Raw genomic sequence first — 115,343 nt, 5'->3', positions numbered from 1 at the left:
GAGGGACGGGTGCACGTGAGCTATGAGGACGTCGAGAAGGTGCTTTACCCGGCGCTGCGCCACCGCATCATTCTCAACTTCCAAGCCGAAGCGGAAAACGTCAGCGCCGACCAGGTGCTAACCGAAGTTGTCAAGCAAGTGGCGCGCACCTGAATCTAATCACTTAGGTTTGTTCTTGATCGCCGGGATTGATTTCAAGTAATCGGCGATCGCCAGCGCGTCTTCCCTGGTCATGTCTTTGTAGCCATGGGGTGCGCCTTGGATCACTTCCAGCATCAGCCCCTGAACGTTGTCGAAGTCGGGCTTGATGCCTTTGATTAACAGCTCCGCGATATCTTCCCGTTTCCAGTCGCCGATGCCGGTCTCCTTGTCCGGCGTGATGTTGGGCACCAGTTCGCCGATGGGGCCGTCTTTCGGCGAGCCCGCCATGTAGAGCGTGCGGCTCGGCACGCCCAGCGAGTTGCGCGGCGTGTGGCAGTCGCCGCAGATCGCCACATGGTCGGTCAAATATTTCCCCCGGGCGATGCCGGCTTTGGGCGCCTGCGCCGGCGATTCATAAAACGTCCCGAAGGCTTTGAGCCAGGCAGCGGTGGCAACGCTGCGCGCAAACGGCGTGGAGGTTTTAAGCTCCGGTGTCGGTTTCCTCACCGGTTTCAGCGAGCGCAAGTAAGACAGCAGCGCGCGCAGGTCTTCCTGCGCCATACCGGAGTAAAGCGTATACGGCATCACCGGCAAAAGCCGGCTGCCGTCTTTGCGCAGCCCCTTGGTCATCGCATCCATGAACTGTTGGTCCGTCCAGTCTCCCAAGCCGGTTTCTTTGTCGGGCGTAATGTTGGTGCTATAGACCGTGCCCAGAGGAATCGGGAAGGCGCGCGCGCCGACGTTGTGCACGCCCTTCGGCTCGGTGTGGCACGCGCAGCCGCCGGAGATGGCGAAAATATATTGGCCGCGAGCGATCTGTTCCTTTGGTGCTTGAGCCTGCGCCGTGGCTATTGCGGGCAACAGCAAGGCGCCGACAGCTAAGACTATCTCGTATAGTGTTATTATCTGCATGACTTTCTACCCGCCTTTCCGCCGCTCGCGCATGCGCTGGTCGAGAAACGCCAGCGTCTGGCAGAAAACCTGATTGATCGGTGCTGTTTTGCCAACCTGGGTTAACGTTTCGACCACTATGCCATTGAATGCTTGGTATTCAAGCCGCTTACCAGCCGCGAGATCTTGCAGCATCGACGGCTTGAAGTGGCCCACCGTGCGTGAGAACGCCATCGTTTCGTCAATCGCCGCTGGAGCCAGCGCGATGCCCACTGCCGCCGCGGCGTCGCGCACTTCGTGCATGCAATCGACCGCCAACTGGTTAAGCGTAGCCGATTCGACGATTTCACGGGTGTCGGCGTGGGCCAGCACGCTAATGGCGCAAAAGGCCGCGTTCCACAAAAGCTTGCGCCATTGCACTTGGGCGATATGCGGAGTGACTTCGTGGGGAATCTGCGCCGCTGCCAACGCTTGGGCGACCATGCGAGTGGCTGTGTTTTCCTTGCCATCGCGGCTGCCGAAAATAACCCGCCCGCCGCTGGTGTGTTCGACCACCCCCGGGCCGGCCAATGCCGAACCGACGTACACCACGGCAGGTAAAATCCTCTCATGACCGTAGAAGCGTGCCAGCCTGTCGCCGTTGTCAACGCCGTTTTGCAGCGAAAGCAAGATCGTGTTGGGCCGCATCATGGGTGCGATAGCTTGCGCCGCCGCTTCGGTGTCGTAGGATTTTACGCAAAAAAGCACCAGGTCCACTGGTCCCACTTGGGCGGGAGTGTCCGTGTAAAGCGCGTTGGCCACCACCCTATCGCCTTCGTAGCTTTTGACGACGAGACCCTGCTTTCGCATCGCTTCGAGGTGAGCCCCGCGGGCAACAAAGGCTAAATCGTTAGCGGCGATGGCGGCCAGCCGGGCGCCGAAATAGGCGCCCACCGCACCGGTGCCCATGACAGCAATGCGCATGCGGCGAACTTACGGGGCCAACCGTGACCTTGTCAATTCCGCCTTTGACAAATCCCGATTTAAGCTTTGCCCGGCGATATGCTATGAAAATGACCCTATGGAAAAGATCGACCCGCAGGCGGATCACGAGAAGCTCGCCGGTTACCGGCCTGGGCAAACAGTCACGTTTCGCGGCCAGCCCTACGTGATTCAACGGCGCACAACCCTGGCTTCCGGTGAAGCAGCGGTGGTTCTGCAGGGTGAAAAGGATCAGTTCATGATCAGCGCCGCGCAGTTTCTCGCCGGTATCAGAGCCAATTAATTTTCGATTTCGGCAATTGATCTTAAGGAGAACTGCATGGGAAAAACTCGTCTGACGTTAGCTTGTTGGGATTACGACCGCACGCGCGCATTGCAAGATGGCCGCGTTGAAGTAGAGGGTGTGGACTTAACTTACTTGCCGCTCCGCGTCGAAGAAACTTTTTGGCGGATGCTGCGTTATGGCGAGTTTGACGTTGCCGAAATGTCAACGGGGTCGTTTCTGATGTCGCGCGACAAGGGCGCGCCGCGCTTAATCGGCATTCCGGTTTTTCCCTCGAAGACTTTTCGCCACTCCTGCATTTACATCAACACCGACTCGGGCATTAAGGAACCGGCGGAAATGGCGGGCAAACGGGTTGGCGTCCCAGAGTATCAGATCACCATGGCCACTTGGGCGCGCGGCATTTTGCAGCACGAGTACGGCGTCTTGCCCGAAACCATGATCTGGTTTACCGGCGGCGAGGAGCACCCGGGAAGACAAGACAAGGTGCAGCATAAATTGCCACCGAACATCAAGATTCAAGCCATCGCGGGCGACAAGACCTTATCCGGCATGCTTGAAACCGGTGAGATCGACGCGATGATTTCCGCCCACATGCCCTCGCCCTTTGTCCGGCGCCATCCGAAAGTGCAGCGCTTGATCCCCAACTTCCGCGAAGTCGAAGCCGACTATTTCAAGCGCACCAAAATTTTTCCGATCATGCATACCATTGTGATCCGCGAGGAAGTCTACGAGAAGGAGCCGTGGATCGCGCAAAGCTTGTTCAAAGCGTTCAATGAATCCAAGCGCATTTGCCAGGAAGCGATGTATGAGTTCTCAGCGCTAAAATACATGATGGCGTGGTCCATCGACGAGATGGAAAAAGAGCGGGAAATCCTCGGCCCCGATCCTTGGGCCTATGGTTTGGAAGCCAATCGGCATATATTGGAAACGTTGGTGCAGTATACCCACGAGCAGGGTTTGATCAGTAAGAAGCTCGACGTCAATTCACTGTTTGCCAAGAGCACGTTGGAAGAGTTCAAGATCTAATCGGCGAATTCCATGGCCGACGAAAAAGAGCAAGCCTTCGAAGAAACCAAATGGTGGATCGATCGCGGTCCGGTGAAAGAGCGTGAGAAGCCCGCCGAACCGGTCAAGGGCATCATTGAGAAATGGGCCTACGAGCTCCTAAAAAATTACAATCAAGACAAAGCCGCGCGCAACCTTGTCGACATTAACTCCAAACTTTTCAAGGAACTCTCGGTGGGACCGGGCGAGTGGGGCCATTTTTCCCTCGACGTCGGCAAGTATCCGGAAGACAAACTGGCGCGCATCAAATCCGGCCTGCCGCTGCCGCTGCGCTCCCGCGGCATCGTCATCGACGCGGGCTATTCGGTCCGTATCTTGATAACCGGCGAGCCGGTGGGCGAGCGCTACGTCGACATTAACTTCACCGAAAACCCGTCGCTCGATTGCTGGATCAACGGACAGCTTGTCGATGAGCGAGTTTTCTCTAACATCGGCGAAGCTCTCAAGCGCATCCGGCCGGAGCTGCCGTATTTCATCAATCCGCAGAGTCCTCGCTGAGCTCGGAATCTCAAACATGCGGACAAAAATCCGAGTTTGAGATCTGAAATCTGAGATTTGAAATTCGCTTCGATTAGTGGCAGCCGCAGCTGGACGGTGTACAGCCACAGCCCCCGCCAGATGGCGCGGCGCTAGCTTCCTTGCCCGAGGCTGGTGAGCTAAAAACTAACAGCTGCTTTCTCACGGATCGGCTGTCGCATTTGGGGCAACTGATCTTTTCCCGCGTCGACAGCACGATAGTTTCGAAGTGATGCTCGCAATCGCTGCAATTGTATTCGAAGATCGGCATTTGTCCTCGCTGGTCCTCGCTTCGCTCGGAATTACGAATTCCAAATTCAAGATTTCAAATTAAGCCCCGCGGTCGCGAACAATCTGGAATTTGGAATTTGTAATCTGCAATGCCGTTTCGGCTAAGCGCTTTTCGCTTTGCTTTTCTTACCCTCATCGCGCACCGGGTGCTCGCGCGGAATCGGCTCCAGTGCCGTGACTTCCAGACCGTAGCCGCGCAGGCCGACCAAGTGTTTTTTGTTGTTGGTCAATAGGCGCATCTTGCGCACGCCGAGGTCGCGCAGGATCTGCGCGCCGATGCCGTATTCTTTGAAGTCGGCTTGATAGACGAACGAGCGATTCATCTCCTTGCGATGTTTCGCTTCCACCCGTGGGTACGCCACCATCGCCGGATGGACACCCTTCTGCTCGGGCTGCAAGTAAAGAATCACGCCTTTGCCGGCGCGCTCGATGATCTCCATCGAACGCTCGATGACTCGGCCGGTGTTGAGCAGCGCGAAGCCAAAGACATCGCCGGGAACATATTTGGTGTGGACCCTGACGATGGTCTCTTCCTTTGGCGAAATCTCACCTTTCACCAGGGCAAGATGTTCGCTGTTGTCTACATGAGTGTTGTAGATGATCGCTTGAAATTGGCCGCCGACCCGCGTTGGCAGCGGCGCGCTGGCAGCGCGATAAACCAGAGAGTCGTACTGCAAACGATATTGGATCAAGTCGGCGATGGTACAGACTTTGAGCTTATGCTTGCGGGCAAATTTCATCAGGTCGGGTTGGCGCGCCATCGTGCCGTCGTCTTTCATGATCTCGCAAATCACCCCCGCCGGCTTAAGTCCGGCCAAGCGCGCCAAGTCCACCGACCCTTCGGTTTGCCCGGCGCGCACCAGCACGCCGCCGTTGCGCGCGCGCAGCGGAAAGATATGGCCGGGTGTGACGAGATCCGACGGTTTGGCGTCTTCGGCAATGGCGTCGAGAATCGTCTTGGCCCGGTCGGCGGCAGAGATGCCCGTCGTGATGCCGGATGATGAATCGACGGAAACCGTAAACGCCGTGCCGAAGGGCGAGGTGTTTTCCGAGACCATCATCGAAATACCGAGGTAACGCACCCGCTCTTCGGTGAGCGGCAAGCAGATCAAGCCGCGCCCGTAGGTTGCCATGAAATTGATCGCTTCGGGCGTGGTTGCTTCAGCGGCCAGGCACAGATCGCCCTCGTTCTCGCGATCTTTGTCATCCATTAAGATGACCATGCGGCCGCGACGGATCTCGTCGATCGCTTCTTCAATCGTAGCTAACGGCATGGGGCGTACTTTACCATCTTACCCGCGGCGGTCAAACGGAAATCCGGCGGATTGAAATCAGCCGCCCAATCCAATAGCGTCGGTGCGATCTACCCGATTGGAGAATCAAGCTAAGAATGATGGCTGCACTGCTCGTTAGCGCCGGGGGGTTTTCTCGGTTCGGTGCTGCGCTATTGGATGGCTGCTTCGGCTTGCTCGCCGGCATCGCCGAGCACAGGCGGTTTTTCGTCCAGGAGCTGCGCCTGTTTTTCTTCATTGGCGTCCTCGGTGGCTTCACCACGTTCTCTGCGTTCGCGTTCGAGACCACGACCCTAATGCGCGACTCGCGCTTGGTCGGCGCCTTGGCCAACATCGGTCTGCAAGTGGTCCTCGGACTCATGGCGGTGCGCCTCGGCCCGGCTTTTTCGCGCTGGATCTAGCTCTATTTTAGGCTTGGTTTTCCTTGACATTCACCCCAGCCGTGATATGGTGCCGCCACGATTCGGTGAAGATCACCCGCCTCCATAAATCGCTGGCTGCCCTTATAATCCTGTTTTTCTTCGTCCTTGGGGCCGTTGCTGTAAGTGTCGCGCATGAGTCGCCCTTGTCGGGCGACGCTCAGAGCGTGATGGCGCGTCTCGCGCTTTACGACGCACCAGCGCGCGTGCACGATCGGTTGGACGGTTCGCTGTGGCAGCTACCGGCGGGAAATCTACCTAGCTCAGGGCACAACGATGCGGATCGCGGTTGGGTTTATTGTCAACGATATCCAGTGCCGATGGCGCAGGCACTTATAAGTCACAACCGGGCACCCAAGGTTTCGTTACACATGCTGCAGTCGATCCTTTTGCTCTGAGCTCCTTGGTTTCGTTCTCGTCATTCACGAAGTTGTATTAGTCGAAAAGTCGGCGACCCTAAAATGGGTTGGCCCTGCAAACCTCGACCTTGTCCCCAAAGAAATTTCCCTGGGAGCATTGTACCGGGGAACCATGTGAGATCATCGGCGTCTAACGTTAGGGAGGTATTTCATGATCATCAAAAAACCTGTTGAGGCGCGCAAGCCGGATAACAGCAAAGGTCGGTCGCCCTACTGGGTCAAAGGTTTGAGCCCTTCCCATGGCGTGCATGAAGAGAAGGCCTTGTCGGTGTTTCAACCGGACATTTTGAGCGCGGCGCAATTTTTCTCCACCTACGAGCGGAAGTTTCACCTCGACCCCGAGCGGACTCTGCTGCTCGCCGTGCTGCAAGACGCGGTGATCTGCTATCAAGAAAATCTTTTTGCTACCAGCAAGAAGAAGCAAAGCCTTTTCATCGAAGCTGAGGAGTGGATTTCGAACGACGACAAATCCTATCTCTACGCTTTCGAAAACGTCTGCGAGCTGTTGGGCTTTGAGTCGGATTACCTGCGCCAGGGCCTGCTGCGCTGGAAAGAAGCCGCTTTCGAAGAGCGTATAGCGAGCTAAACCGTTTTTCCAACTCCAACCTCTCCGGGGGCCGGTCGCACCGCCCCCGGTAGTTTTCCTTTCCTTAGATCGCCGCCGTTCCATTCCCCATAGAATGTCGTGCCGGCCTCTCAAGGGCAAAGCCCTGGGTGTCACCCGCGCCGGCGATTTGAGCGCCTATCGCGCGCCGTGGTGAAGAAATTCAACATTCCCGAAAATGAAGTGACGAGTCGACCTGTAGGTGGCAGCCTTTCTCAAAGATCTCTGAGGCAGCGAATTGCGCTAGCTCCGATGGGCTTCATCCAAGTCCTTGTCTTACCTTTGAGCTTTTGTTAGTCCTGCGGCTGGTTTCAAAACAAGCTTCGAAAGGTGCGCGCAATGAAGACTCTCATCCAGGGCGGCTGGGTCGTCGGCTTCGACGGCAAAGAACATGAAGTGATCAAAAACGGCGTGGTGGTGTACGACGGCAACCGCATCGAGTTTGTCGGCAAGGATTACTCGCAACCGGTCGACAAGAAGATCGATGCCAAGGGCTGTCTGGTGTCGCCGGGCTTCATCGACACCCATTTTCACTCCGGCATCAACGCCAGCGACTATATTCTCGCCGACTCCACCAAGACTGATTTTTTTGCATCCAACTATCTGGCCCACGGCGGGCCGACTCGCGAAGGAGCGCACTCGGCTCATTTAAAAGACGTCGATATCGGTCAGCGCTTTTCGATTATTCATGTGCTCAAGAGCGGCGTAACGACCACCTTCGATATCGGTGGTGCCGGCGGCGAGCCGGCGCGCTACGTCGATATGATCGACGAAGTCGGCATCCGTTGCGTCGCCGGGCCGAGCTACAAAAACGTTTCGTTCTTCCACGATAAGCAAGGCCGCTTGGAGTACGACTGGAACGACGAGCGCGGCAGCAAAGGACTGCAAACCGCCACCGAGTTTGCAGAAAAATATCACGGCGCCTGCAGCGGCCGCATGAGCGCGATGTTGTTTCCGGGCCACGTCGACTCCTGCACCCCGGAGCTTTTGAAAGACACCAAGAAGGCCGCCAAAGATGCCGGCGTCGGTATCCAGATTCACGCGACCATCAACTTGTTTGAATTTCACACGGTCATGCAGCGCGAACGCTGCACACCCATCGAGCTTTTAAAAAAGATCGGCTTTCTCTCGCCCGACGTCTCGCTGTCGCATTGCATCTTTGTCAGCGGTCACAGCTGGCTTTCGTATCCCTACGGCGACGATATCAAGATCATCGCCGACTCCGGCGCGTCGGTGGCTTACAGCCCGCTAAAATATTTGAAACTTGGCATCCTAATGGAATCCTTCGATCGCTACCGTCTGGCCGGCATCAACATGGGCATCGGCACCGACACGTTTCCGAAAGATATTCTGTCCGACATGCGCTACGCGGCCATCGCTTCGCGCGTCGCCGACAAGAGTTTCATGGCCGGCCACCCGCGCGACGTTTTCAACTCAATCACCTTGGGCGGCGCCAAGATGATGGGCCGCGACGACCTAGGCAGACTGTCCAAAGGCGCGAAGGCGGATATCGCGATTGTGAATCTTAACACGATGGCCTTCGGCGCCGTGCGCGATCCGATCCGCTCGCTGATGGAAACCGCCGTCAGCCGCGATGTGCGCACGGTGATTGTCGACGGCGACACCTTGGTCGACAACGGCAAGTATGTGCGTCTCGACGAACAAGCGCTGCTAGAAAAAGTGCAAGCCAAAGGCGAGCAGGTCTGGGACAGCGTGGCGAAGTGGCACTGGACCGGCAAAGCCATCGACGAAGTCGTGCCGCCGAGTTTTCGGATGAAGTAGCGATTGGACTTCAATGCCGTCCAATTATTACTCACCCCCACAACTATCATTCTGAGCCAAAGGTGAAGAATCTGCCGATCGCGCCGTGCAGAAAAGCAGATGCTTCGCGTCGCTCAGCATGACAGCGTAGGGGCGCGATTTATCGCGCCCCTTTTCATTTCAACGCCGTCGCTTCGATTTCAATCAGATATTTCTCGCCGGCAAAGCCGTCGACAAAAGTGAATTCCAGCGCTGGCACGCTCAATGGCCCGGCGCCGGCTAGCACAGCTTTGACCGTGTCGATGGAATGGCCGCGCTGGACCAGCATTGAAAGCTTAGCGACTTTACTCCAATCGGTCTTGGCGCGCGCGAAGGCGTCGTCCAACGTGCCGAGCACGTCTTTGACCTGCCGCTCCAGCGTTGCGGCCTCCGACGTAAAGCCGGAGAAAAACAACACAGAGTCGTATTCCAGATAGCACAAATAATTCCGCGCCAGCGCGAAGTCGATCGGATTGCGTCCCGAGCTGGCGTTCAATGGCCGCAGCGCGAGCAACTCCAATCCGCCGGAACCGGCGGAATCGAACCATGGCTGAGAAATAAAACTGGAGCTCGCGGCGCGCCGTTGGCGGCTGAGCACTTTCGAGCGCGCCAGCGTCGCGTCGGTGCGCGCTTGGCGATCGCGGCCAAAGACCCGGATGCGCACAGTGTTGTCGAGCGACAGACCGAGCCCTTGCAAAGATTTGTCGAACTTGGCGAAAAGCTCCGCGGTCGCTTGCTCTGTCGACCCGCCTAAGCCTGCCTCGCCGACGATTTCGACAAACTCGCGCCCTAGCCATGTGAAGATTTTGGTTTCCATAGTGGCCGCACGATACTGCAATTGCTGCGTCCAAAGCAATGTCGATCTTGCTTGCGTTTGGCGGTTCATTTGGCATATCTGACTCAATCGAAAGGAGTTTCATCGAAGTGAAATTTTTTGCCCTTATCGTTGCCTGTCTCGCGTTTTCGCTGCCGCAATCGGTGGCGGCCCAGACCCAAGCCATCAAGATTCGTCTCGCCTCCACCGCGGCCACCAGCACCGAGAAAGTCGCCTTTGCCCTCGCCAAAGAAGCGGGTGTTCTCAAGAAACACAACATCGATTTGGAAGTCATTTTGATCACCGGCGGCCCGGTCGCCATGCAGGCGTTGTTGGCGAAAAGCCTCGACATCGTCACCACCAGCGCCACGGTGTTTCTCCACGGCTTTGTTGAAGGCGCCGACGTCAAAATCATCGGCGGTGTCAACAATCGTTTTCCTTACACGTTTTTTACCCGGCCGCACATCACCTCACCGGCGCAACTGAAAGGCCGGACCTTGGGCATTACCCGCTACGGCAGCACCGACGAGCTAGCGACGCGCATGGCGTTGGAACAGTTCGGCTTAAATCCGAAGAGCGACGTTAAGTTCATTCAAGGCGGCGGCTCGGCCGGCCGCATCAATGCACTGCAAGCCGGCAGCATCGACGGCACATCGCTGATCTCGGGCGTGAGCCATGTCGCCAAGAAATCCGGTTTATTTCCCATGCTCGACTTCGCCGAAAAAGAGATCGACTACCAAATGACCGGCGTCGTCGCTCGCGGTGATTTGTTGAAGAGTCATCCCGACGCGGTGCGCCGTTTCCTGCGTGCCTATGTGGAGTCAGTGCGCCTCTACAAAAGCAACCGCAACGACGCCATCAAGGAAACCATGAAAGCGATTCGCACCGACGATCGCGCCCTAGCGGAAGCCGATTACAATTACCGCGCGCGCGCTTTCCCCGACGATGGCAAACCTACATTGAAAGGCATCCAGCTCGCGATAGACGAGTTAGCCAAAGAAAATCCCAAGGCCAAGAACGTTACACCGCAGCAAGTGATCGATTTGACTTTCTTGCCGTAGCACAGCGGAGTCCATCATGAGCAATCTATCAATCGGTTTCATCGGCCTCGGCATCATGGGCAAACCCATGGCGCGCCATTTGTTGAAGGCGGGCTACCCGCTGGTAATTCATAACCGCAGCCGCGCCGCGGTGGAGGAGCTAACCAAAGAAGGCGCGCAGGCGGTCTTGAATGCCCAAGAAGTCGCCGCGCGCAGCGACATGGTTATCACCATGCTGCCGGACTCACCCGATGTCGAACTGGTGTACGCCGGCAAAGATGGAGTTTTTGCAGGTGTAAGGTCGGGCACGCTGCTAATCGATATGTCGAGCATCTCTCCGGTGGTGGCACGTAAACTAGCCGCCGCGGCCGAAGGCAAAGGCTGCGAAATGCTCGACGCGCCGGTGAGCGGCGGCGAAGCCGGCGCGATTGCCGCGACGCTGTCGATCATGATCGGCGGCAGTGCCAGCGCCGTCGAGCGCGCCATGCCGATCTTCGAGAAATTCGGCAAAAACATCGTGCACGTCGGCGCCGCCGGCGCGGGACAAGTAACGAAGGCAGCCAATCAGATGGTCGTCGGCACGACCATCGCGATCGTCAGCGAGGCGCTTGTGCTCGCCGCCAAAGCCGGCGTCGATCCGGCGAAAGTTCGCCAAGCTCTGCTCGGCGGCTTTGCCCAATCGAAAATCCTCGAAGCCCACGGCCAGAAGATGCTCGACCGAAATTTTAAGCCCGGCTTCAGGATTCGCCTGCACGAAAAAGACATGAAAATCGCCCTGGCCACCGGCAGTGAATACGGCGTGCCGCTCGTGGTTACCGGTGTCGTCGGTCAAATGATGACCGCCATGAAAGGCATGGGTGACGGCGATTTAGATCACGCGGGTCTGGTCAAGTTTGTCGAGGGGCTCGCAAAGAAGTATCTTGTGAATTTGTAGGGACAACTCGCAAGCTGTCCCTAACACCCTCCAATGCGAGCAGTCTGGCTTTGATATCCAGCCCGCCGGCAAACCCAGTGAGATTGCCGTTGGACGCGACGACACGGTGGCAGGGAACGATGATCGAAATCGGATTCTTGCCACAGGCCGCGCCCACCGCGCGGCTCGCCTGCGGCGCGCCCACTGCCTTGGCGATTTCCAAGTAGCTCTTGGTCTTTCCGAAGGGGATCTCGCGCAAGCGGCGCCAGACTTTCTGCTGAAACTCAGTGCCGCGCGCTGCCAACGGCAGCTCAAACCGGGTGCGCTGGCCGGCGAAGTACTCGGCCAACTGTCGCTTGGCGCTTTGCAGGATCGGATGATGCTGCGCGGCAGTGAGAACGTCGAGTTTGACCCGATCCGGCGCTTCGCGCTCCCACAGCACCGCTAGCAGCGCGTTCTCGCTGGCGACCAATTTCAATCTGCCGACCGGTGATATCATCTCTTTGTACGACAAAGTCATTGGGGTTCCTCCTGACACGCTTGGACAGAGTCTCGGCGAAAGCCTTCCAGAGATGCATCGCCGCGTAGGCTCGCCATGGTTTGACGGCTTGTAGGTCGAGTGCCGGGTGCTGCTTTAGTACTCGCTTAAGAATCAGGTCGCTGCTGGGAAATGCGTCGGTGTCGCCGATGGCGCGCAGGCTGATGAACTCCGCCGACCAAGGCCCGAGGCCCTTGATCTGCCTGAGCGATTTGCGGAACGCGGGCGGATCTTGGGCTTCACTCAAGGAGATTGCGCCGTCTAGCACCCGTCGGGAGAAATCGCGGATTGCCGCTCTTCGCTGCGCCGTAGTTCGCACGGCAGAGAGATCGCTCGCCGCCAAGATTTCCGGGCGAGGAAACAGGCGGGTCTTGGTGCCGGTCAGGGGATGGGAAATTCGCTCGCCGTAGTGGCGAATCAATTGGTCGATGAGTTGGCTGCGCTGGTCGGCGCTAACTAGCTGGCCCAAAATAGTACAGACCGCGGTCTCTAAACCGTCCCAACTACCAGGCATACGCAGACCGGGGTTGCGCTGGCACAGTTCGTCGAGCAGCGGTACTCCGGCGAAACGCTGTGCCACCAGCATCGGATCGGCATCGAGGTCAAACATTCCGCGCACCCGGCTAACAACCTCAAAAAGCACTTGCGACTTATCCGTGAACACCGTCAATTGGAGTTGCGCGCGATCGGGCACGGGTCGCACGCGCAGCGCACCAACGGTTTCACCGAGCCGGAAAACCCGCTCGAAGCAGCCATCGCTAACCAGCTCGACACCTTCGACCAAATGCGATCGGTAAAAGTCCAGGATCGCCTGCCAATCGTAAGGCGGTCGATACGAAAGGCTCAATTCGAAACCGTCTGCTACTCTGCCGCTTGACGGCGCGCGCCGCAGTTGTGATGGCGCGCGACAAAACCGCCTGCGCAAGACGTCATTGAAGCGGCGCAGCGAGCCGAAGCCAGCAACTTGCGCCACAACTCTAAGTGGCAGATTGGTTTCGACGATCAGTTTGCGCGTGAAGTTGAGTCGGTTGTTGTCAGAGATTTGTTTCGGGGTTTGACCGATCTCGTCATCGAACAGCCGGCGCAGGTGTCTGGCGCTCAGTCCCAAGCGCGCAGCGAACTCGCTTTCGTTGCTTACATGGAACTGGTTGACGGCGATCAGTTTGAGCGCGCGTTGCACGACGGCCTTCTTGCCAAACCACGCCGCCGAGCGCGGCGCGCTTTCCGGCCGGCAGCGCAGGCACGGGCGATAGCCGGCCCGTTCCGCGGCGGCCGCGTCGGGAAAAAATTCGACGTTCTCAGGTTTCGGCTGCGCCGGACAGATCGGCCGGCAATAGATGCCGGTGGTTTTTACGCCGACGAAAAACTTGCCGTCGAAGCGCGCGTCGCGCGCCAGCATCGCTTTGTAGAATTCGCGCATAGCATGATGAAAGCAACTTTGGCCGCACCTGTGCAAGGGCAAACTCGCCGTTTTCGGACATCAACCCATTGCTAATGCACGCCCCTTGCCGCATTCTTTACCGCAGCTATGCGGCAAAAAGTGGTTCTCGGATTATTCGGCGCTTTTAGCTTTTTCCTAGTTCTCGCGCTGCTCGGTGGCAACTATCTCATCCGGAACAACCAAGCATATATGTTGGAAAGGGCGGCGCGGTCGCTCGGCCGCACGGTTACCGCGGCGCATGTCGACGTTGCTTTCTGGCCGGTGAGCGCGCGGCTGTCTAGCGTCGTTGTCGCGGCTGATCTCAGCTCGGCGGCTGCCGAGCTTCTGCAGGCGAAAGCGGTTAAGGTCGAGATTAAGTTTTGGCCGCTTTTCCTGGGGCGGTTTGTCCCGAGCAATATCGTGTTGGAGTCTCCCGTATTAACCATTCTGCGTGACGACAGCGAAAGCGCAGGCGAAACGTCTCCACGCCGCTCAAAAAGGCGCCAGCGGCGGACGGCCATCGCCGAAAACCCAGCGTCCGCAGTCACACCATCGACTGCGCCGATGTTGCTTCCCTTGCCGCTGCAAATCTCCAACGGTACGATACGCTATCACGATGAGCGATCCGAAAAGCAAGTGTTGGCGTCCCACATTCAGCTGCGCATGACAGCAGTGAGTTCCGATGGGCCGATGGACATTGACCTTGACGCTCCGGTCACAGCGGCAACTCCCAACCTAAAACTCAAAGGCCGCGTCGGTCCCGGGATCGGAGCGGGCGATTACCGTGACATTCCGATTGACCTGGCGCTGCAAGTCGCATCGTTGGATATGGGTAAGCTCCATCATGCGCTACCGTCGCTGAAAAAGAGCTTACCGAGAGTGCTACAGTTTGACGGCGTTTACAGCACCAAAGATTTAACGATCAAAGGCTCGTTGAACAACCCGTCCATTAAAGGCGCAATCAAAGGCAGCGACGCTTCGGTTCGCTTCGATTAGCTTTCACAGCCGCAAGCAGACCGACACGTCTATTTATTCACCAGCGTATCGCAATGCGAATCCGTATACGGACCGCTTTCTCGCTCCCAGTTGTCGCCGGGGGCGGTTTGCGAGCAGACGATTTGGTTATTGACCCTGCTCTTCCACTTGTACCACGGCGCGGGTTCCCCAGTTTGGCCGTTGGCAGAAACCAAAAGTAATAAAGCGATCGCTAAAACGACACCTTTTATCGAGGTCATCCCTTAACTTCTTTCTATAATGAAATTCCTTTATCGATAGAGCACACTTTGCCATATTTCATGGCAACATCAGAAGCCCCACCAACAGCTACCTCCGTTTTGTCCTCCTAAGACAAAGACGCGACAGCCAACAAAATATTCATGTGCACCACGGCTAGGGCCTCCACCCCGTCTTGCTTAGCTGCTGATCGGCTTCCAGGGCAAAACTAAAATCGTAGACCCGATTGTTCGGCACCGCGTCCGGGGCGTTGACGACCTGGCGAATGATGTTGAGATCGTTCTTCTGAGTCTCGTCGTCGACGGTCAGGTTGGGTGTAAAGGTGCCGAGCAGGTCATCGTAAGTGCGCGCGGCAAGTTGCCGAGAAATGTTTGAGAACTTCGCCACCGACGCGATGGTACCGTCGCGATCCTGGCGCATGTAGCGCAGCGCTTTCAAACTCGCGCGCAAATAGCCGGCGATCATCTTCGGATTTTCTTTGATGAGCCTATCGGTGGTCGCCAGCGTGCCCCAGGAGTTTTTCACTTCGTTACCGAACGAGAACAGCTCCTTCATGCCCTTGTCTATCGCCGGATAGCGCTGATCGATACCTAACACCGCCGCATCCATGGCGCCCGACAGCAAAGCGGTTAACTGGTTGCCTTGTCCCGGGTCGAGAAAAATCACGTCTTTGTTGGCGTCAAGCCCATGCTTGGCGAGAATCTGTTTGAGCATGAACGTAGCGATCGCCGCAACGCCGGTGGTGGCTATCCTCTTTCCTTTGAGATCTCTCACGCTGGTGATCTTCGGATTAGCCACCAGCCACTGCAGCACGCGGTCGTTGGTCGCGATCACAACTTTCACGGGAATGTTCGAGCGCGCCACTCCAAGCGCCGCGCTGGTGCCGGCGCCGGTGAAATGCACGTCGCCGCCGAGCAACGCCTGCACACTCGTGGTTGGCGCGACGTTGATAACGCGCAGATCGATGCCTTCTTCCCTCATGTAGCCGCGCTCCTGCGCGATCGGATAGATCGCCAACTGAAAGCTTCGCGATGGCGTGGCGAAGTTGACGGTCTGGAGCTGCTGGGCGCCAAGCGCAGACAAAAAGACAAATTGCAGCGCGATCGTGAGAGAGAGTTTTAGCTTCATGGGTGTTCGTTAAAGAATTGCACTTGGTTCAGGCCCGTGCTTGTCTCCAAATGATTGTGTTGCAATGCGGAAATTCCCTCTTTGTCATCCTGACCGTCAGCGAAGGATCTTCTTTTCGTGCAATTGCATGCAGCAGATTCTTCGCCGTCGGCTCAGAATGACAATTAGGACCTAATCAGCAGGTTCCGATCAAATGGTGCACGCCTAGTTCAGAGGATAGAGCAGTTTGGGATTGTCGAAGAACATCTTGTCCGTCAGTCTCGTCGGGATGTCTTCGCGCGCTCGCATGGCGGCGACCAATTGGCGTTCCTCCGAGGGATCTTGATGGCCGTAGTCTGAGCCGATCATCAGGTGGTCCGCACCGGTGAACTGCGCGATGTAGTTGATGTCTTCGTCAGCTTCCGCGGCGATGAAGATGCGATATTCGCGGAACATGTCGGCGTCTTTGGAAAATTTCCACTTTTCTTTGAACAAGCGTTTCAGGATGTGCATCATGAACGGCACCCAGCCCGCCGACGCTTCGAGAAAACCAAATTTCAGCTTGGGAAACTGTTCAGGAATCTTGTTGTGGATCAAATCGCGGAACGCCAAGATCGGCTGGATGCGGCTGTGGCCGAAGGTATGGTTGCGCTCGACGTCGAACAAGTTGATAAACAGCGGGCAGCCGGCGCCGGTGTGAATCAACACCGGCATGCCAGTGTCGCTGCACGCTTGGTAAACCGGATTGAAATAGGGATCGTCGAGCGTGCGCTGCCCCTCGATGCCGCGGAAGAACACGCCCACCGCGCCGTTGTCTTTGCCCCATTTGATTTCCTTCACCGTCTCTTCCACCGAGTGCAGCGGCGGCACCACCACCCAACGCATCCTGCCGCCCGATTTGGCGCAGGCCTGCGCGATAAAGCGGTTGTAAGCCCGCGCCATCGCCACATCTAAAGCGACGTCGTCGGTGATGTAGATTAGAAACAGCGTCGGAAACACAACCTGGGTTTCGATGCCCAGCTTGTTCATGTCGCCCAACCGACCGGGAATGTCGGTCATCTCGCGGTAAGCGAGATGAATATCGCCGCGCGATAATTCCAATTTGGAAGCCGATGGCGTGATCAAACGAAAGCTGCCTTTGCCATTGGGCTTGGGAAAAATGCTGCCGTTGATCAGCCAGAAAGCATTGCGCGGCCCATACAGTGTGTCTTCCGGGCTCTTCATCAAAACCGGTCGCCGCGGGTACATGTCCTTGTCCATCATCGCCCACATCGCTTCGCTCTCGGCAATATGGGTGTCAGCGTCGATTATGCCAGGCATGAATTACCTCCCAATCAGTAAGTTGATACCCATGATCGTTAACACTGGCCAAACAAAAAGCGGAAAGCAGAAACCCGGAAAACGGAAAAGTCGCCCGTCAGAACCCGCGAATTTCCGCTTTCCATTTTCCGCGTTTAATACTTTCTTTTATGGTTTCCACCCCAGCTTCGTCAACTGCCGGTCGGCCTCGATGGCAAAGCTAAAGTCGAAGGCGCGCGCCGGCGCCAGCGCTTCCTTGGCGTCGAGCACCTGGCGGATCACCCCGAGATCATTCTTTTGGGTTTCTTCATCCACCGCGCCATTGGCCGTAAACGAACCGATCAAATCGTCGTAGAGCCGCGTCGAGGTCGCCACCGGCAAGCCGGAGAACTTGGCAAACGCCGCGATGGTGCCGGCGCGATCGCGCTTGATCAAGCGCAAGGCTTTCAACGTCGCGCGCATGAATCCCGCCACGACTCTAGGCTGCTCTTTCATGAATTTCTCCGAGGCGGCCGTTGTGCCCCAGGAGTTTTTGACTTCGTTGCCGAGATACATGAGTTCCTTCATGCCGTTGTCGAGCGCCGCGTAACGCTGTTCGACGCTGACGATCGCCGCTTCCACCGCTCCCGACATGACAGCCATCGCCTGGTTGTTCACGCCCGGATCGGTGAAGGTGATATCTTTGCTCGGGTCAAGGCCGTACTTGGGCATGATGTTCTTGAACATGAAAGTCGCCAGCGACGCCACACCGGTAGTGGCCAACGCTTTGCCCTTGAGGTCTTTGATACTGCCAACGGTCGGTCTACTGATCACCCACTGGTGCACCCGATCGTTGACCGCGAGTACGACTTTCGCAGGATAGTTGCTGCGCGCAATCGCGATCAAAGCGCTACCGCCCGCCGCGGTGATTTGCACACTCTCTGCGAGCATCGCTTGCATACTCGGCGCCGGTTCCATGAAAGTAATCTTGAGATCAATATCTTCTTCCTTCATGTAGCCGCGCTCCACCGCGAGCGGAAAGATGATCTGCTGAAGACTCTTGGCCGGTAGCGCCAGTGTCACCTCGGCTGCGAAAATATTGACTACACCGTGAACCATCAATGCCTGTATGATCGCCGCGCAAAGAATAGTTTGATATTTAATTGAGGATTTTCGTCGGTACGGCGTTCTGAAAAACGTCATGTGTAACCTTCCTTTCGCCCAAGCATTAGAAAACACATGCAATTCAAGCTCTTGCCTTATAGCACAAATGCTCACACTTGCGCTACGGATGGTAAGCCGCTGCATTCGTTTATGATTTCCGATTTTCCTTGACGGCGTGTGAGCCCGTGATTGGCCTTTGTTGATTATCGGCGTGCTGAAAGCGAAAGGAGCTTTCCCTATGTTCCCCGCTGATTGCCGCGGACGATGACGTGATAGAGCAATCCTGGAGCAAATACGCGGGGGCGACGGGCCATAGCGGCTACCGGTTTAGCATGTGGTGAGCGTCGATGACGGTATATCCGTTGTAGCTCATGCTTTCCCTGCTTGGCTTCGATGGCTTTTCAACTTGCGACCTAAATACTCAACTTGAGCAGCCGTTTGACGTTCTCGCCGAGAATTTTTTCCTTCTCCCGGTTCGGAATATTCATCGCCTCGATGCTCGGCACGGCACCGGGCAAATCGCCGATGATCAGCGGGAAGTCGCTGCCTAGAACCATTCGCTCCGCACCGTAGAAATCGTACGCCATCTGCAGCGCCGGTTGGTAAAATGACACAGTGTCGCAATAGAGATCGCGCAGGTACTCCGACGTCGGTTTCTTTGTCTTGATACCGCAGGTCGGATCGAAGTAGCCACGGTCGATGCGCCCGGCGAGGAACGGAATGCCAGCGCCGAGATGGGAAATCACAAAATTCAATTCGGGAAAACGATCGAGAATACCCGAATAGGCCAGCCGCGTTGCCGACAAAACGATGTCGAACTCAAAGCCGAGAATGATCGCCAGCCGCCATTCCTGCATCACCGCCGCGCCCAGCGGCGTGGTCGGGTGAATAAAAATCGGCACACCTAGCTCCTGGGTGCGCTCGTAGACCGGCAGCAAGAAATCGGCATCGGAGGTTTTTCCTGCGACGTTGGACAGCATACACATGCCCTTCAATCCCAAATCAAGCACGGCGCGATCTAATTCCTTCAACGCCAGCTTGGTATCGATCAGCGGCAGCATGCACACGCCTTGAAAATGTTTTGGATATTTCCGCACCAGTGTCGCGATGCCATCGTTGATGATCCGGCTCATCTCAGCGCTTTCACTGGGCGAGAAGCGGTCGACGCCGGGATGGGGCGAAGACAAAATCTGCATGTCGACCCGGTTCTCCGTGATCCGCGCCACTCGCGTGTCGCCGTCGAAAAAGTCGGGCGTGATCGGCCCGGCCTTGGCGCCCATGCTCAATATCCACTTCTGCCCCTTGGCGTCGGTTTCGATGCGCACGTCGCCGGTCGAGGCTTCGAGCTTCTTCAGATAATCTTCGGGATAAATATGGGCGTGAAAATCGATGTTCATGTTTGCTCCTGCGTTGATTCGCTACGCGCTTCTCCCCAGCATTTTCTTGACCCGGGCCACGGCTTCGCTTCGGTCATAGCTCGTAAACCGGCTCGCCATCAATAGGAACGGATCGCCCGCGAAAAATCTCTCGTACAAAACCTGACGACCGGCAAAGGCGCTGCAAGAAAGATCCCAAGCCAAGCGAAATAGCTGCACCCGCTCTTTGCCCATCAACGTCGCCGATTGATAGTAGCGGTCGATGTCTTCCGACAGCGCCGGCGCAGTCAAATCTTTCTCGCTGGGCGTCGCCATCAAGCCGCTCGAACCGATCAGCTGCAGAATTTCGACGATTCTCGGATAAGCCTTCGGGAAATAATTGCGCGCCGTCGACATGATATTGGGATTGGGATGAACAAAGCCGTGCTCGTCAGTGATAGCGTCGGCCTCCGCGGAACGGATGTAGGCGCGCAGCGTTTCGACGACGTCGACGATCTCGCCGAGCATGCGTTGGTACTCCGCCATCTCGATGCGGCCGATCGCTTCCGCAACCAGAGTTGCCACACCGAGGATGAATTCCGCCTTGGCAAGGTTCTTAACCGTGAACTGATGAATGCCGTGGAGAAACGCCGGCGTCTCGCGAAACAATCTATTACAGAGCGAAATATCGCCTTTGAGAAAGACCCGCTCCCAGGGCACGACCACTTCATGAAACACCGCCACGGCGTCCATTTCTTCGAAGCGCGCCGTCAGCGGATAGTCGCTCGGCGCACCGCCGCTGTCGAGGCTCTCGCGACAGATGAATTTCAGCCCCGGCGTGGCCACCGGCACTGCGAACGCGAACGCAAACTTGGGCGCATCGCTCTGCTGCGTGCGCGACGGCGAAGGAAAAACGTAGAGCTCGTCTGAATACGGCGCCAACGTCGCCAGCATGCGCGCGCCGCTTACTATGAGTCCCTGGGCATTCTCGCCGACGATATGCAGCGGCACGGTCGGATCGCGCTGTTCGGACTGGCTGCGCGCGCGATTGATCTGCGGGTCGACAAACGTGTGGGTCGCGCACAGATCCTGTTCGCGGCAGTGCTCGTAATAGGCAACGATTCGCTCGGCGTACTCCGCGCCATTCTTCGCAAAATAGGACTTGGCCGAAGCACACCCGGCAAGAATCGCGTTCAAATAATCCGGTGTGCGCCCGAGCATGCCGCCGCTATAGTTGGCCCAGTGCTTATACATACCGCGTTTGCGGATCAAATTATCGACGCTGCGCGGCTGCAGAAATGAAAGCCCAACAGATGTGCCGGATGACGGCGAAGTATAGGTCAGTTGCTCGCGCAGCGCCGGATCGCACTGAAGATCGTATAAGTCGGCAAGCGTGCGCGCCATCCGGCCGAGGATGGGATGTTGGACAACGCCTGCGACACGCCGACCATCAAACCAAATCTCACGTTGGTCGGCGAGCCCGGCAAGATATTGAGCGCCAGTGCGTGCAGCCATTCAGTGCCTCGAACGATTGAATCAAGCACAATCGATCCGGCGCCCAGTGTACATGGCTGTGAAAAACTCTCAAACTCCCGGGGTGAGAGACGGGAGCGTATTTCGCGAAGCGCGTCTCGTGGCATCGCGCTTTCGTGCCTCGGCGTGCAATCTCTGCGATACGGTAGGTCTCAGAGGTCGATAACGCTGCTTTTCATTTCGACCGACGACAGAACCTGCTAGTAATTTTCTCCAAGCCCGAAATAGCGCCCATCGTTGGCACGCACTACATCGTCTCGGCTTGCGGACGCCGTGAGCGGCGCGGTGGATTTGCCGTCCGCGCCCTTGCTGTAGAGGTCGAAGTCGGAGTTGATTGGCACCAGATTTTTATCCTTGCGCATGTTGCCCTTGGACTTTGTATCCGCGCCTTCGATCTTGAGATATTCGTAGGCATTGCCCCAAGGGTCGGTGAGATTCGTTGCCGGGATGCCTGTAAGGTCTTCAGGAAAGGCCTCGTTAGTTGATTTGTAGGACTGCAATTGGTGGCGAGGCCGAGGCAGGCGCTGGCTAGGGCCGCCAGGCGCTTCTTCCTTCATATAACCGCGGTCACGGGCGATGGAAAATTGAAAAGCCTTAGAAGGCAGCGCGAGATGAATTGTTTCTTGGGCCCGCGCGAAATGCGGCGCACCAATCAACTGAAGTCCCATGAGGCTAGTTGCGAGTAGTAGAAAGCGGCGTTAGTTGGCAGGGTAACGATTCAGCATACGCATAAAATATCTATTTTTCAGACCATCTTTTAGATCTCTAGGCAACTGAAGTGATATCGCCGGCAGTCAAGAGTTTCTTGACGTTGCACCCTGTGAAGCGTTGCTCGGCCGCAACCAATTCTCTCACAGCTTGTGAGAGAAATTCCGGTGAGTTGTGTTCGAGAAAAAGCTGTTTCATCCGCCACAGATTCGCCACAGAGAAACCGCTCATATCGGGGAACGCGGTGCGCAAGTCTGCAGCAAGCCGCTCTACCACGGAATCGCCCCATCCAGCGGTCTGTTGCTTTTCGAGGATCCCCCGACCGATGTCCTAATACAGCAAAACCAATTCGCGATTGATTGCACGGGCTGCCTTGGTACGTGCGTTGACGATACGTTTTTTAACGCTGCAAGAAACGGCGGATAATCCTTGTGTCGCAGTTCGCAGGTGATCGAATTTGGTGATCGCCTCGAATAAAGATCCGTTAATTCATCTTGCTAAGCCTTCACCTTCGGCAAGACCTTCTCCCCAAACAAATCTAGTTGCCGCGGATCCGGATCGGCCACGCCGATGATCAATGTGTCGAGTCCCTTACTCAGAAAATATTGAATCTTGTCGATGCACTGCTCAGCTCCACCAACAATCGACACCGGTTCAACTGGCGTTCTCACGCGCCCGTAGTAGCGTGTCGTGTAATCTTCGACGGCTTTGATCGCTTTGGCTTTGTCGTCGTTGATCGCCATGAAGGCCAGGCTGGCTTTGGTAATCTTGTTTGGGTCCCGGCCGGCGGCGACGGCGTAGCTGGCGATTTTGTCCCAGGTGACGTGGAAGTCGGCAATGGCGGAGCTGCCGGAGATGAAGCCGTCAGCCCACATGCCGGCGCGCTTCAGCGATGTCTCGGCGCTGCCGCCCGTCCAGAGCGGTGGGTGGGGTTTTTGGATTGGTTTTGGGCCAAGGGTGAGGTTTTCCACGTTGTAGAATCTGCCTTTGTGAGTAACGTTGTCTTCGGTCCAGAGCCGTTTCATCAATTGAACTTGTTCGACGGCTCGGGTACCGCGGTGATCCCAGGGCACTTCGATGGCTTTGTAGTCCGGCTCGCGGCTGCCGAAGCCGAGGCCGAGGGTGATGCGGCCATTGGAGATGTAATCGATGGTCGCGACGATCTTGGCCAAGTGCGCCGCGTGGCGCGTGTTGCCGAGCAACACGGACGTGCCAAGGCGAATTCTTTGCGTCACACCTGCAGCAGCGGCCAGCAGGGTTAGTGGCTCCAAATTGTCGTAAGCGATGCGGTCGATGGTCCACATCGAGTGCGCGCCCATCGCTTCGGTCTTTTTGGCGAAGTTGATGAGATTTTCACCTTTGGTGAGTGGGGCGGGGTTAACCCAGCAGAGTCCGATGTTGGCCATGTGCGAATTCCTTTCCGGTCCTTAGTCGCGCTCAAAATAGACCAGGGATGCGACTCTTTTCAAGGAGAAGCGGCTGGGGTATAGGGGAAGACGGATTGGGAAACCACAAAGAGCACAAGGAAGCACAAAAGGCGCTGCGCGCCCAGATTGTGAAACGCACCATTTAACCGCAAAGTACGCAGAGAACGCAAAGATAAGCAGACAAACCCTTTTATCGTTTGGAGGACACTAATGGACGCTTTTACCTATCAGCTCAAAACCCCAAAGATCACCGGCGGGCGCAGTCACATTCCGCTGGCGGATACCCAACGGATGTCGGTGGGTATCAACTACTACGCGCCCGGGCGGAAAAACAAACTCCACGCCCACTTTGGCGAAGACCATACATTCATCGTGCTCGACGGTCAGGCGACGTTTTACAATAAAGAACATCAGCCGAAGACTCTCAACAAAGGCGAGGCGATCATGCTGCCCGCTGGGGTTTACTATTATTTTGAAAACTCCGGCACGATCCCACTGGCACTCCTGCGCGTAAGCGCGCTCGAAGGCACGCCGGAGTTCACCCGCATGGACACCGAAGGGAACAAGCGGACCGATGTAGAGAATACGTACATCACGGTGGACGGCGAAGCGATCCCGGGGCAGTTCTGGGAAATGAAATAAGAACCGGAGAATTTAACCGCAACGCAAAGAACACAAAGGCGCGCTGCGCGCGCTCGGACTTGGGGGATTTTACCACTCACAATAAGATACGTTGAGAGCTGGTCAAGCGGTAATGGTCATCGCGAATTTTGTATTTCTTTGCGTTCTCTGCGTTCTTTGCGGTTACATAATCCGAATCCGAAAAAGTAATCTCTATGCAGATCACAGGCATCAAAACCATCCGTTTGCGCACTGAGCTGCCGGCCTCCGGCCAGGTGTTTAGCCGTTCCGGTGTGCGCACCATGCGTGCGACCAATCTCGTTCAGGTTGACACCGACGATGGCGTCAGCGGCATCGGCTCCGCCTCTGGCAACGGCGAGATGATCGACGCGGTCATTTCGAAGGTTTTGAAACCGATGCTGGTCGGCATGGATCCGACGAATATCGATGCAGTCTGGGACAAAGCTTACTATCGCGGTGGGCACAAAGAGTTTGGCACACGCGGTGTGGGCGTCATCGCGCTGAGCGGTGTCGACATCGCGCTGTGGGATATTCTCGGCAAAGTGAAGGGCCAGCCGCTCTACAAACTCCTCGGCGGAAAAGTCCGCGACAAAGTTCCGGTGTATGCGACGGCGCTCTATCCAGAAGAAGTTTCCAAAGTCGTCAAGCGCGCCTACGATTTCGCCGAGCAGGGCTTTCACGGCGTCAAAATCAAAGTCGGCTTCGATCTCGATCAAGACATCCGCATCGTCCGCGCCGTGCGCCAGGAACTAGGCAAAGACTTTGTCGTCATGACCGACGCTAACCAGGGCTATTCTATTGACGTCGGCCTCAAAGCGGCAGCGGCGTTCGCCGACAGCGGCGCCTTCTGGTTAGAGGAACCGCTGTTTGTTGAGGACGTCGAAGGGCACGCGCTCTTGCGTCGCGAAGGCAAAGTGCCCATCGCCGTCGGTGAGAACTTGCAGATGCGCTACGCCTTCGAAAATTTCATCGCCCGCGGCGCGGTGGATTTCTTACAGCCGGATGTCGCGCGCGTCGGCGGTGTCACTGAAATTCGCAAAGTTGCCGCCCTGGCAGCAAAGAACAACGTGCAAGTTTCCTTTCACACCTGGGGCGATGCGGTCGCGCTAGCAGCGAGCGTGCATCTGTCCGCGGCTGTGCAAGAGTGCATCGTCATGGAGCTCGATTACACCTACAACCCGCTACGCGAAGAGCTGTTGAAAGAGCCGGTGCGATTCGAAAAGGGATCTCTGATTCCGCCGGATAAACCCGGCTTGGGTATAGAGCTCGATCCAGTGGCGCTGAAGCGTTTTGCTTTCGCTGGGAACGAAGACTTGACGATCCGGCAGCCGGTGCTGCAGGCGAGCCACAACTGATTTTCGGATTATCTCGCGCAGAGGCGCAAGAGGGCAAAGTTCGGATTTTGTAGGGGCGTGATTCATCACGCCCTTGGTTTTTTCGTTTCTGTCTATTTATCTCTCCACCCAAATTAGCTTTCTCCTACGCTGTTGCAGGTCTTCGTGCACATTTCCGTTTGCGTAAACCTGTTGTGGCATCGTTCTGCGCAGAAACCTTGTCGCTCGTCGGCGGTTTCTGTCCATCGTTTCGTAAGCATTGCAAAGTCACGTCTTCCTGGCACATGACTTGCGCTGTTTCGGCGGAATTCCATAAAAAAGGAGCGAAGCATGCTGCGAACTCGGCTTCGTCTTTTCTCTAGACGGTTAACCGCTGTCATCGCCGTGGTGACACTGATGGCGTTCTTCGTCGCTTCGGCACCAGCGTTGGCCATGGACGCGGTGCGCGGTGGCGCGCTGCCGCAGCCGTTGCCGCTTTTCCCCGCCGACAATTGGTGGAATCTCGATATCAGCAGCTGGCCCGTCGATCAGAATTCCACCAACTACATTTCTTTCATCAACAATGGCGGCACGCGCCGGCTTCATCCTGACTTCGGCGGCAACGATGGCACACAATACGGTATCTACGGTATCCCCTATGCCGTCGTGACAAACCTCACCGATGCCGACCGTAAGCCGGTGCAGTTTCAATATTGGGATGAAAGCGACGGTGTTGATTATAACACCGGCAAAGGCGTGCCTTTTTATCCGATTCCGCCGCAGGCGATCACCGAAGGGAAATGGATTGAAGGCGGCGAGCCGGGCAACATTGATCGGCGCAACTCGCAGGACCGGCACTTGCTGATCGTCGACAAAGATAGCAACCATCTCTATGAGCTCTACAACGTTTACTACGATTCAGCGCAGGGGAAGTGGTTTGGTGGCTCTGGCGCATTCTTCGACATGAACACCAACGATCGCCGCCCCGATACCTGGACGTCAGCGGATGCCGCAGGATTGGCGATTCTTCCAGGTCTGGTGCGCTACGATGAAGTCTACGATCCCAACGTTGCTGGAATAAAGCACGCCTTCCGGGTTACGGTGCGCGCGACCAACGGCTACGTTTACCCGGCGTCACACCGTGCCGGTTCAACCGCCGGTGCGCTGCCGATGGGTGCGCGGCTGCGCTTGAAACCCAGCGTCGATGTGGCGCAGCGCACCAGCGATCCCAACGTCCAAAAAATCTTCCGCGCCATGCAGAAATACGGCTCGATCGTCGCCGACAACGGCTCGGACATGTTCGTCACCGGCACCTACGACACACGCTGGAACAACAACATTTTGAATCCAGCGTTTCGCAGTCTGACGGCGAGCGATTTCGAAGTCATTCAACTCGGCTACAATCCAACGACATCGACAATGGCTTCGCTGTCATCTGTAAGTGCTGCTCCAAGAACCATCACCGGAGGACAATCAACGACCGGTACCGTTTCGCTTACGACGGCAGCACCAAACGGCGGCGCTGTCGTAAGCTTGAGCAGCGCCAATCCAGCGGTGACTGTGCCAGCTTCTGTAACAGTATTAGCAAGCGCGACGACTGCAAACTTCGCGGTAAACACGAGCGCGGTGAGCGCAACGACGATTGGCAACATCACGGCGACTTACGCGGGCGTCACGAAGTCGACGATCTTAACCGTGAATCCTGTGGCACTGCAATCTTTGAGTTTGAATCCAACTAGTGTGAGTGGCGGTGCGACATCCATTGGCACAGTGACGCTCACCAGCAACGCGCCAGCAGATGGAGCGGTCATCAATTTATCCAGTAGCCGCCCGACTCGTGCCAGCGTTCCGACAACTGTTACGGTCCTGGCTGGAACGCGAACCGCGACTTTCACGGTGTCGACAACCCGAGGTAGCAAACGAATTTCGGCGACGATCAGCGCTACCTATGGTGGCGTGACGAAAGGCGCGAGCCTAACCGTCCGATAAGTTCCTCCTCAGCGCGGTGTGCCTGGTGGTTTAGCCGCAGGCGCACCGCTTTTTTGCGCCCGCTTCACTAAATCTGCTCGACGTTTTCAAATGAAGGCGGGCGTGCCTGAACCCATGAATCACTTCGTGGTGTTTTCCCTCCGACTCCGAAGTTGCTAAGATACTCTCCGCTTTTCGATGTATAAGGAAGACACGATAGCCGCCATCGCGACGCCGCCGGGTGAGGGCGGTGTGGCGATCGTGCGTATCAGCGGGCCCGATGCCGAGCGCATCGCTCGCGATATCTTCGTGCGCAAAGAACGCAACGGTGCCGCGCTCGACTCGCACAAACTTTATTATGGCAAGATCCGCGATCCACGTTCGGAAAAAGTGTTGGACCAGGTGCTGCTCACGGTGATGCGCAAGCCGCACAGCTACACCGGTGAAGACGTCGTTGAAATTCATTGCCACGGCGGCGCATTCGTTGTTCGCCAGGTCTTACAGCTAGTCTTGGCTCATGGGGCGCGACAAGCCGAGCCGGGCGAATTCACCAAGCGTGGCTTTCTCAACGGTCGAATGGACTTGGCCCAGGCCGAAGCGGTGCTGGAGTTGATTCAAGCACGCACCGACAAAAGCGCCGCGGTCGCCCTTGAGCAGATGAGCGGCGGCTTGTCGAAATGGGTTAACGAACTGCGCGAGGAGCTGCTCGACATTCTCGCTCAAGTGGAAGCCGCCATCGATTTTCCGGACGAGGATATTGAGCTCTTGCAGGCCTCAGAATTGGCCCAGAAACTATCCGGCATACTTGAAAAAATAGTAATAATATCAAATAGTTATGAATATGGACGCCTGCTGCGCGAAGGCGTGCGCGTGTGCCTTTGCGGCCGCCCCAACGTCGGTAAGTCAAGCCTCTTGAACGCATTGCTCGGTGAGGAGCGGGTTATCGTAACCCCGGTGCCGGGTACCACCCGCGACGTTGTCGAGGAATCGCTAAATCTAGCCGGCGTGCGCGTGGTCCTTTGGGATACTGCGGGAATACGCGAAACCGATGACCAAGTCGAGCAGATCGGAGTGAACCTGTCGCGCCGCCATATGCAGCAAGCTGACGCCGTGATGCTCGTGCTGGACGGGTCGACTACGCTGACCGGCGATGACATCGGGCTGATCCAATCCTGCAATGGGAAAAAAATATTGGCGGTCATCAACAAAGCGGACATGCCGCAGATCATAAGTCCTGAAAGTCTCGCGCATGAGTTCGACATCGACCAGGTCACAGTGGTATCGGCAAAGACGGGTGACGGACTAGACAACCTAAAGCTTACTCTCCATGATCTAATCTTTTCGACGGCTGGCGAACCGCCGGTGATCGTAACCAATCTACGCCACAAGGCCGCACTCGTTCGCAGCGAGCAAGCGTTGCTCCGGGCCGCAGCGACATTGTCACTCGGCCATGCGCCCGAATTCATTGCCGTTGATCTCAACGAAGCACGCCAGGGCTTGGAAGAGATCGTCGGCGTGATCGACAATGAGGCTGTTTTGGACCATGTGTTCAGCAGCTTTTGTATAGGTAAGTAACTAAAATAAATATAGAAACTTTCCTGGTGAAAATGCATTAATTGCACCCACACCGGGTCCCGTTTCACGTGAAACAATGAGCACGAGACAGAACAAGATTTTCGAGGTGATAGTCGTCGGCGCCGGCCATGCCGGCATCGAAGCCTGCTTGGCTGTGTCTCGCATGGGCTGCGACGCGCTGATGCTTACTTTGAATCTGGACCACATTGGCCAGATGTCCTGCAACCCAGCCATCGGTGGCATTGGAAAAGGCCACCTGGTGAAAGAGATTGACGCCCTGGGCGGCGAGATGGGTTTGGCAATTGACGAAACCGGTATTCAGTTTCGCATGCTCAATACCCGCAAAGGCCCAGCGGTCCGTGCCTCAAGAGCGCAGGCTGATAAGGCTCTTTACAGGTTGCGCATGAAGCGTGTTTTGGAAAACTGCCCTGGACTAACCCTGCGCCAAGGTAGTGCAGAGAAACTGCTAGTAGAGAACGGCGAAGTCAAGGGCGTCGAAACTCAGATCGGTGAGAAGTTCTACGGCCGACGCGTCATCCTCACCACTGGTACTTTTCTTAAAGGGCTGATCCATATCGGGGAGACTAACTATTCCGCTGGTCGTGCCGGCGACTTCGCTGTGCAAGGTTTGAGCGAGTCACTGGTTGCGCTCGGCTTCAAAGTAGGTCGTCTCAAGACCGGCACCTGCCCACGCCTCGATGCGCGCACTATCGATTATTCAAATCTCCAAGTCCAACCCGGCGACGATCCGCCGATGCCATTTTCTTTCTTGAGCAACGGTGTCACCCAGCGCCAGGTGCCTTGCCACATAACTTATACCAATGAACGCACCCACGAAGTGATACGGGCCGCACTGCATCGCTCGCCCATGTATTCCGGAATCATCAAGAGCCGTGGGCCGCGCTACTGCCCGTCGATCGAAGACAAGATCCATCGCTTCGCCGATAAGAGCCGCCACCAGATATTCTTAGAGCCGGAGGGACTCGACACTGTCGAGGTATATCCCAATGGTTTGTCGACAAGTCTACCCCTAGATGTGCAACTCGAGATGGTTCATTCGATCGAAGGACTCGAAAACGCCGAGATCATGCGTCCGGGCTACGCCATCGAATACGACTACGTCGAGCCGACCCAGCTCCATCCGTCGCTCGAAACCAAGCTGGTGCGCGGGCTTTACCATGCGGGACAGATCAACGGAACCACCGGCTACGAGGAAGCAGCGGCTCAGGGATTGATTGCAGCGATAAACGCTGTCTTGAGCCTGCGCGGCCAAGAGCCCATCGTCTTCTCCCGCGACCAAGCTTACCTCGGCGTGCTAGTCGACGACTTGGTGACCAAGGGCACGGATAGCGAACCCTATAGAATGTTTACTTCACGAGCCGAGTATCGCCTATTGTTGCGCGAGGACAATGCCGACTTGCGACTCACTGAAATAGGTCATCGGATCGGCCTTGCGAATAGCAAACGAAATATCCGGGTCGTAGATAAGAAAAATGCGATCGACCAGCTCAATGCATTCCTGCAAAGTCGGCAGGTGACTCCGACCAGCGAAGTCAATGCGCTGCTTACGGAGCTCGGCACAGCGCCACTGAAGAACCATTGCTCACTGGCGCAGCTACTGCGCCGACCCGAAGTTAGCCTGAATCAGCTCCGCCGCCTGGCTCCGGACATGCCGAGCTTCTCAGCTGACGCCGATGCTCAGGTCGAGCTCAGCACAAAATACGAAGGCTACGTCGACCGCCAAGTGGAAATCGTGCAGCGATTCCAAAAAATGGAGCATGTGCGAGTTCCAGAAGATTTCGACTACTCGCAGATCAGCGGGCTATCGCGAGAGGTGTGCGAGAAACTCACCCGCATCCGGCCACGCTCACTGGGCCAAGCCTCACGTATTTCGGGCGTTACACCCGCGGCGATATCGCTGCTATCAGTGCATTTGACCCGGCGCAAGAGCGCTTAATCTTCGCCTTTTCTGATCTGTTTCACGTGAAACGGATAGATTTTTCTTTCCTTTCTTAACTCTTCGTGGTACTTTGGTCACGTCGGCAATAAAATCATAACATATTGATTTTAAAGAGAAATATATGAGTGTCGTTCTGGCGATCGCGAATCAGAAGGGGGGCGTGGGCAAGACCACGACTTCGATTAATCTCGCCGCGGCGCTGGCGACTGAAGGCAAACGAACTCTATTGGTCGACATCGATCCCCAAGGCAACAGCACCACGGGCCTCGGCATCGACCGTTCCGCCTTGCAAGGGAGCCTGTATGAAGTGCTTTCGGGCACGCGCTTCATCGGCGAAGTCCTCTGCCAAACCGAGATTCCTCAGCTACTAATGATTCCAGCGAGTAAAAACCTCGTCGGCGCTGAGATCGAACTGGTAAGCGTTGAGCGGCGCGAGTTTCGCCTCAAAGACGCGCTGACCACTGTGCGCGATCACTATGACTACGTGCTGCTTGATTGTCCACCGTCACTTGGACTGATTACGCTCAATGCGTTGACAGCCGCCAACTCTCTTATCGTGCCGATCCAAAGTGAATACTACGCCCTTGAGGGACTCACTGCGATTTTAGAAACCGTCAGCCTGGTGCAGAAAAATTTGAATCCGGCTCTAACGCTCGAGGGCATCGTCATCACTATGTTCGACAGCCGCAACCGCCTCTCACATCAAGTCGTCGAGGAGATTCGCAGCCATTTTCCCGACAAGATTTTTCAAACCATCATCCGCCGCAATGTGCGTCTGAGCGAAAGTCCAAGTTACGGCAAACCCATTTGCTTGTACGATCCCACGTCAACCGGAGCGCAGGATTATCAAGATTTAGCCAGAGAACTAATTAATCGTGGAGCTGAAGAAGAAAATGTCAGTGCCGAAAAAAATGGGACTTGGTAGAGGTCTGAGCGCGCTGATCCCGAGCGCTAGTGAGCCGCTGGTTGAACCTCACGGGGAATCCGCCACCACGGAAGTCGGCGTTGAGCGCATCACGCCGAGCCCGTTTCAGCCACGCCGCACGTTCGATGAGGCGAAAATCGACGAGCTCGCGGCCTCGATCCGCAATCAGGGGATCATTCAGCCGCTTGTCGTCCGGCCCAAGGACGGCGACTACGAGCTGATCGCCGGTGAGCGCCGCTGGCGCGCCGCCATGAAGGCCGGCCTCACCGAGGTTCCGGTGGTCGTGCGTGAAGCTAGCGATCAAGAGGCGCTGCAGCTGGCGCTAGTCGAAAATCTTCAGCGCGAAGACTTGAACCCCATCGAGGAAGCCAACGGCTACCGACGACTGCAGCAAGAGTTTAGCTGGAGCAACGAAGAGATGGCCGACAAAGTTGGCAAGAGCCGTCCGGCGATCGCCAACTCGATTCGGTTGCTCTCACTGCCGAGCGAAGTACAACATGAAGTAGCCGCCGGTAATCTTCCCGCCGGCCAAGCGCGGGCGCTACTTGGCCTGCAGGCAGACTTGTTGATCGTTTCCGCTGCGCGGGAAGTTATCAGTAAAGGCTTGTCGACGCGCGAAACGGAAAAGCTCGTGCGCCACTTGAAAACCGGCCGGCGGCGCCGGCGCGAACCGGGTCAGCTCGATCCGGATTTACGATCTTTAGTTGAAAATATTCAGCGCCGCCTCGGCACCAAGGTGCGCTTGCTGCCGAAGGCAAGATCGAAAAAAGGCAAGATTGAAATCGAATACTACTCGACGGACGACTTGGAGCGAATTATTCAGATGCTGACGGGCACGGCGGTGACGAACTGAGTCGGGCGGGCGCAATGAATTGCGCCCCTACGCCGTGTTGACCCCAATGTCATGCTTCTCTTTCGAGACGCGGTTGGGTGATGGGTATCGCTGACGCTCAACCCATCCTACGAGCGCGTGTAGTGACAGGTCGCGACCTGTCACTACGATCAAATCTTCATATCTGCGTAAAGCAGCTTTTCATCCGGCCGCGCTTTCCATTTCACGTTGCGCGCGACGCCGTAGATTTCTGCCAATGTGTAGAGCGGGCAGAACGGCACGTCTTCCATGAGAATACGCCCTGCCTGTTGCAGTAGTGCGATGCGCTTTTTCGGGTCGCCGATCCTTTGCTCTTCATCGATCAGCTTGTCGAACTCCGGATTCTTGTATTGAATGCGCGGGCTGACGCCGGAGCGATAGTACTGATCGTAAACCGTATCGGCGTCCGCCGCCGGGCGGCCGACGTAGTAAAAGCCGAGCTTGCCGCCGTTGACGCCTTCTTTGCCCCAGAAGATGACGAACTCCTGCGAGACCAATTCGGTTTTGATGCCGATCTTGGCTAATTGGTCGGCGATCACCTGGCAGACCTCTTTGGCTTTGGGATAGCGATCGGGTGAAAAATAAAGCTTTATGTCCAAGCCGTTGGGATAGCCGGCTTTGGTGAGCAGCTCCTTGCCTTTATTGATGTCTACTGGATAGCGCTTGATCTTGGGATCGAAGCCGATGACGTTGGAGCCGAGCGGGCCGTTCATCACGTAGCCGTTGCCTTCGTAAATATGTTTGATGATCGCCGACGGATCGACCGCGTAGTTGATCGCCTGGCGGACTAATTTGTTATCAAACGGCTTGTGCGTCACGTTCATGGCGAGAAAATACATGCGCACGCCTTCGACTTTCTCCGCGCGAATGCGCGGATGGTTATCGAAGCGCGACAGCTCTTCCACCGGCACATTGTTGGTCACATCGCCTTGCCCGGCGAGCAAGCCCGCGACCCGAGCGGAGTCCTCTTTCACACGGCGCACGACGATCTCTCGGACCGACGGCTTCGTTCCCCAGTAGCTGTCGTTGCGCACCATCACGAGATTGCCGTCGCGCTGCCAGCTTTGAAACTTGTACGGGCCGGTACCGACGGGCTTTAACTCGCCCTGACTACCTTGCGCTTCGGTGCCGGATTTCGAGAGGATGAAGCGGTTCTGCAAGCGGTCCATCATCACCGCCACCGGCTGCTCAGTGGTTATGATCACGGTATGATCATCCGCCGCCTGGACCTCGACAAAGTCGCGAAAGTTATCTTTTTGCATGCTCTCTTTGTCGTTTTTCAATCGGTTGATCGAGTAGACGACGTCTTTAGCGGTGAACGGGCTGGTATCGTGAAAGCGGACGCCCTTGCGCAGCTTGATCACCCACTTCTTGCCCTGAAATTGCCATGACTCGGCGAGGACGCCGAAGTAATCTTTCTTGGCGTAGTCGACTTCTACCAACGGCTCGAGCATGTTGTGCCAGATGCCGTATTGTGGGCTCGAGCTGTGCGCATAGGGGTGCAGGGTGTCGAGACCGATGCTGCTCAGCGCCGTGAGGCGGTCCTTCGAGGCCGCATAGCTGAACTTGGCCAATCCTGAACTGGCGAGTGCACCAAGACCCGCGATGGCGCTGTTCTTGAGAAAATCTCTGCGATTGATTCCGTTACCTCTTGAACTCATCAATGCTCCTATTGGGAAATCTGCTGCTGTCGTTGCGCACCCTCCGCCCCCAGACTTAGCCCGGGCTATTCAGGTTCTTGGGAAACCAACGATACTGTGGCGATCGAGGTGGAACTCTGGAGGAGCGAAGGCATCAGCGCGAAACTTTCGTTTCGTTTGCCGCTGCTTGGAATTCATCTTCGATTCTTGCATCGCTAGGTCGCAAAAGAGGGCGACCGCCGGTCGCCCCTACATCGCGGCGTTTACGCGATGCCCTGTTGCCTTCGCTCCTCCAGAGTTCCACCTCGATCGCCTTCATACCGTCAACAACGCGGGCTCGGACTCTCTATGCCTTGATCTTCATGTCCCAGGCCTTGATCTTTTCATCCGGGCGCTTCTTCCACTCCAAATTCCTCGCGACACCGTAGATGTCCGCGAGGTTAAACAGCGGGATGAACAAGGCTTCGTCCATGATATGTTTGCCAGCCTGCTGCAGGATCTGCGTGCGCTTTTTTGAATCGGAGGTGCGCTGCTGCTCTTCGATGAGCTTGTCGTACTCAGGGTTGCTGTAGTTGGTCCTCTTGGTTGTCCCGGTGCGGAAGTATTGATCATACAGCGTATCGGCGTCGGTCAAGCCGCCGCGACCAATGTAGTAAAAAGGCAGCCGGCCACCGTTGACTCCCTGCTTGTCCCAAAATAGCGCCCATTCCTGCGAGATCAGCTCGACGCGAAAACCGCTCTTGACCATTTGCGCGGCCACCACTTGGCAGATTTCGCGGTCTTTGGGATAGCGCCCCGCGGAGTAGTAAAGTTGGATATCGCAGCCGTTAGGAAAGCCCGCTTGAGCCAGCAACTCTTTGGCCTTCTTGGGATCGTACGGATAGCGCTTATGTTTCGGGTCGGCACCGAAAACGTTGGCGCCCACCGGCCCGTTGCACGGATAGCCGATACCGTCGAAGATGTTTCGAATAATCGCCGGCGCATCGACGCTATAGTTGGCCGCCTGGCGCACCAGTTTGTTGTCCCATGGCTTAAACGCCATGTTGAAGGCAAAGAAAAACATCCGCTGTCCTTCGACCTGGTCGATGCGCACGCGCGGATGTTTTTTCAAGCGCGCCACTTCATGGTCCGGCACATTGTTGATGAAGTCCGCTTGGCCCGACTCCAGCGCTGCCAAGCGCGCCGCGTCTTCGGTTACTTTCTTGAAGACGACTTCTTTGATGTTGGCTCGTCCGCCCCAGTAGTCGTCGTTACGGGTGAACACCAGGTTGCCGCCGCGCTGGTAGCTGACAAATTTATACGGGCCGGTGCCGATAAGGTTTTCATAAATCTTATCGCCAAATTTATCGCCGGCTTCTTTGCTCAACACGAAGCGGTTATCGAGCCGGTCTAAAAATACCGCCATGGGCTGCTTGGTAACGAAAACCACGGTGTAATCGTCCGGGGTTTGAATCTCGGCGACGTCTTTGAAATTGGGCGCCTGCAGGCTGCCGCCCTTTTCATCGCGCATTTTTTCCACGGAGAAGACCACGTCCTTCGCTGTGAAGGTCGCGCCATTGTGAAACTTCACACCCTTGCGCAGCTTGAAGACCCACTTGTTGCCCTGGAACTGCCAAGACTCGACGAGCACGCCGACAAAGTCCTTTCGGTCAACGCTGTATTCAAGCAGCGGCTCGATGACATGCTGCCAGTTGCCGTAGATCGGGCTGGAGCTATGATTGTAGGGATGGATCGAGTCGGCCACGCTCGAGTGAAAAATCGTCACCCGGTCGCGCGACGCCGCGCTGGCATCCAAAACATAGCGCGGCCACGCCGCGATTGCGGCTGCCGCCGTTGCGCCCGCTTTCAAAAATGATCGCCGGCTAAAATCACGACTCATGATCACCCTCCGAATAATTTCCATTTTCCACTAACGTTGCCGTCTCAGCTTCGGATCGAAAATATCCCTGAGCCCGTCGCCCAGCAGATTGATACCAAATACCGTAATAAAAATTGCCAGCCCAGGGAAGATAGTCAGCCACGGGGCCCGGTTGATGTAGCTCCTGCCCTCGGCAAGCATCGAACCCCACGTGGGAATATGCACCGGCACGCCCAGACCCAAAAAGCTCAGGCTCGCTTCGGTGATGATCACGATCGCCATGCCGAAGGTCGCAATGACCGTCACGCTTGCCAGCGTATTGGGCACCACGTGACGAAACAGGACATAGAAATCCTGGCCGCCCAGCGCTTTTGCAGCGGTGACAAAGTCACGCTCTTTCAAAGACAGCACCTCGCCGCGCACCACACGGCAATACTGTACCCAACGGCTGAGCATCAACGCCATGATGAGATTACCCACCCCTTGGCCGAGAAAGGCCATGATCGCGATGGCAATCAACAAGAATGGAAAAGCCAGAAAGATTTCGGATACCTTGCTGACGATTTCGTCGGCCGTCTTGCCAAAGTAACCAGCGACGGCGCCCAGCGTGCAGCCGACAACACCGGCGAAGATCACGGTTGCGGCGCCGACCATGAGCGAAATACGCGAGCCGTAAATAATCCGACTCAACATATCGCGGCCGAGGTTATCGGTGCCAAGCAAGTACGCCGGCAAGCCATTTTTCGTCCAGCGCGGCGGCCGCAACCGGTCTTCCAGGGTCTGCATCTGCGGATCGCGCGGCGCCAACAGCGGCGCGGCAACGCCACAAACCACCAACAGCGCAAGGATAGCCCCGCCGACCCAAATTTTTAAGTGGCGAAACGATAGCATTAAAACTTGATCCTCGGATCAATCCAGCTATAGAGAAAGTCCACCAGTAAATTGACCACGAAGTAAGTAATCGCGAACATCAGTATCAGAATCTGCGTAAGCTTATAGTCGCGCGCCGAGATCGACTGGATCAAAAGATCGCCGATGCCCGGATAGGAAAAAACCGTTTCGGTGACCACCGAGCCACTGAGCAAGGCGCCAAGCTGCAAGCCGAGAATCGTCACGATGGTAATCAGCGCGTTGCGCAGGATATGGCGCCAGATGACCGCCTTTTCACTCAGCCCCTTGGCGCGCGCGGTTGTGACATAGTCCTGGCGCATGACCTCCAACACGCTGGAACGAGAAATGCGCGTCACAATCGCTGCCAAGGCTGAGCCCAGGGTAACGGCCGGCATCAAAAGGTGCTTGGCCACGCTCCAAAACGCAGTGAAGTTGCCGGTTATGAGGCTGTCAAAAAGATAGAGACCGGTGATCGATTTAATCTCGATGCCGTATTCGATGCGCCCCGCCACGGGCAATAGATTCAACTGCCCGCCGAGAAAGTAGATCAGCATGATGCCAAGCCAAAAATTAGGCAGGGAAACGCCCACCAAGGCGACGCTCATGCCGGCGTGATCGAGCAGCGAATTGTGTTTGATAGCCGAGTAGACGCCAACTGGCACCGAGATCAAAATTGCAACAAAAAGGCTCGCAAACGCTAGCTCCAAGGTCGCCGGCAACCGCTCGGCAACCAGTTTCATCACCGGCTCGCCGAACTTGAGCGACCGGCCGAAATCGCCGCGCACCGCTTGTGAGAGAAAATCCCAATATTGAGCCAGGATGGGTTTGTCAAAACCCAACTCCCGGCGCAGCTTCTCGACGTCCTCAGGAGTGGCGTTGTCGCCCAACATCAATGTCACCGGGTCACCCGGCGCGATGTGCATCAAAAGAAAAATTAAAAACGAGATGGCGATGATAACCGGGATAGCGCCCAGGCTTCTGCGAAGGAGGGTGTTCATGCGAGAGAACTAATAAATCCCATTTCACCACGCAGCGCACGAAGGAAGGGCGAAAAATATTTCGCCCCTACATCCGAACTTCGTGATCTTCGTGTCCTTCGTGGTGACTATGTATCTTTTTCTTTTACTGCCCCAACTGCGCAAACGACTGATCCAAGACCTTCAGCGCGTGGTCCACTTCATCCTTGTTAACATTCAAAGACGGCGCGATGCGCAGCACATTGCCATAGGTGCCGCCCTTACCCAATAGCAGGCCATTGTTTTTGGTCAACTCCACCAACCGCTTGGTGCTTTCGGCGTCGGGCTTTTTCTTTTCGCCGACTAACTCCATGCCCTGCATCAAGCCCATGCCGCGAACATCGCCGATGATCGGATACTTTTGCTGCAACGCGTTCAACCCGTCGCGCAACCGGTTGCCCATCACGCGTGCGTTCTCGACTAAGTTTTCTTCTTCTATGACATTGATGGTCGCATTCGCAGCCGTGCAGGTGACCGGGTTGCCGCCGAAAGTCGATATGGTGTTGCCCTGCATCGCGTCGGCCACCTCCGGCGTCGCGATGGTCGCGCCGATGGGCACGCCGTTGGCCATGCCCTTGGCGAAGGTCATGATGTCGGGGTCGACGCCCCAATGCTCGATGCCAAACATCTTGCCGCCGGTGCGACCCCAGCCGGTCTGCACTTCATCGGCGATAAAAAGGCCGCCATGTTTGCGAATTATATCGACGATGATTTTGAAATATTCCTTGGGCGGCACGATGAAACCGCCGACACCCTGGATCGGCTCAGCGAGAAACGCCGCGACCCGCCCTTGTGAGGTCATAGTCTGAATCGCTTCTTCAGCATCCGTGGCGCATTTGATATCGCAGCTCGGATAGGTCAACCCGTAAGGGCAGCGGTAACAATAAGCGTTGGCGATATGGTGCACCCCCGGCACGACATTGGGCATCAGCCGCCAGCTCGATTGCGCCGAGAGACTCAACGCTAGGTAAGACCGTCCGCTGTAGCTGTGCCGCAGCGTGATCACGTCCTGGCACTTGGTGTAGATCTGCGCCAGAAGAACCGCTGTCTCGTTGGCTTCGGTGCCGCTGTTGGTGAAAAACGATTTCTCTAAACGTCCCGGGGTGATCTGCGCCAGCTTTTCCGCGAGATTGACCTGCGGCTCGTTGGCGTAGAGCGTCGACATATGCTGGACCTTGTGGGTCTGATCGACGATGGCTTTGCTGACTTTGTCATTGTTGTGGCCCACGCTGACGGTGAGAATGCCGCCGAAGAAGTCCAGATACTCTTTACCATCGGCATCGAAGACCGAATGATCCTTGGCATGATCGACGACCAACGGCTCGTCGTAGTAGGTCGCCACACAGGAGAACAAATACTTTTTCTGTTTCTCAAGGACCTCTTTTTTGTTCACGGCGACTCCTCGGCCTTTAGAACTTGGCGGCCGTCAGTTGAATTTTCTCATCCGGCCGCGGCGTCCACGCGAGATCCCGCCGCACGGCGTACACGTCGGCGGTATTATAGAGAGGAATCACCGGACAGTCCTCATGCAAGATGCGCCCCATCTGGCGCAGCATCTCTTCGCGCTTGGCGGCGTCGAAGGTTTCCGACTGCAAATCGAAGATGCGGTCGAATTCGGCATTTTTGTAGAGCAAGCGCTTGCCCCGCCCGGAGCGAAAATAGCGGATGTAAAACGGTTCGGGATCGGTAATCGAGCCGCGCCCGAACATATACATGCCGTACTTGCCGGCGTTAAACTCCGCCTCGTAGATGGCGTACTCGGGTGTCTTAATATCCGCTTTGATGCCGGCTTTGGCGAGCTGGCTGACGATCGCCTCCGCAGTCTCTTTGTCTTTCGAGTAGCGGCCGGTGTGGGTGTAGAAATCCACCGTAACACCGTTGGGGTAGCCCGCTTCGGTGAGAAGTTTTTTCGCCTTTTCTGGGTCGTAGGGATAGTTGGCCAGGTCGGGATCGTAGCCGTAATTCTGCGGCGCGAGCAGTCCCTTGAGAGCGTAAACCTGGGCTTCGTGAATATGTTTGATGATCGATTCCTGATCGACGGCGTAATTAAACGCCTGGCGCACCAGTTTATTATCGAAGGGTTTATGACCCGGATTCAAGCCGATGTAAAGATTGCGCAGGCCACGCACCAGCTCGACGCGCACCCGCGAGTTCCGCTTGAGCCGCTCGATATCGTGCACCGGCACCTGATTGATGATATCCGCTTGGCCCGATTCGATGGCCGCCACGCGCGCCGCCGGCTCTTTGATCGGGCGCCAGACGATTTCGCGGATGGTCGCGGCTCTGCCCCAATATTTGTCATTGCGCCGCATGGTGAAGTAGCCGCCGCGCTGCCACGAGACATAGCGGTACGGTCCAGTGCCGATGGCTTGCGTGTCGACTTTGTCGCCTAGGCGCTCGGCGGCTTTGTGACTTAAAATTATCCGATTGTACAGGAGCGACAACAGCGCCACCTTGGGCCCTTTGGTCACGAGCACGAGCGTGTTGTCATCGGCTGTTTTGATCTCTTTGATGTCGGAGAGATTGGGGCGCTGCAAGCTATCCTTGTCGTTGAGGATGCGATCGAAGGAATAGGCAACATCCTTCGCCGTCAACGGCGAGCCGTCGTGGAAGACCACTCCTTTGCGTAGTTTAAAGGTCCACTCGCTGCCTTTGGGACTCCACGACTCGGCCAGCTCGCCGCGAAACCCCATCCCCTTCTTATCGTACTCGGTGTCTACCAGCGACTCCATCACATGGCCCCACAGGCCGTAAAGCGGTGCGTCGGTCTGCGCGTAAGGGCTCATCGCATCGACGCCCACACTCATCGCCACGACCAAACGCTCCGGCGCGCTGCCCGCCCAGGAAAAATCGCGGCCGACGGCCAAGCCGGTGCCAGTGGCGAGCACACCGCGCAGAAAATCTCTTCGCGTCACAGCAAATTCATGTTTTATCAACACGGGTTTCTCCAGTGGCCGAAAGCACTGTTCGCGGCAAAGACACGACGGACATCCGAACTTCTTGCTCTTCGTATCTACTTGGTGAGTTATCCTTTCTCAGTGTCGCCGCAGAAAATCCAATATCGGCGGATGGCCTTTCTCGGGCATCTCGCGCAGGTAGCCATGTCTTCCGCCTTCGACCAAATGCAACTGTGCACCGGGAATCTTCGCGGCGAGAACCTTCGCCGATTCCACATGGTTGCCGGTGCCGCCTTCGTGCGTGTCCTTGCTGCCGACGATCACCAGCGTCGGCGCTTTGATATCATGAATGAGATGGGTCGCTTCGTGGCACTGGCGCGCGACCACATGGCGCAGGTAACATTTGAGCGGCGGCACTTCGTCGACGATCAGGTCTTGATACTGCTTGACGACTTCCGGGTGCTCTTTCATGAACTGCTCGCTGAACATGAAGCCCGGCCCCCAGTGGTCGCTCTGATATTTCTCGTAGCCCTTTTCGATCATCTCCAAGGCCGCGTCCATAGGCACACCGCGCGGATAATCGAGGGATTCCTCATATTTTCCCGAGCCGGGACCGGACAGCACCAGGCTGCGCACCTTTTCCGGATACTTTAGCGCGAACCACTGCAAGACCCGCGCACCCATAGAATGGCCCAGCATATGGGCTTTCTTGATACCGAGCGCGTCCATGAGCCCGGCGCAATCCTGGGCAAACAGTTCTGTGGAATAGGGCATGTCCGGCTTGTCGCTCCGCCCCAGGCCGCGGTGATCGTAGATGACGACTTGATAATGCTTGGCGAACTCCGGCACCTGCGAGACGCGCCACGGCGCGCAGCTAATCCCTGTGCCGGCCACCAGCACCAGCGGATCGCCCTGGCCGTAGATTTCGCAGTAAAGGTTAACGTCGTCGACTTTGACCTTGCCGCTTTTCACCGGCTTAAGTTGCTCCATGCGAGCCTCCGAAGTATGTCGGGGACGCTATCGAATCCTAAAAATGGAGTCAATATAAGAAGTTATGCAGCCAATGGATTTGACACCACCGTGCTAGTGCGATATCCGCACTTGCCGCCGCGGCGAAAATCGTCGTGGCGGAAAGGGCACATAGCGACTGGGCGTTATCGGACGAAGGCCAAGTCCCCGTCACGACTTTCGGCCGCGTCTCCGCCCGCAAAGGGGTCAAGCAGCGTTTCCTAGAATTGATGGAAAAAGAGAGCTTCCACGCCGACGTGGATTTCATCCGCCCCATCATGGAGCAAACAGCCAAGGAGTTTGGGCAAATTTTTCTCGGGCGGTGATCCTAAATCAACTATGTGACTTCAGCAGCTCTTTGAACTGCTTGTGCAGCTTGCTCAGCTTGGGCGGGATCATGTACTGGCAGTAGGGCTGGAACGGATTGTTCGCATAAAATTTTTGGTGATAATCTTCCGCGGCGCAGAACTCGGTCAACGGCTCCAGCGTCGTCACGATCGAATTCTTAAACGTCTTCGCCTCGTCCAGTTCTTTCATATACACAGCGGCCTCTGCTTTTTGCTTTTCGTCGGCGTAGAAAATCGCCGAGCGATATTGGGTGCCGACGTCGTTGCCCTGGCGATTGAGCGTCGTCGGATCGTGGGTGGCGAAAAAAACCGTCATCAAATCGCGAAACGAAATCCGCGCATCGTCGAATTCGATCTTGATCGCCTCGGCGTGGCCGGTGTTGCCCATGCAGACTTGTTCGTAGCTGGGATTTTTCACCGTGCCGCCAATGTAGCCGGACACCACCGATTGCACGCCTTTCAGCTCGTCGAAAACCGCCTCGGTGCACCAGAAACAGCCGCCGCCAAAGATTGCAACTTGGTTACTCATTTTGCCCCCAATTCCTGATTGACCTCGCGCTTGACATTCCTGCGTGAGCGATATTGAATCGCTAGCTTTGTATCAACCGCATCAGTCCAGTTCAATTCGTGCCTGCTGACCTCGTTTGGCTTTTGCTTGGTTTGATGCCACTTTTCGTCTAACAGGTGCAAGTTTATTACCACGAAACGGGGGGAAAGATGTTACTACAAAACCGCACCTCACGATTTGCCGGTCTAATTGGACTAGCGTTGTTGCTGGCATCGCCGAAAGTCGATGCTCAAACCAAAACCCGCATCGCCATCGCCACCGGCGGTACCGGCGGTGTCTATTATCCGCTGGGCGGCGGCATGGCTTCCCTGATCTCCAAACATGTTCCCAATGCCGACGCGACGGCCGAAGTCACCACGGCATCGGTGGATAACGTCAAACTGCTGCACGGCAACCGCGTCGGCATGGCCTTCTCGCTGCCCGATACCGCGTGGGACGGTTTTTCCGGACAGATCAAAGGCATGAAAGACAAAGCCAACATCCGGTCCTTGATGGCGCTCTATTCCAACTACATGCACATCGTCGCCGCCGACGGCAGCGGCATCAAGACCGTCACGGACTTGAGAGGCAAAAGAGTCTCCACCGGCGCACCGGGTTCCGGCGTTGAAGTTAAAGGCTTGCGGGTAATGGAAGCCTACGGTCTCACACCCGCCGATCTGAAAGCCCAAGAGCGCCTCGGCGCAGCCGAATCGGCGGGCGCCATGAAGGACCGCAAAATCGACGCCTTTTTCTGGGACGGCGGTTTGCCGACAGCGGCGGTGCTCGACCTCGCCGCAACCCCGGGGATGAAAATCCACATGGTACCCCATGCCGACGCGATTCCTAAAATGGTCGCCAAATACGGTCCACTTTACTTCGTCAGCCCCATCGCCAAAGGAATGTACAAAGGCATCGATGAAGACGTGCCGGTGGCGGCGGCGACCAATTTGCTGATTGTCAATGAAAAGATGAGCGATGACCTCGCCTATCAGATTACCAGGCTTCTCCTTGAACACACCGCCGATCTGGTTGCGGTGCACAAAGCGGCCACGGATATTAGCTTGAAAAATGCCGTCGTCGGCTCGCCGATTCCATTTCATCCCGGCGCGCTGCGCTACTACAAAGAGAAAGGCGTGAGAGTGCCGACGAGCGGAAAATGACGTCGAAGAAAATCTCCCTGTGTCCCCCTTTGCCAAAGGAGGATTTCGGATCTCATTCTCAGATCGGCGACGCTACCTTAGAAAGGCCGCGTGTGAACCGCCCTTTGAAAAAGGCGGGCCGGGGGGATTTTTTCTCGTCGACACTGTTATGGTTCTCCATCGTGCTAACACTTTTGCTTGACTCGACCACTGTATTTGCACAAGCCTGTCTGTCCTTTAAAAAAGACCGCCAACTAGGTCACATAGTTCCCACTACTCCCGGCAACCAACTCCGCATCCGCTTCACCCACTCTATCTACGGCGGCACCGTCGAGGAAATTTTCACTGTGCGCGAACAAGGCTTCGAGCTACAACAACTGCGCTACGGCGAGGCGCGCTTGGTGGCATTCTACGGCCACGAAGGTGCGCGCGAAGAAAACGGCTCATGGGTGGTGACGCCCGGGCCGCTGCTTTACCCTGTGCTAAACTTGCGGGTGAGCGACGACTCCGCGATGACCCTTGCTCTGATCTCTGCGACAAAATCCCACGAATTTCTATTGCCACCCGGCGGTGCTTTGCGAGTAGCCGTCGCTGCTTGCGAGGCCGGATCTGATGGCTGAAGACACCGTCGATCCTTCCCGTCTCGAAGCAGCACAGCAATTCGTTCAGGAAGAAGAAGGGCCGAGGCGCCGATTAACTGGCGTTGCGGCGCGACTGTTTTCTTTCGCCGCCGTGGCGATGTCGCTGGTTTTTCTTTACTGGGCTTGGGCCAGTGTCACCGCGCAGATTCTTCGACTGGTGTTTCTTGGCTTCTCTTTGGTGCTGTCGTTCATCATCTATCCCACTTACCGAGGCGAGAAGCGTAGCGGTGTGCCTTGGCACGATTGGCTGCTGATTCTCTTGAGTCTTGCCGCCATCGGCTATCCCCTTTGGGATTTCGAGGAATTTATTTATCGCGCGGCGATTCCACACACCGTCGATCAAATCTTCGGCATCATCACAATTCTGCTCGTTCTCGAAGCCACGCGGCGCACCACAGGTTGGGTACTACCCGCTGTCGCCATCGGCTTTTTGGCCTATGCCATCTTCGGCGCTTACCTGCCTTCGCCCTGGACGCATCAAGGCTATGCCGCCGACCGCATCGTCGGCCATATGTACGTCACGCTGGAAGGCATCTTTGGCGTGCCGCTCGATGTCGCGGCGACGTTTATCATTCTTTTTACGATCTACGGTTCGGTGTTGGAATTTTCCAAAGCCGGTGAGTTCTACGTCAACTTTTCCCTCGCCGCCACCGGGGGCAAACCAGCGGCGGCTGGTCGAACAGTAACGCTGGCATCCTTTTTACTTGGCGGCCCTTCTGGTTCCGGCGTGGCGACGACCGTAACGCTCGGTTCGGTCTCCTGGCCGCTGTTATCTAAAGCCGGCTACGACAAAGAGTCCGCGGGCGGCTTGCTGTCTGCCGGCGGCATCGGCGCGATCATCTCGCCGCCGGTGCTCGGCGCGGCGGCGTTTCTTATCGCTGAGTTTCTGAAAATCTCTTACCTCGAAGTGCTTGCCATGGCCGTGATCCCGACGCTGCTCTACTACTGGTCGATCTTCACCATGGTCGAGCTCGATGCGCGCAAGTTTGGCGCGCAGCCAATTCAAGTCGAAGGCGAAAGCATGGGGAGTCTGACGCGCAAGTACGGTTTCCACTTCATTTCGCTCATCTCCATTATCGGCTTCATGATGTGGGGATACACGGCGATACTCTCCGTCGCTTATGCCACGCTGCTAGGAATTATTCTCAGCTATCTGCGCCGCGACACCGCACTGACGCCCAGGCGCTTATGGAACCTGTTCGAAAAAGGCGCCACCGACGTGCTTTCAGTGGCAGCCACCTGCGCCACGGCAGGGATCATCGTTGGTGTGGTGACGCTGACAGGATTGGGCCTCAAATTCTCGATGATCATTCTGACGCTGGCCGGCAATAGCCTGTTCCTCACGGTGCTCTACACTGCACTTGCTTTGTGGATTCTCGGCCTCGCCGTGCCGGTGACCGCTTCGTATATCATCGCTGCGGTGATCACCGCGCCGGCGATGATCAAGTTAGGCGTACCGGAATACGCAGCGCATATGTTTATTTTTTACTATGCCGTTCTCTCTGAAGTCTCGCCGCCGACGGCGCTAGCGCCGTTCGCTGCCGCCGCGATCACAGGTGGGAATCCATACAAAACCACGATGATGGCATGGAAATACACCATCCCAGCATTCTTGGTGCCCTTCATGTTTACGCTGCATCCGGACGGCGTTGCGTTACTCCTTAAAGGGTCCTGGACAAATATCCTATGGACAACCGCCACGGCATTGGTCGGCCTGGCCTCATTGGCCGCGGGAGCGACAGGTTGGCTGCGGCACAAAACCACAGGAATCGAGCGCGTCATGCTCATCGCAGCCGGGTTAGTGCTGGTTTACCCCGAATGGATTGCGGACCTGATAGGCTTCTGCTTATTCGCCGCGGCAGTCCTGCTACAGCGGCGAAACAAAAAAGTCTGACATCCCTGCCGCATTGGACTGCTGCTCAAAACCGTTTGTTGATCCAATCACGTACGTAGTCGTAGTGGTTCTTGACGCTGTTGCCATACTGACCCGGCGTGGTTTCACAAGGTCTGCAAGGCGTCTGCCCGTGCTCGGCGCCTTCGATGACCACGTAATCTTTGTCCTTGGCGCCGGATAGCTCGTAGTGAATCTCATTGTCGCGGATGAAATAGTGCCCGCCCATCGCCGTGATTAGCGTCGGCACAGTGATCTGCGGCAGGTGGCACGGCGGCGAATTGTTGCTCGAACAGTGATCAATGCCGTCCATGGAGTCGGTCCCCCGCACCGCGTTGGCGCTCAGGAACGACTTGACGGTTAACAACCGCGTGCCGTTTTCAAATTGCGCATTTTGCTGCGCCGATCGTAAATTCGGCACGCGCACGCTCTTGACGATTTCAGTAATGACTGTGCCGTCGTTCTTGATCAGCTTTTGCGGCTTTGCTGTCGTCGCGTGAACGCCCGGATCGAGCTGCATCAGCCGCGCGTTTTCGCCGCGCACGATTAGAAAAGCGTCATCGTCGGGATACATGTACTTGCCGTCTTTCATCTGCCGCTGCATAGCCAGCGCTTTCTCGATCAACCGGTTCATGCGCTCGGCCTGGGCGCGGAAGTATTTCTTTTTGAATTCCTCAGAATAGGTCGACGGCCCTTTGGGGTTGTAACCATTTTTGGGATTGTACAGATCGAGGTCGGGATTGAGCAGATCGGGCCGACTCTCGTCGGTGACCGCCGGATTCAAGCTGCGAATGCCGTTCACGGGGTTGCCAGGATGAGCATCGACAAGAATCAGACCGTCCGCTTTCGGCAGACCGGCGAGGTCATCACCGCATTGGACCAGCTTCTTCGGCCCTTGGCAGACCGATACGCCGTTTTCAGCGACGTTCTGATAAAAGGTCGTTGTCGGTCCGCCGCCGCTGAATCCCCAGAGAAGTATTTTCGTAACACCCGGCTGTTTCTTGAGAAACTCCATGCCGGCCTTGACGTCGAGAGGCATGGTCTCTCCCAGCGCACCAGCGCCTCGTTGTTGTCCGAGCGCGGGTTCATGCACAGCACGAGGAAACCGCGCTGCGATAACTCGGTGCAGGCGAGCGTGTTCATAAAATTCGACGCGCGGTGAATGACAAGTATCGCCACATGCGGTGGCTTTTGTGGCGCGTCCGGCGCATAGAGCGCGCCCTTGACCGCGCTCGGCACGCCGGCAAAGCGGATGTAGCGTGGGTTGCTTTGGGCGAAGGCGGCCTGTGCTACGATGGCAAACAAAAACGTTGTAAGAACTACAGGAAAAATATCCTTCGGCGGTTTCATCTTTTCTCCTTCTAAAATAGCTTGCTTAGGTTCCGCGGAGTCACAGCTCCTTCCCCCGCCCCGGGGGAAGGAGTTCCGAGAGACACATCTGCGTAGGTTGGGTTAGCGCAGCGTAACCCAACACTTCCCTCAGCTCACCAAACCGTCGTTGTAGAAACTCTTCGGCACAAAGTTGAAAAAATGCCCCGTGCCTTCGATGATGCGCTGCGAGTGCGGCGTCCCGGCCGGGATGTTTACGCCCATCGGGCTTTCAACGACGATTTTGTCGTCGCGGATTTGAAATTCGATCTTTAATCCCGTCAGCTCGGGTCCGTTGCCGATCGCGATATGCTGCGTGTCGCAGTTGTGCGTGTGCATCTCGACATAGTTCGCTTGCGTCGGTTGCACGTTCTGCACACTGCGCACGACGGTGTAAAATCCCGCTTCCGGTTTTAACTTGCCGTCGACAAAAACGTAGCGCACCCCCGGCGCTGCGTCGGTGTGATATTTGATCTCTGTGGTCGCCCGCGCTTCGGGGGCAAAAATATAGCTGGCGTATTTGGCGAAATCGCGCTCGCCCTTGGCGAGATCAAACGGTTTATCTTCGTGGGTATAGCCGCGGTTACGAAACAACACGGTCACGGTGCCGGCTCCCTTCGTGACTTTGTATTCGTGTCCCGCGCCCGTGGGAATATAAACACACGCCGGCGAAACGATCTTGTGCACCTTGCCTTCGAAAATGATTTGTCCTTCCAGGCCAGTGAGATCGGGATTGTTGCCGATGAAGTAATAAAATTCATCCGTGTTGTGGCAGTGCGGCACCTGATAATCGGGAACCGGCGATGGCAAATCCTTGGCCTCGTGAATGGCCACGTAAATATCCGCGTCGGGATACGAATCGCGGTTGATAAAAATATGCCGCTTGACTGGCATCGCGGCCAATTGCCTCAACGGCCGTTTCTCTTCATGCTTGCCGCCGAGCACGCCGGGGCGTGCCTTTACTATGTATTTCGAAAAATCCATGAAACTCTCCTAACCTATTGTCTGTTGCCTGCTGCCTCTTGCCTTCTTAAGACTCACCCATGACTTTTTTCATGCGCTCCACGATATCCGCAGGCTGATTGATCACTTCCCTTGCCAAGGCTTCGAGCCGCTCGCCGCTCACCGGCGCGATTTCCCATTGGCGCTTTTTTGCTTCAGCGACAAACTCTGCGTCTTTGAGCATGTTCACATAGGCGTCGCGCAAAATCTTTACGCGGTCGGATGGAATCCCCGGCGTCGCCAAGATCGGCCGGCCAAAGGCACCGGGACCTAACACGACCCGCGCCAAGCGCTTTTTCGCATCGATACTCTTGTCGCTCTTCTCTTGATCCATCAGTTCCCAGATCGTCGGTGTGTCGGGCAAGCGATGGCTGCGTTTATCCCCGGTCTGAACCAGGAACCGGACAAAGCCGTTCTTCGCCCAAGTTTTTCCCGGCTCGCGGCCGAAAAAGGCACTGATCGTCGTGCCGCGGCAATGCACTTCGTTTTTCTCCACGGCGATATCGATGTCCGCCGCGCCCGGATAGCCGGTGACCATGTTAATCTTCACGCCGAATATCTCTTCGAGCAATTTTGGAATGTAAAATCCGGTGCTGCCAACCCCCGACGCGCCGCAGCGCGGCGCTTCGCTCGCCTTGCGCAAATCGAACAACGTCTTGTACGGCTGATCGGCACGCAGGAAAAACAGCTCGTCGTTTTCTTCCGGCGTGCCGATCCACGTGAACTTGGCCCAATCGAACTGCACTTCCTTGCGGCCCAAGAGCTGCGCGAAGTAGATCGGCGCGGTCACTGCGCCGAGGGTAAGTCCGTCCGGTTTGGCGACGCTGTATACATAGTTTGCCGCGGTGAGCGAACCACCTCCCGGCATGTTTTGCACAATGACTTCGGGCTTGCCCGGGATCTGCTTTGGCAGATGCTGTGCCACTGCCCGGGCGTAGAGATCACTCGCGGCTCCGGCCGACGCGCCGACGACGATTTTCATTTGCTTGCCGCGATAGAAATCGCTCTGGGCGCTGGCAAGCGACGCGCCTAAGAGAATGAAAGAAGTCACCAACGACAACAAGTACATATTCATGATCTCCGGCCACGCTTCGCTACATACTTCGCTTCAAGCTGACTCATTTCCGTCATACCCGTCGCATCCCACGGCAGCTTCGCGCCGCCGGTGAAAGGGGTCGCGCCATTTTTCTGCGCCAGCTCGTCCCAGGCGCGCACGTCTTTTTTCTTAAATTCTTGAAAGAACGACCATGCGGCGGTTTTGAGCACCTGGTCAGGTAAAAATGTGTACCACGCGGCGTTCAATCCAAGTTCTTTGTGCTCTGCCAAAGTCAACGCGCGCGGCAGTTGCCCTTTCATCGCCGAGAATGGGCCCTTAATCACTCGCCGCGCCCGTTTGATTTCGGCAACGGAGTGCGGCGACTCGAATTGCACCCAGTCGGCGCCGCCGGCGGTTTCGTAGAGCCGCAGCCGCTTTAGCAGCTCCGCCATGCCGCCATTGACGGCATTGCGCGCGTAGCACTGCGCCATGATGACAAAATTGCGATCGATTTCATTTTTTGCATCCACCGCGACGCGATAGCGCGTGACCGCGTCTTCGCGCGAGATGATCGAGATTCCCGCGGAGCCGGTGCGCCGTTTTTGATCGAGCGGTTGATCGTCCAAGCGCAGTCCGCCAAGGCCCGCCTCGATGCACTCGCGCACCAGGCGGCGTACCGCCATGATGCCGCCGTGGCCGGTGTCGCCGTCGAGGATAACGGGAATTTTCACCGCGCGGGCGATCCATTTGGCAAAGCCGACGCACTCGGGCAGCGAGAGAATGCCGAGATCCGGGAGCCCGGTATAGTTGCCACCCGTGATGCTGGTGCCGACGAAGCAGGCCTCGACGCCGTTGGCTTCCATGATCTTGCCATGAAAGGCATTGGGCGCACCCAAGATCGCCAGCACTTTGCCCCTGCGCGCGAGAAGTTTTCTGAGCTTCAATCCCTGGCTTGGCATGTTCATTCCGAGTAGCGCCGGTAATAGCGCAGCGCGTTGTCCCACATCAGTTTGCGCATATCGCTGTCTTTTAGCTTCCAGCCGAGCACGCTCTCCACCGACACCGGAAACCAGCTCTCACCGTGTGGATAGTCCGAGCCGAACATGAGCACATCGGGGCCGAGGAGATCGATCACGCCCTGGGTGATCGCCGCGCCTTCAGAAACCTCGATGCTCTGGAAATAGCGGCCGCCAGTCACATAGTCGCGAATCGTTTGCTTGAGCGGCGGCAACGCCTCGGGACAGAGCTTGGTGTGCTCTTCCAGGCGATTGACCCAGGCCGGTAGCCAACCGTGGCCTGCCTCCAACGTACCGACGCGGATGTTCGGGTAGCGGTCCATTATGCCAGCGCCGATGATCGACGCCATGTTGCGCTGACCGCACCAGGGGTGCGCCGCCGAGCGCTGCAGCCAGAGGTTGTCCCAAGAATCGAGCCCGCCCGGCGCGTAGGGTGGCATGACAGTGAAGGTGTGCAGCGCAATCGACAGATCGTAATCGGCCGCCGCTTGCCAGATTGGTTCCAGGTCGGGATGGTCGAGCGGAAATTGATAGGGTGCGTAGACAAACACAGCCAAAGGCCAGGACTCTTTGGCAGCGCGATGCAACTCCGCCAGGGAAGTTTTGATATCGCGCGCCGCCACCAGGATCACGCCTTTTAAGCGGCTTGGAAATTGCGCGCAATAGTCCGCCATCCAACGGTGATAGGCTTCGTAGACCGCGGTCTCAAGACTCACGTCGTCAATCGTCGTCCAACAGCCGAACCAACCCGACGGCAGCATGAGATTGACGTCGACGCCTTCGCGATCCATGTCTTCGATGCGCACGGCCGGGTCGCGCTCACATAGCGGGTTGGGCTTGCCGTGCTGGTGCCGTTTGTAGCCGCTCATGTATTCGTTTTTCTCTGGCGTCGCGTCCGCGGCCAAGCCCAGCCGCCGCTTGTAGGAGCGCTCGCCCATTAAATAAGTGACCGCGCCGTCTTTGTTTTTGGCGCGAAATTTTTCGTACTGGGCCAACTTGGCGCGCTCTGCAGCCGCCATGTGGGGCTCGAGCAAGTCGGCATCGGGGCGGACATGGGTATCGGCATCAAAGATTTTGTAGCCGTTTCGCGCCATTGGGAGTCTCCTTAAAGTACCGCAATCCCATAGCATAGCCAGGCTTCGTCGCAAAGCTTCGCGCCGCCGCAAATTCTTGACTTCCACCTATGAACATGATTTGTCTTGGAGTTCTGAAATCGAACGGAGGAAGCATATGGCACAAATGTTAATTGCCGGCGAGCAGGTCGATTCGGAAAGCAAAGAAACCACCAAGGTCAACAACCCTGCCACCGGAGAACTCGTCGACAGCGTTCCCAAAGGAACCATTAAAGATATTCAACGCGCCATCGACGCCGCTGCGGGCGCCCTGAAAAAATGGTCGCACATGGCGCCGTCCAAACGGGGCGCAGTTTTGTTGGCCGCCGGCCATACGATCCTCCAACAGGAGCGCGAGCTCGCGACTTTGCTGACCAAAGAGCAAGGCAAGCCGATGCGCGAGTCGATCCTGGAAATCCGCCGCTTCGTGCACACCTTGGATCATTACGGCGGCATGGCTAAAACCATGCGCACCAGCGCGGTGATGCTCGACACCGGCCGCCATGGCCTCGTGCTGCGCAAGCCCCTCGGCGTTTGCGGTTCCATCGTGCCGTGGAATTTTCCCGTGTCTCTAATGGGCAACAAGCTCGGTCCAGCGCTGCTGGCCGGCAACTGCGTAGTCGTCAAACCGGCCGGCACTACACCGCTCACCGATCTTGCGACCTGCTTGATCATCGACAAAGCCATCCAAGACGCTGGCGGTCCCAAAGGCGTGTTGAACGTCGTCACCGGCCCCGGCAGCGTCGTCGGTGAAGAATTACTCGTGAATCCGACCGTCCGAAAAATCGGCTTCACCGGCGCCACCGACACCGGCCGCCGCGTCATGCAGTCGGCAGCGAAAGATTTCAAACATGTCACCTTGGAACTGGGCGGCAGCGACCCGATGATCGTGTGCGACGATGCCGATCTCGATCGCGCCGTCAGCGCCGCCTCGGTCGGCCGTTTCTTTAACTGCGGCCAGGCCTGCTTGGCGGTGAAACGTTTGTACTTGTTCGACAGCATCGCCGACGAATTCATCGGCAAGCTCGCCGAGAAAGCCAAGAAGATCAGCGTCGGCAACGGTTTGGGTAAAGGCGTCCTCATGGGCCCGCTGCATACCAAAGAACAGCGCCAAGAAGTCGAAGAGCAAGTCGAAGACGCCGTGAAGCGCGGCGGCAAGATCGTCGCCGGTGGCCAACGGCCTACGGGCGGTGAGTACGACAAAGGCTTCTACTATCAGCCGACCCTGGTCGCCGATGTCGACCCGGCCTCGCGCATGATCCAAGAAGAGGTCTTCGGCCCGGCACTACCGATCGTGCGTGTGAAAAACCTGGAACAGGCCATCGAGCAAGCCAACGGCTCGATCTTCGGTTTGGGCTCCTCGATCTGGACCCGCGACATCAATCGGGCGATGTATGGCGCCGAGAACATCGAAGCCGGCTACACCTGGGTCAACTCCGCCCAGATCATCTACGACGAGCTGCCCTTCGGCGGCGTCAAACAGAGCGGTCTCGGCAAGGAACACGGCGACGAAGCGATCGAGCACTACACCGATTCCAAGTCGGTGGTCATCGCCACCGACGTCGAAGGCGAGATCATCGGCGGCGAATAGGCGCCTGCGGCGCCATTCCAAATTACAGATTCAAGATTCCAGATAATTTGGAATCTGAAATCATTAGGATGAACGTCGATTTACCCGACATCTACAACGCCGCCACGACCTTTGTTGATGAAAACATCAAACAGGGGCGTGGCGGCAAAGTCGCCATCTACTACCAAGACCAGAAGATCACCTATCAACAAGTTTTTGCCAACGTTAACCGCACCGGCAATGCGCTGAAAGATCTTGGCATCGAGATCGAAAACCGCGTGCTGGTGATTCTGCCGGATTCGCCGGAATTTGCTTACACCTTCTTCGGCGCCATCAAGATCGGCGCCGTCGCCGTGCCGACCAATCCTTGGATGTTCGCCAAGGATTACGAATATCTGATCAACGACAGCCGCGCTCGCGCCATTGTCGTGCACGAGTCGACGCTGCCTGAGATCGAGAAGATCTGGGACAACACGCCATTCTTAAAACACATCGTCGTCGTCGGCACGCCCATGGGTAAGGCGCTATCGTATGAGAAGCTGATCGCCCAAAGCTCGGACAAGCTCGAAGCCGCGAAGACCACCAAAGACGATGTCTGCTTCTGGGGCTATACGTCCGGCAGCACCGGCAGCCCGAAGGGTGCCGTGCACCTGCAGCACGACATGATCAACATCAGCGATCTGTTTGTGAAGCCAGTGTTGAGCATGAACGAGAACGACCTGTGCTTTTCGGCATCAAAGATGTTTTTCTCCTACGGCTTGGGGAATTCTTTGTACTTCCCCTTCCGCTTCGGTGCTTCGACAGTACTTTGGCCGGAAAAGCCCGATCCGGAAAAAATTCTTCAGGTCATCGACAAGTATAAACCGACCTTCTTTTTTTCAGTACCAACGCTGTTTGCCAGGTTTCTCCGCATCAAAAAAAAATACGACATGAGCTCGCTGCGCATCTGCCTGTCCTCCGGCGAACCGCTGCCGCCGGCTCTATTCCACCAATGGAAAGAAAAAACCGGCTTGGAATTACTCGACGTCGTCGGCTCCACCGAAGCGACCCACGATTTCTTGGCCAACCGACCGGGCCGAGCCAAAGCCGGCAGCAGCGGCGAAGTGACGCCAGCCTTCGAAGCCAAGATCGTCGACGACGACGGTCGCGAAGTCCCGGTGGGTGAAACCGGCAACTTGCTGGTCAAAGGCGACGCCAACGCGGTTTATTATTGGAACAAACACGAGCAGACCAAACGCATGATGCAGGGCGAGTGGCTCAAGACCGGCGACACCTACTACCGAGATGCCGAGGGCTACTATTGGTACTGCGGCCGCTCCGACGACATGATGAAGGTCGGCGGCCTGTGGGTCTCGCCGATTGAAATTGAAAACATCTTGATGGAACATCCGGCAGTTTTGGAGTCCGGCGTCATCGGCGACACCGACTCCGACGGCCTGCTCAAGCCGAAAGCTTTCGTGCTGCTCAAGAGCGAGTTTAAAGCCAGCGACCAGTTGCGCATTGAATTGCAAAACCACGTCAAAGCGAAACTCCAGCCCTATAAGTATCCGCGTTGGGTTGAGTTCGTCGACGACCTGCCGAAGACGGTTACAGGTAAGATTCAGAGATTCCGCTTAAGAAGCAAAAGCTCAGGATAGAGGATAGAAGATGGAGGATAGCATTCGATCCTCAATCCTCGATCTTCTATCCTCGACTCGCACTAGGGAGAAACCATGGCCAACAAAGCCAATACAATCAAAGAACTCAAAGAAAAACTCGCTTACTCGTGCAACATCCTCGCCAACGAGGGTCACTGGGACAACATTCTCGGCCACGTCTCGGTTCGCATACCCGGTGAGAAAAAGATTCTCATGAAGCCGCATAGCTTCGGCTTCGAAGAAATCCGCCCGCAGCATATCATCGTCGTCGACATGGAAGACGGCAAAAAACTCGAAGGCAAATACGAGCGCCACTCGGAAGTTTTCATTCACACCGAGATCATGCTGGCGCGGCCGGATGTCAACTGCGTGGTGCATTCGCATCCGCCCTACGCGACGGCGTTCGGCTCGCTTCGCCAGCGGTTGCGCCCCGTCAGTCACGAGGGCAGCATCTTTCACGACGGCCTGCCGTTGTTCGATCTCACAACCCAACTCATTCGCACCAAGGAGTTAGGTGTGGAAGTGGCAAAAAGCCTCGGCAGCTGTCGCGGTGTGCTGATGAAGAACCACGGCTCAACCGTCGTGGGCCCGACCATCGAGGTCGCGACGCTCTACGCGATTTTCTTGGAGAAGGCGGCGCGCATCCAACTTATCGCCACCGCCTCCGGCGAGCCGTCCTGGAGCAGCGACGAAGAAGCGGTGCTCAAGTACGAGCAGATCTACACACCGCATCGTCTAGGATCGATGTGGGATTATTTCGTACGGCGCGCGAAAAAACTTCGCTAGTAGAACGTTGGGTTACGCTTCGCTAACCCATCTACGCCGATATGGGATTCGCAGGGGCGACCGGTTGGTCGCCCTTTCTTATTTCGCGCCCTTAAAAAACCCCTGCTTCTCTAGCTCTGCGACAAACCGCAAGATTTGCGCCATCCATGTAGGAAAAGGCGATCTCGCCAGCGAGGATCGCTTGGATACCCCGCGAGCTCGACGCGATGTGCAGCAGCTCTACATCCAAGCCGTGCTTCTTAAATAGCCCTGCTTGCTCGGCCAGCCCCTAGCAGGAGGGCTATCAGCAATGCGATCTTGAGCGACGATTTGTTCATCCCGACTCCTTCAGTTGTGCGCTACGCACGAAGTCGCGAAGTCGCAAGGTAGCAATTCAAACTGTGAAATCAACTGGTTGGCAACATTCGACGGGCGTGCTAATTAGGCCCCATGAGCAAAAAAATCCACCTCACCCTGGCCACCGGCGACTATGAGAGCATCCGTGCTTTGAAGGAAGGTACGGTCCAACCGGACGGCATCGAGCTGACGGTCCTGACGGACATGAATTCCGACGTGCGCCACTGGCGCATGCTGCGCAACAACGAGTTTGACGTCGCCGAGCTATCGATGTCGAATTATTTGATGGCAAAATACACTGGCCAGCCCTACACGGCGATACCGGTTTTTCTCCACCGCCGATTCCGCCACGGTTTCATATTCTTAAACGCCAACAAAGGCATCACCAAACCGACGGACCTCATCGGCAAAAAAGTCGGCCTGCGAAACTTTCAAGCCACTGCCAACCTGTGGATTCGCGGCATCCTCGAACACGAGCACGGCGTGCCGCACCGCAGCTTGGACTGGTACAAACAGGATGACGAAGAGGTCGACTGGACACCGCCGGCGGACTTAAAAATCCAGCGTATCCCGAAGGGAAAGAGCATTGAAAAAATGCTCGTCGAGGGCGAAATCGACGCGCTGGTTCATCCCGAATTGATCCAGCCCATTCTCGACAAAGACGAACGGGTGACCCGACTTTTTCCCAATTATCGTGAACTGGAGATGGACTATTACAAGCGCACCGGCTTTTTCCCGATCATGCACACCACCGCGATCCGTCAGGAAGTCGTCGACAAATATCCCTGGGTACCGGTAAACTTAATGCAAGCCTTCGAAGCGTCAAAAAAAGCCGCCTACAGGCGCATGGAAAACCCGCGCATCGTGCCGCTCGCCTGGTTCCGCTCGTTTCTTGAAGAGCAGGAGGAAATCCTCGGCCCGGATCCATGGGTTTATGGCCTGGGCGACGTCAATCGGCGCGCGCTGGATACTTTGATGCAATACTCCCAGGAACAGGGTCTGATCGGTCGAAAAATGGCCTTAGCAGAGCTTTTCGTGCAGACCGAAGCGCATTCGTAATTGAACTTGCGCTCCTATTAGCGTAGATTGCCACATTTCTAATCGACAATTCCTAGTGCTCGTGCCGCAAGGAGGAAGAGACTATGTTCGGAAAAGGCGTCCATCAGGAAGAAGAACTTTTGTTGCGCGACATTATTCGGAGCATCAACAAGAAAATCGACTATTCGGCGCGCGAGGGCGAGGGGTCGCAATTTACTTTGCACATGAGTCTGCGCGGCCATGAAGGCGACGTCGTGCTCGATCTCGAGGACCTCAGCGCAGCCAAAGAAGATCGGATCAAAAAACATCAAGTGTGGCAAAAAATTAAAGCCCGCTATGACCATCTAGACTCTTCCCGCTACGGCGCCGATGTCTTGGGCTTGCGTTCGGCAAAGCTGCTCCGTTCTGCACCAAAGCCTGAGCCCATGCCGAGCCGCTCGCCCAATCGCGGCGGCAGACCGCGCCGTTAGGCGAACCAACTTGGAGAGGTTATGGGCAAAGGGAACCTCATTCGCCAGTCTTTAGAAACTAAAGGCCAGCTCATCATGCCAGGCGTCTATGACGCCCTGAGCGCCAAGATCGCAGCCCGCGCCGGTTTTGAAGTCATCTTCATCACCGGCTACAGCCTATCGGCGACGCTCCTCGGCGAACCTGACTTTGGTCTCCTTACCCAGACCGAGGTGGTGGCAGCCGCACAGCGGATTTGTTCTGTTGTCGAAACCCCGGTCATTGTCGACGCCGATACCGGCTACGGCAACGCCATCAATGTCATCCGCACAGTGCAAGATCTCACCCGCGCCGGTGCCGCCGGCATGTTTCTTGAAGATCAGGTCTGGCCAAAACGCTGCGGCCACATGAAGGGCAAGCAGGTTATTCCAATCGACGAACAGTTGAAAAAGCTCAAAGCCGCCGTCGAAGCCAAAGGCGACAGCGATTTCTTCATCGTTGCGCGCACCGACGCGCGCCAGGCGCTCGGCTTAAAAGACACGATCGATCGTGGCATCGCTTTCAAAAGCGCTGGTGCCGATGCAGTTTTCATCGAAGCGCCAGAATCGAAGGAAGAAATGCGCGAGATTGCAGGCCAGGTGCCCGGCCCGCTGGTGGCCAACATGCTGGAACGCGGCGTAACCCCGCTGATGGGTCCCAATGAGCTGAAAGATTTGGGCTTTGAGCTAATCGTCTGGCCGCTGGCGCCACTCTATTCAGTGGCGAAATCGTTGACCGAAGTTTACACCACCCTGCGGCGCGACGGCTCGACGTTGGCGATCTTGGATCGCCTGATGGCCTTTGACGATTTTAATGCGATCGTCGGATTAAATGAAAAATACGCTCTCGATGCGAAATATAAAAGCTAGCAGATGTCTTCTTTGAGATCTGAAATTTGAAATCTGAGATTCCGAACCGCAAAGCGCGGATCACAGTCGCATCGGCATCAAAACGTAAAGATAACCTTGATGGATCGCTTTGCGGATCACGCTAGGGCTAAGCTCGTCTTTCAACTCGATATCGACATCGCCGTCGCCGCCTAAAACCGCCAAGACATCGAGTAAATAACGCGCATTAAAGCCGATCGAGATCTCTTTCCCTTTATAATCGGCTTCTATTTCCTCCACGGCTTCGCCCAAGTCCGGGTTGCTCGCCGACAAAGAAACCTTGTCCTCCGAAAACTCCATCTTGATGCCCTTATAACGCTCGTTGGAAAGAATCGATACCCGCCGTAGCGCCTGCAGCAGCTCGCTGTGCTCAACTTTCGCGATGTTGGGGTTGCCCTGCGGAATGACTTTGGTGTAGTCGGGGAAGTCGCCATCAATCAGCCGCATGAATAGCTCGACGCGGTCTTTGCCAACCAGAGCCATATTCTCCTGAAAACCGATGGAGACAACGCCTTCGTCGCTGTCTTCCATGAGCTTTTTCAGCTCCGCCAATCCCTTACGCGGTAGTATGAGGCCTTTGGTGATGCCCAACGAGCCAATATCGCACTCTTCGTAAGCCAATCGATGTCCGTCGGTGGCGACCATTCTGGCCTTACCGTCTTGCCCCTGTTCAATGAAAACGCCGTTCAGACTGTAACGCGTTTCATCTGTGGAAACCGAAAAAATTGTCCGTTCGATCATGCCGCGCAGGGTTGCCGCCGGTACTGTTGCCAACGTTTTGGAATCGAAGGAAGGAAATTGCGGAAACTCTTTCGCGTCCATGCCGACGATTTTGAACACCGATTTGCCGCTGCGAATTTCGACCCAATCATTTTCCAACCGCTTGATTTGCACCTGGTCGTTGGGTACCTCGCGAATAATCTCGTAGAGTTTCTTAGCGTTAACCGTGACAGTGCCTTCTTTGCTCACCGTGCCTTCAACACCGCCGCGTACACCCACTTCGAGATCAGTGGCTGTCAATCGCACTTCACCCTTATGTGCCTCGATTAACACGTTGGCTAAGATCGGCATTGTGTTGCGTCGCTCGACAATGCTCTGGGTCCAATAAAGTGTGGTAAGAAGATCGCCCCGCTTAGCCTTGAATTCCATATCGCTCACTCCCCTCCTATTACCTCTCTATATAAGAATTGAATAAGAAGTTGTAGTAGGGGCTGTTAATAAGGCACGAACCCAATAAACACTGAGTCATTCAAAAGAGTTAGCTTGTGATCAATTAAGTGGTTGATTACCGGTTTTACCGGCCCATGTAAATTACCCAAACTCTTGTCCACAACTATCCACAGTCATGCAGTGGATAATCACAGCTTATTAACAATCTATTTCTTTAGAGTGCGCTCAAGCTTTTCGATGGTGATCTGCATCTGCGGGTCGTCTTTGATGCGCTGCTCGATGGTTTTGGATGCGTGGATCACGGTGGAGTGGTCGCGCCCGCCGAATTTGGCGCCGATGGCAGGAAAAGAGGTATCGGTGTGTTTGCGGCAGAGATACATTGCAACTTGCCGTGGCAGCGCGATGTTTTGCGTTCTTCGTTTAGCTTTCAATTCGCCGATTTTGACGTTGTAATAATCGCAGATCGCCTTTTGAATCCCTTCGACCGTCACTTCCGGCCGTGCATCTCTCAAGATATTGCGCAGCACCTCTTTGGCCAGGTCAATGGTGAGCGCGGCCTTCGTCATCGATGAGAAAGCCGATAACCGAGTGAGGCCGCCTTCGAGCTCGCGGACATTTGAGCTGATGTTGCTGGCGAGAAAAATGCCGATCTCCTGTGGCAGTTGGACATTGAGTTCGACGGCTTTCTTTTGCAAGATCGCAATCCGGGTCTCCACGTCAGGAGGTTGAATGTCAGCGATCAAACCCCACTCGAAGCGGTTGCGTAGCCGATCTTCCAGGCCGGGGATTTCCTTGGGAAATTTATCCGACGTCAAAACGATTTGCTTATGGGCATCGTAAAGAGAGTTAAAGGTGTGAAAGAACTCTTCTTGGGTACGTTCCTTACCGGCGATGAACTGAACGTCGTCGAGAATCAAAACATCGACATTACGAAACTTTGTTTTGAATTCGTCCATCTTGTCGCGCCTGAGCGAGCCAATCAGCTCATTCATGAACGACTCTGAGCTCAGGTAGAGAACCTTCAGTTGGCCATTGTGATTGGCTGCTTGATTGCCAATGGCATTGACGAGGTGGGTCTTGCCCAGGCCAACGCCGCCATAGATAAAGAGCGGGTTATAATGGAGCCCAGGCTTGTTCGCTACTGCAAGCGAAGCCGCATGGGCAAACTGGTTGCTTGCGCCGACAACGAAACTATCGAACGTATAACGGGCCGAAAGATTGTTAACTCGATGCGGCGTTTGCACAGGTGGCTTTTCGCGATCCTCTTTGCGCAGTGTCCGTTCACTAGCGATTTGCTTCTCGACGGTCTCCGGATCAATTTCAAAAGTGACCGCAGTAGTTTGGCCGCAGAGAGTGCCAATCACTTCTTCGATCTGTGCGAGGAAATGCTCGGTGATCCAGTCGCGATGGAGCTTGCTAGGAACCGCAATTCGTAATTCAGTTTTATTGAGTGAAACGAAAGAGGTAGGTCTGATCCATGTATCGAAGCTTTGCTTCCCAAGTTTCTCTTTCAGCTTAGCCAGCGCTTGTTGCCACAACTCAACCATAGCTTCTTACCGATCGAGTGAAAATAAGTAAAAAGTTATCCACAACGTTATCCACAGTTGTGGACAACCACTCATTGGACTTCCTGTTGCTGAAACCTGGGGCGAGTCATCACATGCCAGAGGCACGGCCTAGGGGCGTGGCTTTCAGCGAGAGACGCCGTGCTGGCAAGGAACTGAAAAAAAAACCGCCGGAAATTTTTCATTGTACTCGCGCATTGGAGCAAAAATATTTTTTCCAGAGCGATTCGGAGACCGTTTAATAAACCTTTTCAAAATTGTTTGCAAGAAAAAAATTTAGAAAAAAAATCTGGGTAGTTTCAACAACCTTGACACACACAGAGCGCGATGTTACGAGACCGACGCATGACAACATCAGCGGCAAAAAAATTATTTGCGCGCGCGGCAAAAAAAATTCCGGGCGGCGTGAACAGTCCGGTGCGCGCATGGAAAGCGGTGGGCGACACGCCGAAGTTCATTGCCCGCGGCGAGGGCGCCTACCTCTTCGATGCCGATGGAAGAAAGTATATCGACTACGTCGGCTCTTGGGGGCCGTTGATTCTTGGCCATGCTCGTCGCGAGGTTCTTGCTGCGATTCATCGAGCGGCGAACAATGGCACGACATTCGGCGCACCGACGCGACTCGAGGTTGAGCTCGCGGAGCGCATCACTCAGGTCGTGCCCTCGATTCAGAAAGTACGCTTGGTCAGCTCGGGTACCGAAGCGACTATGAGCGCGTTGCGCCTAGCGCGGGCTTTCACGAAGCGTTCTAAGATCGTCAAGTTTGACGGTTGCTACCACGGCCACTCTGACGGACTGTTAGTGAAAAGTGGTTCGGGCGTTGCAACTTTAGGCCTGCCTGATAGTCCCGGAGTTCCTGAAAGCTTCGCGCGCGAGACTTTAGTCGCACGTTTCAATGATATTTCTTCCGTTGAAGCACTCTTTCAAAAGCAGGGTCATGATATTGCGGCTGTGATCGTGGAGCCAATCTGCGGCAATATGGGTGTGATACTGCCGCAATCCAAATTTCTCGGCCACTTGCGCGGTATAACGCGCCGACACCAAGCACTCCTAATATTTGATGAAGTTATCACCGGATTCCGGGTTGCACTGGGCGGCGCGCAAAAGCTCTACAATGTAAGGCCAGATCTGACTTGTTTGGGAAAAATTCTCGGCGGCGGTCTGCCGCTTGCCGCCTTTGGCGGGCAACGCGAAGTGATGGATCTTTTGGCGCCACAAGGGCCAGTTTACCAAGCTGGTACGCTATCGGGGAATCCGGTAGCCGTGGCTGCCGGACTCGAGACTCTGCGACTGCTGTCGCAGCGCGGCGTTTATGAACAACTCGAACGCACGGCACAACAGCTCGAACTTGGCTATCGGCAAGTGATCGCCTCTCACAAACTGCGCGCTGCCATCAATCGGGTCGGTTCCATGATGACGATTTTCTTTGGTGTTGACTCGGTCACCGATGTCGACCAGGCCCGGCAAGCCCATCGCGAGAAATTCGCTACCTATTTCCATAGCATGCTGCGCCGCGGCATCTATTTACCACCGGCGCAGTTTGAGGCCGCGTTCGTTTCACTAGCGCACCGCAAAGCCGACATCGATAGAACCATCACGGCGTTTTCCGCTTGGGCCAAGGCGCAATCCCGAGGTTGAACCCCGCCGCCCTTCATGTTAGAAGCTAGCGAACGTGGAGAAGATTGGGGGCCGCCCCAATAACCGGCACAACAGCCAAGCTCCCTTCCTACGCAGAGCGGGTTTATATCTAGGAGTCGCCTTCGAGTTACCGGGCACCATCGTTGGAGGCCTGGCGGTGGGCTACTTCCTGGATCAATATTTCGGAACCTCGCCCTGGTTGTTAATCGCGCTAACCGTGGTCGCTTTCGTCGGAGCGTTTTTTCGGCTAGTGCAGTGGGTAAAGTTTTTTGAGCGCCAACGGGATGGAAGCAGCCGCGAAGAAGACGATTCTCCGAATTGAGCTGTGGCACGGTCTGCTGTTGGTCGCCCTGCTCGCGGCTTTGGGGCCGAGAAAAGTGGTCGAACCGACCGCTCTGCTTGCCGGCGGCTTGTTTATGGCGATCAATTTTGGCCTCCTCAGCTTCGGTGTCGCCTGGGTGCTGACACCGTTGGCCAATAATGGCCGAGTGAAGTTGGGCATCGGGCTCTTGGTCTTGAAGATCGTGCTGTTTATCGGGCTGCTGACGACGGTCTTCTTTAAATTTAGCTTCGATGCGATTTCTTTTTCGTTAGGATTTTCGACTTTGTTGCTAGCGATTCTTTTCGAAACCGTGCGACTCAAGATCAAAGCGGGAATTTAACTCAAATGGAACACGGCTTTTCCTGGTACTCGCTGCTGCCCGAAGGCTTGCAGCATTTAATCGGCGATCACACGTTTTTCGCCATCGTGACAGCGTTGCTGGTTCTTCTATTCGCCCTCAAGGCGCGCGGCGCTCTATCGAGCGCCAAAGACCCGGTTATTCCCGCGGCCGAATTGGGCTCGCGCAACATCGCCGAGCTCCTGGTGCAATTGGTCGTCAGCCAGAGCGATGCGATTATCGGCAAAGCGGGCCGCAAGTACGTGCCGTTTTTCGCGACCTTTTTTTTCTTCATTCTCTTCAGCAATTTGCTCGGTCTTGTCCCCGGATTCCTGCCGCCCACCGGCAACCTAAACACGACGCTCGGTTTGGCGATTTGCTCGTTCGTCGGCTACAACGTCATTGGCGTGCGTGAGCAGGGCGGCGCCTATTTCAAACATTTCGTCGGCCCGATGACGAGCTTGCCCGGCAAGGGCGCCGCCAAGTTAGCTTTTCTCCCGGTTCTGCTGATCTCGGTGGCTTTCTTCTTCATTCTCGAAGCCTTCTCGCACGGCTTTCGGCCCGTGTCCCTCGCGCTTCGTCTCTTTGGCAACATGATGGGCGATCACGAAGTGATCGGCGCCTTCATCGGCCTGACGAAATTGGTCGTGCCGGTGGCGTTTTACATCATGGGCACCTTGGTTTGCGTGATTCAGGCCTTCGTCTTTACCTTGCTCAGCATGATCTACGTCGCGTTGGCGATCAGCCACGGTGACCACGAAGAGGGGCATGGCCACGAAAGCGCCCATGACGCGCACGCCGCGCACCATTAAAAATCGAGATTATCAATCAAGCGATGGATGCCGCTGAGGAGAGGATGAGGCAGAGGAGTGGCAGGCTGGATTCGCTGGAAAGGAGATAGCCATGAGAAAGCTGTTTGCAGTCTTAGGCGGTTTGTTCGTCAGCCTGCTTAGCGCAGGCGTGGCAATGGCCGCCGAAGGTGCCGCCGCCGGCGATTCCAATCGCGCGGTTGCGATCGCGATCTCGGCGGGTATCGCCGTCGCCATCGCCGCTTTCGGGGCCGCCTTAGGGCAAGGCCGTGTCGGTGCCGCCGCGATGGAAAGCATCGGCCGCAACCCAAATGCCGCCGACAAGCTGTTCTTGCCGTTGGTGTTGACCCTGGCGTTGTTGGAAGCGTTGGCGCTTTACGGCTTCGTTATCGCGATCATTTTAACCGGCAAGATCTAAGCCGGTAAGACAATCGCTTACGACAAAAAGGGATGGGGAGATTTCCTCATCCCTTTTTTAATTTCTACTTTTCCGGCAAACCCACCGCATGGAGCTTCACCTGAGTATAGCTCAGCAATTCGTCGAGGGTGTGCAGCTTGTAGGGCTTTAGATAATAAATTTCTTTGATGCCGGTGTTCACCAAGACCTTGAGGCAGTGAATGCAGGGCGTGTGGGTTATATAGATGGCCGCGTCTTTGATATTCGAGCCGTTCTTAGCGGCCTGGGCGATGGCGTTCATTTCCGCGTGAATCGTGCGAAAGCAGTTTTGCTCGGTATCGCCATTGGGCGTCTTCGATTCATAGATCAGGCAGCCGACATCGAGGCAGTGCGGCATGCCCGCCGGCGCGCCGTTGTAACCGGTGGCAAGAATGTTCTTGTCGCGCACGATCACCGCGCCGACTTTGGCGCGGGTGCAGGTCGACCGCTCCGCCACCTGCTGCGTGATGATCATGAAATATTGGTCCCAAGTTGGCCGCTGCTCGCTCATCGGTAGCCTCCCGGCACTTTGCTAAGCGGAAACTTTCACGTAAACCCGGTCGCCTAGAGCGGCGCCAGTTTGCCGTTGTGCATCGCCATGATTGACGGCGATCTCCAAAAGTCCCCAGCTGTTTACTAGCGCAGTGCAGGCCCCGCTGGCAACCGCAGCGTAATTGGACGAGAGCCCGCTAATGGTCGTTGCGCCTAGGCGAACTTCCAGTGTGTGTTTGCCCGTCAAGTCTGCGGCTTCAATGTTGGTGAACAGGTTGCCGAAACCGTCGATGTAAATGATCTCGCCGATTAGCTCGTTTGGTTGCTTTCGCACCGCGGGCAAATCAATGCGCACGAAACTCGACAGTGTTTCACCAAAGGCGTCCGCCGGCACACCCAGCGCCAAATGCGCCGATACCGGCGCAAAGATATCCCGGCCGTGAAACGTGGTGCTGGTTGGCTTTAAGTGAAAATCGTCCTGCGACAAATGCACGCTGCGCCCGATTTCCCGCCCGGCCAGAGCTAAACTCCAAAGTCCGTTGTCCGGTCCGATGAAGAAATCGCCGCCTGCTTCGATGACGATCGGCTTGCGCGCGCCGCCGACACCGGGATCGACCACCCCAACATGCACCGCCGGACGAGAAAAATATTGGACTGAGTGGCGCAGGATCAGCGCAGCGGCGAGCACATCTTGCGCCGGCACGCCGTGAGTCAAATCGACAATCGTCGCGTGCGGATTGATGCCGTAGATCACACCCTTCATGATGCCGACGAACGAATCGGTGTAGCCGAAGTCGGTGGTCAGGGTGATGATCATTTGCTCTCGGCTAGCAGGCTGCTGAAAAACTCTTCGGAGCCCTTCGATCGGAGGTTGAAATCGTTGGCAAGCGTCCGTTCATGCTGAGCTTGTCGACGCATTCTTACAAGTTTTCCGCAGGCTTGCTAGAGCTTCTCCGCGACTGCCACGGCTTGGCGCAGGTGCTGCGGCGTAATCGTGCCCAATACCAGCGCATCGATAAATGGTTGGCGCAGGACAAACTCAATAGCTGCTTCTGGCGCCAGCGCACCGCTGGCCAGGCCTTTGATTGCCAGAATACCTAGCCCAGCTTCATGGGCCTTTGCCAAAGCAGGCTCTAGTGCTGAATCGCTCTGGCTGAAAGGCGCCATCACGATATCGAGAGAGCGGCAGGCCTCGACGACACCGGCTGCGGTTTTTGCCGAGATGCCAACGGCGCGGGCCTTGCCGGCTTGCTTGGCGCGCTGCAACGCCGCCAGCGCGTCGGTCTCGGTGAGGATCTGTAGGTCTTGGCCGTTGGAGTGCAGCAACAAGATGTCGACACGATCGGTGCCCAATCGGCGCAAGCTCAAATCCAGCGAGCGCTCGATCGCTGCCCCAGAGAAGTCCCAGGTCGAGCGGCCGTTTTCATAGCTCTCGCCGCATTTGGTGCACAGCACAAAACGGTCACGGCGACCGGCGAGAAACTTTCCGAGACGCGCTTCGCTGCTGCCGTAGGCCGGTGCGGTGTCGATCAGATTGATGCCGGCTGCGAGACAGGCGTCGAGCAGCGCTTGCACCTGTTCGTCACTGGGCAAATCGAAAGGCCTTGGATATTTTACGTCTGTATTGCGCCCGAGCTTGGTCGTGCCCAAGGCGATCGGGCTGACGGATAAACCCGTGCGGCCTAGTCGGCGCGGTGCCATTCACACTCCTCCCACGGATAGCGCGCTACATTCGGCGCTGACCACTTGAGGGCGGCAATTTCATCGCAAGGGCTCGGCTCTCCCAATTCCTCGCGCGCCAGTTGGAAGACTTCTTCGGCTAACACGGGCGCCATCGTCAGCTTGGTCGGCCAAGCGGCGATGATCTTGGGCGCGACGCGACTGACGTGCACGCCGCTTGGCCGCCGCTGGTCGGCGGTGCGTGCTTCAGCGCGCACGGCGCGATACATGGCGATTGCGCAGTCGGCGAAATCGAGGCCAGGGAGCCAGCGGCGAATCTCGCGCAGGCCGATACGCCGCGCCTGCGCTGGGTCGTCGACATCGGCGAGCCGCTCGGCGATCTCGCCGCCCACTTGCCAAATACCTGGCGCCGGCGTCGTGATTGTCAGCTGGGTCTTGCCGCCGACAATGCAGTGGCCGTGAAGCTCCGGCAGTTTGCCGCTGAGCAATATCATTCCTAGCGGCCGGCGCTGCATTAAATCCTGCTGGATCCCTGCTTTCCGGAGCAGCTCAGCATTGCCGGCGCCGGCGGCAAAAACCATAGTTGCGGGCGCCAATCTCGTCGCGCCTACTTCAACGTCGCCGGAATCGAATCGCAGCGTCGCCGGTTCGTAAAGAACGATATTGTTATGCTGGCGGCGGCTAAGGGCTTGCAACAATGTTCCGGTCGAAATGACCGGCTCGGCGAGCGCATAGACGGCGACGGCCGAATCGCGCAGCGCCGGGGGCCACGAGTCTGCCGCAACTTTCACCGGCGGTGTCGCCAACAGCCCGGTTTTGGCCAGCACCGGAACGAATCCCCACGACTGCACTTTGGCCATCGTCGAACCGCGCGGCAGCCAGAGATAGCAGGACTCCGACAGCAATTGTGTGCCGGCGAGATTTGGCTCCTCGCTTCCAGCGAAACAGCGGCGCCAAAAGCCGGGCATCTCTTTGATGGCACGCACGGCCGCGAAATCGCGCACACCGCGCAGAGCGTACTTGCCGCCGCCGTGAATGATGCCCTGAGCTTGAATCGTCTGCCCGCAGCCGAGTGCCTGCGATTCCAAAAGCAGCGCGGAATAACCGGCGCGCCGAAACCGGTCCAGGCACCAAAGGCCGGCCACGCCGCCGCCGAAGATGAGAACCTCCAGGCGCATTCTAAGAATTCCGAACTACAGATGCCATATTCCAGAATCAAATTAGTTTGAAACCAGGAGTTTGCAACAATTAGCGAGGCGATGTCGCTAGACGCTAGTTTTTACTTCCGGTGCTTGCCCTTTGAGCGCGTTTTCGGCGACTTCGGCGAGCAGTTGATCATGGTCATGGTCGAGCGAAAAGACGCGCAGTTGAACGACTTTGGAAGGAATGAACTCAAACAGTTCGGCGAGGGATTCTTTGGCGATCTCACCGGTGGACGGGTCGTAGATATGGATTTGTTTCTTGCCCATGGCGAACGGATTTTCCGGGCGCGGGTCCTGGGTGGCTATATCGACGCGGAATACCAAATCGCGCAGCGCCGGTGGCAATGCCGCGCGGATGCGCTTTTCCCAGTCGATGTCTTCGATCAGGGTCATACCGTAATGAAGTTCGTTGAGCGACAACGTGCGATCGTAGGCCATCTTCCAACGGACTTCGCGGTGGAGAACGGTTTCCCATTCCTTGGCTAAATTTTCTAGTTCGTTGCGCCGGCGCCAGCGCGAGACCTCTTCGAGCAGCGACCAATCGGTCAGATACAAATAATCATCCATGTGATCGAGCGGATTGCCGGGGAACAGAACCTTCATGGTCTCGGGGAAAATCTCGCGCAGGTGCAAGTCGATGGCGCGGGTCGTGCGGTGGTAGTAGACGTTGGTGTAGAGATAGAGCCGGGCGTTCAAAAACATCGTGAGCGCGCTGTTGCCAGCCTTGTGCACGGTCAGCCCCTTGGAAGTAAAGAAAGTGTAATAGATCAACCGGTCGCGATCGATGGGACCCACCGAAACGCCGCACATGTAAGAGTCGCGCGAGACATAGTCGAGATTGTCGAAAGTAAAAATGCCGCCGGTGAGCGGCTGGAGAAAGCGCACCCATTTGGGCTTGCGATGATCCTCGCCACCGGTTTTTTTGATTGGATAGGCGATATCTTCGGGGCGCAGCTCTTCACCCGCTGCGAAGGGGCCGCTCGGGCTGCGGCGCAGCTTGCGGATGATGTCGCCCAGGTGGTCTTGAATGATGCGCTGGCCGATGTCCTCGTGGGTGAGACCGTAGTTGTGAAGAAAATTGTCATCGAAAAAATGGCCGAAGGGGCCGTGGCCGATATCGTGCAGCAGCCCGGTGACGCGCATATACTCTTCGATGTAGTTCGCCGAAGGACAGTCATCGCCCAGCACTTTGCGCAGCGAGGGATAGAGATGTTTGCCGAACTCGCCGGCTAGATGCATGGCGCCCAGAGAATGCTGAAAGCGGCTATGTTCAGCCGAGGGAAAAACCCAGCGGGCGCTTTGTAGCTGGTAAATATAACGCAGCCGCTGCACCCAAGCGGAATCGATCAGGGCTTTTTCGGTGATCTCGGCTTTTTGTACCGGTACTGTGAATTGGATGTAGCGGTGAATCGGGTCGGCGATCAGCGCGGTGCCGTCGTAGTCGCTATCAATGGGCAGGGCCATGGGCTCGCTTCGCTCGCAATCTCAGATCGCAAAATTCAGATTTCAAAGTTAATTAGAATTCAAAGACTAGCTGGGCGATCCACTGATTGCCGGTTTTTTCCATGCGGCCGTGTTGGTAGGCCACCGCGGCGATTTCCTGCTTGATCTCGTGGCGATCGGGGTCGATTTTCTCGCCGCAGACTTCGGCTTTGACGATTTTGTCTTTCACCTCGCTGATGTGAAATTCTTTGAGCAGATAGCCGCTGCCTTGGAAGAGATAGAGCAGCTCGCGCATCCAATTGATCATTAGATCGTCGCGGTCGTTGCCTTCAACCTCCAACGGCAGCTTCTCCTTGATTTCGATGGTGCCGAAGTCGGTCAACACATCGAAGAGCGCGAACGCGGAATTGCCAAAAAGATCCGCTTGGGAATTTCCCGTGACGCGCACGGCCAGTTCGGATTGTCGCTTGGTGATACGGTAGCTCTTTTGCTCTGCCATGGTCAATTTGCCTTTGCGGTCGTGCGAGGTTTCATCGGTTCGCGCACAGCGCCGACCAACGATGCGATGCCCCTAAGATCGTCATCGAGTTTGTTTCTAATTTTTGGAAGTTCGTAACGGCGTACACAGGTGAGGATATCAATAGAGTTGGTTAGTCTTAGATATCGGCTTGGCCGCGTGTTCTCTTTAGAGCTGACCCGATAATCTAATCCCATTCAGTGGTGCCGGTATAGTCGCTAACATCTACCCAGTAGCTCTTCTGCCAATGCGTGGTTTCCCCTACTTGTCGGCCGCAGTGAAAGCCGTGCATCTAACCCCGCTTTATAGCCGGTTTATAAGGCTCGCCGCAAACCCTGCACCGAAGCCATTATCGATGTTGACCACGGTCACGCCGGCCGCGCAGGAGTTGAGCATTCCGAGCAGCGCCGCCAGGCCATTGAAGCTGGCGCCGTAACCGACGCTGGTCGGCACCGCAATGACCGGCTTGGCGATCAAGCCGGCGACGACGCTGGGCAGGGCGCCTTCCATGCCCGCGACAACAATCAGCACCGCGGCGCCATCGAGCCGGGCGCGATTTTCCAACAAGCGGTGAATGCCGGCGACACCGACGTCGTAGAGCCGCTCCACCTTGTTGCCCATCATGGTCGCTGTTACGACCGCTTCTTCTCCGACCGCAATGTCGGAGGTGCCGGCGCAGACGACCAACACGGTTCCCTTGCCGATAGTACGAATCGGCCCGCCGGTCCAGGTAAGCGCCTGTGCAGCAGTATGATAGGTCAATCCGCCGACAGCCCTTTTGACCGCGGCCGCTTTCTCCGGTGCCACCCGGGTGACCAAAACATTGGTTCTGCGCCGGCGCATCGCTTTGACGATGGCGCTGATATCCTTGGCGCTCTTGCCCTGGCCCAGCACCACTTCAGGAAAGCCGCGCCGCAGCGCTCGATGATGATCAATCTTGGCAAAGCCAAGATCTTCATAGGGCAAGTCGCGCAGCTGCTCTAATGCTTGAGCGACGCTGGTCTTGCGCTGGCGCACTCCCTCTAACAGCCGTTGTAAGCGCTCAACATCCATTGGCAAAACACATCAGCCGCTTAGTTCATCGTTTTGATGTGCGAAAGTGGTCATGACCGCCGGCCGTTACGTCGACTTGCCGGCCCGAATCGCTGAACACGGTAATTTTTTCTTTCGCGGTTACACACCGGCCGATGCGCGTGATCGCAACCTTTGTGCGCCGGGCTAATCTCTCAATGCGTTGGCGCTGTCGCGGCGGCGCGCAAAACAGCAATTCGTAGTCTTCGCCGCCGGTGAGCGCATAGCCCATTCGAGCTCTGCCGGATAGGGCGCGATAAGCCTGGGAAACAGGGATGTTGTCGCACGCAATCGCGGCACCGACGCCGCTGGCTTCACAGATGTGCCCCAGGTCTTGCATCAAGCCGTCGCTGACGTCGATCATCGCCGTGGCGAGACGGTCGCGCGCGAGGCGCGCGCCGATGGCTAAGCGGGGAGTGGGTCGGTGATGTCGCTCAAGCAATCGCGTCAACAGATCCGGCCTCTTTGCAGATTTCTTGTTCTTCAAGAAAGTTAAAGCCAACGCGGCATCGCCCAATTGACCGGTGACGTAGATATCGTCGCCCACCCGCGCACCGCTGCGTGGGATTGGCCGGTATGGCGCATGGCCGAGCACGCACACCGAGATGAGAAACTTCTCCGCCAGGTTGGTATCGCCGCCGATCAGCGCGACGCCACTCGGGGCTGCCAGCGAACCGATACCGCGGTAAAACTCAGCGATCTGTTTGCTGTCGAAGTCCGCAGGAATGCCAAGCGAAAGAATCAAATAGGCCGGCACGCCGCCCATGGCGGCGATGTCGCTCAGATTTACCGCCAAGCTTTTGAAACCGAGGTCGAACAGCGTCGTCCAGCGCAGATCGAAGTGCACTCCTTCGATGAGTAAATCGGCGGTGATTAACGACGATCGACCAGGATGCTCAACCCAAGCGGCATCGTCGCCGATACCCAGACGAACGCCGCGACCCTTGGGCGTGGCTGCGCGGATGGTTTCGATGAGGCCAAATTCCCCAAGCTGACTGAGCTTCATGGAGGCTGCGCGGTTAGTTAGAGGGGCTCGCGGTGCTCTGCGATTGGAACCAAAGAAGCATCTACTAGGGTCGCAGCGGTATCGATCGTTCCCGCGGCGAGCGGCGTGTGGGCTTGATACTTTGCTTCGGAGCTTTGCGCACGACGGCTCGCGAGCGTTGCGCTCTTGGCTCGACATGGGCCGCAAGCTTCTGGCGGTCAAGCAACGCTATCTTCACGACGTCCGACATGTTTTTGACAATATGCCATTCGAGTTTGCGAAGCAGTTGTTTGGGAATTTCCTCGAGGTCCTTCTCATTGCGCTCTGGAATAACGATCGTCTTCATGCCGGCGCGAAAGGCAGCCAATGATTTTTCTTTCAGGCCGCCAATCGGCAGGACGCGCCCACGCAGGGTAATTTCGCCTGTCATCGCAACGTCGCGGCGCACCGGCCGTCGGGTCAAAGCCGAAATCAATGCGCAGGCCATGGTAATGCCCGCTGACGGGCCATCCTTGGGAATCGCGCCCGCCGGCACGTGAATATGGATGTCGAGCTTTTGATAGAAATCTTCTTCGATGCCCAACTTCTTAGCGTGGGCGCGGGCATAGCTCACCGCGGCCTGCGCTGACTCCTTCATCACGTCGCCAAGCTGACCGGTTAGAGTAAGATTACCTTTCCCTTTGGAAAGCGATGCTTCGACATAAAGAATCTCGCCGCCGGTACTGGTCCAGGCTAAACCCGTGGCGACACCGATCTCGTGCTGCTCCTGCTCGCTTTCCGGCAGGAATTTCGGCGGACCGAGAAAGGTGTGCACGTTGTTGCGCGTCACGCGCGTGAGCTCAGCTTTGCCTTCGGCCACTTTGCGCGCCACCTTGCGGCAGATCGAAGCGAGCTCGCGCTCAAGATTGCGCAGGCCAGCCTCTTTGGTGTACTCGGCGATCACTCGCAGCACCGCGTCGTCGGAAATTTCAAAGGTCTTGGCCGACACGCCGTTGTTTTCCATCTGCCGCGGCACCAGGTACTTGCGCGCGATCTCCAACTTCTCTTCGTTGGTGTAACCGGAGAGTTGAATGACTTCCATGCGGTCAGCCAGAGCCGCTGGAATCGGATCCATCAAATTAGCCGTGCAAATAAACAACACGTTGGAAAGATCGAAGGGCAAGTTCAGGTAATGATCGCTGAAAGCATGGTTCTGCTCGGGGTCAAGAACTTCGAGCAGGGCTGCGGAGGGGTCGCCGCGAAAGTCGGCGCCGACCTTATCGATCTCGTCGAGCATGAACACCGGATTGTTTGAGGCGGCTTGTTTAATGCCCTGAATGATGCGGCCCGGGAGCGCGCCGACGTAAGTGCGGCGGTGGCCGCGGATCTCAGCTTCGTCGCGCACGCCGCCCAGCGACACGCGAATGAAGTTACGCCCCAAACAGCGCGCGATGGAACGCCCTAGAGACGTTTTCCCCACGCCCGGGGGACCGACGAAGCAGAGAATCGGCCCTTTGATTTTTTTGCGCAGCTTGTTGACGGCGAGATATTCGAGAATCCGGTCTTTGACTTTTTCCAGATTGTAATGGTCCTCGTCGAGGACCTCTTTGGCTTTCTTGATGTTTAGATTGTCTTTGGTGTGCTTACTCCAGGGCAGCTCGGCGAGCCAATCGAGGTAGGTGCGCACGAGCGAAGCTTCGGACGATTCCGGATGCATCTGCTCAAGCCGACGCAGCTGTTTGTCGGCCTCGCGTTTGACTTCGACCGGCATTTTCGCCTTGGTAATCTGCTTTTTCAGCTCGGAGATTTCCTCGGCGCGCTCGTCGTTCTCGCCCAGCTCCTGCTGGATCTGCTTCATTTGCTCGCGCAAAAAATAATCGCGCTGGGTCTTGCTCATCTCCTCTTTGGCTTGGTTCTGGATGCGCGCCTGCATCGTCGATAGTTCCAGCTCGCGGGTGAGGAGCTCGTTGACTTTTTTCAAACGCTCGATGGGATCGAAAACTTCGAGAATCGCCTGACTCTCTTCGATTTTCAGCCGCAGGTTGGAAGCCACCAAGTCGGCCAGCACACCGGGGTCGCCGATGTTGTCGGTGACCATGACGATTTCTGGCGGCAGGTTTTTCAAATTCAAAATCTGCTCGATTTTTTCTTTGGCCGTGCGCATCAGCGCTTCGAGCTCGATGGGTACCTCGGCCAGGGTCGGCTCGATAACTTTGCGGATTTTGACTTCGAAGAACGGCCGCTCGCGCAGAAATGTGTCGACCTCGCCCTTGGAAAGCCCCTGCACGAGAATCTTCACGCGCCCGTCGGCGAGCTTGAGCATGCGCATGATCGAGGCGATGGTACCGACGCGATGAATGTCGGCGGGAGCGGGATTTTCCTCGGAGGAATTCTTTTGCGAGACCAAAAAAATCAAACGATCGCGTGACAGCGATTCTTCAACGGCGCGGATCGACACATCGCGGCCGACGAAGAGCGGCAGCATCATGTAGGGATAGATGACGATGTCGCGGATTGGCAGCAGCGGCAGCACTTCGGGGATTTCTGCCGGCGGGCTTTTGGTTTCTTGCCCTTCAACTTTCCAGTCAGTGTCGCTCATGGGTCACCGAGGGTTCGCCCAACTTAATCACACTGGTTGTAGAGGTCAAACGAAATAAGATGGGTTTTGCGAAATGTTGCGACGTAGCGATTTCGGAGCGAAACGGCCGTTAACCGAACAGTTCTTTCATCTTGTCAAAGAACCCTTTGGCCAGCGGGTTGACGTCCTCACCGCCCAATGCGGCAAACTCATGGAGCAGCTCTTTCTGCCGGCTGGTTAAGTGGGTTGGCGTCTCGACGGTTACCCGCACGTGCTGATCGCCTTGATGATAGCCCTGCACATCTTTGATGCCGCGTCCCTTCATGCGAAAAACTTTGCCTGACTGCGTCCCCGGCGGGATTTTCATTTTGACTTTGCCATCGAGCGTCGGCACGTCAATCTCCGCGCCCAGGGCCGCGTGCACGAAACTGATCGGCACGTCGCAAATAATATCCAAATTGTCGCGCACGAAGATCGGATGGGGTTGAACTTGAATGACCACGTAAAGATCGCCGGCTGTGCCGCGGGTTGGGCCGTTTTCACCCTCGCCACGCAGTTTTAAGCGCGAGCCATTATCGACGCCGGGAGGAATCTTTACGCTGAGCGTGTGCATCGAGCGCACACGGCCGGCACCCCCGCAGGTGCCGCAGGGGTCTTTGATAATGGTGCCCTGCCCCTGACACTGATTGCAGGTGCGCGAAACGCTAAAAAAGCCTTGCTGAAAACTGACTTGACCGCGCCCTTTGCAGTTGGGGCAGGTTTGCGGCGAGGAACCAGGTTTGGCGCCGCTGCCCTGGCAGCTTTCGCAGGCGCCGTGGCGCGGAATCTTGATTTTCTTCTCGGCGCCGCCAACGGCTTCTTCAAATGAAAGCGATAGATTATATCGCAGGTCCTCGCCCCGGCGTGCCTGACGGCGGCCGCCGCCGCCAAAAAATTCGCCGAAAATGTCGCCAAAAACATCCTCGAAGCCGGAGGTGAAATCGAAACCGCCGGCGCCGGGACCGCCGTCACCGAACGCCGCGTGGCCAAACTGATCGTATTGAGCGCGCTTCTGCGGGTCGGATAGAATCTGATAGGCTTCGGAGACTTCTTTAAATTTTTCTTCGGCCTGTTTATCCCCGGGATTGCGGTCCGGATGATATTGCAGCGCCATCTTGCGATAGGCCTTTTTAATATCATCTTCGCTAGCGTTGCGCTGAACCCCTAGCAGTTCGTAATAGTCATTCTTGCTAGCCAACTAAGACCTCAAAATTTCTTTCGCTGTATAAGCAAGAAAGCCCCTCTCCTCAACAAATTAGGAGCAGGGGCATTTCCTGGCAATCGTCAACTAAGAAATTAGTCCTTTACCTCGGTGAAATCGGCATCGACCACGTCCTCTTTTTTCTTGCCGCTATCGCCGCTCGCCTGGCCATCGGTCTTTTGGCCGCCGGCTTGGGCATTTTGCTGCTGTGAGGCTTTGGCATACATCGCCTCAGCCAACTTATGAGATGCTTGGCTCAACTCATCGCCGGCAGTACGCATGACCGCGGGATCCTGACCGTCGAGGGCTTCTTTGGCTTTCTTGAGCGCCGCTTCGATATTATCTTTGACGCCGGCGTCGAGGTCGGCGCCATGTTCGTTGAGGGACTTCTCAGTGGAGTAAATCAACGAGTCCAGGTTATTGCGCGCCTCGACCGTTTCTTTGCGTTTCTTGTCGTCAGCGGCGTGCGCTTCCGCGTCGCGCACCATCTTTTTGATCTCTTCTTCGTTAAGACCGCTCGATGCAGTGATCTTGATCGACTGCTCTTTGCCGGTGCCAAGGTCTTTGGCCGCGACATGGACGATGCCGTTGGCGTCGATGTCGAAAGTGACTTCGATCTGCGGCATGCCGCGGGGCGCCACTGGAATGCCGACCAGATCAAATTGGCCAAGGAGTTTGTTGTCGGCGGCCATCTCGCGCTCGCCTTGAAAAACTCGGATCGAAACGGCGGTCTGATTATCCTGCGCCGTGGAGAAAACCTGGCTCTTTTTCGTCGGAATCGTGGTGTTGCGGTCGATCAACTTGGTAAAAACACCGCCGAGCGTTTCAATGCCGAGGGACAACGGCGTGACGTCGAGCAGCAAGACGTCCTTCACTTCGCCTTTAAGCACGGCGCCTTGAATCGCCGCGCCGACGGCGACGACTTCGTCGGGGTTAACCCCCTTGTGCGGCTCTTTGCCGAAGATCTTGCGCACGCGCTCTTGCACCGCCGGCATGCGGGTCATGCCGCCGACGAGGATAACCTCATTGATATCACTCGCGGATAGCCCAGCGTCTTTTAGCGCCTGACGGCACGGCCCCTCGGTGCGATCGATCAAGTCGGCGCAAAGAGCTTCCAGCTTGGAGCGGGACAGCTTCATGTTCAAGTGCTTGGGACCCTGCTGGTCCGCGGTGATGAAGGGCAGGTTGATGTCGGTTTCCATCGACGATGACAGCTCACATTTGGCTTTTTCTGCGGCCTCTTTGAGCCGTTGCAGCGCCATGCGATCTTTGCGCAGGTCGATACCTTGATCTTTCTTGAATTCATCGGCCAAATAATCGATGACCCGTTGGTCGAAGTCTTCACCGCCGAGGAACGTATCGCCGTTGGTCGCCTTAACTTCGAAAACACCTTCGCCCAGCTCTAGAATGGAAACGTCAAAGGTGCCGCCGCCAAGGTCGAAGACCGCGATTTTTTCATCTTTCTTTTTGTCCAAGCCGTAGGCCAGCGATGCTGCCGTAGGTTCGTTGATGATGCGCAGGACGTTCAAACCAGCGATGCGACCGGCGTCCTTGGTCGCTTGTCTTTGACTGTCGTTGAAATAGGCGGGTACGGTGATAACCGCTTCTGTCACTTTCTCGCCGAGGAAGTCTTCGGCGGTCTGTTTCATTTTCTGCAGGATGAACGCGGAGATCTCCGCCGGGCTATATTGTTTGCCGCGGATTTCGACCCAGGCATCGCCGTTTTCATTGCGGGCCACCTGGTACGGCAAAACCTTGGTTGCCTTTTGCACCAGCGGATCGTCATGGCGTCGGCCGATCAAACGTTTGACTGCGAAAATCGTGTTTTCGGGATTGGTAATCGCCTGGCGCCGGGCGATCTGACCGACGAGGCGCTCGCCGGAATCGGTAAATGCGACCACCGATGGAGTGGTGCGGCTGCCCTCAGCGTTGGCGAGCACGTTGGGATCGCCGCTCTCCATGATTGCGACACATGAGTTCGTTGTCCCAAGGTCGATACCGATAACTTTTGCCATCTTAGCTACTCCTCAGACCAGTTTTCAGATTCACCGCGAAAGCTAATCATCGCCTTGGCCGTTTTCAACCTCGCCCCCGTTGTTTTTTTTCTCTTTTGTTATCGGTGTTTTAGCTACACTCACCAGGGCGGGACGGAGGAGCCGGTCGCGGAGCAAATAGCCTTTGTGAAACTCTACCACAACAGTGTTGGGTTCCTGCGCCGAGGTCTCGATTTGCGCCATGGCTTCATGTTTGGCTGGATCGAAGGGTAAGCCAACGGCTGAAATTTGCACGACGCCATGCTTCGTCAACACATCGCTCAGACCTTTCAGCACCATCTCCACGCCTTCGACCAAAGGTTTGCCATTGCCACCCCCTTGGGCGTGGCTGACGGCGCGTTCGAGGTTATCTACAACTGGCAAGAGGTCGCGGACCAATCCTTCGTTAGCGAAGCGAATCGCCTCTTCTTTTTCGCGGGCGACGCGCTTTTTCAAATTCTCCGACTCAGCCACCTGGCGCACAAAGCGGTCGTAGTTGTCTTTGGCTTCTTTCTCTTTAGCTTCCAGTGTCTGGCGCAGTTGGTGCAGCTCGGGCTCGGCGCCATCACCGGAGGTCTCGCTGGACTCTGCTGGAGGCGCTTCCTGCGGTTTTTCTTCTTGGTTCTTTTTATTTTCTTCGGTCATAGGGCGTGCTCACTTTGGTCCTTACCAAGCGCGAGGAAACTTAAGCACGACGGAGCTGGCTGTCAAGTTTCCTTAGCGTAAAAAACCTCGGTAATCTCGATAGTTGTTGTCGCGAGGACAGGAAAATGTTAAGAGCTTTGAAGTTCTTTCATGGGCCAGTGGAACAATCATGCGCCCCAGCCTTACCACCGCAGCGATTGTCCTACGGGCGCGCCTGTTCGGCGAGTCCGATAAGATCGTTACGTTTCTCACTGAAGACCACGGCAAAATCACCGGCATCGCCAAAGGAGCAAAAAATTCGCGGCGCCGCTTCGTCAACTCGCTCGAGCCCTTCGCTCAGGTGCGGCTCCATTTTGAAGACCGGCCAGCAGGCAAATTGGTTTTTCTTTTGAGCGCCGAGCTGCAGCTCGCCTACAAGCAATTGAGTCAAGATCTCGACCGCATCGCCTATGCCGCCTACCTCATCGAAATCACCGACGGCCTGATTGGTGAGCGCGAAGAGAACCGGCGGCTATTCGAGCACCTGCGCGCCGGCTTGTGTCATCTCGAAGAAAGCGGTCCGTCGCTCCGATTTGTCTCGAGCTACGAGCTCAAATTGCTCCGGCTGGCTGGGTATCAACCCATTTTAGATCACTGCAAAAGCTGCGCCGCGCAGGATTTCACGGAGTCGCAGTGGTATTTCAGCCTAATGGAGGGCGGTGTTCTCTGTGCGGCGTGCTGCGGCGCGCGCAAAGAGCTCGTGCCTTTGGGCGCGAGCGCGGTCAAGATGTTGACACAGCTGCAAGACGAGAACGCACTGGCGGCGGAACCGGTAGTGCTTCCGGCGCGGGTCGTGCACGAGATCCGCCGGACGCTTTCCGGTTTTCTGCAGCATCACATCGACCACGAAATCAAGTCGGCGCCCTTTCTTCGCGGCTATTTCGCGGTATAAGGTTCAAAATAGCAAGGTACAAAATAGCATTGTTTCGCCGATGACTAGACTCAGTGACGGACAACTCGATCGACAACAGAGTACTGGAACAAGGATAGGTAACAATGGCGCAGCAGAAAAAAGCGATTTACTTCTTTGGCAACGGCAAAGCCGAGGGGAGCGCGAAGATGCGCGAACTGCTCGGCGGCAAGGGCGCTGGGCTGCATGAGATGACACGTCTGCGGGTGCCGGTGCCACCCGGGTTCACCATTACCACCGATGTCTGCACTTACTTTTACGATCACAATGGCCGGTATCCCAAAGGGTTAGAGGCGCAAGTGCTCGCCTCGCTTGGGCGCATCGAAAGAATTCTCGGGCGGCGCTTTGGCGACGCCGACAATCCGCTATTGGTGTCGGTACGTTCCGGCGCCCGCGAATCGATGCCCGGCATGATGGATACGGTTCTCAATTTGGGTCTCAACGACAGCACGGTGCAGGGACTGATTCGGCGCACGCAAAATCCGCGCTTCGCCTATGATGCTTATCGCCGCTTCGTGCAGATGTATGCGGACGTGGTCATGGGACTCAAGCCCAAGGAGCGCAACGAGCATGATCCCTTCGAGACGATTATCGAACGGAAGAAAGCGAGCCGCGGCGTGCGCTTCGATACGGAGCTCAACGCTGAAGATCTGCGCGAGATCGTCGCTGCCTTCAAAGCCGAAGTACGTCTGCGCGCCGGCAAAGAATTTCCCGAGAACCCGCACGACCAACTCTGGGGCGCCATCGGTGCGGTGTTCGGTTCCTGGAACAATGACCGGGCGATCGCGTATCGCCAGATGTACAAAATCCCGCACAACTGGGGCACCGCCGTGAACGTGCAAGCGATGGTGTTTGGCAACTTGGGCGAGCAGTGCGCCACCGGTGTTGCGTTCACGCGCAACCCGTCCACCGGCGAGAACGCTTTTAATGGTGAGTTTCTGGTCAACGCGCAGGGCGAAGATGTCGTCGCCGGCATTCGCACGCCGCGGCCCATCGCCGAATTGAAAAATGTCATGCCCAGAGCGTTTGCCGAACTGCGCAAGGTGTCGCAGACCTTGGAAAAACATTACCAGGAGATGCAGGACATCGAGTTTACCATCGAAGACAACAAGCTCTGGATGCTGCAGACCCGCGCCGGCAAACGCACCGGCTTTGCCGCCGTGCGCATCGCGGTCGACATGGTCGAAGAACGCATCATCAGCAGGAAGCAGGCACTACTGCGTATCGAGCCCGATCATTTGAATCAACTGTTGCGGCCGATCTTCGACAGCAAAGACAAGGAGCAAGCCAGCAAAGAAGGGCGCGTGTTGGCCAAAGGTTTACCGGCCGGCCCGGGCGCCGCCACGGGGCGCATCGTTTTTCATGCGGAAGACGCAGTGGCGTGGCAGAAAAACGGCGAGCGCGTGATCTTGTGCCGTGTGGAAACCAGCCCCGATGACATTCGCGGTATGGAGGCCGCCCAGGGCATTCTTACCACGCGCGGCGGCATGACCTCCCACGCCGCGTTGGTCGCGCGCCAGATGGGTAAAGTCTGCGTTGCCGGTTGTGAAGCATTGAACATCGACTACGCCGAACACACGTTGCGCGTTGGTGCCACGGTACTCAAAGAGGGCGATTGGATTTCAGTCGACGGCAGCACCGGCGAGGTCATTCAAGGCGAGATTCGCACGCTACCATCGGAAGTATTACAAGTGCTGCTCAACAAGACCCTTGAGCCCAAGAAATCACGCGTGTATCAACAGTATGCCAAACTGATGACCTGGGCCGATCAGACACGCAACCTTGGCGTGCGCACGAATGCCGACCAGCCGGATCAGGCGGAGATCGCCAAAGCGTTCGGCGGCGAGGGCATCGGCCTGTGCCGCACCGAACACATGTTTTTTCAAGGCGACCGCATTCAGGCGGTGCGCGAAATGATTCTGGCAGAAGACGAAGTCGGCCGCCGGCGCGCGCTCAAGAAGCTGTTGCCGATGCAAAAGCGCGACTTCAAAGGCATCCTCGACATTATGGGCGGCCTGCCGGTGACGATTCGCACCCTCGATCCGCCGCTGCACGAGTTTCTGCCCAAAAGCGCTGATGAAGTCGCCGATTTGGCACAGGTCATGGGAGTATCGGCGGGTTTTCTACAGGACAAGGTCGACGTGCTGCAAGAGTTCAACCCAATGTTAGGCCACCGCGGCTGTCGCTTGGGCATTTCATATCCCGAAATAACCGAGATGCAGGCGCAGGCGATTTTTGAAGCTGCTTGCGAGCTCCGCCAAGAAGGCAAGAACCCTTTTCCAGAAGTGATGATTCCGCTGGTCGGCTCGCGCCAGGAGCTGCACGAACAAAAAGCGATCGTCGAGCGCATCGCCAAGCAGACCATGCAGACCTACGGCGTCAAGGTGCGCTACCTGATCGGCACTATGATCGAGTTGCCGCGCGCCTGTTTAGTGGCCGATGAGATCGCCCATGAAGCTGAGTTTTTCTCCTTTGGCACAAACGATTTGACGCAGACCTGTCTCGGCTTATCGCGCGACGACGCGGGCAAGTTTTTACCGAGCTACGTGCTGCATGGTCTCTTACCCGAAGATCCGTTCGTCAGCATCGATCGCGACGGCGTCGGCTCGCTGATGCGTATCGCGGTTGCCAAGGGGCGCAAGAGTCGCAAAGGTCTCGAGATGGGCATCTGCGGCGAACATGGCGGCGATCCCAAATCGGTACATTTTTGCCACGAAATCGGTTTGGATTACGTCAGTTGCTCGCCTTATCGCATTCCGATCGCCAAGCTCGCCGCGGCGCAAGCGGCGTTGCGAGCATAGACCGCTAGCCCGGATTATTCATCGCTGCGGCGTGATCGAAGTGAAACTCTTCCGGAGCGAAGGCAACAGATATCCGCTTCGACGCCGCCTTGTAGGGGCGACCGGCGGTCGCCCTGCTCTGCGAATCGCAGTGGAAAGGTCGAAGAGATGCCCAGCATCGGCGAATCAAACCGAACGATCTACGCTGATGCCTTCGCTCCTCCAGAGTTCCACTTCGATCGACACAGTGTCATGGGTTTTCCCCGTCGCATGAATAATTCGGGCTAGAATTTCGCTGGAGTACTGGAGTATTGGGTCTAAAGAACCTAATACTCTCTCTTTCCTCCAGCACTTCTGTTCCACACTCCGGGGACAACATGTCAGTATTTTGACCGGCTTCGATAGACTGGTAATTTCTTAAGATCATTAGGTTCGTTCCGATTGCTAAATTGGGATGGAACCACGCATCGCAGAATTACTCGTCCGGGGCGGACTGGTCACCAAAGAGCAACTCGCCAAGGCACAGGAAAAAGAGAAGGAAGGCGCCAGTCCTACGAAAGAACTGGTGCGCCTGGGCTTTACCACTGAGGAAAAGCTCACCGATTTCCTTGCCAATCAGTTTGGCATCGAACGAGTTGACATCAATCCAGCAGAGATCGAGGACTCGGTCTTCAGCCTAGTGCCGCCGCAGCTCGTACAAAAACATCAGATCATCCCGCTCAAACTTTTAGGCTCCAATCTCACCGTTGCGATGGCCGATCCCACCGACTTGGTCGCCACCAACGAAGTCAAGTTCATCACTGGCTACGGCATTCGCGTTGTCGCTGCGTATCCCACCGCCATCAAGAAAGCACTCGAGCATCGCTTTGGCGGCGTCAGCTACGACGAGGTGCTGCGCAAATTCGGCGACGGCGACATGGAGGTCATCCACGAACAGGATGACGTTAGCCTGCAAGAGCTGCAGCAGGCGACCAGGGAAGCGCCGGTTGTCACTCTGGTCAATGCGATTTTGGCCGACGCGGCCAAGCGGCGTGCCAGCGACATTCACATCGAGCCCTACGAGAAACTATTCCGCGTGCGCTTTCGCGTCGACGGCGTGCTGCACGAGATCATGAGTCCGCCGCTGCGTTTGAAGAACGCGCTGGTCTCACGCCTCAAAGTCATGGCCGGCCTCGACATCGCCGAGCGCCGCCTGACCCAGGACGGCCGTATCAAACTCAAGATGGGCATGGGCGGCGAGCTCGACATCCGCGTCTCGGTGCTGCCGACCTTGTTTGGCGAGAAAATCGTCATGCGTTTGTTGGACAAGTCCAATCTGCAATTGGACATGGCCAAACTTGGGTTTTCACCGCAAAGCCAGAAAGATTTTCAAGAAGCGATTCACAAGCCCTACGGGATGGTGCTCATCACCGGCCCGACGGGCAGCGGTAAATCTACCACCCTATATTCGGCGCTCTCCGAGTTAAACAAGCCCGACGTGAATATCTCAACGGCTGAGGATCCGGTCGAATATAACTTGATGGGCATCAATCAAGTCCAGGTGCGCGATCAAATCGGCCTTAATTTCGCTGCCGCGCTGCGTTCGTTCCTGCGTCAAGACCCCGACGTCATCATGGTCGGCGAAATTCGCGATCTCGAAACCGCTCAAATCGGTATCAAAGCCGCCCTGACAGGCCATCTGGTGTTGAGCACGCTGCACACCAATGACGCGCCAGCAACGGTCGACCGGCTGTTGAACATGGGTGTGGAGCCGTTTCTGCTGACATCGGCCATCAACCTTATTCTGGCGCAACGGCTAGTGCGTAAGATCTGCGTGAATTGCAAGGAGCAAGTGGAAACCCCCGACGAGGTGCTGATTAATTTGGGCGTGGATCCATCAGAACTGAGCATGGGCTATGACACCTTTGAAGGCAAAGGCTGCGCACAGTGCAACGAAACTGGCTATCGCGGACGCTTGGCGATTTACGAAGTCATGGTGATGCACGAGGGGCTAAAAGAGCTCATCCTGAAGGGATCCTCGGCTGCCGACATGAAGCGCGAAGCCGTCAAGCTGGGTATGAGTACGTTGCGCATGGCTGCGCTGGAAAAAGTGCGCCAAGGACTGACGACCATTGCCGAGACAGTGCGTGTCACCGACGCGGACAAGGGCTTTAGCTCGGTTTTCTCTTTGGGGTTCTAGTATTTCGTCTAAGCTTGCCCAGGCCCGGGCTGGGGACGGCGAGATTTCAGGGCGCGAGTTCTCAGAGCGTGCCGAGGAAGAGAGAAATTTATGGCGACATTCGTTTGGGAGGGTAAGACCTCCCAGGGAAAAGTAATGAAGGGCGAACTCGATGCGCCAAGCGTCGATGTCGTTTTTGCGATCTTGCGCGAGCGACGGATTCGGCCCATTCCCGCACGCATTCACGAAAAGGGCGTCGGGATGGAAAGGGAGCTCAAGATCCCCGGTTTCGGCGAAACGGTAAAACCGCGCGACGTGTCGGTCTTTACCCGGCAATTCGCCACCATGATCGATGCCGGTTTGCCGATCGTGCAATGTCTCAGCATTCTCAGTGAACAGACCTCCAACAAGACTTTTGGCAACACACTCAAAACAGTGCGCAAAAACGTTGAAGGCGGCTCGACGCTGGCCGAGTCCTTGAAAAAACACCCGAAGATTTTCGACGACCTTTACGTCAACATGGTCGAGGCCGGCGAGATGGGCGGCGCGCTCAACACAATCTTAAACCGGATCGCGTTGTTCATCGAAAAAGCCACCAAGCTCAAAAAGAAAGTCAAAGGCGCGATGATCTATCCGTCAACCATTGTCGGTGTGGCGGTGATCGTCGTGGCTATCTTGTTGATCTTCGTTATTCCCGTCTTCGCCGAGCTTTACGGCAGCATGGGCAAAGCGCTGCCCGCGCCGACTCAAATCACCATCAATATCAGCAACTGGTTTGTCAAAAATTGGTGGCTCATGTTTCTCGGTATAGTCGGTGTTTGCGTGGCGATCTCTGCCTATTACAAAACGCCGCACGGACGCATGACCATCGACCGCCTGTTGCTGCGTATGCCGATAATCGGTGACCTGCTACGCAAAGTTGCAGTGGCGCGTTTCTCGCAAAACATGGCGATTCTACTCAGTTCCGGCGTTCCGATTCTTGACGGGCTAGCCATCACCTCGAGAACTGCCGGAAACAAAGTCGTAGAGAAAGCGATTATGGAGGCGCGCACCAGCATCAGCCAAGGCAAAACCGTTGCTGAACCGCTGAAGGAAAGCGGCGTGTTCCCGGCAATGGTCTGCCAAATGGTCGCTGTTGGTGAGAACACTGGCGGCCTGGACACGATGTTGAAAAAGGTCTCTGAACTCTACGAAGATGAAGTTGACGATGCGGTCGCGAATCTCACCGCGTTGATGGAGCCAATGATCATGGTGATCCTCGGCGTTATCCTTGGCGGTTTGGTTATCTCGATGTATTTGCCAATTTTCCAGTTGGGTTCCCTGGTCGGTTAAGAGACGCAGCGCGAAAACGCTTTGAAAGACGAGGCCATGGCTGGGAACGGCGAACCACGAAACCTCGCAGAAAAAATCAAATGGCTCCTGTGCCTGCGCGTGGTGACCCTGACGTTTTTCTTCTGCGCGGCAGCGTTACTGCACTTCCTCCGCAGTGACAGCGAACCGCTCAATCTTTATGCGCTCATCGCCCCCTTGGGCGTAGCATATCTTATTTCTTTCGGTTCAGGCCTGGTTCTCAATCGCTTCGGCAATGAGCGGTGGTTTGCCCACACCCAAATAGACTTTGACGTGCTGCTTATAACCGGCACGATCTGGATCACGGGTGATACCGTCAGTCCTTTTTCCTTCCTCTACAACCTTGCGGTGATGAACGGCGCCATCTTGCTGTTCTATCGGGGCGCGTTCCAGACGGCGGCGTTTTCCAGTGCTTGCTACACGGCGCTATGGTTGGTCGTCAATGGCTGGGGCATCTCAGGTCCAGCTGCGTTTGCGTGGTCTTTGCTGGCGCCGTTGGTGTGGAACATCGGGAGCTTTTTCGCGATCGCGGCTCTGAGCGGTTACCTGGCACAGAAACTCGGCGAAGCCGAGGAGAGGCTGAAAGACCAACGAGCAGAGTATCAGCGCGTCGAAGCGCTCAAGAACGGCCTTCTGCAAGGGGTCGCCAGCGGTGTTGCCGTCACGGACGTTACAGGGTCCATTGAGTACTTCAATGTGCATGCGCAGCAATTGACTGCCCTCAATGAAGCCGTCGTCAAAGGTAAGATATTCAAAGAGATATTTCCTGATTGTAGCCATCGATTCGACGGCGCAAACGGTAAGATTTACACAGATGAATTCCCATTTGTCTGTTCTTCCGGCGAATCCAAGCAACTGCGTTTAACGGTAGCTCCACTAAGCGATCCTAACCACCAAATTGTTGGCTATGCAGCGATTTTCGAGGACATCACCAAGCAGCGCCAGCTCGAGGAAAACGCCCGCGTTGAAGAAGAGCTGCGCCGGGCGCGTGAGTTCGCATTAGCGCCACAAGCCGCGGCGCCCACCGAGGCCGAGTTTCGTTTTGAGGGCGTGGTTGGAAAAAGCGGCGGCATGGAGAATATTTACCGCCTGATTCAGAAGGTTGCCGCCGGCGCGACCAATGTCCTGATAACCGGCGAGAGTGGCACTGGCAAAGAGCTGGTGGCGCGAGCGATTCACTACAATGGCGCGCGCTGTGAAAAACCCTTTGTGGCAGTCAATTGCGGCGCCATACCCGAAAATCTCATTGAGAGCGAACTCTTCGGCCACGTGCGCGGCGCCTTCACGGGCGCCGTGACCGATCACAACGGCCTCTTCAAGCAAGCGGATCAGGGCACCATCTTTCTTGACGAAGTCGGTGAACTACTGTTGCATCTTCAAGTCAAACTGCTGCGTGTGCTTCAGGAAAAGACCTTTACTCCGGTGGGCGGCAGCAAGCCGATCAAAGTCGACGTGCGTGTGATCTCAGCAACCAATCGCGACTTACGCAAGGAAACCGAGGCCGGTCGTTTTCGTGAGGACTTGTTCTATCGCTTGAACGTCGTCCAGATGGTCATGCCGCCGTTGCGCAATCGCAGGGAAGACATCCCAGCGCTAGCTCACTACTTCTTGCGGAAATTCGCGACATCCCACGCCAAAAAGGTCGAAGAAATCTCCAAAGCGGCGCTGCTGCGCCTAATGAACCACCACTATCCGGGCAACGTCCGCGAGCTCGAAAATATTATTGAACACGCCGTTGCAATCGCGAATAGCAATATCCTGGGCGAAGAAGACCTACCGGCAAATTTGCGTGGAAACAACGTCATCGCTATGGACCCAGACCTGCTTGAAAAAGGCGTATCCGGCGGCGCGGATCAATTTTTTGGTAAAGGATTGTCACTCGACGCCGAATTGGAAACTCATGAGCGTCTGATTCTCGTGGCAGCGCTCAAGCGCGCCAACGGCGTGCAAAAGCGCGCGGCGGAAATACTCGGAATAAATTACCGCTCGCTGCGCCACCGGCTGGAAAAATATGACATGTCGCCGTCGAAACAAAACGGCGGCGAAGAATTGGCCAGCGGCCAGTAACACATTTTGTTACTGGGCGAAATGCAGAAAGTTGTCACTGACGAAAGAACGCTCTTAAGCGCCTGAGCGCATCGAACGGAAATGAAAGGACTCTTTGGGTCAGCGTCGGTGCACGTTTCAGCTTGAGCCCGAAGCTCGGCTACTTAAGCGGTGCCGACACAAATGGCCCCAGCTTTGCTTTTGAAACCGGTCAGCAAGTCACTGGTTCCAATAGCGTCGTAAAGGAGGTGAAAGCACCAAGGATAGAAGACCGGAACAGGTGAAACTAAACCAGGCAAAAACGCTGCGGATGAGGGCAGCCAAATGATTAACAATACAAGGTCAAAAAATAGACAGAAAGAAGAAGGGAGTTTATTCAAAATGGACAGATTGAGACTCCGTAACGAAGAAGGCTTTACGCTTATCGAACTATTGGTCGTCGTGGCGATCATCGGTATCTTGGCGGCGATCGCGATCCCGCAATTCGCGGCTTATCGGAAACGCGGCTATGAGGCAACGCTCAAAGCTGACTTGAGAAACGCGGCGACCGCGCAAGAAGCCTACTTCGCAGCAAACCAAACATATAAGCCAGGCAGCCTCGCATCATGGAGCAACTCTGGCTATAACAAGAGTCCTGACATCTCGGCAATCACAGCGGCGGTTGGTACCGGCACGTTCGTAATCACCGCGTCCCACAGCAATTGCGGCTCGAGTACCTGGAGCTTCCAAAGCGTCAACGGTCAAACAACCGGAACCGCGTGTCCGTAACTCTCAGCTCGATATCGTCCTAACTCAAACGAGGGAAGGGGTGCTCACCCCTTCCCTCGTCGTTCTTTCTAAGCTTCATGGAGGAAGCTTCAGCCCCTTAAGCCACGATGGCCAAACGATTTTTTAGAGTCTTTTCCTCAGATCTCACTGCCCTCACAGTCCTCATATTGGGCGTGCTATTCTTCGGCGGCGAAATGGTATGGGACTCCAAAGTCCCGTTCTTTCGTGATCTGCACTATTATTTCTACCCATTGCGCCATAGCTTGGGCGAGGCATGTACCGCCGGCGAAATCCCCCTTTGGAACCGGCACATGGGAATGGGCTTTCCGTTGCTTGCCGACATTCAGATGGGTGTCTTTTACCCGCCTCATCTATTCTTTTGTGTACTGCCTTTGTTTGACGCCGTGCGGGTGGTGTTTCTGCTGCATTACATGATCGCAGCGTCGGGGTGCTATCTGCTCTTGCGGCGCTGGGCTCTTCCGGTCGAACAGGCTCTCATCGGCGCGTTTCTCTTCACGCTCGGCGGTACAATGGTCTCCTTGACCAATTTGCTCAACCACTTCCAGAGCGCGGTCTGGCTGCCGTGGATTGCAATCCTCTGGGACCGCTGCCTTGAGCGCACTTGCTGGAGCCAATTCGTTCTATTCGTTCTGGCGTTGCTGTGCCAGCTCCTCGCCGGTTCACCGGAAATCTTCGCCATGAGTGCGGCATTGCTTTGGTTGCAAGGGATTTATCGCGATCCGGCGCACGGCCTCAAAAAATTGCTGAAACCCAGTGTGTGTTTGCTCGCCGCGAACCTGTTGGTGCTGTTACTCACGATGGTACAACTGCTACCGATGTGGGAGCTTGGTAAGTTATCCAGACGGCAACTATCAATTCCGTTTGTCGAAGCCACTATGTGGTCGCTGAATCCGTGGAGATTGCTCAATCTGTTCGTCCTCGATAAACGGGTTGATTTGGATCTAAGTAACTCACTCCGTATGTTCTTCAGCTTGGAAACGCCGTTTTTCATCAGCTATTACTTCGGTGCTATCGCCCTTGCCGGGACTAGCCTTTGGCTTTGCTACGCCAGGGTGAAAGAAAAACTCATTATTTGCCTGCTTCTGGCGAGCACACTGGTTCTCGCGTTTGGTAGTTACACACCTGTGTACCGATTGTTATATGAGCACATCGGTGGACTGGGATCCTTTCGCTATCCTGAGAAGTTTTTCTTTCTGACACAGGTATTTTTTCTCATCGCAGTTCTGCGCGGCATAACTCTTTTCAAGCAAACCGATAGGGTTGCCGCCCGTAGAGGGCTGATCATCTTAGGCTCTCTATGGGCCGTAATCGCCGTCGTGTATGGGCTGCTGCGCCTGACTCCGTCAGCTTTGTGGAACTTCGTTGCTCAACAAAACATAGTCTCGACGCAGGTTGGCACCACTTTGGAGTTTACCGCGTCGGCAATGGTAAGTGTCGAACGTCAGCTAGGACTTCTGTCGATCCTGCTGGTACTTTTCGTTTTTGGAAAGGCTGGCTACCTGCGTCCGGCGCTATTTAGGTCGCTATTGGTAGCTTTCGTGTTTCTCGATCTTTATTCAGCGCACAGAGATTTACAGTACCTTGTCGACCCACAGCCTATCGTCAACTCTCCAAAAGTGCTCAGCAGTCCTGACAATCCCCCCACTCGGCTCTTTTACTACCCCCAAAATACCAATACTCATCCAAGTTCCTACGTTGTCCATACGCCAAAACCCACTACGTACAGCGAGATTTCAACTCGGATCGCCAAGAACTTATTGCCCAACACGGGTGCAATGCACGGATTTGATCACATGCAAGACATCAATGCGATGGCGAAGATGACCTATAGCGAGTTTCTGTTTTTCATCAACCGTCTTGATTTCGACAAAAGAGCGACCTTGATGGGCGCCCTCAACATCCGCCACGTAATGAGTTTTCACCGCCTCGAACTCAAGGGGCTCACTCTCTCACGACACTTTCCCGAGATCCCCTCTTGGCTGTATCAAGTGGATTGCTTCGTGCCCCGCGCGTACGTGGTTCAAAAAACACACAAAGAGATTCACCCCCGCGAAATGCTAACGGAACTGTCTAGCCAGCGATTCAACCCCGCGACGGAAGTCTTTGTCGATAGCCCAGTAATTAACCAGCCAAGAAAAGATTTTTTGGCTAGTACGACCATCACAGAGTACGGCCAGCGATCGGTCACTCTAAAGGTAACTTCCAATAACCGAGGGGTCCTGGTCATGGCAGATTCATATTTCCCCGGCTGGCGGGCCTATGTCGACGGGAAGGAGACCAACGTCCTGAGAGTGAATTACTTCTTCCGCGGTGTTGCTGTCGAACCCGGCGAACATGACGTCATGTTCCGCTACGAACCAACGCCATTCAAAATCGGCTTGTGGATATCGCTTTCAACGACGTTGTTGCTGGTTGTTGTAACGCTGATCTTATTGCTGCGAACCCGCAGGCAAATTCAGTCGCTTCGCGCCCGGTCGCGTCTACATCCACTGGCCGCGTGATACTGTCGCAATCAAACCACGCTTTATTTCCGCGCGTCGAATACACTCACCAGCGGCACGGGGCCGACGCCAGCCCAAAAAATCGGTTGGCTCGAACCATTCATCATTACGAGCTCCTTCGGTTGGAGTTGGCTGCGGCGGTTAAGGAGCGCCATGAAATCGAACGGCCCTTTCTCGACGAAGCGTAGATCGTCTCTCAGAATCTGCTCTCTCTGGTAATACTCGAACATGAAAGTGGCGAACGATCCATAAACGACCGCATTCTTGGGGAGTGTTTCGTTCATCTGGCGGAGGAAATCTTCGTTAATCGCCTCCATAAAGTAGCTCATTTCCAAGCCTCGTCGATACGCACCCCGAACTCCCCCCACCAAACTGTTGTAATAACTAAGCTGGTACGGGTGGGTCAAAAGCACATCGAGCCCGGGACTCAAACAAAGAACGGCCAAAAGAATACCTGCAACCGAAGGTCTGGTGACCCGCATGCGCGTTTCGAGTTTCAGCCGCTTGCAAACGCTCGACACCTGTTGCACCGAAACAAAAAACCCAACACCGGAAAGAGCAACGAGAAACGGAAGGGCAGAAAGCAACTGGCGTACGCCGTCGTGCAACACCGCGCCCGGCATTAAGCCTAAGCTCAAAACAAAAAGAGCGTTCAGTGCAAAAAAACCAACCGCGTTGCGCTGTTCTCTATGGCCGGGCAAGCGTATAGGGGCGATCGCGGCAAGCAGAAGATGGGGCAGCGGTGTGGTGATAGCGACGACCAAGAAAGGATAATAGCGCGGTAGCTGATGGCTCAGAAAATACTGTCCATCGTAGAAGACCGTAAAACTGGTTTCCGGACGGTAGCCCCGACTGAAACCTTCATAAAGAAACTCCACAAGTCTCACGCCGGTCTGATGCCATAGATAGGGTTGAACAGCGATCATGACGATCGGCGCGATAAAGAGCATGCAGAACACGTTGTTGGAATATCTGTGACGATGAAAAACATGGGTCCAAAGAATTAGCGGAACCGGGATGAGCAAGGCCGGGAACTTGGTAGCCAGCGCCAAACCCCAAGCGACACCGAAACACACGCTCCAGCGCCAATCTCCCAAGCCCTTGTAAAAGCAAAGAGCTACTAGGAACCAAAGCATAGCGAGCGGCATGTCGGTGACCGCGAGGTGCGCATAGCCAAAGAGGTTCGGCACAAGAATAAGCGCTAGCGCGGAAAACAACCCGGTGCTTACATCAAAAACAGCGCTCATCCAAAGAAACATCACGGTAACAAGAACCGCAAAAAACAAAGCGGGAGCGAGCCGGTAGGCAGTGACTTTATCCAGGGTCGGGTGCAACCAGTGCTTCAGCAAACCAGACACGATGCGTGAAAAGGGCGGATGTGGCACATGGTACGGATTCCAATGCCAAGCGGCCACGACATTTTTGTCGTCGATGGATTCCTTGAGTTTCCCGGCCAGAAGATTGCCTGGCAGTTGTGCCAACCACTGCGCGTGCAGATCAGACGCATGATAGTAGGGTGGCTCGTCCCAGCTAACACCGTAGTCGCGCAGCGTTGCGCCGACGATGAGCAGGGTCGCTATGAATAATGCAAGCGCAAGACACCATCGTTTAATACTGCTTGGGCTGGACTGTTCTTCCATGGGCATCTTTTTCTTGTGTCAGCGTGCGTGTCGCTAGATCCTAGTCGAGCTTTTGCCACACCCCGAGGATCGATTTGCCGAAATGTCCTAGCAAGATCGGATCGACCCAGCGTGAGATCGGAATGCATATTCGATCCCAAACGCGGATTTGCCAGTGAGACGGTGTTCTCTGTTTAAGAGCCAGGGTGTTTCCGAGCGAGAGAAAGAGACCCAAAGCGTCGAGGTACGCTACTTTCTTTTCACTGCAGCCGAGCGGCCCAACGCGCCGCATGCTGTCCTTATCGTATCGGCGGATATGGCCGATGCTGCGATCGAATTCACTAAAGAGCCACTGATGTGCGGGAGAAAGCACCACAAGATGGCCATTTCTTCGCAGCCTTTTTGCGGCTGATGCCAGCTCGTCGACATCTCTGGAAATATGCTCCAGGACATCGATGTACAGAATACAATCGAAACAGGGCCGCTCGGCCAGTGATGTCAATGAACCTGCAACGACAAGCGGGGAGGCGGGTGACGAGAGGCCGAAAGCCATTTGCCGCAGTCGCCGCGCTTGTTCCGGATCAGGCTCCAAGCACACCCAGCGGCGTGCCGAACCGTCGTGCAAAGCCGCCGTTGTGCCACCGATACCGGCGCCAACCTCAAGCACATCGCCGATCAGATAGTCGCCGATCTGTTCCTTAACGTAGCATTTCCAGTGCGTCGCCAGCGCGAAAAGATCCAGCTCTTCGCCAATGTACCGACTCGTGGATTGGTTCATAGACACGCTCAATGCTGTCCACAAAATGGACGTAGTCTCGACTGGGCACGATGCTGGCGTTATCGCGTGCGGCAAGAATGACAAACGCGAAGACCAATACTACTAGAAGCATTTGCATTAGCATGACGATCAAAAGCCCGGTGACATACGTTGCCCAGCCCGGAATCGCCAATGTGGTAAATGCTCTCACGCCGAAAACGATAAAAATCACCGCGGCTAAACAGCTCATGGCGGCGCCCAAAACGATCAAGAGACGAACGCCGATACGATCGCCAAACACCGCCATCGCGCTCAATCCATGCACGACCAACGCAACCAAGCTCATATGAGGTTGGCCATTTAAGCGCTGGCCACGAGAAGTTGGAATCCCGTCCGAAGGCAAACGCGCTTTGTACACGGCTGCTGCGTAGTGGTTCCAGAGTTCCGACACGGCGACCAAACGCCGCAGTATCGAGGCAGGAATGGCGCTAAAGTTGCCAACCCGAACGCTGACTCCGGTCAGAAGGTAGTGAAGCAAGCGGTACGAGTGATAGCAGACTTTGAACAGCCAATTTTCTGAGCGTCTGATACGTGCCGCGAATATGATGCGCGTCATATTTTTGGCAACGCACTCGCGAATCAAGCGGGGAACGTCCGCAGGGTCGTCTTCACCATCGCCATCCATTACGAGCACTGAGCGGCCGCGCCGGTTGCTTTCAATGAACGAAAGGCCAACGGCGATCGCACGTTGATGACCGAGGTTCCGACGCAGTGACAAAATGTCGATCGCTCTGATGGCCTCAAACTCGACTAACGGCGTTAGTGAACCTTGTTGCGCCGCCGTAGAACCATCGTCGACGATAAGGATGTCCGCGGACATGCCGTTTGCAGTCAACTCTTCGTCTAGAGCCGGCAGCAGCAAACGAACCGCGTGCCAGTCGTTGTAGATGGGGATCAGAATGATGAAGTCATCACTAGTTCCGGCGGCCTCATTCATTGCCTTGGCAGTAATACAATTTGGGTGCCACTGAGGCGTTAAAAGGTGCTGCCGGGTACACCGGATCAGAACGATCTGCTGGCTGAGAACGGGTGGCACAATTTCTGCTTTTTCGATGTGCATGGAGCACAAGCCGCGCTACAAAAAAATCCTAAAGCCTGACAATCCGCCCCCGAGAGTTCGCGAATCGTACCACTACTTGATCGCCGCCAAATTCGTTTTGGCCTGCGCCACGGGAACCATCGGCGGTCTGATCATCTTTCTCGTGATCCGCTAGGAAAAGCGTGCCGGGTCAGATGCAAGTCGTACCGACAAAAATTTGTCGCTCATCGGCTTCTCATCTCAGGGCTGTGTCGATTCTATGAACCTGCGACCGCTCATCCGAATCCTAGATTCCCAATCCCAGTTTCAAGTCGTGATTCTCGCGGTGACTCTGGCTATTCTTGTCACCGGGTTCAATCTCCATGTGGGGTCGGCGTTGCAGGCCGGTTTTTTTTACGTTGTGCCGGTGGCGCTAGTCGCCTGGTATGTTGGCCGGCGTGCCTCGGTGTCGTTGGCAATCTTGTGCGCGGCACTTTGGTTGACTGTCGAAGAGCTTGCAGCCGGCACGACGAGCGATCCTGCCCTGCTCGGTTGGCGCTTTCTTGCGCGAGCGACTTTGCTTGTCATGGAAGGGGTGGTGCTGGCTCAGCTGCGCAGCCAGTTCGATGAAATCGTGGGGTTGGCATCGAAGGACCCGCTCACCGGCTTGCCGAATCGCCGCGCCTTCGATGATTTGGTGGCGCGCGAGATGAAAGACCACCACGGCGATGAGCCGCTCACGTTGGTTTACCTCGATTGCGATGGCATCGATTGGATCAACAACCGCTTCGGCTACGTCGCAGGCGATCATCTATTATGTGTGATCGCTGAACTATTGGGAAGTCACTTACCGCGACCGGACCTGATCGGGCGGGTTGGCGGGACGACGTTTGCCGCGTTGCTGCCGAGCATTGACACGACGGCTGCCGGAGTGCTACTCAAACAACTGCAAGAGCGACTGCAGGATGAGCGCAAAAAGTATGCGCAGCCGATCGTCACATCCATCAATGCCATGACTTGCGCTCGGGCGCCGCACGCGCGGCTCGAGACAGGATTCTCTCGAGATGTATCAGGTGGAAGAAACTGCGCTGCCGCAGTAGTGAGCGAGCACCTAGGGCCAAAAAAAACCCCCGGTCTCTCGGGGGTTTTTTGCTAGAGGTATGTTTCTTTACGCTGCCGATTTCGAGCGCAGCGCTTCGACGAGCGGACGATATTTCGCGTTGAGTTCCTTCCAGTGCGCCGCGCGCGCTTTTGCTTTTGCGAGCTCGGTTTCCGGGAAGGTGACAAAGGGTACGCGGGTCGGGCCGACCTTGCAATAATCGCCGAATTCCTGCGGCCGCTTGTTACCAGCGCCCGGCACGGGTTTGCCTGAGCCGATACCCCCCAAGTCACCGATTACTTCGATCATCTTTTGGACGTCACCCTTACGTGCCTGTTCCAAGAGATAAAGAATCGGCCATGGCCCCATCCAAACTTCGGTGGACCAGCAGCCGGCAGCGCCGAGCTCGTAGTAAGGATAGATCTGCGTCTGGTTAACAAACACGCTGATTTTGCCCTTGACGATCTTTTGCAGATTCATGAATGCTTGGGTCGTGCGATGGCTGTCCTTCATGCCGATGATATTGGGCTTTTTGACCAGTTCCGGGAAGATCGCCACCGGGATGCTAAATTTATGGTTGTCGGGGTTGTGGTAAATGAGGATGTTCAGCGTCGGAAACAGATCGGCGATGTCGTGATAAAATTTGACCGCGTCCTGTGGATGCAAAGTCTCATAATAAGGCACACCGAGTAACACGCCGTCCGCTCCGGTGTCCTTGACGAAGTTCATCTTTTGAATGACTTCGCGCGGATTGGGGCTGGTCACGCCAATGAAAAGCGGCACGCGCTTCTTGACCGCGTCGACCGCGGCCACAGCCAAGGTTTTAAATTCATCGAACAAAAGATTGTAGCACTCACCGTAGGTGCCTGTCGTCGCGATGTTGTTGACGCCGTCTTTAATGATTTTGTCGACGCCCTCTTTGAGATTGTCCACGGCGATGGTCTGCGTCGACCGAATGTCGGTCGCGTCCGGGGTCGCAAACGCCGGCATCATCCCCAAAACGCCTTTAAGATCACTTGCCGATAGCATGACTTACCTCCTGGTTTGGTTGGTTGTTAGATAGCTCGCATTTCAGATAAGCGCCGGATTAATCGCCTTGTTAACAGTTCGCGTTAACCGTTGTCAAACGGCCAACGGCGCGGTTTCGCCAGGCACGTTGCTGTCTGCGACCTTCGTATTATTTGTGTGCCTGATTTTGCGCTGACGTCTCTGAAAAACCCTTCACGTTGTCACCCTTTAGTTCTACTTCGCAGTGGCCGATTCGACTATCGGGAGGTTTCGCCTTCAAGGCCGGAGACCCGCGCCAGAGTTTATCGAGAACCGAGCTGTCATGTCCGAGTCGACCTTAACCAATACGCTGCAACAGGTGGTATCGAACCCATTTGTCGAGGATTCATACCCGCTCTCGCCGCTGCAAGCAGGGATGCTATTTCATAGCCTCGATACAAGCATCTCCGGCGTCGACGTCGAACAAATCGTCTGTACGTTTAGCGAAGATCTGGATCTAGCGTGCCTACGTGAAGCCTGGCAACGAGTCGTCGAGAGACACGCCGTTCTCCGAACTCGTTTTGTTCTTGATGGTGCGGGTGAACCTCGTCAAGAAGTCTGTTCGGAAACAACGCTCAGTTTCGCAACGCTCGACTGGCACGACTGCGCCGCGAACGAACAAGAAATCCGCTGGGAACGCTTGCTTGTGGACGATCGAAGCAGCGGCTTCGATCTCACACAACTGCCACTCATGCGGCTGAAACTCGTTACTCTCGGTGAGCGGCAATTCAGACTGCTTTGGACTTTCCACCACATCTTAATGGACGGTCGCTCATTTCCGATTGTGCTCCGCGATGTGTTCACGTTCTACGCGGCATTGCGCGCCGGCCAAGCAATTGAGTTGCCTCCAGTTCGTCCCCACAAAGATTTTATAGATTGGCTCGGGAAACAAGACTTCGGCAGTGCAGAACGCTATTGGCGTAACCATCTAAAAGGGCTACACGCGCCGCCGAGCATCAATCTACCACGCGGCATTGCTCCAACTATTGAATTAGAACGACGGCAAGGCGTAGTCGAGACACGGCTATCGAGTGGGTCTGCAAATACGCTCCGCGCTTTCGCCGGCGAACATGGGTTGACCGTCAACACGCTCCTACAAGGAGCGTGGGCGCTCCTGCTGCATCATTATACTCGCTCGGACGATGTCATCTTCGGGGCAACCCGCGCCTGCCGCCATTCCGCTCTAAATGGCGCGCACGACATGGTCGGGCTACTGATTAACACACTACCGCTGCGGGCACGTATCGATTCGCAAGCCTCTCTGCTCCCTTGGCTCCGTGATTTGCGAGATCAGCAGCTCGCGCTGCGTGCTTATGAGCACACCCCATTGGTCAAGGTGCAGGAATGGAGTGAAGTTCTAGCAGGCACGCCGCTTTTTGAGAGTCTTTTGGTTTTCGAAAACCGTTCCCTCGACGGCGTGATGAGCGCCGAGAGCAATGGATGGCAGCATCGTCATTTCGAGCATCGCGGCCAGACAAACTACCCACTCACGGTCATCGCTTACAACGATCAATGCCTTCTTCTGCGCCTCGAATACGATCGCGCTCGCTACTGTGACGACGGGTGCCAGCGCATGCTCCGCCACTTACAAAATCTGCTCGAAGGAATGATCGGCGCGCCGGAGCGGAAGCTATCGGATGTGCCCCTCCTGACCCACGAAGAAAAGCAGGAACTAACCACGAGTTTTGGACAAAGCACAAACCGATACGCGCGCGGCGATTGCCTGCACGAATCCTTCGAAGCGCAGGTCGAACGGACGCCAAGCAATATCGCGGTTTCCTGTGAAGGGCAGCATCTTAGCTACCGCGAGTTGAACGAGCGCGCCAATCTGTTGGCGCACCGCCTGCGCGCCGCAGGCGTCGGCCCAGACGTCTTAGTCGGTCTGTGCGCCGAAAGGTCGCTGGCGTTGATCGTTGCCATGTTAGCGATCCTCAAGGCGGGCGGCGCGTATTTGCCGCTCGATCCGAAATATCCGGCGGAGCGCAGTCAATTCATGCTTGAGGACGCTCAAGCAACGGTTCTGTTAGTGCAACCCGGTTTAGAAAACTTCCATAGTGTCTCATCGGTTACGACACTGCTGATCGAGCAGGACGATACTGCAGTTTCTTCCCCTAGTACTGGGGAACAAAACAACCTTGCCAGTGGAGCCACGCCTGACAATCTGGCCTACGTGATTTACACGTCAGGCCCCACGGGCAAGCCCAAAGGCGTGTTGGTGACGCACCGCAACGTGGCGCGATTGTTCCAGGCTACCGAGGCGCAGTTCGGCTTCGACTCGAAGGATGTCTGGACGCTATTTCATTCCTACGCCTTCGACTTTTCGGTCTGGGAAATCTGGGGCGCCTTGCTGCACGGCGGCAAGTTAGTAGTGGTGCCGCACGAGGTGAGCCGATCACCCGAGGAGTTTGCCGGGTTGATCAGAAAGCACGGCGTCACTGTGCTGAATCAAACTCCTTCGGCGTTTCGCCAATTGATAGATCCGATGATCGCGCAGGTGCGGTCTGCGGAGATGCCGCTGCGCGCGGTCATTTTTGGCGGTGAAGCGCTGGAGTTTCAAAGTTTGCAGCCGTGGTTTGACTACTACGGCGATGAGCGGCCGCATCTGGTGAACATGTACGGCATCACGGAAACCACGGTGCATGTGACCCATCGGCGGGTTGTGAAAGCCGATCTCAACGCCGGTTCGAGCAGCATCATTGGCAAGGCGATTGCCGATCTTAACATCCGCCTACTTAACCAATACCGACAATTGGTTCCCATCGCCGTTCCGGGCGAGATCCACGTGGGTGGTGGTGGAGTTGCCCGTGGCTATTTGCGGCGTGAGGCACTAACCGCCGAGAGATTTATTGCCGATCCGTTCAGTACCGATCCGCAAGCAAAGCTCTACCGCAGCGGCGATCTGGCGCGCTGGCTGCCCAACGGTGATCTCGAATATCTCGGCAGGATTGACCAGCAGGTGAAGATTCGCGGCTTTCGCATTGAGTTAGGTGAAATCGAAGCGGTGCTGCAGCAGCAATGCGAAGTCAAAGAAGCCGCGGTCATAGCGCGGCAAGACAAGCCGGGCGATAAGCGCTTGGTCGGTTATTTTGTTGCAGACCGAGACATTGGCAGCGAAGAGCTGCGTGATCGTTTACGCGCGCACCTACCGGAGCATATGATTCCCGCCGCATTTGTCCGGCTCGAAAGGCTGCCGCTGACGGCCAACGGCAAACTGGATCGGCAAGCCTTGCCGCCTCCTGACCCGCTGCGAACGGAGCTGTGCCAGGACTACCGGCCGCCACGCTCGGAGGATGAAGCGACTTTATGTGAGATCTGGCGCACGGTCCTCGGTGTGTCCCGCGTCGGTATCGATGATAACTTTTTTGAGTTGGGTGGCGATTCGATTCTTAGCATCCAAGTCATCAGTAAAGCGCGCCAGGCTGGGCTCAAACTGGCGACGCGAGACTTGTTCAAGCGTCCAACCATCGCTGCCTTGGCGGTCACCGCCGAGAGCACAGCCACTGTGACTGCTGAACACATGCACGCTAGCGGCGCTGTCTTGCTGACGCTGATTCAGCACTGGTTCGTCGAGCAAGAGTTGGCCGAGCAGCACCACTGGAACCAAGCGTTTTTCTTCGAGACGCCCGCAGATATCGATGTGGAGATCTTGGAAGCGGCGTTGCAGCAGGTTGTTGCGCAGCACGACAGTTTGCGCCTGCGCTTTGAGAAAAATGCCAGTGGCTGGGAGCAAAACTATTCCACGCATGTCGACCGCGTCGCCATCCACAGAAAAGATCTACGCAGCCTTTCTAGTATTGCCCAAGAAACGGCGTTGACCCAGCTAGCCGAGTCTTTACAAACATCGCTCGATATCAGTGCCGGACCAATTGTCTGCGCCGCGCATATTCGGCCGGGTCATGAATGCGCCGGGCGTTTGCTTGTCATTGTCCACCACCTGGTGATCGACGGCGTGTCGTGGCACATCCTCATGGAAGATTGGGAGACCGCTTACCTGGCGCTGCGTGCCAATCAACAACCGACATTCCCAGGCCGAACATCTTCTTATCAAAAGTGGTCGGCGTCGTTGCGCGACTATGCGCAAAGCGAAGTCGTCGCAGCTGAAGTCGACTATTGGCGCAGCGTCGCGAGCCGCGCTACGGCAGAGTTGCCGATCGATCATACTACAGCCGCGTCCAGTGGCGATTCTGCAACCAAAACCGTCACGATGCGGCTGAGCGCTGACGACACGCGCCGCCTGCTGCAGGCGGCACCTCGATCGCTGCGCGCGCCAATCAATGAAATCCTGCTCGGTGCCCTGGCGACGGCATTCGCAGGTTGGATCGCCAGCGACTCGCTGCTCGTCGATCTCGAAGGGCATGGCCGCGATGAGTTAGTTGCGGATGCTGACGTATCTCGCACGATCGGCTGGTTTACTGCCATCTCCCCAGTGCGCCTGGAACTGCCCGCAGCCGGTGCTCTAGCGGAATCGTTACGCCGGGCAAAGCGCCTGCTGCGCGCACAGCCGCGCCACGGCATTGGCTATGGCGCGCTGCGCTATCTCTGCAATGACGAGAACGTGCGTCGTGAGCTAGCGTCTCTACCCCAAGCGCGGGTAGCCTTTAACTATCTTGGGCAGGTGGATCAATGGCTGGCGCACTCGACGCTGTTTCGTTTCGCCAAGGAATCCACCGGCTCATGGCACAGCGCCAAAGCGCAGCCGCGCTATCAGTTCGAAATCGTTTGCGCGGTGCAAGACGGATGCTTTGAAGTGCGCTGGATCTTCTGTGAGCACTTGCACCAACGGGCAACGGTAGAAGCCCTCGCCGGCAAATTTCTCACGGCGCTGCGAAGTGCGCTCGAACTCTCTGCCGGCGCCGGCGAGTCCGTCCTGGTGCCGGAAGATTTTCCTCTGGCCGACGTCGATCAGCCGTGGCTGGATCGTCTGGTTTCACAACACGGTGCCGTTGAGGATCTCTATCCCCTGACGCCGATGCAGAGATTGTTTTATGCGATGGACGGCGTCAGCGGCAAACTCGGCTTTGAGCAGTGGCACTACATTTTGCGTGGTCCACTAAACAAAACCGCTTTCAGAAAAGCATGGGAACGGGTGGTGGCGCACCACGCGGTCTTGCGCAGTGGCTTTGTTACTTTCGATCTGCCGGAGCCGCTGCAATATGTGCTTGCCAATGCCTCGATTCCTTGGCTCGACGCCGATTGGCGCGCTGATCCGCCCGCCAAGCAGGAAGAAAAGCTCGTCGCCCTGCTGCGCGAGGACCGAGAGGTAGGGCTCAACTTGGCAGCCGCGCCGCTCTTGCGACTCTCGCTCATTCGCACTGCCGAAGAGACCCATTATTTCATTTGGACGACGCATCATTTGTTGATCGATGGTTGGTCCTGGCCACTGGTCTTCCAAGAGCTGTCGGCTGAGTACAGCGCGGTGTGCGGCGGCGCTTCGGAAAATCTGCCCTACGCGTGCCAGTTTCGCGACTATGTCCATTGGCTGCAGTGCCAAGCGGCCGGGAGCAGCGAAAACTTCTGGCGTGAAGAGTTAAAAGGCATCACCCAGCCGACACGCTTTGGCTTACACCGCAACGCGGTGCCCGGGGCGAGCGCTTCAAATGCTTTTTGCGAAGAGTCCGGCCGTCTCTCCGAAAGCACGATGGCCTCGCTGCAAACGCTGGCGCGCTCGCACCGACTGACGCTCAATACGCTGGTCCTAGCCGCTTGGGCAATGCTCTTGAGCCGCCGCAGCGGCGCGCAAGACGTGATCTTCGGCGCGGCTCTTTCCGGCCGCCCAGCCGAGCTGCGCGGCATCGAAGCGATGGTGGGTCCTTGCGTCAACAATCTACCGATCCGCGTACAGGTGGACAGGAGCGCTCCACTCTGTGATTTCCTCGCGGCCGTGCAGCAAAAGCAATTTGCCGCAAGCGAGCACCAGTGTTGTTCCCCGGAAGAGATTCAGCGTTGGTCGGAGGTGCCGGCACGCCACCGGCTATTCGAAAGCCTGTTGGTGTTTCAGAACTATCTCGTCGGCACTGGCACTCAGCGGCTGGGCGCGGACATTGTAGTACAGCCTGTCGCGGTTCCGGAGACCACCAACTATCCGCTCACGTTAATGGTGACTCCAGCGCGCGATCTGCGCATAAAAATCCTCTTTCGCGACGCCGAATACTCAAAAGAAAACATTCGCCGCCTGCTCGGCGAGCTGCAACTAGTGCTGGAAGCGATGTGCGCCAACCCACAATACTCGGTCGGCGAACTTGTGGCTGAGCTACCGGAGCTCGCGCCGGAATACACAACGCCGCGGCGAGACAACGTCCCGCCTTTGCGAAGCGATGCGCAAGTTCTGCTTGCCACGGATTTAGAGCTGAGCATCGCGGCGGTCTGGCAGAGTCTGTTTCAACTCGAGGCGGTGGATCCCGAGGCGAATTTCTTCGATCTCGGCGGCCATTCGGTGCTGATGGTGCAGGCGCACAAACGGCTGTGCGAGGTGCTGGGCCGTGATTTACCCATAGTCAAGATGTTCCAATATCCAACCATTCGCGCCATGGCGAAATTTTTAGAGGGTGAACCTGGCGGCAAACCAATTCTCGATCAAGCGCGGGAAAGGGCACAGAAACAAAAGTTCTTCTTCGGTAAGAAATCACAGGGGATGAGGCGGCCGCATGGCGGACTCTGAAATCCAAGCAGACGCTGAAGCGGTTGCCATCGTCGGTATGGCGGGTCGCTTTCCCGGCGCGAATCGTATTGACGAGTTTTGGCGTAACCTGCAAAGCGGCGTCGAGTCGATTCGCTTTTTTAGCGACGCCGAACTGGCCGCCGCGGGAGTCGATGCAGGCACCATCGGCAATGAGGCATATGTCCGAGCTCGCGGCATCCTGAGCGAGCCAGGGCCGGAATGGTTCGACGCTGCCTTCTTCGGCATCCAACCCAAAGAAGCGGAGGTGATGGACCCGCAACAGCGCATCTTTCTCGAAACCGCGTGGGAGGCTTTGGAAAGCGCCGGCTGTGATCCGGAAAAGCACTCCGGCGTCGTCGGTGTGTTCGGCGGAATGACCAAAAGCAGCTACTTCTTGAACTATCTTTTCGGTCGTGCCGACGTTGCAGCCCAAGCCGGCGATGGTTTGATCTTTCTTGGCAATGACAAAGACTACTTGACAACCAGAGTTTCCTACAAACTGAATCTAAAAGGACCGAGCGTTAACGTCAGCAATGCCTGTTCGACCTCGCTGGTCGCGGTCTGTCAAGCTTGGCAGAGCCTGTTGAACTATCAATGCGATGTCGCGTTGGCGGGCGGGGTCTCTATCTCGGTGCCACAGGAGCGGGGGTATTTTTATCAGGAAGGCAACATTGCTTCGCCGGATGGTCACTGCCGTAGCTTCGATGCCAACGCGCAGGGAACCTTGTTCAGCAATGGCGTCGGTATTGTAGTTCTCAAACGGCTGTCGGAAGCACTGGCCGCCGGCGATCACATCTGGGCGGTGATCAAAGGCGCAGCCGTCAACAACGACGGTTCGGCGAAGGTGAGCTTTGCCGCCCCCAGCGTTGACGGACAGGCGGAGGTCATCAGCTTGGCACAGGCCGTCGCCGGCGTCGACGCCGCGACAATCTCGTACGTCGAAGCCCATGGCACCGCGACGCCGCTGGGCGATCCTATCGAAATTGCCGCTCTAACCCAGGCGTTTCGAGCGTCCACCGAGGCGACTAACTTTTGCGCCATCGGTTCGGTCAAGACGAACCTCGGTCATCTCGATGTCGCTGCCGGAGTCGCGGGATTGATCAAAACCTCGCTGGCGCTTTGGCACAAGCAGCTGCCGCCGAGTCTGCACTTCGAAAAACCCAATCCGAAAATTGATTTCGCCAATAGTCCATTTTATGTCAACACGAAACTCAAGCCGTGGACGCAGGGTAGCACACTGCGGCGCGCTGGAGTCAGCTCCTTTGGCACGGGCAGCACCAACGCGCATGTCGTGCTCGAAGAAGCACCGGAGCGTGGGGTCGCGGCGCCGGCGCGTGCTCCGCAGCTCCTCGTGCTATCGGCACGGAGCGAGGCCGCCCTCGCTCAAGCGTCGATCAATCTTGCTACTCGTCTTGAACAAAATCCCGATCTAAACCTCGCCGATGTAGCGCACACGCTGCAAACCGGCCGGCGCGATTTCGCGCACCGCCGGGCAGTCGTGTGCCGCGACCGGAGCGAAGCCATCACGGTGCTAACCACGGCTGATCCGAAAGGAAAGCCGCTCAGCGAGACGTCGGGCGTGGCTTTCATGTTTCCTGGCCAAGGCGCGCAATACGTTAACATGGCGCGCGGCTTGTACGATGAGAAGGGACTCTTTTACACTGAGCTCAGCGCCTGCGCCGAATTTCTCACACCTCGACTCGGCCTCGACATACGCGAGGTTTTGTATCCCGACTCAACCGATGACGAAAAATCGCATCCCGATATCAACGCCACTCTGATCACCCAGCCGGTGCTGTTCGCCGTCGGATATGCCTTGGCGCAGCAGTGGCTGCGCTGGGGTGTGCGTCCGCGAGCGCTCATCGGCCACAGTTTGGGCGAGTACGTCGCGGCGTGTCTCGCCGGCGTGATGTCGCGCGACGATGCGTTGATGCTGCTCGCCGAGCGCGCGCGGCTGATGCAAGCGCTGCCCTGCGGCGTGATGCTGGCGGTGCGATTGGCGGAGGACAAGCTCGCGCCGCGCCTTGGCGCAGCTTTGTCGATTGCAGCGATCAATAGCCCAAAGCTGACGATGGTTGCGGGTCCCCATGAAGCGATCGAAGCACTAGAGGCACAGCTCGGCGAAGAAAAAGTAGTTTGCAAACGTCTTGGCACATCGCACGCGTTTCACTCGGCGATGCTCGATCCGATTCTTGCGCCCTTTGGCGAAATAGTGCGGCGCGTGAAATTCGACGCTCCGCAAATCCCTTGGGTTTCTTCATTGACCGGTGATTGGATCGCCAACGATCGCCCAATCGCCGCCGATTATTGGGTTCGACAGATGCGCCAGGCCGTGCGTTTCAGTGACGCGCTGCGCACATTGTTGAGCGCTCTACCGACGCATCTGCTGGAAGTGGGTCCTGGTCGAGCTTTAGGCACTTTTGCGCGCCAGCAAGCCGAGCGAGAAACGCAAATAGAGTTCTTGACCTCGTTGGCGGGCGACGGCGCCAGCGAGCGTGACCTTGATGCATTGCTGCAGGCGCTCGGCCGTCTGTGGTGCGCAGGCGCTGCGGTCGATTGGCAAGAGGTGCACGATCACCGACCGCGCCGCAAAGTGCCGCTGCCGACCTACCCATTCGAACGGAAGCGATATTGGGTCGATGCCCCACCGACCGTTGCAAAACTCAATGAGGCGAGCAAACCGGCTATGAACCCGATCGTTAAACAATCGTCAAAACCAGCGGCGGTGGATGGAGCTGCCCACCGTGCGCGCATCTTAGGTGAGTTGCAAGCGTTGTTCAGCGAGATCTCCGGTATCCCGCTAGCTGATTTCGCACCGACCGTCGCTTTTCTCGAGCTCGGTCTCGATTCCTTGATTCTCACCCAGGCGAGCACCGCTATCCATAAGAGATTCGCGATCAACATCAAATTCCGCCAATTGTTGGAAGAGTACGACTCGCTAAATAGCCTGGCGGATCATCTTGTGACGCTAATACCTCCACCACCCGTGTCGGTCGTTGAAAATAGCGAGGCGGCGACGGATCACGACGTTGAGTCCCAAGTGTGCCAACCCATCGGTGATCAGAATACGGTCGGTAACCTAGCGATCCACGGCGTGACCGATCATGACGCTTTGGAACGGATTTTCGCTAGGCAGCTAGACTTGATGCAGCAACAGCTCGACATGCTGCGCGGCGCCGCGGCAGTGTCCACGACAGTGAAAGCGCAGAATACTCAACCTGTAGTCATAGCGGCAGCGCCGACAACACCGGCAATCAAGCCGGAGACGATCACTAGCGAAACGCGCGGCTTCGGCCCCTACAAGCCGGTCAACAAAGGCAGCAGCGGCGGCCTGAGCGCGCGCCAGGTGGAGGCACTCAAAGAGCTGAGCGCGAGTTATCTGGCAAAGACCAGAAAATCGAAGGAGCTCACCGCCGAGTATCGCTCTTACCTCGCCGACCCCCGCGCGGTATCCGGCTTTCGCGCGTGGTGGAAAGAGTTAGTCTACCCGATCGTTACCGAACGGTCTGCCGGCGCCAAGCTATGGGACGTTGACGGCAATGAATACATCGATTTGACCAGCGGCTTTGGCGCGATTTTCTTCGGCCACGCACCGGCCTTTGTCACCGAAGCACTGCACAAACAGTTGGAACAGGGCATGGAAATCGGCCCGCAGTCACCGCTGGCAGGGAAAGTGGCCAAGCTTTTGTGCGAGCTAACGGGCATGGAGCGCGCCGCGTTTTGCAATACCGGCTCTGAAGCGGTGCTCGCGGCGATGCGGATGGCGCGCACGGTCACTGGCCGCGACAAGATCGCGACGTTCAGCGGTGACTACCACGGTATCTTTGATGAAGTGGTCGTGCGCGGTGTCAACCGTAGCGGTGAGCTGAAATCGATTCCAGCCGCGCCGGGCATTCCCGCGAGCGCAACCCAGAATATGCTCGTATTGGATCATGAAGATCCGCGCTGTTTGGAAATCCTGCGCGCTCACGCCCACGAGCTTGCCGCCGTTATCGTCGAGCCGGTGCAAGGACGGCGCGTCGATTTTCAACCGAAGGAGCTCTTTCAGCAAATCAGAGAATTCACCGAAGAATCTGGTAGCGCGCTGATCTTCGACGAGGTGATTACCGGATTTCGCACTCACCTAGGAGGCATGCAGGCAGTCTACGGCATCCGCGCCGATATCGCGACCTACGGCAAAGTGATCGGCGGCGGCTTTCCTATCGGTGTGGTAGCGGGCAACGCGCAATACATGGACGCGTTGGATGGCGGCCCTTGGCAGTACGGTGACGATTCGGCGCCGGAAGTCGGCATGACCTACTTCGCCGGCACCTTCGTGCGCCACCCGCTTGCACTGGCGGCAGCGTGGGCTTGTTTGAACTACTTAAAAGAGCAGGGTCCGCAATTGCAGGAAACTGTGAATCAACGCACGGAGCGACTCGTGAACGCTCTGCGTGCAGAGGCCGAAACGGCACGAGTGCCGGTGCGCATACCGCACTTCAGTTCGGTATTTGCCGTGGAGTTCCCGCCGGACTGCACCCACGCGGGGCTTTTCTATGTGCACATGCGGGACAGGGGCATCCATGTCTGGGAAGGGCGCAGTTGGATTTTGACGGCGGCGCACAGCGACGCCGACGTAGAACGCATCGTCGCGGCGTTTCGCGACAGCCTTGCGGCCATGCAGGCGGCGGGTTTTCTGCCAACCTCGTCCAGTGGGACGCCGCCGCTGAAAGCTACTCTTGACGGAGGAAGCAAGACGCCGGCGCAATTTTCTATGACCGAGGGCCAACGCGAGCTCTGGTTGGCGGCGCAGCTGAGCGACGAGGCTTCCCTGGCTTTCGCCGACACGGCCCTGCTGCGCTTGCGCGGGGGTTTGGATTGTCAGGCCTTGGTGAAAGCCATCAATGAAATCGTCGCGCGCCACGATGCACTGCGCGCGGTCTTCGATGCGGAAGGGCGCGAAGTCACGACCAGGAGCAAAGTCGATATCGCGGTACCGCTCGAGGATCTGTCGCATTTGGATCAAACGCTGCAAGCCGAGCAGCTCCGCAAGTTGGCGGAAGCGGACAACCGCGAACGGTTCGCGCTCGATGGCGGGCCGCTCTTGCGCGCCCGCATCGTTAAGTGCGCTCCCGAAGACCATAAGCTGGTGTTGACCACCCACCACATCGCAGTCGATGGCTGGTCGCACGGCGTGCTGTTTGCGGAGCTCGGCGCGCTCTACTCGGCTTTCTGCAACGGCGAAACGCCCTCGTTAGCGACGGCAACGCAGTTTGGCGACTATGCGTCTTGGCAAGAACGCCAGCGGCAAGAGGGGAAATCATCCGAAGCCGAAGCGTACTGGCTAGCTCAGTACGAACAACCGGTGCCGCTGCTCGACTTGCCAACCGACCGGCCCCGTCCGGCGACGCGAAGTTACTCAGGCGCTCAAGAGTGTCTCAAGCTCCCGGAGCAGCTCGCTGATCGCTTGCGACGGTTTATGGCCGAGCGACGCGCAACACTGTTCGCGACCGGCCTGGCGGCATTCAACGTCTTGCTCCATAGACTGAGCGGCCAGCAAGAATTTGCGGTTGCCATTTCAGCCGCGGGTCAAATCTCTTATGGAAGCCCGGACCTAGTCGGTCATTGCGTCAACTTCCTGCCGCTGCGCACTCGCCTCACTGCTGAAACAAAGTTTGTCGATTATCTCACAGCGTTGCGAACAGCGGTTCTCGATGCCTTCGAACATCAGAATTGCACCTATGGAAGTTTACTGCAGAAGCTAAAACTGCCGCGCGACGCGAGCCGAGCTCCGCTCGTGGCGGTTAGTTCCAACGTCGATAAAGTAGAATACAAAGGTAGCTTTCGTGGACTGGACGTTAGCCAGGACAGTGTGCCGCGTGCGGGGGTGAGCCTCGACAGCGAGTTCAACGTTATCGACACTGGCAGCGATATTACGTTGCAGTGGCAGTTCAACAGCGCAATCTTCGACGCGGCGACCATCCGGCGCTGGCTGGGACATTACCAAACGTTGATCGAGGCCGTCGCTACGGACGGGGGCAAGGAGCTGGGCCAGCTGCCGATGCTGTCGGCGCCGGAGCGCGAGCAGTTGCTTCATATCTGGAACGACAATCGCATCGAATATCCCAAAGACCAACTGATCCACGAGCTCTTCGAGATCCAGGCCGAGGGCAGGCCGGATGCGGTGGCGCTGATCTATGAAGCGGAGCGGGTTAGCTATCGCAATCTCAACGAGCGCGCCAATCAGTTAGCGCATCATCTCAGAACGCTCGGCATCGGCTCTGGCGGTATGGTGGCGGTCTGCCTGAACCGATCGGTCGAAATGGTGGCTGCGCTGCTGGCGATCCTCAAGGCTGGTGGAGCCTATGTGCCGCTCGACCCAAAGTATCCGCGCGAGCGGCTGAATTTCATGCTGCGCGATAGCGGCGCCAGCGTTCTGGTGACTCAAAGTGAGCTGATCGGGCAGTTTGCCGAGTCGTCGGTGCGCAAGATTTGCGTCGATAGCGATGGGCAGCGCACTGAGTCCGACAGTAATGAAAATCTAAGCCGGTCAGGCGGGTCCAACGATCTTGCGTATCTGATCTACACTTCGGGTTCCACCGGACAACCGAAGGGCGTGGCGATCGAACACCGGAGCGCCGTGGCGTTCATTCACTGGGCCAAGTCGGTCTTCGGTGCAGAGGAGCTGCGCGGCGTGTTGGCGGCGACGTCGATTTGCTTCGATCTATCAATCTTCGAACTATTTGTCACGCTAGGAAGCGGTGGTGCAGTAATCCTGGCTCAAGACGCATTGCAGCTGCCCAACTTGCCTGCAGCCGGCGAGGTGACGCTGGTCAACACGGTGCCGTCGGCGATGGCCGAACTGGTGCGCGGCGGCCAGATTCCGGTTTCGGTGCGGACGGTCAACTTAGCAGGCGAACCGCTCAAAACCGAGCTGGTGGATCGGATCTACGAGAGCACCTCGGTGGAGCGAGTTTACGACCTTTACGGGCCGACGGAAGATACAACCTATTCAACTTTCACGCTGCGACAGCGCGGCGCGGCGCCAAGCATTGGCCGGCCAATCCACAATACCCAAGCGTATATACTCGACCGCTGGCTCAATCCGGTGCCGATCGGAGTTGCCGGCGAGCTCTACCTCGGCGGCGAAGGACTGGCTCAGGGCTATCACAACCGGCCGGAGCTGACGGCGGAGAAGTTTGTCACCAATCCATTCAGCGCCGATTCCCAGCGGCGGCTGTATAGGACGGGTGATCTGGCGCGCTATCGGCCCGACGGGCAGATAGACTACTTGGGGGAATCGATAATCAGGTCAAGTTGCGTGGTTTTCGCATTGAGCTGGGCGAAATCGAAGCGACACTAGCGCGTCATCCCGCGATCAAAGAAACCGCCGCCATAGTCAGAGAAGATAGCCCGGGCGATCGCCGCGTGGTGGCCTACATCGCAGCTGAACCGGCGCCCAGCGCTGATGAATTGCGCGCGCACGCGCGCGCGACCTTGCCGGATTACATGGTGCCGTCACAGTTTGTCGTGCTGGCGGCACTGCCCTTGACGCCCAATGGCAAGATTGACCGCAAAGCGCTGCCCGCTCCCAATCCAATCCAGCGCGACTTGTCAACGGAATACATCGGGCCGAGTGGCGAGATCGAAGAAACCATGGAGCGCATCTGGAAAACTGTGCTGCGGCAAGAAAAGGTCAGTGTGCGCGACAATTTTTTTGACCTTGGGGGTCATTCATTGCTGGCGGTTCAGATTTACGCGCGAATGCGCGAAGAGTTTCAAATCGATCTACCGATGGTGACCTTATTTCGCTACCCGACTATCGAACAACTGGCCCGGCCAGTTGCCGATGCGCAGCGGCAGAGATACTCGTCGAGTCAGGTCGGAACCACGGGTTGGCAGTACCTCCGTCAATTTCAAGCCGGCAACGGGAAGAGTCCGATCTATATGGTTCCTGGAGGAATGGGCGGCGAAGTTGACGTCGAGCTTTTCTTCTACGCTCGTCTAGCGCACTACGTCGGCGCTGAGTATCCAATTTTCGGCCTGCGGCCAAAAGGTGCGGAGGGGTTGGAGGCTCCGCACGCTAACGTTGCGCAAATGGCACGGGACTACTTGGCTGAAATCAAGGAGTTTCAGCCGAATGGTCCCTATTATCTGACGGGTGCCTGTATCGGCGGAGTTTTGGCCTACGAAATGGCGTGTCAGCTGGAACGATGCGGCGACCAAGTGGCGTTCTTGGGGTTGCTCGACACGGAATTCCCAAAGTTGTCAGATTATCTTTATTTTCTTGCGGAGCCGGTCGTCGAACGATGGCAACAAGCCACCAAACGATGGGCGGAAAACTATTACGTTCAACGAGCGCGCTATCATTGGGATGAAGTCACGAATCTCAGTTGGGCAGACCTTCCAGGCTATTTCTCACACCGGGGTATGGCGGCCTTTGCCGATTTGAAAACAGGCGAGCTTGCACAGGGCGTGCAGCAGCCGGTTACGGTTGGGAGAACGCAGCATTCAAATGACGTCAGCGCTTCGATCGGAGCTTTCAAACGTGCTTACATCAAGGCGCTGCGAAAACACCGGCCCCGCAAGTATCATGGCAAAGTGACTTTAATCAATGCCGCGGAGCTGGCTACGCAAACTAATGGCACTTTAGGCTGGGAAAACCTGGCGCGCGGGGGTATCGAGGTTCATTGGCTGCCAGGGACGCACATCACGCTGTTCCGCCAGGAAGTAAAAATCTTGGGCGCCAAGCTGAAAGAATGCTTGGATCGCTAGACAACCGGCACGCCTGAGTCGCCGCGGCAACCGAACCGTGAAGTCGACGCGAGCCGCGAGCCATCGACCATGATCTCGTTGTCGGTAGGGAGTTATTGGCAGCGGCAGCGCGCATTGCAAAAAACTCAGGCGGCGCATGAAAGCACGAAAGCTGAGCCAAGCGACTTGCATAACGATGCTGGACGCCCAGTATCAAACGAACCCAGACCGATCAATCAATCAAACCCCGCCTAGAGAATGGAGCACCCGCCGGTATCGACTTTGCCGCACAAGTATTCAAGAAGAAACAGTTTCCTTAGTTCAAAAAAATGGTGTTGCCCCTAAAGTTGCCCCCGCGATTACGTTCTGAATTCCAGCGAGTTAAAATTTCTGCGCCGCCTTAGGCATATCCATGCGCATTGTTTTGACCCTCTCACATACCTAACGTGACAACCGGGCAACTCATCGTGAATGGTTAATTCAACGGGCACCCTGAACTGCACTACACCCACTCCGCCGAGCCCGCCGCGACGCCGCCCCCTTCTCGCCCGGCGCTCTCCAGACCTCTGGCCTCCCACTCTTTCCCCCGATGCCTGTCGGCGAAGGCGAAGCGGAGGGATTACACTGGAGACGCTCAAGGGCGAGACGAGGGCTCTTTGCCGCCGCCACCCACTACCGGGCACCCAACCACCCGCATCGCTCTGGGCTCCCACTCCGCCATGGGACCGCTCGCTAAGGCCGCGCCGAGCGCTCGCTCGGGACCACCACGCCGCCGACACCCGCCCCGCCTCACCGCTTTTCAGATTGCGGGCGCGCGGGCCAAGTCTCAAGCGCTTCGCTCGGAGGCCCGCTCATCGGAGTGTCTGCCGTAGTGCGATTTTCTCAGGGCGCCCTCGGAACGCTCGCGCGGGGAACTCCGGTCATCTGCGGTACGCCGTCGCGCTTGCGCTGCACTCCACTTGGTAGCCCTCGCTCCGCTCCACTCCAGCGCCACGGCGGTTGTTGATCTCCTGCCCGCCCATGGCGCCGCCGACTGACTGCGCTCCGCTGCGCCAGACACCAGCGCCCCCGTCCGTCCACATGGACTCCCGTTGAGTCATCGGCCAATTGCAATTGCAAAGCCCCACTTGTCACAGTAGGCTAGTCCAGTAAAGGCCTAACGGCGCTAACATGATCCAAAGTTTTCGACACAAGGGACTGCAACGGCTTTATGTCGACGGCGACCCCAGAGGGCTTCAGGCTGACATGATCGAGAAGTTAGAAAACATCCTCGCCGTTCTAAGCCGCGCTAGGGTTCCGTCGGATGCGAGTCTCCCCGGTTTCAGACTCCATCCGCTCAAGGGCCGGCTCGAGGGTTTCTGGAGCGTCACGGTTCGGGCGAACTGGCGGGTGATATTCCGGTTTCGTGAAGGACATGTTTGGGATGTCGATTTGATCGATTACCATTAGGAGACAAACAATGAAGATGAAAAATCCACCCCACCCCGGCCGGCTGGTCCGCCAAGACTGCCTTGACCCGCTCGGCCTAACGGTCACCAAGGGCGCCGAAATCCTCGGCGTCACGCGCCAGGCGCTCAACAACCTGGTTAATTTAAAGGCGGGCATTTCGCCGGAGATGGCCATTAGGCTGTCAAAAGCTTTTGGATCGAGCCCCGAGGTATGGCTCGGCATGCAGATGACCTACGACCTCGCCCAGCTCGAAAAAGAGAGCGACAAGATTAAAGTCCGGCGCGTTGCCTAAGCTCTACTCCCGTACTGCTGCGGCTCTCACATGCGCGACTGCCTTGGCGAGTTCTTCCACATCGACAGTTCCCACCTGCCGCGGCTTGGCCAGATCGCGAATGATCTCCGCCTGCCGCACGCCGGCGACCTGCCCGTAACTGCTAAACGTTGTCAGCACTTGTTCGTGGCCGAGATTCTGGCTCCAGGCTTTGAACTCTTCGGGCGACTTGCAAACCTTCTCGCCGAGTTGAACCAGCGTGTTCCGCAGGCTGTGCGGATTGAAGTAAGGCAAGCCGGCAACTTGGAACGCGCTGCGAAAAATCTTGCGGATCGCGGTCGCGTTGCTCCAATGTCTACGGTCCAGGCCAGCCACCTGGAACCGGTGTTCGTCACCGACCGCAATACGGGTCGCGGAAAACAGTGGGTCGTCGTTGCCCCACAGTTTGGTTTCCCGCAGGTAGCCCAGCCACTCCTCGACAATGCGCCGAATCTCGTCACCGACCGGGAAGAAGTATGTCGTGAACGTCTTGCTAAACTTGGTCCGCACTTCGCGGGCATCCTGATAGACGCAACCCGCCGTTAGATCGACGTGCTTCAGTTTTATCGACGCGATGGCGCTGTCCCGGGCGCCGGTGAGCAGGGTGAAGGCGATTACCGCCCGATCGCGCCGCTCGATCTCGGAGTTGCTCGGCATCGCCGCGATGACGTGCTTGACCTGCTCGATGGTTGGAAATGGCTTTTCCCGCCGCGCGGTCGCCACCTTCGTGTCCTTGTCGGACAGATTGAAATAGTCGGCGTCCGAATAGCTGAACCGGGACTTGTAACCTCGCTTATCCGAAAGCCATTGAAAGAACCGTTTGAGGTCGGCGAGGGTGGCGTGCAGTGTCGCCTTGCTCAGTTTTTCGCCAGTCGTCTGGCTGTCCTGCTCTGATAGGCGCTTTTTGAAAGCCACCGCCTGCTCGTAATGAAAAGCCTTGAAGTCGCGAAACTTGGTGTAGGACTCGAACCGCGCCAGCGCCTTAGCCGCCGCGTCCACGGTGGCCTCGCTGTGGCGCTTGGCTTCTTTCAGGTACACGAAATATCGCCGCTTAATTCGTTCGTTGCTGGCATTGTGCTGGGCCATGTTTTCTCACTCCTATTTAAAGTCACAGTTTACGGAGACTCTGCCACTCTCGCTTAGGGTTGGCCGCGGCGGCCCTGACGATGTTGGTCTAGCCTAGCGGGCTCCTGAAAAGCTCTTCGGAGCCCTTCGACTGGCTCAGAGCCTGCCCTGAGCC

General features: G+C 56.5%; 93 protein-coding genes and 1 pseudogene (1 of these 94 running past the window's edge). 45 read left to right on the top strand and 49 right to left on the bottom strand.

Annotated features, from left to right (window positions below; all coding sequences use genetic code 11):
* Positions 1-153, top strand: the 3' end of a protein-coding gene (locus FJ145_04740) for an AAA family ATPase (GenBank protein MBM4260734.1). Its footprint begins 837 nt before the window's first position; the window shows 153 of its 990 coding nt (coding positions 838-990); its start codon lies off the left edge, out of view; the stop codon is at positions 151-153.
* Between the two features lie 6 nt (positions 154-159).
* Here the strand turns inward: FJ145_04740 and FJ145_04735 are convergent, their stop codons facing one another.
* Together FJ145_04735 and FJ145_04730 are read right to left on the bottom strand one after the other, a co-directional pair.
* Entirely contained in the window at positions 160-1,053 is an 894-nt protein-coding gene (locus tag FJ145_04735; protein ID MBM4260733.1) for a cytochrome C, read from the bottom strand.
* Between the two features lie 6 nt (positions 1,054-1,059).
* Positions 1,060-1,995: a 2-dehydropantoate 2-reductase gene (locus FJ145_04730; GenBank protein ID MBM4260732.1), complete on the bottom strand. Its 936-nt coding sequence runs from the start codon at positions 1,993-1,995 to the stop codon at positions 1,060-1,062.
* A 97-nt stretch (positions 1,996-2,092) separates the two neighbouring features.
* Here FJ145_04730 and FJ145_04725 point away from each other — a divergent pair, with 97 nt between their 5' ends.
* Genes FJ145_04725 through FJ145_04715 form a run of 3 tightly spaced genes read left to right on the top strand, consistent with a single transcriptional unit; the run spans position 2,093 to position 3,862 of the window.
* Complete coding sequence (locus tag FJ145_04725; GenBank protein ID MBM4260731.1) at positions 2,093-2,296, top strand: hypothetical protein; 204 nt, start codon at positions 2,093-2,095, stop codon at positions 2,294-2,296.
* A gap of 36 nt (positions 2,297-2,332) precedes the next feature.
* Complete coding sequence (locus FJ145_04720; protein ID MBM4260730.1) at positions 2,333-3,325, top strand: ABC transporter substrate-binding protein; 993 nt, start codon at positions 2,333-2,335, stop codon at positions 3,323-3,325.
* Positions 3,326-3,337: 12 nt separating this feature from the next.
* Positions 3,338-3,862, top strand: a complete 525-nt coding sequence (locus FJ145_04715) for a hypothetical protein (GenBank protein MBM4260729.1) — start codon at positions 3,338-3,340, stop codon at positions 3,860-3,862.
* A gap of 73 nt (positions 3,863-3,935) precedes the next feature.
* Here FJ145_04715 and FJ145_04710 read toward each other — a convergent pair whose 3' ends face one another.
* Together FJ145_04710 and ribB are read right to left on the bottom strand one after the other, a co-directional pair.
* Complete coding sequence (locus FJ145_04710) at positions 3,936-4,151, bottom strand: zinc ribbon domain-containing protein (GenBank protein ID MBM4260728.1); 216 nt, start codon at positions 4,149-4,151, stop codon at positions 3,936-3,938.
* A gap of 121 nt (positions 4,152-4,272) precedes the next feature.
* Positions 4,273-5,445, bottom strand: a complete 1,173-nt coding sequence (ribB, locus tag FJ145_04705; protein ID MBM4260727.1) for a 3,4-dihydroxy-2-butanone-4-phosphate synthase — start codon at positions 5,443-5,445, stop codon at positions 4,273-4,275.
* Between the two features lie 116 nt (positions 5,446-5,561).
* Between ribB and FJ145_04700 the strand changes: the two genes are divergently transcribed.
* The 3 genes from FJ145_04700 to FJ145_04690 all read left to right on the top strand — a co-directional run bounded on the left by FJ145_04700 (position 5,562) and on the right by FJ145_04690 (position 8,687).
* Positions 5,562-5,864, top strand: coding sequence for a CrcB family protein (locus tag FJ145_04700; protein ID MBM4260726.1), 303 nt, complete (start codon positions 5,562-5,564; stop codon positions 5,862-5,864).
* Positions 5,865-6,452: 588 nt separating this feature from the next.
* Positions 6,453-6,887, top strand: coding sequence for a hypothetical protein (locus FJ145_04695; GenBank protein MBM4260725.1), 435 nt, complete (start codon positions 6,453-6,455; stop codon positions 6,885-6,887).
* 357 nt (positions 6,888-7,244) lie between these two features.
* The gene (locus FJ145_04690; GenBank protein MBM4260724.1) at positions 7,245-8,687 is read left to right on the top strand and encodes an amidohydrolase family protein; all 1,443 of its coding nucleotides are present in this window, start codon (positions 7,245-7,247) and stop codon (positions 8,685-8,687) included.
* A gap of 154 nt (positions 8,688-8,841) precedes the next feature.
* Here FJ145_04690 and FJ145_04685 read toward each other — a convergent pair whose 3' ends face one another.
* Positions 8,842-9,522: a hypothetical protein gene (locus tag FJ145_04685; GenBank protein ID MBM4260723.1), complete on the bottom strand. Its 681-nt coding sequence runs from the start codon at positions 9,520-9,522 to the stop codon at positions 8,842-8,844.
* A gap of 38 nt (positions 9,523-9,560) precedes the next feature.
* Between FJ145_04685 and FJ145_04680 the strand changes: the two genes are divergently transcribed.
* A complete protein-coding gene (locus FJ145_04680; GenBank protein MBM4260722.1) occupies positions 9,561-10,580 on the top strand; it encodes an ABC transporter substrate-binding protein in 1,020 nt (339 codons plus the stop codon).
* 16 nt (positions 10,581-10,596) lie between these two features.
* Positions 10,597-11,493: a 2-hydroxy-3-oxopropionate reductase gene (locus FJ145_04675; GenBank protein ID MBM4260721.1), complete on the top strand. Its 897-nt coding sequence runs from the start codon at positions 10,597-10,599 to the stop codon at positions 11,491-11,493.
* Here FJ145_04675 and FJ145_04670 read toward each other — a convergent pair.
* Positions 11,447-11,992, bottom strand: a complete 546-nt coding sequence (locus FJ145_04670) for a methylated-DNA--[protein]-cysteine S-methyltransferase (GenBank protein MBM4260720.1) — start codon at positions 11,990-11,992, stop codon at positions 11,447-11,449. The genes FJ145_04675 and FJ145_04670 overlap by 47 nt on opposite strands.
* Positions 11,784-13,430, bottom strand: a complete 1,647-nt coding sequence (locus FJ145_04665; GenBank protein MBM4260719.1) for a helix-turn-helix domain-containing protein — start codon at positions 13,428-13,430, stop codon at positions 11,784-11,786. Before FJ145_04665 ends, FJ145_04670 begins: the two co-directional genes overlap by 209 nt.
* 120 nt (positions 13,431-13,550) lie before the next feature.
* Here FJ145_04665 and FJ145_04660 point away from each other — a divergent pair, with 120 nt between their 5' ends.
* Positions 13,551-14,426 carry a hypothetical protein gene (locus tag FJ145_04660; GenBank protein ID MBM4260718.1) on the top strand — a complete coding sequence of 292 codons (876 nt, stop codon included), beginning with the start codon at positions 13,551-13,553 and terminating at the stop codon, positions 14,424-14,426.
* 29 nt (positions 14,427-14,455) lie between these two features.
* Here the strand turns inward: FJ145_04660 and FJ145_04655 are convergent, their stop codons facing one another.
* The 9 genes and pseudogenes from FJ145_04655 to FJ145_04615 form a co-directional block, all read right to left on the bottom strand.
* Positions 14,456-14,665 (bottom strand): hypothetical protein, encoded by a 210-nt coding sequence (locus FJ145_04655; protein MBM4260717.1) that lies wholly within the window; start codon positions 14,663-14,665, stop codon positions 14,456-14,458.
* A gap of 154 nt (positions 14,666-14,819) precedes the next feature.
* Positions 14,820-15,791 (bottom strand): ABC transporter substrate-binding protein, encoded by a 972-nt coding sequence (locus FJ145_04650; protein MBM4260716.1) that lies wholly within the window; start codon positions 15,789-15,791, stop codon positions 14,820-14,822.
* A 204-nt stretch (positions 15,792-15,995) separates the two neighbouring features.
* On the bottom strand, positions 15,996-17,090 hold the full coding sequence (locus tag FJ145_04645) for an amidohydrolase (protein MBM4260715.1): 1,095 nt from the start codon (positions 17,088-17,090) through the stop codon (positions 15,996-15,998).
* 147 nt (positions 17,091-17,237) lie between these two features.
* The gene (locus FJ145_04640) at positions 17,238-18,356 is read right to left on the bottom strand and encodes an ABC transporter substrate-binding protein (GenBank protein ID MBM4260714.1); all 1,119 of its coding nucleotides are present in this window, start codon (positions 18,354-18,356) and stop codon (positions 17,238-17,240) included.
* A 269-nt stretch (positions 18,357-18,625) separates the two neighbouring features.
* A complete protein-coding gene (locus tag FJ145_04635; GenBank protein MBM4260713.1) occupies positions 18,626-19,609 on the bottom strand; it encodes a hypothetical protein in 984 nt (327 codons plus the stop codon).
* A gap of 21 nt (positions 19,610-19,630) precedes the next feature.
* The gene (hpaB, locus tag FJ145_04630) at positions 19,631-21,082 is read right to left on the bottom strand and encodes a 4-hydroxyphenylacetate 3-monooxygenase, oxygenase component (protein MBM4260712.1); all 1,452 of its coding nucleotides are present in this window, start codon (positions 21,080-21,082) and stop codon (positions 19,631-19,633) included.
* 218 nt (positions 21,083-21,300) lie between these two features.
* Positions 21,301-21,768, bottom strand: coding sequence for a prepilin-type cleavage/methylation domain-containing protein (locus FJ145_04625; GenBank protein MBM4260711.1), 468 nt, complete (start codon positions 21,766-21,768; stop codon positions 21,301-21,303).
* 97 nt (positions 21,769-21,865) lie between these two features.
* Positions 21,866-22,255, bottom strand: a pseudogene (locus FJ145_04620) (DUF1016 domain-containing protein).
* A 50-nt stretch (positions 22,256-22,305) separates the two neighbouring features.
* The gene (locus tag FJ145_04615; protein ID MBM4260710.1) at positions 22,306-23,214 is read right to left on the bottom strand and encodes an LLM class flavin-dependent oxidoreductase; all 909 of its coding nucleotides are present in this window, start codon (positions 23,212-23,214) and stop codon (positions 22,306-22,308) included.
* Positions 23,215-23,445: 231 nt separating this feature from the next.
* Between FJ145_04615 and FJ145_04610 the strand changes: the two genes are divergently transcribed.
* The 7 genes from FJ145_04610 to FJ145_04580 all read left to right on the top strand — a co-directional run bounded on the left by FJ145_04610 (position 23,446) and on the right by FJ145_04580 (position 32,471).
* Positions 23,446-23,877: a cupin domain-containing protein gene (locus FJ145_04610; GenBank protein ID MBM4260709.1), complete on the top strand. Its 432-nt coding sequence runs from the start codon at positions 23,446-23,448 to the stop codon at positions 23,875-23,877.
* A 194-nt stretch (positions 23,878-24,071) separates the two neighbouring features.
* Complete coding sequence (locus FJ145_04605; protein ID MBM4260708.1) at positions 24,072-25,232, top strand: mandelate racemase/muconate lactonizing enzyme family protein; 1,161 nt, start codon at positions 24,072-24,074, stop codon at positions 25,230-25,232.
* Between the two features lie 309 nt (positions 25,233-25,541).
* A complete protein-coding gene (locus FJ145_04600) occupies positions 25,542-27,179 on the top strand; it encodes a hypothetical protein (protein ID MBM4260707.1) in 1,638 nt (545 codons plus the stop codon).
* A gap of 177 nt (positions 27,180-27,356) precedes the next feature.
* A complete protein-coding gene (gene mnmE / locus FJ145_04595; protein ID MBM4260706.1) occupies positions 27,357-28,733 on the top strand; it encodes a tRNA uridine-5-carboxymethylaminomethyl(34) synthesis GTPase MnmE in 1,377 nt (458 codons plus the stop codon).
* A 76-nt stretch (positions 28,734-28,809) separates the two neighbouring features.
* A complete protein-coding gene (gene mnmG / locus FJ145_04590) occupies positions 28,810-30,690 on the top strand; it encodes a tRNA uridine-5-carboxymethylaminomethyl(34) synthesis enzyme MnmG (protein MBM4260705.1) in 1,881 nt (626 codons plus the stop codon).
* Positions 30,691-30,814: 124 nt separating this feature from the next.
* Positions 30,815-31,618 (top strand): ParA family protein, encoded by an 804-nt coding sequence (locus FJ145_04585; protein ID MBM4260704.1) that lies wholly within the window; start codon positions 30,815-30,817, stop codon positions 31,616-31,618.
* Complete coding sequence (locus tag FJ145_04580) at positions 31,593-32,471, top strand: ParB/RepB/Spo0J family partition protein (protein ID MBM4260703.1); 879 nt, start codon at positions 31,593-31,595, stop codon at positions 32,469-32,471. The genes FJ145_04585 and FJ145_04580 overlap by 26 nt, the downstream gene beginning before the upstream one ends.
* A 149-nt stretch (positions 32,472-32,620) precedes the next feature.
* Here FJ145_04580 and FJ145_04575 read toward each other — a convergent pair whose 3' ends face one another.
* From FJ145_04575 to FJ145_04545, 7 genes are all read right to left on the bottom strand, one after another.
* Entirely contained in the window at positions 32,621-34,150 is a 1,530-nt protein-coding gene (locus FJ145_04575) for a twin-arginine translocation signal domain-containing protein (GenBank protein MBM4260702.1), read from the bottom strand.
* Positions 34,151-34,475: 325 nt separating this feature from the next.
* Positions 34,476-36,032 carry a twin-arginine translocation signal domain-containing protein gene (locus FJ145_04570; GenBank protein MBM4260701.1) on the bottom strand — a complete coding sequence of 519 codons (1,557 nt, stop codon included), beginning with the start codon at positions 36,030-36,032 and terminating at the stop codon, positions 34,476-34,478.
* Positions 36,033-36,038: 6 nt separating this feature from the next.
* The gene (locus tag FJ145_04565) at positions 36,039-36,878 is read right to left on the bottom strand and encodes an ABC transporter permease (protein MBM4260700.1); all 840 of its coding nucleotides are present in this window, start codon (positions 36,876-36,878) and stop codon (positions 36,039-36,041) included.
* On the bottom strand, positions 36,878-37,876 hold the full coding sequence (locus FJ145_04560; protein ID MBM4260699.1) for an ABC transporter permease: 999 nt from the start codon (positions 37,874-37,876) through the stop codon (positions 36,878-36,880). The genes FJ145_04565 and FJ145_04560 overlap by 1 nt, the downstream gene beginning before the upstream one ends.
* A gap of 124 nt (positions 37,877-38,000) precedes the next feature.
* The gene (locus FJ145_04555; protein ID MBM4260698.1) at positions 38,001-39,287 is read right to left on the bottom strand and encodes an aspartate aminotransferase family protein; all 1,287 of its coding nucleotides are present in this window, start codon (positions 39,285-39,287) and stop codon (positions 38,001-38,003) included.
* A gap of 16 nt (positions 39,288-39,303) precedes the next feature.
* Positions 39,304-40,833 carry a hypothetical protein gene (locus FJ145_04550; protein ID MBM4260697.1) on the bottom strand — a complete coding sequence of 510 codons (1,530 nt, stop codon included), beginning with the start codon at positions 40,831-40,833 and terminating at the stop codon, positions 39,304-39,306.
* Between the two features lie 96 nt (positions 40,834-40,929).
* Positions 40,930-41,781, bottom strand: a complete 852-nt coding sequence (locus FJ145_04545) for an alpha/beta fold hydrolase (GenBank protein MBM4260696.1) — start codon at positions 41,779-41,781, stop codon at positions 40,930-40,932.
* A gap of 134 nt (positions 41,782-41,915) precedes the next feature.
* Between FJ145_04545 and FJ145_04540 the strand changes: the two genes are divergently transcribed.
* Positions 41,916-42,125, top strand: coding sequence for a hypothetical protein (locus FJ145_04540; GenBank protein MBM4260695.1), 210 nt, complete (start codon positions 41,916-41,918; stop codon positions 42,123-42,125).
* A 7-nt stretch (positions 42,126-42,132) separates the two neighbouring features.
* Here the strand turns inward: FJ145_04540 and msrA are convergent, their stop codons facing one another.
* On the bottom strand, positions 42,133-42,675 hold the full coding sequence (gene msrA, locus FJ145_04535; GenBank protein MBM4260694.1) for a peptide-methionine (S)-S-oxide reductase MsrA: 543 nt from the start codon (positions 42,673-42,675) through the stop codon (positions 42,133-42,135).
* A 188-nt stretch (positions 42,676-42,863) separates the two neighbouring features.
* Between msrA and FJ145_04530 the strand changes: the two genes are divergently transcribed.
* The 3 genes from FJ145_04530 to FJ145_04520 are packed head-to-tail and all read left to right on the top strand — an operon-like array spanning position 42,864 to position 46,367.
* Positions 42,864-43,853 carry a TAXI family TRAP transporter solute-binding subunit gene (locus tag FJ145_04530; protein MBM4260693.1) on the top strand — a complete coding sequence of 330 codons (990 nt, stop codon included), beginning with the start codon at positions 42,864-42,866 and terminating at the stop codon, positions 43,851-43,853.
* Positions 43,850-44,452, top strand: coding sequence for a DUF1850 domain-containing protein (locus tag FJ145_04525; GenBank protein MBM4260692.1), 603 nt, complete (start codon positions 43,850-43,852; stop codon positions 44,450-44,452). The genes FJ145_04530 and FJ145_04525 overlap by 4 nt, the downstream gene beginning before the upstream one ends.
* Positions 44,445-46,367, top strand: a complete 1,923-nt coding sequence (locus tag FJ145_04520; GenBank protein ID MBM4260691.1) for a TRAP transporter fused permease subunit — start codon at positions 44,445-44,447, stop codon at positions 46,365-46,367. The genes FJ145_04525 and FJ145_04520 overlap by 8 nt, the downstream gene beginning before the upstream one ends.
* A gap of 25 nt (positions 46,368-46,392) precedes the next feature.
* Here the strand turns inward: FJ145_04520 and FJ145_04515 are convergent, their stop codons facing one another.
* The 5 genes from FJ145_04515 to FJ145_04495 form a co-directional block, all read right to left on the bottom strand.
* Positions 46,393-47,403 carry an alpha/beta hydrolase gene (locus FJ145_04515; GenBank protein MBM4260690.1) on the bottom strand — a complete coding sequence of 337 codons (1,011 nt, stop codon included), beginning with the start codon at positions 47,401-47,403 and terminating at the stop codon, positions 46,393-46,395.
* Between the two features lie 440 nt (positions 47,404-47,843).
* A complete protein-coding gene (locus tag FJ145_04510; GenBank protein MBM4260689.1) occupies positions 47,844-48,716 on the bottom strand; it encodes a hypothetical protein in 873 nt (290 codons plus the stop codon).
* 46 nt (positions 48,717-48,762) lie between these two features.
* Positions 48,763-49,809 (bottom strand): hypothetical protein, encoded by a 1,047-nt coding sequence (locus tag FJ145_04505; protein ID MBM4260688.1) that lies wholly within the window; start codon positions 49,807-49,809, stop codon positions 48,763-48,765.
* Positions 49,806-50,735 carry an isocitrate lyase/PEP mutase family protein gene (locus tag FJ145_04500; protein MBM4260687.1) on the bottom strand — a complete coding sequence of 310 codons (930 nt, stop codon included), beginning with the start codon at positions 50,733-50,735 and terminating at the stop codon, positions 49,806-49,808. Before FJ145_04500 ends, FJ145_04505 begins: the two co-directional genes overlap by 4 nt.
* Positions 50,732-51,916, bottom strand: a complete 1,185-nt coding sequence (locus FJ145_04495) for an amidohydrolase (GenBank protein ID MBM4260686.1) — start codon at positions 51,914-51,916, stop codon at positions 50,732-50,734. The genes FJ145_04500 and FJ145_04495 overlap by 4 nt, the downstream gene beginning before the upstream one ends.
* Positions 51,917-52,016: 100 nt before the next feature.
* Here FJ145_04495 and FJ145_04490 point away from each other — a divergent pair, with 100 nt between their 5' ends.
* From FJ145_04490 to FJ145_04480, 3 genes are all read left to right on the top strand, one after another.
* The gene (locus FJ145_04490) at positions 52,017-53,489 is read left to right on the top strand and encodes an aldehyde dehydrogenase (GenBank protein MBM4260685.1); all 1,473 of its coding nucleotides are present in this window, start codon (positions 52,017-52,019) and stop codon (positions 53,487-53,489) included.
* 68 nt (positions 53,490-53,557) lie between these two features.
* The gene (locus FJ145_04485) at positions 53,558-55,105 is read left to right on the top strand and encodes a benzoate-CoA ligase family protein (GenBank protein ID MBM4260684.1); all 1,548 of its coding nucleotides are present in this window, start codon (positions 53,558-53,560) and stop codon (positions 55,103-55,105) included.
* A 75-nt stretch (positions 55,106-55,180) separates the two neighbouring features.
* The gene (locus tag FJ145_04480; protein ID MBM4260683.1) at positions 55,181-55,891 is read left to right on the top strand and encodes a class II aldolase/adducin family protein; all 711 of its coding nucleotides are present in this window, start codon (positions 55,181-55,183) and stop codon (positions 55,889-55,891) included.
* A gap of 91 nt (positions 55,892-55,982) precedes the next feature.
* On the opposite strand, the gene FJ145_04475 is transcribed toward FJ145_04480, so the two are convergent.
* Positions 55,983-56,156: a hypothetical protein gene (locus FJ145_04475; protein MBM4260682.1), complete on the bottom strand. Its 174-nt coding sequence runs from the start codon at positions 56,154-56,156 to the stop codon at positions 55,983-55,985.
* 164 nt (positions 56,157-56,320) lie between these two features.
* Here FJ145_04475 and FJ145_04470 point away from each other — a divergent pair, with 164 nt between their 5' ends.
* The 3 genes from FJ145_04470 (at position 56,321) to FJ145_04460 (ending at position 58,620) form a co-directional block, all read left to right on the top strand.
* Positions 56,321-57,286, top strand: coding sequence for an ABC transporter substrate-binding protein (locus tag FJ145_04470; protein MBM4260681.1), 966 nt, complete (start codon positions 56,321-56,323; stop codon positions 57,284-57,286).
* A gap of 83 nt (positions 57,287-57,369) precedes the next feature.
* A complete protein-coding gene (locus tag FJ145_04465) occupies positions 57,370-57,735 on the top strand; it encodes a hypothetical protein (GenBank protein MBM4260680.1) in 366 nt (121 codons plus the stop codon).
* 21 nt (positions 57,736-57,756) lie between these two features.
* Positions 57,757-58,620, top strand: a complete 864-nt coding sequence (locus FJ145_04460; protein MBM4260679.1) for an isocitrate lyase/PEP mutase family protein — start codon at positions 57,757-57,759, stop codon at positions 58,618-58,620.
* A 60-nt stretch (positions 58,621-58,680) separates the two neighbouring features.
* Here the strand turns inward: FJ145_04460 and FJ145_04455 are convergent, their stop codons facing one another.
* A complete protein-coding gene (locus FJ145_04455) occupies positions 58,681-59,787 on the bottom strand; it encodes a DNA polymerase III subunit beta (GenBank protein ID MBM4260678.1) in 1,107 nt (368 codons plus the stop codon).
* Positions 59,788-60,014: 227 nt separating this feature from the next.
* Entirely contained in the window at positions 60,015-61,355 is a 1,341-nt protein-coding gene (gene dnaA / locus FJ145_04450) for a chromosomal replication initiator protein DnaA (protein ID MBM4260677.1), read from the bottom strand.
* 363 nt (positions 61,356-61,718) lie between these two features.
* On the opposite strand from dnaA, the gene hemL reads away from it, so the two are divergent.
* The 5 genes from hemL to FJ145_04425 all read left to right on the top strand — a co-directional run bounded on the left by hemL (position 61,719) and on the right by FJ145_04425 (position 64,897).
* Positions 61,719-63,011 (top strand): glutamate-1-semialdehyde-2,1-aminomutase, encoded by a 1,293-nt coding sequence (gene hemL / locus FJ145_04445; protein MBM4260676.1) that lies wholly within the window; start codon positions 61,719-61,721, stop codon positions 63,009-63,011.
* A gap of 34 nt (positions 63,012-63,045) precedes the next feature.
* Positions 63,046-63,333 carry an AtpZ/AtpI family protein gene (locus FJ145_04440; GenBank protein MBM4260675.1) on the top strand — a complete coding sequence of 96 codons (288 nt, stop codon included), beginning with the start codon at positions 63,046-63,048 and terminating at the stop codon, positions 63,331-63,333.
* Positions 63,296-63,673, top strand: a complete 378-nt coding sequence (locus FJ145_04435) for a hypothetical protein (protein ID MBM4260674.1) — start codon at positions 63,296-63,298, stop codon at positions 63,671-63,673. Before FJ145_04440 ends, FJ145_04435 begins: the two co-directional genes overlap by 38 nt.
* A 5-nt stretch (positions 63,674-63,678) precedes the next feature.
* A complete protein-coding gene (gene atpB / locus FJ145_04430) occupies positions 63,679-64,482 on the top strand; it encodes a F0F1 ATP synthase subunit A (protein ID MBM4260673.1) in 804 nt (267 codons plus the stop codon).
* A gap of 91 nt (positions 64,483-64,573) precedes the next feature.
* Positions 64,574-64,897, top strand: a complete 324-nt coding sequence (locus tag FJ145_04425; protein ID MBM4260672.1) for an ATP synthase F0 subunit C — start codon at positions 64,574-64,576, stop codon at positions 64,895-64,897.
* Between the two features lie 64 nt (positions 64,898-64,961).
* Here the strand turns inward: FJ145_04425 and FJ145_04420 are convergent, their stop codons facing one another.
* The 12 genes from FJ145_04420 to grpE all read right to left on the bottom strand — a co-directional run bounded on the left by FJ145_04420 (position 64,962) and on the right by grpE (position 78,780).
* On the bottom strand, positions 64,962-65,426 hold the full coding sequence (locus FJ145_04420; GenBank protein ID MBM4260671.1) for a dCMP deaminase family protein: 465 nt from the start codon (positions 65,424-65,426) through the stop codon (positions 64,962-64,964).
* A gap of 21 nt (positions 65,427-65,447) precedes the next feature.
* Entirely contained in the window at positions 65,448-66,224 is a 777-nt protein-coding gene (locus FJ145_04415; GenBank protein ID MBM4260670.1) for an SAM-dependent chlorinase/fluorinase, read from the bottom strand.
* 125 nt (positions 66,225-66,349) lie between these two features.
* Entirely contained in the window at positions 66,350-67,108 is a 759-nt protein-coding gene (locus tag FJ145_04410; protein ID MBM4260669.1) for an aldo/keto reductase, read from the bottom strand.
* Positions 67,090-68,265, bottom strand: a complete 1,176-nt coding sequence (locus FJ145_04405) for an FAD-dependent oxidoreductase (GenBank protein ID MBM4260668.1) — start codon at positions 68,263-68,265, stop codon at positions 67,090-67,092. The genes FJ145_04410 and FJ145_04405 overlap by 19 nt, the downstream gene beginning before the upstream one ends.
* A gap of 87 nt (positions 68,266-68,352) precedes the next feature.
* Positions 68,353-69,753: an HD domain-containing protein gene (locus tag FJ145_04400; protein MBM4260667.1), complete on the bottom strand. Its 1,401-nt coding sequence runs from the start codon at positions 69,751-69,753 to the stop codon at positions 68,353-68,355.
* A gap of 52 nt (positions 69,754-69,805) precedes the next feature.
* Positions 69,806-70,231 (bottom strand): archease, encoded by a 426-nt coding sequence (locus FJ145_04395; protein ID MBM4260666.1) that lies wholly within the window; start codon positions 70,229-70,231, stop codon positions 69,806-69,808.
* 321 nt (positions 70,232-70,552) lie between these two features.
* Positions 70,553-71,302, bottom strand: coding sequence for a nickel pincer cofactor biosynthesis protein LarB (gene larB / locus FJ145_04390; GenBank protein ID MBM4260665.1), 750 nt, complete (start codon positions 71,300-71,302; stop codon positions 70,553-70,555).
* Positions 71,303-71,327: 25 nt separating this feature from the next.
* Positions 71,328-72,503, bottom strand: a complete 1,176-nt coding sequence (gene thiL, locus FJ145_04385) for a thiamine-phosphate kinase (protein MBM4260664.1) — start codon at positions 72,501-72,503, stop codon at positions 71,328-71,330.
* The gene (gene lon, locus FJ145_04380; protein ID MBM4260663.1) at positions 72,391-74,883 is read right to left on the bottom strand and encodes an endopeptidase La; all 2,493 of its coding nucleotides are present in this window, start codon (positions 74,881-74,883) and stop codon (positions 72,391-72,393) included. The genes thiL and lon overlap by 113 nt, the downstream gene beginning before the upstream one ends.
* 109 nt (positions 74,884-74,992) lie before the next feature.
* On the bottom strand, positions 74,993-76,099 hold the full coding sequence (dnaJ, locus tag FJ145_04375) for a molecular chaperone DnaJ (GenBank protein MBM4260662.1): 1,107 nt from the start codon (positions 76,097-76,099) through the stop codon (positions 74,993-74,995).
* Positions 76,100-76,197: 98 nt separating this feature from the next.
* Positions 76,198-78,117 (bottom strand): molecular chaperone DnaK, encoded by a 1,920-nt coding sequence (gene dnaK / locus FJ145_04370; GenBank protein ID MBM4260661.1) that lies wholly within the window; start codon positions 78,115-78,117, stop codon positions 76,198-76,200.
* A 42-nt stretch (positions 78,118-78,159) separates the two neighbouring features.
* The gene (gene grpE / locus FJ145_04365) at positions 78,160-78,780 is read right to left on the bottom strand and encodes a nucleotide exchange factor GrpE (GenBank protein MBM4260660.1); all 621 of its coding nucleotides are present in this window, start codon (positions 78,778-78,780) and stop codon (positions 78,160-78,162) included.
* Positions 78,781-78,949: 169 nt separating this feature from the next.
* On the opposite strand from grpE, the gene recO reads away from it, so the two are divergent.
* From recO to FJ145_04330, 7 genes are all read left to right on the top strand, one after another.
* A complete protein-coding gene (gene recO, locus FJ145_04360) occupies positions 78,950-79,711 on the top strand; it encodes a DNA repair protein RecO (GenBank protein MBM4260659.1) in 762 nt (253 codons plus the stop codon).
* A gap of 104 nt (positions 79,712-79,815) precedes the next feature.
* Positions 79,816-82,530, top strand: coding sequence for a pyruvate, phosphate dikinase (locus FJ145_04355; GenBank protein MBM4260658.1), 2,715 nt, complete (start codon positions 79,816-79,818; stop codon positions 82,528-82,530).
* 433 nt (positions 82,531-82,963) lie between these two features.
* On the top strand, positions 82,964-84,688 hold the full coding sequence (gene pilB / locus FJ145_04350; protein MBM4260657.1) for a type IV-A pilus assembly ATPase PilB: 1,725 nt from the start codon (positions 82,964-82,966) through the stop codon (positions 84,686-84,688).
* 90 nt (positions 84,689-84,778) lie between these two features.
* A complete protein-coding gene (locus tag FJ145_04345; GenBank protein MBM4260656.1) occupies positions 84,779-85,999 on the top strand; it encodes a type II secretion system F family protein in 1,221 nt (406 codons plus the stop codon).
* A gap of 36 nt (positions 86,000-86,035) precedes the next feature.
* Positions 86,036-88,084, top strand: coding sequence for a PAS domain S-box protein (locus tag FJ145_04340; protein MBM4260655.1), 2,049 nt, complete (start codon positions 86,036-86,038; stop codon positions 88,082-88,084).
* A 369-nt stretch (positions 88,085-88,453) separates the two neighbouring features.
* Positions 88,454-88,831, top strand: coding sequence for a prepilin-type N-terminal cleavage/methylation domain-containing protein (locus tag FJ145_04335; protein MBM4260654.1), 378 nt, complete (start codon positions 88,454-88,456; stop codon positions 88,829-88,831).
* Positions 88,832-88,938: 107 nt separating this feature from the next.
* Positions 88,939-91,353, top strand: a complete 2,415-nt coding sequence (locus tag FJ145_04330; GenBank protein ID MBM4260653.1) for a YfhO family protein — start codon at positions 88,939-88,941, stop codon at positions 91,351-91,353.
* A gap of 23 nt (positions 91,354-91,376) precedes the next feature.
* Here the strand turns inward: FJ145_04330 and FJ145_04325 are convergent, their stop codons facing one another.
* Genes FJ145_04325 through FJ145_04315 form a run of 3 tightly spaced genes read right to left on the bottom strand, consistent with a single transcriptional unit; the run spans position 91,377 to position 94,849 of the window.
* Positions 91,377-92,999, bottom strand: coding sequence for a glycosyltransferase family 39 protein (locus FJ145_04325; protein MBM4260652.1), 1,623 nt, complete (start codon positions 92,997-92,999; stop codon positions 91,377-91,379).
* A gap of 34 nt (positions 93,000-93,033) precedes the next feature.
* Positions 93,034-93,750 carry a class I SAM-dependent methyltransferase gene (locus FJ145_04320; GenBank protein ID MBM4260651.1) on the bottom strand — a complete coding sequence of 239 codons (717 nt, stop codon included), beginning with the start codon at positions 93,748-93,750 and terminating at the stop codon, positions 93,034-93,036.
* Positions 93,671-94,849, bottom strand: a complete 1,179-nt coding sequence (locus tag FJ145_04315) for a glycosyltransferase (protein ID MBM4260650.1) — start codon at positions 94,847-94,849, stop codon at positions 93,671-93,673. Before FJ145_04315 ends, FJ145_04320 begins: the two co-directional genes overlap by 80 nt.
* A 238-nt stretch (positions 94,850-95,087) precedes the next feature.
* Here FJ145_04315 and FJ145_04310 point away from each other — a divergent pair, with 238 nt between their 5' ends.
* Positions 95,088-95,963 (top strand): GGDEF domain-containing protein, encoded by an 876-nt coding sequence (locus FJ145_04310; GenBank protein MBM4260649.1) that lies wholly within the window; start codon positions 95,088-95,090, stop codon positions 95,961-95,963.
* A 12-nt stretch (positions 95,964-95,975) separates the two neighbouring features.
* Here FJ145_04310 and FJ145_04305 read toward each other — a convergent pair whose 3' ends face one another.
* Entirely contained in the window at positions 95,976-96,935 is a 960-nt protein-coding gene (locus tag FJ145_04305) for a hypothetical protein (protein MBM4260648.1), read from the bottom strand.
* 301 nt (positions 96,936-97,236) lie between these two features.
* Here FJ145_04305 and FJ145_04300 point away from each other — a divergent pair, with 301 nt between their 5' ends.
* From FJ145_04300 to FJ145_04280, 5 genes are all read left to right on the top strand, one after another.
* Positions 97,237-103,611, top strand: coding sequence for an amino acid adenylation domain-containing protein (locus tag FJ145_04300; GenBank protein MBM4260647.1), 6,375 nt, complete (start codon positions 97,237-97,239; stop codon positions 103,609-103,611).
* Entirely contained in the window at positions 103,598-110,953 is a 7,356-nt protein-coding gene (locus FJ145_04295) for an amino acid adenylation domain-containing protein (protein ID MBM4260646.1), read from the top strand. The genes FJ145_04300 and FJ145_04295 overlap by 14 nt, the downstream gene beginning before the upstream one ends.
* The gene (locus FJ145_04290; GenBank protein ID MBM4260645.1) at positions 110,908-112,365 is read left to right on the top strand and encodes a hypothetical protein; all 1,458 of its coding nucleotides are present in this window, start codon (positions 110,908-110,910) and stop codon (positions 112,363-112,365) included. Before FJ145_04295 ends, FJ145_04290 begins: the two co-directional genes overlap by 46 nt.
* Positions 112,366-113,514: 1,149 nt before the next feature.
* Positions 113,515-113,793: a peptidase gene (locus FJ145_04285; GenBank protein MBM4260644.1), complete on the top strand. Its 279-nt coding sequence runs from the start codon at positions 113,515-113,517 to the stop codon at positions 113,791-113,793.
* Positions 113,794-113,803: 10 nt separating this feature from the next.
* A complete protein-coding gene (locus FJ145_04280; protein ID MBM4260643.1) occupies positions 113,804-114,085 on the top strand; it encodes a HigA family addiction module antidote protein in 282 nt (93 codons plus the stop codon).
* A 3-nt stretch (positions 114,086-114,088) separates the two neighbouring features.
* On the opposite strand, the gene FJ145_04275 is transcribed toward FJ145_04280, so the two are convergent.
* Positions 114,089-115,189, bottom strand: coding sequence for a site-specific integrase (locus FJ145_04275; GenBank protein MBM4260642.1), 1,101 nt, complete (start codon positions 115,187-115,189; stop codon positions 114,089-114,091).
* Positions 115,190-115,343: the final 154 nt, after the last annotated feature.

It is taken from the genome of Deltaproteobacteria bacterium (genome assembly GCA_016874755.1).
GTDB lineage: Bacteria > Desulfobacterota > Binatia > UBA9968 > UBA9968 > DP-20.
This window is presented reverse-complemented; position numbering and strand designations above follow the sequence as displayed.

What these genes read in the sequence shown, in the direction of transcription:
- FJ145_04735 (MBM4260733.1), bottom strand. Translation starts at nt 1,053, where the DNA reads ATGCAGATAATAACACTATACGAGATAGTCTTAGCTGTCGGCGCCTTG.
- FJ145_04730 (MBM4260732.1), bottom strand. Translation starts at nt 1,995, where the DNA reads ATGCGCATTGCTGTCATGGGCACCGGTGCGGTGGGCGCCTATTTCGGC.
- FJ145_04725 (MBM4260731.1), top strand. Translation starts at nt 2,093, where the DNA reads ATGGAAAAGATCGACCCGCAGGCGGATCACGAGAAGCTCGCCGGTTAC.
- FJ145_04720 (MBM4260730.1), top strand. Translation starts at nt 2,333, where the DNA reads ATGGGAAAAACTCGTCTGACGTTAGCTTGTTGGGATTACGACCGCACG.
- FJ145_04715 (MBM4260729.1), top strand. Translation starts at nt 3,338, where the DNA reads ATGGCCGACGAAAAAGAGCAAGCCTTCGAAGAAACCAAATGGTGGATC.
- FJ145_04710 (MBM4260728.1), bottom strand. Translation starts at nt 4,151, where the DNA reads ATGCCGATCTTCGAATACAATTGCAGCGATTGCGAGCATCACTTCGAA.
- ribB (MBM4260727.1), bottom strand. Translation starts at nt 5,445, where the DNA reads ATGCCGTTAGCTACGATTGAAGAAGCGATCGACGAGATCCGTCGCGGC.
- FJ145_04700 (MBM4260726.1), top strand. Translation starts at nt 5,562, where the DNA reads ATGATGGCTGCACTGCTCGTTAGCGCCGGGGGGTTTTCTCGGTTCGGT.
- FJ145_04695 (MBM4260725.1), top strand. Translation starts at nt 6,453, where the DNA reads ATGATCATCAAAAAACCTGTTGAGGCGCGCAAGCCGGATAACAGCAAA.
- FJ145_04690 (MBM4260724.1), top strand. Translation starts at nt 7,245, where the DNA reads ATGAAGACTCTCATCCAGGGCGGCTGGGTCGTCGGCTTCGACGGCAAA.
- FJ145_04685 (MBM4260723.1), bottom strand. Translation starts at nt 9,522, where the DNA reads ATGGAAACCAAAATCTTCACATGGCTAGGGCGCGAGTTTGTCGAAATC.
- FJ145_04680 (MBM4260722.1), top strand. Translation starts at nt 9,561, where the DNA reads ATGTCGATCTTGCTTGCGTTTGGCGGTTCATTTGGCATATCTGACTCA.
- FJ145_04675 (MBM4260721.1), top strand. Translation starts at nt 10,597, where the DNA reads ATGAGCAATCTATCAATCGGTTTCATCGGCCTCGGCATCATGGGCAAA.
- FJ145_04670 (MBM4260720.1), bottom strand. Translation starts at nt 11,992, where the DNA reads ATGACTTTGTCGTACAAAGAGATGATATCACCGGTCGGCAGATTGAAA.
- FJ145_04665 (MBM4260719.1), bottom strand. Translation starts at nt 13,430, where the DNA reads ATGCGCGAATTCTACAAAGCGATGCTGGCGCGCGACGCGCGCTTCGAC.
- FJ145_04655 (MBM4260717.1), bottom strand. Translation starts at nt 14,665, where the DNA reads ATGACCTCGATAAAAGGTGTCGTTTTAGCGATCGCTTTATTACTTTTG.
- FJ145_04650 (MBM4260716.1), bottom strand. Translation starts at nt 15,791, where the DNA reads ATGAAGCTAAAACTCTCTCTCACGATCGCGCTGCAATTTGTCTTTTTG.
- FJ145_04645 (MBM4260715.1), bottom strand. Translation starts at nt 17,090, where the DNA reads ATGCCTGGCATAATCGACGCTGACACCCATATTGCCGAGAGCGAAGCG.
- FJ145_04640 (MBM4260714.1), bottom strand. Translation starts at nt 18,356, where the DNA reads ATGCAGCGGCTTACCATCCGTAGCGCAAGTGTGAGCATTTGTGCTATA.
- FJ145_04635 (MBM4260713.1), bottom strand. Translation starts at nt 19,609, where the DNA reads ATGAACATCGATTTTCACGCCCATATTTATCCCGAAGATTATCTGAAG.
- hpaB (MBM4260712.1), bottom strand. Translation starts at nt 21,082, where the DNA reads ATGGCTGCACGCACTGGCGCTCAATATCTTGCCGGGCTCGCCGACCAA.
- FJ145_04625 (MBM4260711.1), bottom strand. Translation starts at nt 21,768, where the DNA reads ATGGGACTTCAGTTGATTGGTGCGCCGCATTTCGCGCGGGCCCAAGAA.
- FJ145_04615 (MBM4260710.1), bottom strand. Translation starts at nt 23,214, where the DNA reads ATGGCCAACATCGGACTCTGCTGGGTTAACCCCGCCCCACTCACCAAA.
- FJ145_04610 (MBM4260709.1), top strand. Translation starts at nt 23,446, where the DNA reads ATGGACGCTTTTACCTATCAGCTCAAAACCCCAAAGATCACCGGCGGG.
- FJ145_04605 (MBM4260708.1), top strand. Translation starts at nt 24,072, where the DNA reads ATGCAGATCACAGGCATCAAAACCATCCGTTTGCGCACTGAGCTGCCG.
- FJ145_04600 (MBM4260707.1), top strand. Translation starts at nt 25,542, where the DNA reads ATGCTGCGAACTCGGCTTCGTCTTTTCTCTAGACGGTTAACCGCTGTC.
- mnmE (MBM4260706.1), top strand. Translation starts at nt 27,357, where the DNA reads ATGTATAAGGAAGACACGATAGCCGCCATCGCGACGCCGCCGGGTGAG.
- mnmG (MBM4260705.1), top strand. Translation starts at nt 28,810, where the DNA reads ATGAGCACGAGACAGAACAAGATTTTCGAGGTGATAGTCGTCGGCGCC.
- FJ145_04585 (MBM4260704.1), top strand. Translation starts at nt 30,815, where the DNA reads ATGAGTGTCGTTCTGGCGATCGCGAATCAGAAGGGGGGCGTGGGCAAG.
- FJ145_04575 (MBM4260702.1), bottom strand. Translation starts at nt 34,150, where the DNA reads ATGAGTTCAAGAGGTAACGGAATCAATCGCAGAGATTTTCTCAAGAAC.
- FJ145_04570 (MBM4260701.1), bottom strand. Translation starts at nt 36,032, where the DNA reads ATGGAAATTATTCGGAGGGTGATCATGAGTCGTGATTTTAGCCGGCGA.
- FJ145_04565 (MBM4260700.1), bottom strand. Translation starts at nt 36,878, where the DNA reads ATGCTATCGTTTCGCCACTTAAAAATTTGGGTCGGCGGGGCTATCCTT.
- FJ145_04560 (MBM4260699.1), bottom strand. Translation starts at nt 37,876, where the DNA reads ATGAACACCCTCCTTCGCAGAAGCCTGGGCGCTATCCCGGTTATCATC.
- FJ145_04545 (MBM4260696.1), bottom strand. Translation starts at nt 41,781, where the DNA reads ATGGAGCAACTTAAGCCGGTGAAAAGCGGCAAGGTCAAAGTCGACGAC.
- msrA (MBM4260694.1), bottom strand. Translation starts at nt 42,675, where the DNA reads ATGAGTAACCAAGTTGCAATCTTTGGCGGCGGCTGTTTCTGGTGCACC.
- FJ145_04530 (MBM4260693.1), top strand. Translation starts at nt 42,864, where the DNA reads ATGTTACTACAAAACCGCACCTCACGATTTGCCGGTCTAATTGGACTA.
- FJ145_04525 (MBM4260692.1), top strand. Translation starts at nt 43,850, where the DNA reads ATGACGTCGAAGAAAATCTCCCTGTGTCCCCCTTTGCCAAAGGAGGAT.
- FJ145_04520 (MBM4260691.1), top strand. Translation starts at nt 44,445, where the DNA reads ATGGCTGAAGACACCGTCGATCCTTCCCGTCTCGAAGCAGCACAGCAA.
- FJ145_04515 (MBM4260690.1), bottom strand. Translation starts at nt 47,403, where the DNA reads ATGCCTCTCGACGTCAAGGCCGGCATGGAGTTTCTCAAGAAACAGCCG.
- FJ145_04510 (MBM4260689.1), bottom strand. Translation starts at nt 48,716, where the DNA reads ATGGATTTTTCGAAATACATAGTAAAGGCACGCCCCGGCGTGCTCGGC.
- FJ145_04505 (MBM4260688.1), bottom strand. Translation starts at nt 49,809, where the DNA reads ATGAATATGTACTTGTTGTCGTTGGTGACTTCTTTCATTCTCTTAGGC.
- FJ145_04500 (MBM4260687.1), bottom strand. Translation starts at nt 50,735, where the DNA reads ATGAACATGCCAAGCCAGGGATTGAAGCTCAGAAAACTTCTCGCGCGC.
- FJ145_04495 (MBM4260686.1), bottom strand. Translation starts at nt 51,916, where the DNA reads ATGCTATGGGATTGCGGTACTTTAAGGAGACTCCCAATGGCGCGAAAC.
- FJ145_04490 (MBM4260685.1), top strand. Translation starts at nt 52,017, where the DNA reads ATGGCACAAATGTTAATTGCCGGCGAGCAGGTCGATTCGGAAAGCAAA.
- FJ145_04485 (MBM4260684.1), top strand. Translation starts at nt 53,558, where the DNA reads ATGAACGTCGATTTACCCGACATCTACAACGCCGCCACGACCTTTGTT.
- FJ145_04480 (MBM4260683.1), top strand. Translation starts at nt 55,181, where the DNA reads ATGGCCAACAAAGCCAATACAATCAAAGAACTCAAAGAAAAACTCGCT.
- FJ145_04470 (MBM4260681.1), top strand. Translation starts at nt 56,321, where the DNA reads ATGAGCAAAAAAATCCACCTCACCCTGGCCACCGGCGACTATGAGAGC.
- FJ145_04465 (MBM4260680.1), top strand. Translation starts at nt 57,370, where the DNA reads ATGTTCGGAAAAGGCGTCCATCAGGAAGAAGAACTTTTGTTGCGCGAC.
- FJ145_04460 (MBM4260679.1), top strand. Translation starts at nt 57,757, where the DNA reads ATGGGCAAAGGGAACCTCATTCGCCAGTCTTTAGAAACTAAAGGCCAG.
- FJ145_04455 (MBM4260678.1), bottom strand. Translation starts at nt 59,787, where the DNA reads ATGGAATTCAAGGCTAAGCGGGGCGATCTTCTTACCACACTTTATTGG.
- dnaA (MBM4260677.1), bottom strand. Translation starts at nt 61,355, where the DNA reads ATGGTTGAGTTGTGGCAACAAGCGCTGGCTAAGCTGAAAGAGAAACTT.
- hemL (MBM4260676.1), top strand. Translation starts at nt 61,719, where the DNA reads ATGACAACATCAGCGGCAAAAAAATTATTTGCGCGCGCGGCAAAAAAA.
- FJ145_04435 (MBM4260674.1), top strand. Translation starts at nt 63,296, where the DNA reads ATGGAAGCAGCCGCGAAGAAGACGATTCTCCGAATTGAGCTGTGGCAC.
- atpB (MBM4260673.1), top strand. Translation starts at nt 63,679, where the DNA reads ATGGAACACGGCTTTTCCTGGTACTCGCTGCTGCCCGAAGGCTTGCAG.
- FJ145_04425 (MBM4260672.1), top strand. Translation starts at nt 64,574, where the DNA reads ATGAGAAAGCTGTTTGCAGTCTTAGGCGGTTTGTTCGTCAGCCTGCTT.
- FJ145_04420 (MBM4260671.1), bottom strand. Translation starts at nt 65,426, where the DNA reads ATGAGCGAGCAGCGGCCAACTTGGGACCAATATTTCATGATCATCACG.
- FJ145_04415 (MBM4260670.1), bottom strand. Translation starts at nt 66,224, where the DNA reads ATGATCATCACCCTGACCACCGACTTCGGCTACACCGATTCGTTCGTC.
- FJ145_04410 (MBM4260669.1), bottom strand. Translation starts at nt 67,108, where the DNA reads ATGGCACCGCGCCGACTAGGCCGCACGGGTTTATCCGTCAGCCCGATC.
- FJ145_04405 (MBM4260668.1), bottom strand. Translation starts at nt 68,265, where the DNA reads ATGCGCCTGGAGGTTCTCATCTTCGGCGGCGGCGTGGCCGGCCTTTGG.
- FJ145_04400 (MBM4260667.1), bottom strand. Translation starts at nt 69,753, where the DNA reads ATGGCCCTGCCCATTGATAGCGACTACGACGGCACCGCGCTGATCGCC.
- FJ145_04395 (MBM4260666.1), bottom strand. Translation starts at nt 70,231, where the DNA reads ATGGCAGAGCAAAAGAGCTACCGTATCACCAAGCGACAATCCGAACTG.
- larB (MBM4260665.1), bottom strand. Translation starts at nt 71,302, where the DNA reads ATGGATGTTGAGCGCTTACAACGGCTGTTAGAGGGAGTGCGCCAGCGC.
- thiL (MBM4260664.1), bottom strand. Translation starts at nt 72,503, where the DNA reads ATGTCGAGCCAAGAGCGCAACGCTCGCGAGCCGTCGTGCGCAAAGCTC.
- lon (MBM4260663.1), bottom strand. Translation starts at nt 74,883, where the DNA reads ATGAGCGACACTGACTGGAAAGTTGAAGGGCAAGAAACCAAAAGCCCG.
- dnaK (MBM4260661.1), bottom strand. Translation starts at nt 78,117, where the DNA reads ATGGCAAAAGTTATCGGTATCGACCTTGGGACAACGAACTCATGTGTC.
- grpE (MBM4260660.1), bottom strand. Translation starts at nt 78,780, where the DNA reads ATGACCGAAGAAAATAAAAAGAACCAAGAAGAAAAACCGCAGGAAGCG.
- recO (MBM4260659.1), top strand. Translation starts at nt 78,950, where the DNA reads ATGCGCCCCAGCCTTACCACCGCAGCGATTGTCCTACGGGCGCGCCTG.
- FJ145_04355 (MBM4260658.1), top strand. Translation starts at nt 79,816, where the DNA reads ATGGCGCAGCAGAAAAAAGCGATTTACTTCTTTGGCAACGGCAAAGCC.
- pilB (MBM4260657.1), top strand. Translation starts at nt 82,964, where the DNA reads ATGGAACCACGCATCGCAGAATTACTCGTCCGGGGCGGACTGGTCACC.
- FJ145_04345 (MBM4260656.1), top strand. Translation starts at nt 84,779, where the DNA reads ATGGCGACATTCGTTTGGGAGGGTAAGACCTCCCAGGGAAAAGTAATG.
- FJ145_04340 (MBM4260655.1), top strand. Translation starts at nt 86,036, where the DNA reads ATGGCTGGGAACGGCGAACCACGAAACCTCGCAGAAAAAATCAAATGG.
- FJ145_04330 (MBM4260653.1), top strand. Translation starts at nt 88,939, where the DNA reads ATGGCCAAACGATTTTTTAGAGTCTTTTCCTCAGATCTCACTGCCCTC.
- FJ145_04325 (MBM4260652.1), bottom strand. Translation starts at nt 92,999, where the DNA reads ATGCCCATGGAAGAACAGTCCAGCCCAAGCAGTATTAAACGATGGTGT.
- FJ145_04320 (MBM4260651.1), bottom strand. Translation starts at nt 93,750, where the DNA reads ATGAACCAATCCACGAGTCGGTACATTGGCGAAGAGCTGGATCTTTTC.
- FJ145_04315 (MBM4260650.1), bottom strand. Translation starts at nt 94,849, where the DNA reads ATGCACATCGAAAAAGCAGAAATTGTGCCACCCGTTCTCAGCCAGCAG.
- FJ145_04310 (MBM4260649.1), top strand. Translation starts at nt 95,088, where the DNA reads ATGAACCTGCGACCGCTCATCCGAATCCTAGATTCCCAATCCCAGTTT.
- FJ145_04305 (MBM4260648.1), bottom strand. Translation starts at nt 96,935, where the DNA reads ATGCTATCGGCAAGTGATCTTAAAGGCGTTTTGGGGATGATGCCGGCG.
- FJ145_04300 (MBM4260647.1), top strand. Translation starts at nt 97,237, where the DNA reads ATGTCCGAGTCGACCTTAACCAATACGCTGCAACAGGTGGTATCGAAC.
- FJ145_04295 (MBM4260646.1), top strand. Translation starts at nt 103,598, where the DNA reads ATGGCGGACTCTGAAATCCAAGCAGACGCTGAAGCGGTTGCCATCGTC.
- FJ145_04285 (MBM4260644.1), top strand. Translation starts at nt 113,515, where the DNA reads ATGATCCAAAGTTTTCGACACAAGGGACTGCAACGGCTTTATGTCGAC.
- FJ145_04280 (MBM4260643.1), top strand. Translation starts at nt 113,804, where the DNA reads ATGAAGATGAAAAATCCACCCCACCCCGGCCGGCTGGTCCGCCAAGAC.
- FJ145_04275 (MBM4260642.1), bottom strand. Translation starts at nt 115,189, where the DNA reads ATGGCCCAGCACAATGCCAGCAACGAACGAATTAAGCGGCGATATTTC.